The organism is Hominiventricola aquisgranensis (assembly GCF_040096225.1).
Classification (GTDB): domain Bacteria; phylum Bacillota; class Clostridia; order Lachnospirales; family Lachnospiraceae; genus Hominiventricola; species Hominiventricola aquisgranensis.
The window spans coordinates 1-94,049 of the sequence record NZ_JBBMFC010000014.1 but is presented as its reverse complement, the minus strand read 5'-3'; the positions used below and the strand labels follow the sequence as shown (position 1 = coordinate 94,049).

Sequence of the window (94,049 nt, the reverse complement as noted above, 5' to 3'; positions counted from 1 at the left end):
GTGGAAGTGCAGTAATGCATGGAGCTGACTGTTACTAATAGGTCGAGGGCTTAACCAAGATGGTTTAGGATAGGTTTTAAAAAGATGGATTTAGTATTTGACTGTATGCAGTTTTGAAGGTATAATATCTTCTGATGGCCCGGTGGCTCAGCTGGTTAGAGCGCCGCCCTGTCACGGCGGAGGTCGTGGGTTCGAACCCCATCCGGGTCGCTGAAGCTGAAAAGTTTCAAAACAATTTAATAAATGGGATCTTAGCTCAGCTGGGAGAGCATCTGCCTTACAAGCAGAGGGTCATAGGTTCGAGCCCTATAGGTCCCATTATGGATGGATTCCCGAGTGGCCAAAGGGGACAGACTGTAAATCTGCTGCAAATTGCTTCGGTGGTTCGAATCCACCTCCATCCATTGTAGATAAGACATTTATCCACAGTATCAACAAGTTAATAACGTCGCGGGGTGGAGCAGTCTGGAAGCTCGTCGGGCTCATAACCCGAAGGTCGTAGGTTCAAATCCTGCCCCCGCAACTCGAGTAATAATTTACTCAAATGCCCAGATAGCTCAGTTGGTAGAGCAGAGGACTGAAAATCCTCGTGTCGCTGGTTCGATTCCGGCTCTGGGCACTTTGTATGTAAGTGTGATCTTGCTGCAAAGAATGGGGTATTAGCTCAGTCGGTAGAGCACTTGACTTTTAATCAAGTTGTCCGGGGTTCGAATCCCCGATGCCTCATGAATATGAATCGCCATTTAACATTGCGTTAGGTGGCGATTTTTTTATTTCCAAAAATCTTATTTTTACCTTAACAAACGGGCTGAAAGGGTGACAAAACCAGCAAAATAGGGTAGAATAGAACTATCTTTAGACTCAGGGAGGTAAGGATCATATGAAAAAAAAGATAGTTACCATTAGCAGACAGTACGGAAGTGGTGGAAGATATATCGGAGAGAACCTGGCAAAAGCAATGGGTGTTCCGTGTTACGATGAGAAGCTGATCGATATGGTTGCAAAGGAAAGTGGATTTGCACAGAGTTTTGTAGCTGAGAAAGGTGAGAGAATGACAGGCAGTCTGTTATTTAATATCGCCAGCAGTCTTTCATTTGCCAATAATGTATTTTCAACCAACAACGGTGTGACATTGCAGGATGAGATCTATTTTACACAAAATCGTATTATCAAAGAACTGGCTGATAAAGGACCATGTGTGATCGTTGGAAGATGTGCAGATTACATTTTAAGAGAGAGAGAAGACTGTCTTAATGTATTCATTTTTGCAGATAATGAGAGCAAGATCGAACGTGCAGAGAAATACTTTAACATTACCAGAGAGGAAGCACCGGAAGTCTTAAAGAAAAAAGATAAAGCCCGTGCAAATCATTATAAATATTATACAGATCAGGAATGGGGCATGGCTTCCAATTATGATCTGTGTCTGAACAGCGGTCTGATCGGTATAGAGGGTTGTGTAAAAGCAATTCAGCAGGTACTGGAGCTGACTGAATAGTGGAAAGGATTTCCTGAATGGGGCATAATATCCATATAAAAAAGGAAACTGCAATCTATGCAGTCTGTCTGGCAGTTTTATTCTGCCTGTTTGCATGGAGACAGTTCTTTGGATTCAATAAAAATGATGAGATTTTTTACATCAGCACGGTGTATCGTTTTTTCCAGGGGGATGCCATGCTGGTGGACGAGTGGAATAATGTGCAGTTATTTGCATTGATTACCTATCCGATCTACTGGCTGATCCGTCTGGTTCATAATTCCAACGAAGGAATTATACTGATCTTTAGAATGGCATATCTGGTATTTCAGGCACTGGTGTCTGTGTGGTGTTTCTGCAGACTGAAGCGATTCGGTTGGATTCGTATCCTTCCGGCATTATTCTATTTTGTGACAACGCCGTATAATATTAACAGCATGTCGTATAATACACTGGCATTTGGTTTTGTACTGTTGGTGCTGGTGACATTGGCGGGCAGTGAGAATCTGTCTGTGCCCATGTGTATTCTGTGCGGAATGTTTACCGCAGGAGCTGTGCTGGCAAATCCGTATGTAGTGATTCTGTTTTTACTGTATGGAGTGATCTGTGTGGGTTCTGCAGTCTGGAGTCATCACACAAAGAACAGCTGGAAGCAGTGTCAGCAGAGGATTCCCGATGCGCTGAAGATCAGAACCTACTTTTTTATGGGTGTAGGAGCATTTCTGATCCTTTTAGTGTTTGTCTGGTTCGTATTTTCCAGAGGAACCCTGGATGAGATCCTGGAATGTTTTGAATATATTGTGATGGATACAGAGCGGCAGAAGTCGTTCTGGGAGAAGCTGGCGAAATACTTTATCCGGATCCATCGGTATTATACAGGGCTGGTTTATCTGACAGCTATTCTGTCGGTTGTATATCTGATTGCCAGGAAAGCCGGAAAACAGGTCTCTGGAGCGCTTTATATGATCACTGAGGCAGTTGCAGCCGGTGGATACATTATTTATTATGGATTCTGCTGGGAGATGGTTGGTATCAACTATATGCTGGTTCCGCTGACCTTTGTAGGATTGCTGGCATATGTAACATCAGAAAAGAAAGACCGCTATGTGTTCTATGGGTGGTTTCTGCCAGGTGTGTTCTATACTTTACTGGCGCATTTTGCAACCAATACAGGAATCCTGACCATGTCAGCATCCTGTATGATTCCATCAGCGGCATCACTGGTGCTGATCGGACAGCATATGCAGGCAGCTAAAGAGAGCTGGCCAGTAAAGCAGCCGAATGGATATGATACAGCTTTGATGCAAGAATCACATAAATATAGTGCTGTATGTGGAACCGTACTGGCGGTACTGATCGCGGTACAGTTTGTAGGCGGGATCTGGCAGCGTGTGACTTATGTATGGGGAGATGAGAAGCTTCCAAAGCTGACAGTGGCAGCAGAAGAAGGTCCGTTAAAAGGAATTCATACCTCAGAAGAGAACAGTTTTCTTTATGAAGATGTAATGCAGGATATGGAAGACCTGCAGCTGACCAGAGAGGATAAATTATTTGTGGTGGGCATTGCACCGTGGATGTATCTTAATACAGAAGCAGAGTGTGCAGCCTATTCTACATGGGAAACACTGGAGACAGATCCGTTGATCTTCACATATTATGAGGTGAGACCGGAAAAACAGCCGACAGTGATCTATTGTTATGATTATTATGAAAGTATTCTTGATACAGAATTCGGGACTGCTTTTCTTAATAAAGGATATGAACCTATGATGATGAGACGCGGATTGGTATTACTGCGTCGGTAAGGAGAAGAAAATGATTGATTTTAATGTACCGCCCTATGTGGGAACTGAACTGAAATATGTGGCAGAAGCAGTAGAGAAGAATCATAAGATCTGTGGTGATGGACCATTTACCAAACGCTGCAATGCATGGCTGGAGGAGAAGACAGGGACGTCAAAAGCGCTTCTGACGACTTCCTGCACGCATGCCACCGAGATGGCAGCACTGCTGGCTGATATCAAAGAAGGGGATGAGGTGATCATGCCATCCTATACCTTCGTATCGACGGCAGATGCATTTGTACTTCGTGGAGCAGTTCCGGTATTTGTAGATATCCGTCCAGATACTATGAATATTGATGAAAATAAGATCGAGGCAGCCATCACAGAGAAGACCAAAGCGATCGTGCCGGTTCATTATGCCGGTGTGAGCTGTGAGATGGATAAGATCATGGAGCTGGCAAAAAAATATAATCTGATCGTCATTGAAGATGCAGCGCAGGGAATTTTAAGTACTTATAGAGGAAAAGCTCTGGGAACAATCGGTGATTATGGATGTCTCTCTTTCCATGAGACCAAGAATTACAGTATGGGTGAAGGCGGTGCACTGCTGATCAAGAATCCAGAAGATGTGGAGCGGGCAGAAATCATCCGTGAAAAGGGAACCAATCGTGCGAAATTCTTCCGCGGTCAGATCGATAAATACACTTGGGTAGATGCAGGTTCTTCCTATCTGCCGGGTGACATGAATGCCGCCTATCTGATGGCACAGTTAGATGCGGCTGATATGATCTTTGATGATCGTATGAATAGCTGGAATCTCTATTATGAACTGCTGAAGCCACTGGCAGATGCAGGTAAGATCGAGCTTCCGCATATTCCGGAGCATTGTACACACAATGCCCATATGTTCTATATCAAAGCAAAGGATCTGGAAGAGCGTACAGCACTGATCAGTTATCTGAAGGAGCATGAAGTACAGGCTGTCTTCCATTATATTCCGCTGCACAGCGCACCGGCTGGACAGAAATTTGGACGGTTCCATGGAGAAGATGTCTATACTACCAAAGAGAGCGAGCGTCTGGCAAGACTTCCGCTGTTCTATGGTCTGAAAGAAGAGCAGGTTCGTTATATTGCAGAGCAGGTGCTCAATTTCTATAAATAATAATACGAGGCAGTATATGAAAAAAATAGTTATTATTGGAGCAAATGATTTTCAGAATCAGCTGATCCTGAAAGCAAAGGAGATGGGATTCGAGACCCATGTATTTGCATGGCAGGATGGTTCCATCGGTGAGCGGACCGCGGACCATTTTTATCCGGTCAGCATTGTGGAGATCGATGAGATCCTGGAAAAATGCAGAGAGATCAAACCGGATGCAGTGGCAACCATCGCATCGGATCTTGCGAATATTACCGTCAGCAAAGTGGCAGCAGGCTTAGGACTTCCGGGAAATACACCGGAATGCATTGAACTGTCCACGAATAAATATGCTATGAGAAGCGCATTTCTGAAAGCGGGACTTCCCACACCGAAATTCTACAAGGTGGATCGGGTGATACCGGAACTGATGGAGATGGAGCTCCCGGTTATTGTAAAACCAACAGACCGTTCCGGAAGCAGAGCGATTACCAAGATTACGGCTTATGACCAGCTGGAAGAAGCGATCAAAGAAGCAGTGGAGCAGTCTTTTGAAAAGAAAGCCATTGTGGAAGAATATATTGAGGGAGATGAGTACAGTTATGAGACCATCTCTTATCATGGAACACATACCAACCTGGCGGTGACGAAGAAATATACCACAGGTGCTCCGCATTTTATTGAGACCGGACATGTACAGCCCAGTGGTCTGTCAGAAGAGATGCTTAAAAAGGTTCGTTCTGTCATGTATCCGGCGCTGGATGCACTGAAGATCACAGACGGTGCTTCTCACGGAGAATTTCGGATCACGCCGGAAGGGGATGTGCGGATCATTGAGATCGGTTCCCGTATGGGCGGAGACTGTATCGGTTCTGATCTGGTGCCGCTGTCCACCGGTTATGATTTTATGGAAATGATCGTGGATGTGGCATGTGGAAAAGAGCCGAAGATCGTGCCAAAGACCGGTCCGAAAGAAGCACGGATCCGTTTCCTCTTCACGATGGATGATGTGGAAGAGATGAAACAGTATGAGAAAGAACATCCGGAGGAGATCTACCGGATCAGTGAGCTGGATCTGTCCCATCTGGGGCATGTATCTGACAGCTCCACCAGACTGGGATATTATATTACAGTCAAAGAATTGAGTTAGAAAAGAGGAGCAGAATGCTTTATTCGGTAGTTATTCCCTGTTATCGTTCAGATCAGACCATTGAGCATGTGGTGGATCAGACCAGAGAAGAGATGGTAAGACTTGGAAGGGCAAATGTGGAATTTGTACTGGTCAATGATTGTTCCCCGGATGGGGGAAAGACGATACAGGTGCTGCGGAAAATGGCAGCAGAACATCGGGATGTGAAGGTCATCGATCTTGCCAGAAATTCTGGTCAGCACAATGCACTGATGGCAGCTTTGCGTCATGCAGATGGAGATGTGATCATCGGAATGGATGATGATGGACAGACCCATCCGTCTCAGCTGGGCAAGCTGTTCGAGACCTTTGATCAGGGCTATGATCTGGTCTATGGCTATTACCCGGAGAAAAAACATAACTGGTTTCGAAATCTGGGAAGTAAATTCAATGACCTGACGATCAATATGATGATCAACAAACCGAAGGATGTGCGGACTTCCAGCTATTTTTTAGTTCGGAAATTTGTAAGAGATTATGCGATCCAGTATAAGGGCTCCTATACGTATCTGTTGGGACTGTTTATGCGCTGCACACAGAATATTGCCAGCGTTCCGATCAGACATTTTGAAAGAGAAGTCGGGGAATCCGGTTATACACTGGGACAATTGATCCGCTTGTGGTCCAGCGTACTTGGATTTTCTGTAATTCCGTTGCGTATGGCATCTATTGCAGGATTTTTCTTTGCTGGTGTGGGCTTTATCATGGCAATCGTGGTATTTTTAATGAAATTCATGCGGCCGGATATGTCTATGGGCTGGCCATCTCTGATGTGTGCCATCACATTTTTCTTCGGACTGAACTTTATGTTCCTTGGCATGATCGGTGAGTATCTGGGAAGAATGTTCCTGGGAATGAACCGGGAGCCACAGTATGTCATTAAGGCAATGTACAATGTATCTGCCAGCGCTGAGTGCGATGTGGATATAGACCGGGAAGTGAACCGGGGAGAGGAGATTTTCTGATGCAGGAAGAGAAAAAACCATCCCGTGGCAAGGTCATGGGTCTTCTTGCCGTGTCATTGGTTATCCAGAGCTTAAGTTCTGTATTTATCAAATACGCTGGCACCTATGAGACCATGTCCAAAGAATTTATCATCTTTTATGTGCTGGCAGTTGGATGCCTGGGTGTCTTTGCGATCATGTGGCAGTTTTTACTGGAATGGCTGCCGCTTACCACTGCATATCTGCGGAAAGGAATCTTATATATTCTGATCCTGGCATGGTCAGTCATATTGTTTGGAGAGAAAGTCACGATTCCGAATATTATCGGAAGCATCATTATTATAGCGGGGATCAGTTTGCATGGAATGGATGAACATTAGTTATATTCTGGCATTTCTGGCAGTGTTTGTGGCATCAGCATCACAGATTCTCCTGAAACAGTCAGCAGAGACAGAACATAAGAACATTATTACCAAATTTCTGAACTGGAGAGTGATCCTTGGATATGGACTGCTGTTCGGAACGACAGTTCTGAATGTATTTGCCTATCGGGGAATCGAGCTGAAGGTAACACCCATGATCGAGGCTACCGGAATCATCTGGGTGACTCTTCTGGCGGCGAGTATCTTAGGGGAGCGTCCCACAAAGAGAACGATTCTTTCTATTGTGATCACAGTCATTGGTATCATCGTATTTTCGTTGTAGGTCTATGAGTGAATTAGTAAAAACACTAAGAAATTATGCGGATTCTGACTATCTTCCCATGCATATGCCGGGTCACAAGAGAAGACTTGGTGCCGGGGAGATGGGCGATCCGTTTTTTATTGATATAACTGAAATTGAGGGCACTGACAATCTGCATCATGCGGAAGGAGTGCTGAAACATGTGCAGGAACAGGCGGCAGAGCTTTATCATTCAGAGGAGACGCATTATCTGGTAAATGGAAGTACCTGCGGAATACTGACGGCCATCAGCGGCTGTGTAAGCCGGGGAGGAACGATCCTTCTGGCAAGAAACAGTCATAAATCTGCTTATCACGGTGTGATGCTGCGGGATCTTAATGTCAAATATCTTTATCCACAGTCTACGGGGGATCTGGGGATAAATGGAGCCATTGACCCGGCAGATGTGGAAAAGATGCTTGAGCAGGATCCTTCGATCCAGGCAGTGATGATCACTTCGCCTACTTATGACGGTGTGGTGTCTGATGTGCGAAAAATCGCAGAAATCACTCACAAAAAAGGCATTCCGCTGATCGTGGATGAAGCGCATGGGGCACATTTTCCATTTTCGGAACAGTTTCCGGAGGATTCTGTGACAGCGGGAGCAGATGTGGTGATCCACAGCCTTCATAAGACGTTGCCATCGCTTACACAGACGGCGCTCATTCATTTTAATGGGAATCGGATCGACAGGGAGCGGCTTCGGTATTATCTGACAGTCTACCAGTCCAGCAGTCCTTCTTATATTCTGATGAGCAGTATGGACCTGTGCATGGACTGGGTGCGGGAACACAGACAGGCATTTGAGGATTTTTGCGGACGGTTAAAAGATTTCCGGGAAATGTTGGGATCCATGAAGCATCTGGAACTGCTGGAAGTGCCGGGGATGGACAGGAGTAAGATCCTGATCTCTGTACGGCATACTTCCATGGCCGGAGAAAACTTAAGCGACCGCCTGCGGCAGAACTATCATATTGAATTGGAGATGGCGGCGCTGACCTATGTGTGTGCGATCACTACTGTGGCAGATGGTGAGGATGAACTGAAACGGTTCGGACAGGCACTGCTGGCGATTGATGCGGATCTGGGAACGGAAGCATCCAAGGTTCAGGAAAAGTCCAGACGGCTGGTGTCGCAGCAGGATCGAGTGATCTCCACAGAGCAGGTCATTTCCATGGGACAGGCGCAGGAGCAGCCGTCCATGTGGATGTCATTATATGAGGCAGAAGGTTCCATAAGTGCTGGTTTTGTGACGCCTTATCCACCGGGGATTCCGGTACTGACGCCGGGTGAACGGGTGAGCAGAGCGATCATTGAACGGCTGGAAGCATGTGCTGCAGATGGTCTTGTGGTGGAAGGATTTAACGAGGGGGCAGTCAAGGTACTGTGTTCAGTGACTGCAAAAGTTATAAATGAGAGAGGATAACAAATGGGTAAGATCATATGCCTGATGGGAAAGAGCTCTTCAGGAAAAGATACAATTTATAAAAATCTGATGGAAGACAAGTCACTGGGACTTCGGAAGCTGATCCCCTACACGACCCGCCCTATGCGGGAAGGGGAGCAGGAAGGTGTGGAATACCATTTTACAGATGAAGCCGGACTTGCACGTCTTCAGGAAGAAGACCGGGTGATCGAGATCCGGGCATATGATACGGTCTATGGTGTATGGAAATACTTTACGGTGTGGGAAGAACAGATGAATCTGGAGAGGGAATCTTACTGCTTGATCGGTACACTGGAAGCCTGGAATGCCATGTGCCAGTATTTTGGCCGTGAGAAGATGATCCCTGTCTATATTGAAGTGGAGGACGGGACGCGTCTGATCCGTGCTGTCGAGAGGGAACGGACCCAGGAGCATCCGGGATACGAAGAGCTGTGCAGGAGATTTCTGGCAGACGCGAAGGATTTTTCCGAAGAAAATCTTAAAAATGCCGGAATCACCAGACGATTTGAAAATAAAGACATGAACGCATGCCTTGAAGAGATTAAACTTTTCATTCAAAAAGCCATTTTAATATGATACAATATAACGAGGAGGTGGAAATATGCCGGGATTTTCTGATGTATTAGGACATGAACAGACGATTGCGCACATGAAGAGTGCCATCGAAGCAAATAAAGTATCTCATGCGTATCTTCTGGCAGGCGAGAAAGGATCAGGCAAGAAGATGCTGGCCGGTATATTTGCCAGAACGCTGCAGTGTGAAGCCCATGGATCTGAACCATGTGGGAAATGTCACTCCTGCATACAGGCAGAGAGCGGCAATCAGCCGGACATTATCTATGTGACCCATGAGAAGCCGGGAAGCATCAGCGTAGACGATATCCGCGGACAGGTAAACGGGGATATTCAGATCAAACCGTATAGCAGTCCATATAAAATATATATTATTGATGAAGCGGAGAAACTGACCCAGCAGGCACAGAATGCTCTGTTGAAGACCATTGAGGAGCCGCCTGCCTATGCGATCATTATGCTGCTGACCGCCAATGAAGGCATGCTGCTGCCGACGATCAAGTCCCGCTGTGTGACATTGACCATGAAGCCGGTGCCGCTGCCACTGATCCGTCAGTATCTGATGGAAGAACTGCAGATCCCTGATTATCGTGCAGACATCTGCGCCGCATTTTCACAGGGAAATGTAGGAAAAGCAAAGCGTCTGGCTTTGTCTGACAGCTTCGGAGAGATGCTTGAGCATGCACTTCATATGGTAAAATATATTTCTGAGATGGAACCCTCCGACCTGGTGGAGGATCTTAAGAAGATCAATACATACAAGATGGACATTCAGGATTATCTGGATCTTCTGACCGTATGGTATCGGGACGTGCTCATGTTCAAGGCAACCTGTGATGCAAATAATCTGGTATTTTCCAACGAACTGAACAGCATCCGTGACAAGGCAAAAGACAGCTCCTACGAAGGACTGGAATGTATTATTAAAGCGCTGGAGAAAGCAAAGGTAAGGCTCAATGCAAATGTAAACTTTGATATGGCCATGGAACTGCTTCTCCTGACAATGAAGGAGAACTGATATGATAAAGGTAATAGGCGTTCGTTTTCGTCAGGCTGGAAAGATCTACTACTTTTCGCCGGGAAAGCTGAAGATCAACCGTGGAGACCATGTGATCGTGGAGACCGCCCGCGGTGTGGAATATGGTTATGTGGTGGTTGGCAACCGTGATGTAGAGGATGACCGTGTAGTGCAGCCACTGAAGCCGGTAATCCGTATGGCAACAGAGCAGGATGACCAGCAGGCAGCAGCCAATAAGGAAAAAGAAAAAGAAGCATTTAAGATCTGCAAGGAAAAGATCAAGAAGCATGGGCTGGAGATGAAGCTCATCGATACAGAGTACACTTTTGATAATAACAAAGTGCTGTTTTACTTTACCGCTGACGGAAGAATTGATTTCCGTGAACTGGTGAAAGATCTGGCATCTGTGTTCAAGACCCGTATTGAGCTTCGGCAGATCGGTGTCCGTGATGAGACCAAGATCCTGGGCGGCATCGGCATCTGCGGAAGACCGCTGTGCTGCAATACCCATCAGTCGGAGTTCCTGCCGGTATCGATCAAGATGGCAAAGGAGCAGAATCTGTCTCTGAATCCGACCAAGATCTCCGGTGTGTGCGGGCGACTCATGTGCTGTCTCAAGCATGAGCAGGAGACCTACGAGGATCTGAACAGCCGTCTGCCGGGCATTGGTGATTATGTGACTGCCCGTGATGGAAGTAAGGGAGAAGTAAGCTCGGTGAATGTGCTCCGTCAGCTGGTTAAAGTGATCGTTACTCTGGAAAATGAGGAAAAAGAGATCCGTGAATACAAAGTGGAAGAACTGAGATTCAAGCCAAGACGCAAGAAAGAAAAGGGCGGAAAGAATCAGAACCACGGACATGATTTCCAGGACAAAGAGCTGAAGGAACTGGAAGCGCTGGAGAAAAAAGAAGGAAAATCCAAGTTAAATGACAAATAAGACCGGAACATTGTATCTGTGTGCAACTCCCATCGGTAATCTGGAAGATATGACTTACCGGGTGGTGCGGACATTGAATGAGGTGGATGTGATCGCAGCGGAGGATACGAGAAACAGTATCAAGCTTTTGAATCATTTTGACATCCATACTCCCATGACCAGTTATCATGAATATAACAAAATAGAAAAGGGACGGATCCTGGTGCGTCAGATGCTGGAAGGACAGAATGTGGCCTTGATCACTGATGCAGGGATGCCAGGCATCTCTGACCCGGGAGAGGAACTTGTGCGTATGTGCAGAGATGCAGGCGTGCCGGTGACTGCACTACCGGGAGCCTGTGCCTGTGTGACTGCGCTGGTGATCTCCGGACAGTCTACCAGAAGATTCTGCTTTGAAGCATTTCTCCCTACGGATAAAAAAGAGAGAAAAGCAGTGCTGGAGGAATTGAAGGATGAGACCAGGACTACAGTGATCTATGAGGCTCCGCACAGACTTCAGAAGACATTGAAGGAGCTTCTGGAGAATCTGGGCAACCGGAATCTCACAATCTGCCGGGAGCTGACCAAGAAGCATGAGACTGGACAGGAGTTTTCTCTGGAGCAGGCTATTGCTTATTATGAGCAAAATGAGCCCCGCGGAGAATATGTGCTGGTGTTGCAGGGGTGTTCCCGCCAGGAAAAGGAAAAAGAAGCACAGGATGCCTGGAAGGAAATGTCCCTTCAGGAGCATATGAAGGTCTATGAAGATCAGGGACTGGACCGGAAGGAAGCCATGAAACGTGTGGCTAAGGACCGGGGCGTCGGAAAAAGAGAGATCTATCAGGCATTATTGGAGGAAATATGAATATAGAATTGAAGCCGGGAGAACGATTGGATGACTTGCAGAGAAATGGATACAAGATCATACAGGATCCCGGCCGTTTCTGTTTTGGAATGGATGCGGTATTGTTGTCCGGGTTTGCAAAGGTAAAGCCAGGAGAACGGGTCGTGGATCTTGGAACCGGTACGGGGATCATACCGATCCTGCTGGAAGCAAGAAGCAAGGGCGCATCCTTTACTGGATTGGAGATCCAGCCGGAGAGTGCGGATATGGCATCACGCAGTGTCCAGCTCAATGATCTTCAGGAACGGGTTCACATTGTAAATGGAGATATTAAGGAGGCAGTGCAGATCTTCGGTGCTGCTTCCTGTCATGTGGTGACCAGTAATCCGCCGTATATGACAGCACAGCATGGATTACAGAATCCAGATCAGCCGAAGGCTATCGCAAGACACGAGGTATTGTGTACGCTGGAGGATGTGATATCCCAGGCTGCAGGACTTCTGATGCCGGGCGGCCGGTTTTATATGGTGCATCGACCATTTCGCCTGGCAGAGATCATGACGGGCTTATGTGCCCATGGTCTGGAACCCAAGCGGATGCAGCTGGTCTACCCGTATGTGGATCGTGAGCCAAATATGGTTTTACTGGAGGCTGTGAAGGGCGGGCGCCCACGGATCACGGTGGAGAAGCCGCTGATCATATATAAAGAACCTGGAAAATATATGGATGAGATTTATGATATCTATGGATACTAGAATGAAGATTATTGCGCATATTCATACGGATTTCCCTGATAAATTCGGAATCCCCAGACAGAGCGGTCTGGTGGAGGGACTGACAGGAGAGATCACATTTGAACCGGAATATCGGAATCCGGAGATTATCCGGGGAATCGAGCAGTTCAGTCATATCTGGCTGCTGTGGAAATTCTCGGAGTCAAAAAAAGAACACTGGTCTGCCACGGTCAAACCGCCGCGGCTTGGAGGTAAAGTACGTCTGGGTGTATTTGCCACCCGATCTCCTTTCCGACCTAATGATATCGGGCTTTCCTGCGTGCGTCTGCTTCGTGTGGAGCAGACGGAGAAAGGACCGAAGCTTTATGTGGCGGGAGCAGATCTGATGGATGGAACACCAATCTATGATATGAAGCCATACATTCCGGTGTCAGACTGTCACCCGGAAGCATCCGAAGGATATACCAGTCAGACAAAGGTGCATACATTGCAGGTGGAATTTCCGGAAGAGCTTCTGAGCCGCTACCCGGAAGAGAAGCGAAAAGCAGTAATCGGCGTGCTCTCTCAGGATCCAAGACCGGCCTATGTACAGGATCCGGAGCGTCTCTATGGGGTCTCCTTTGCCGGGTTTGATGTGAAATTCAAAGTGGTTGGAGACCTGCTGACAGTGGAAGATGTAGTGCCGCTTGGATAGTAATAAACAAGTAATTGTGGATAACTGTGTGGATAGTGTGGAAAACCCACAAAATGCTGTTGAAAACGGATTTTTGACAGTGGAAAATAATACAAAATATATGTATAACTATGTGGATACTCCCGTAAGCTGTTAATAACAGTGTTATGGGAGTATTTTTATGAATGCATTGTGGGCAGGAATGATGCTGATGGCGATTATCTACGGAACATTTCACGGAACAATCCCGGCAGTGACGCAGGCAGCACTGGATTCCGCCAAGGAAGCGGTATCACTGTGTATTACCATGCTGGGAATCCTGTCGTTCTGGATGGGACTGATGCAGGTGGGAAGTGCGTCGGGACTGATCGGACGCATGACAAGAGGGATCCGACCGGCACTTCGGTGTCTGTTTCCGGGGATTCCAGAAGAACATCCGGCTCTGGAGCAGATTGCTGTCAATTGTATTGCGAACGTACTGGGGCTTGGCTGGGCAGCAACTCCGGCGGGCTTAAAAGCTATGGAAGAATTGTCAGCACTGGAAGAGGACCGGCACAGAGAGGATATTAGCCCTGTAAAGGAAGGAGTCATGAGACCGCGGTCCAGAGTGGTTCCACCAGGTACGGCAAGTGACGAGATGTGTACGTTTCTGGTCCTGAATATTTCCTCGCTTCAGCTGATCCCGGTCAATATCATCGCTTATCGGAGTCAGTATGGCAGTGTGGACCCTGCTGCGATCATAGGACCGGCCATTGTGGCAACCATGGTCAGTACCGGGGTGGGCGTGATCTTCTGTCTATTCATGCAAAAAAGATCCTCCGGCTGACAGTTGTCAGCCGGAGGATCTTTCAGAACGAATCAGTATTTACTTACATCAGTTTCATCAGTTCGTCCAGAACTTTGGCAGCGTTCATGGTGCCAAAATCCTGCGGAGCGATTGCCATGACTGGGATAGAACCAGCCTGTTTTTTGATGTCATCCAGTGCAAAACGGATCTGCGGTCCGAGGAGGATCGCATCGGTTCCGTCCAGATGCTCATCCAGTTCTACCATAGGATATGCTTGAATAGTAGCCTCCAGATTTCTCTTAGCTGCTTCCTGTTCCAACTTCTTCACCATCATACCGGTGCTCATTCCCAGGTTACATAACATAACGATATTCATGCTTTATTCCTCCGTAGGTACAGCTGTCTCTTCTGCAAGCTTCTGCTTCTCATATACTTTGAAGAATGGCAGATAGATAAGTGCATCAATGGCAATCAGAGCAATTGCAAGGATGAATGCTTTCACATCCAGAGTTGCGATAAATGCTCCAAATGGAGCCGGCATGTTCCATCCGCCGTAAGCGAAGGATTTGGATACGATACCGGTAGCCATACAGATGTAAGTGATGACACCGTTGAGCGGCATAGCGACTACGAACGGGATCAACAGAGTCGGGTTGTACATGATCGGCAGACCGAAGATCAACGGCTCATTGATGTTGAAGATCGCCGGGATCAGTCCCAGTCTTCCGACGGTTCTGATCTGTTTGGATTTACTGGTTGCTGCCAGAACAGCAAGACCAAGTGTAGCACCACTTCCACCGATGGTCATGAAAGTCCACCAGAACGGCTCATTTACAATGTACGGCAGGGATACAGCAGCAGTTCCGGCAGCGAATGCAGCCATGTTTGCGCTGTAGTTGCTCATAAGGAATACATCCAGCGGTCCGGTGATAACAGAATCATGGATACCGAACCACCACAGGATCATGACAAGAACAGCCAGGAAGATGATTCCTCCAATACTGTCTACCAGTCCGAGCAGCGGGGACATGAGGATGGTCATCAGCTCCGGCAGCGGAGCACCGGTGATGCTCATGATGATCTGTCCAGATACACCGAAGATCAGGAAGATGATCACAACCGGGAGCAGGTTTCCAAGGGAATCAGCCAGTGCAGGCGGAACTCCTGCACCAGACAGATCGATGTGGCCGACTTTTTTCTCAGTCAGGGTTCTGTACAGCTCGAAGGACAGGATCGATGCAACCAGTGCAACGAACAGACCAGTTCCTCCAAGGTAATCAAAGGTCAGGCTTCCGTCCGGGTTCATAGTAGCCCAGATCAGGAAGGACATGGTAGTAACCAGGATCGGCATAGCCGGAGTCATCTTGTGATGTTTTGCCAGATTCAGACCCATTCCAAGAGCGATCCAGAATGCAAGCAGGTTCATGGTTACCATGTTGATAAAGTTAAAGGTAGGGCCGGTAAAATCAGCAAATGCCTGCCATCCCTGCATGAGGGAACGTGCAACACCAGGATCCATGGTTGTATAATCTGCAGGCGGACTGATCAGTACCAGTGCCAGTGCACCAACGGTGATAAACGGGATCATTGCAAAGAAGGAATTCTGCAGTGCAACAACATATTTATTTCTACCCAGCTTATTCGCCATTGGAGCAATGTGTTTTTCAATAAATGCTGTGAATTTTTCCATTGAAGCTTTTTCTCCTATTCTGTATTTTGTTTTTATACCAATAATAGCTGTCCTTGGGGATCCTTACAAGGTCATCGCTATCATAGTCAATGTATACGAGTCCGTATCGCTTCTTATATCCGTTGATCCAGCTGTAGACATCCATTGTGGACCACACAAAATAACCGAGGACGGTACATCCGTCTTCCATAGCACGCTCGATCCAGTCTACATAGCCTTCCAGATATGCAATACGGTACTGGTCGTGGATCTGACCATCTACCACTTCATCGTAGTTTCCCACTCCATTTTCTGTGATGATCACAGGGATCTGTGGATAAAGACGCTTCAGATCCATCAGAAGATCATAGATGGAACGTGGATTGATCTCCATACCCCAGGGGGTCTTCTCCATCTCGCTGTCTTCTCCGAGGCTGAACCAGTTTCCAATCTGGAATTTGGTCTTCTTGCCATCACCGGTGTTATTGACACCCAGATTGGTCTCCGGACCGTCTGCCGGTTCCGCAATATAACGGTTATAGGCATTGATACCAAGGTAGTCAACACATCCATCTGCAAATATGGAGGGATCTTCTTCTTTCATATAAGAAAGATCATAGCCATCCTTTTTCAGCTGATCCACAAAATCCTGAGGATAAGCACCTTTGACGCATACGTCATTGACGCAGAGGTTAAAGAACAGATCAGCCATGTGGGCTGCTTTTTTGTGTGCCTCATTGTCAGTCAGAACTGCGATTGGATAACTGTCGCTGACCAGACCAACCATTCCCGGGAGCTTTAATTCCCGGAAAACTGCAACGGCACGGGCACTTGCCAGCAGCATATGATGCATAGCTCTCCAGCGTCTGCCAAGATCCTTGACATTTGGCGGATAATTTCCAAAACCATAACAGCAGAGAGTCTCGTAGTTCGGCTCATTGATGGTGACCCAGTAATTCACTTTCTGTCCATATTCCTCAAAGCAGATCCGGGCATACTCCACGAACTGTTCTACGATATTGCGGTTTTCCCATCCACCGGCTTCGTAGATGGATTCCGGCAGATCATAGTGATAGAGGGTTACTAGCGGTTCTACATGATATTTTCGGCAGGTGTCGATGACACGGTGATAAAAGTCAATGCCTTCCTGACTCTTACGACCGGTACCATCCGGCAGGATCCGGGTCCATGCAATAGAAAAACGGTAAGCATTCTGTCCGCCTTCAGCCAGCATACGGATATCCTCTTCATAGTGATGATAAAAATCGCATGCCACATCTCCGGTCACCGGATTGACACTGTTCTTCTCACTGTGGCAGAATACATCCCAGTTAGAAAGGCCTTTGCCGCCTTCCTTCCAGCCGCCCTCGCACTGATAAGCGGCAGTAGCACTGCCCCATAAAAACTCTTTATTCATTGATAAGCTTTCCCTTCAGTTCATTCATTTCTTTATAAACAGAGATAAACTCAGAAGCCAGTCTTTCATACATCAGTGCCATGGTCAGGTGATCCTGCGCATGGACCATTAGAATGCTGTAAGCCAGATCCTTTCCGTCTGCTTCTGCGGATAAGAGATCCGTCTGTGCATCATGGGCTTCCTTCATGGATTTTTTACCTTCCTGGATCAACCGTTCGGCTTCTTCATAATCAGCTTTTTTTGCTGCGTCAATCGCCTGGAAAAAATGAGAAAAGGCATCTCCGGCGAATCCGATCAGCTGAAATGCCATCATCTGTGTTTCTTCCTTGTTCATGTTGGGTGTCACCTCCTTTTGCATTACAATAAATCAGCCAGATTGCGCTCCACAATCTGACTATTGGTTAAGTATTAAAAAATTATAAACTATTCCAGGGAAAGGGTCAAGGCATGAAGCAGAAACAGTGAGAAACTATATGGTATATTGCATAAAATGAGGACTGCTTTTTTGTGAAATATATCAATTGACGTATAAAAACATATTTGTTATGCTTTTAAAGGTTTCAAAAAGAAAATATTTTTGGATTGTTACTGGCAAAGCAGGCAAAACCAACTGAGAGAGAGCGGAAGCGTTCTTTCCGGTTGGTTTTTTTATTTTATGATGCCAGGGATTGTGGGAGTGCGTAGCACGAAGCAATCCGTAGGCATCAAAGTCGGGGGCTTTTGACCCCGACATCATTTTGTAGATGGCCACTATGAAAAATGCCTGTATGCCTGACACGGGGGAAATTTTAATGAAAATCATAAAGATCGTGAATAATAACATCGTGACTTCTCTGGATGAACAGAACAGAGAGATCATAGTTATGGGTCGCGGCCTTGGTTTTGGGAGAAAGCCAGGTATGCCCATTGAGAATGAAAAGGTGGAAAAGGTCTTCCGGCTCAATTCTGCCGGGGAAAACCAGAAGCTGGTGGATATTATCCAGGACATCCCACTGGAACATATCAAGGCGGCAGATCAGATCATTGAGTATGCCAAAAGCATGCTGGGTGAAAGGTTAAAGGAGACCATCTATCTGTCACTGATCGACCATATTGATGGTGCGATTGACAGATATAAGAATCAGATCCAGTTCACCAATCCGCTGCTCTGGGAGATCAAGCAGTATTATCCGTCTGAATTCAAGGTGGGTGTGCAGAGCTTAAGCATTTTAAGAAAAATGCTGGGGATTGAGCTTCCCGTGGATGAAGCGGCATTTATCGCTCTTCATTTTATCACGGCGGAATATGACACGAAGATGGATGTGACCTTTGATATTCCCAGACTGATCAATGATATTATCGCGATCGTGGAATCGGAGTTCTCTATTAAGATCGACAAGGAATCGATTCACTATGAACGTTTTATCACGCATCTGAAATTCTTTGCAGCCCGGGTGCTGCAGGCAAAACAAATGCCGGATGATGACGATTTTCTGTTTCGGAATATGATCCGGGATCAATACAAGAAGAGCTATGCATGTGCGCAGATGATCCGACAGCATCTGGGCGAATGTTATAAGGTGGCGATCAGTGAAGAAGAGGTAGTCTACCTGACCGTGCATATTAAACGTGTGACCATGCACGTTGATTAACAGGAGGAAAAAATGAAAGATCAGATTTTTGGAGTTTTACAGAGGGTAGGCCGTTCTTTTATGCTGCCCATCGCTGTGCTTCCGGTAGCAGGTCTGCTGCTCGGAATCGGAAGTTCTTTTACAAATGCAACTATGATCGATACGTATGGATTGCAGGCAATCCTGGGAGAGGGAACCATATTAAATATGTTCCTGACTGTACTTAGCAAAGCTGGAAGCGCATTGTTTGACAATCTGCCGATCATCTTTGCAGTAGGCTGTGCCATTGGTATGGCCAAAAAGGAAAAAGAGGTTGCAGCTCTTTCTGCTGTGATCGCTTATTTCACCATGAATGCGGCAGTCAATGCTATGCTGGTCAACAGCGGACAGATCCTGGATGATGGAAGTATCGCAGATTTTGTTCTTCAGGGAACTATCACCAGCTCTGTAGGTATCCAGACACTGCAGATGGGTGTCTTTGGAGGTATTATTGTAGGACTTGGTGTAGCGGCACTTCACAATCGGTTTTATACGATTGAACTGCCAAGTGCGCTGGCATTTTTCAGCGGCAGCCGTTTTGTTCCGATCATCAGCACGGTTGTATATGTACTGGTAGGTATCGGCATGTTCTTTGTGTGGCCGGTGGTTCAGAACGGAATCTATGCACTTGGCGGACTGGTAACAGGAACCGGTTATCTGGGAACCTTGATCTTCGGAATCATCAAACGTGCACTGATCCCATTTGGACTGCATCATGTATTTTATCTTCCGTTCTGGCAGACGGGAGTGGGCGGTTCCATGGAAGTGGCAGGAAAAATGATTGAAGGCGGACAGAACATTTTCTTTGCCCAGCTGGCAGATCCGTCTACCGTTCATTTCAGCGCAGATGCATGTCGGTATTTCTCCGGTGAGTTTATCTTTATGATCTTTGGTCTGCCGGGTGCGGCACTGGCTATGTACCAGACTGCAAAGCCGGAGAAGAAAAAACAGGCAGGCGGACTTCTGCTTTCAGCAGCACTGGCATGTATGGCAACCGGTATCACAGAGCCGCTGGAGTTTTCTTTCCTGTTTGTAGCACCTATGCTGTTTGTAGTACAGGTGATCCTGGCAGGTGCAGCGTATATGATCGCTCATATTCTGAACATTGCTGTCGGACTGACATTTTCCGGCGGACTTCTGGATCTGTTCCTGTTCGGTATCCTTCAGGGAAATGCAAAGACCAGCTGGCTTCGGATCATTCCGGTGGGAATCATTTATTTCCTGTTGTATTACGGTATCTTCAAATTCCTGATCCTCAAATTTGATCTGAAGACTCCGGGCCGGGAAGATGAGGATACAGAGACCAGACTGTACACCAAAGCAGATTACAATGCTGCAAAGGAATCCGGTGTGAAGGGAGCAGAAGTCTCTGCACTGATCACTGCAGGTCTGGGCGGAAAAGCCAATATTGAAGATGTGGACTGCTGTGCCACCAGACTTCGCTGTACCATCAAAGATCCTGAGAAAGTACAGGAAGCATTGCTCAAACAAAGCGGTTCCAGAGGTGTGATCCTGAAAGGAAAAGGAATCCAGGTTATCTATGGTCCGCAGGTAGCGGTACTGAAAACCAATCTGGAAGCATTTTTACAGACATCTGCGGCTGACCAGGTGAGCTCCCAGGTGAGCTCCGGAGAGGAGATCAAAAGCCCGATGAACGGAACGGTTATTCCACTGTCAGAAGTGCCGGACGCAGTATTTTCTTCAGAAATGCTGGGTAAAGGCTTTGGTGTGGAACCGTCGGAAGGAAAGGCTTACGCACCGGTGGACGGCGAAGTGACAACCGTCTTTGATACCAAACATGCCATTGGCCTTATGAGCAAACATGGGGTGGAACTGCTGATCCACATCGGAATGGATACGGTTAAATTAAACGGTAAAGGATTTGATGTGAAGGTAAAGACCGGCGATCAGGTGAAAGCAGGTGATCTGCTGGCAGAGTTTGATATGGATCTTATCAAAGGTGAAGGTTATCCGGTGACAACGGCAGTTGTGGTGACCAACACAGATGACTGCGAAGAGATCGGTGAAGTACGAACAGGTGCGGCTACGAAGGATACAGAAGTTCTGACAGTCAAAGCCTGACACCTTAATTTTTCTTAAGAATGGGCAAATGTGGTTTCATGGAAAAAGTTCTTGTGTATAATGATGATATTCAGAGTCGTGCAAATACGGCTCTGAGAGTTATCACGAGGAGGATCTGAACATGAAACAAAGAAAATATATGTTGCTGGCAATGCTGGCCGCAGCAGCACTGATCATGACTGCATGCAGCAATAAGAAAGCAGATGTTGATACGGCAGAAGCGCAGGAAAGTCCTGATGCATATGTTACGGAGGAAGAGACTGGCGAAGGGGATGGCATCTATATGTACAAACCAATCGCGGCAGATGCTTTTACTTATGACATTGCACAGACGGATCTGGGAGATCAGACCTTTACTCTGAAAAATGTGTCTGACCAGAGTTATTCTTATGTGAGTGCGGATATCCTGTTTTACAATGCGGATGATGAGATCATGGACTATTATCAGGGTGTGAGCTTCAGTGAAGTGATGGCAGGAGGTGAGCAGATTATGCGGATCGCTCCGGCACTGGCACCTGGAGACTATGATCATCTGGAAGTACTGTTTACCGGAATGAAAAAAGACAGCACAGCAGCAGTAGATCCGTCAGGACTGATTGTTGAAAAGCAGGCAAAGATCGCAACAGACCAGATCATTGCAAAATGTAAAAATCAGACCGGTCAGGATCTGAGTATGGCAAGCTTTCTGGTATCCTATTACAGCGGAGATCAGCTGGTCGGAACACAGACGGCGTCTATCGGCGATATCTGTGACGGACAGGAATTTGTAGTCAACGCAGGTCTTCTGTACGATGGCTGGTATGAGAATGAATTAGAGTATGATTCCTATACCATCGAGCCGATCTCAGCAGACGCGCTGGCACAGGGATAAAGAGCAGTCGATTATTTAAGAAATGGTAGAATAAAAACGCCGGGAGTGTATCTTCAAAAAGATATACTCCCGGTTTTGTATTATGTAAGAAATTTTTGAAACGATGCTGCATAACTGTTACATGATCTCATCGAATACCTGCAGCAGCTTCTGCACATTTTCTTCCGTGGTTGCCCAGCTGGTAGCCAGTCGGATCACTGTATGCATCTCATCCGGTCGTTCCCATGTGGAGAAGAGCACCTGACGTTTCAGCCGCTCTGCCTGTTCATTGGTCAGCAGCAGGAACTGCTGATTGGTCGGGGAGTCAATATAGAACGGAACTCCTCGCTCCTTCAGACCATTCTTCATCAGCTCGGACATATCGATGGCATGTCTGCCAAGCAGAAAATAGAGGTCGTCGGTAAATAAGGTATCAAACTGGATTCCCAGAAGTCGTCCCTTTGCCAGCAGAGCTCCATGCTGCTTGATATGAGTCAGAAAATGCTTTGGTGTGTTATCCTTGGTAAAGACTACGGCTTCGCCGCAGAGTGCACCTACCTTGGTTCCGCCGATGTAGAACACATCACAGCAGCTGGAGATGACGCCAAGAGTCACATCGGTGTTGTCGCTCATGAGACCATAACCCAGTCTGGCACCATCCAGATAGAGTGGAATATCATAAGCTTCGCAGATGGCGGAGATATTTTCCAGCTCAGAACGGGTATATAAGGTTCCGTACTCGGTGGGATGGGAGATATAGACCATGCCCGGAAATACCATGTGTTCGTGATCGGTGTCTTCCCAGAATCCTCGTAAGTAGCTCTCCAACTCTTCTGCGTAGATCTTGCCCTCATGCTGAGGAATGGTCAGCACTTTATGACCAGTAAATTCGATCGCTCCTGCCTCGTGGACACTTACATGACCAGTGGATGCAGCTACCACACCTTCATACGGCTGCAGCATGGCATCGATCACATTCTGGTTGGTCTGGGTTCCGCCGGTTAAGAACCACACATCCGCCTGTGGACATTCGCAGACCTTCCGAATCTTTTCCTTTGCACTCTCTGTATAGGAATCGGAACCATAGCCAGACTGCGGTTCCAGATTCGTCTCCATCAGACGCTTGAGGATCTTCTCATGTGCGCCTTACTGATAATCGTTCTGAAATGATAACATAACAACTTTCCTCCGTAAAAAACTCTTTCTCCAGTTTAGCACAGTGGGGGAGAATTGAGGGAAATTTTTTTGCTTTTTGAAGAGAAATTCATTGCTGAAGGAAATGTTGGTGAAAAAATTGACAAAGAGCTTGTTATACTCAGACCGTAATTGTATAATATACACAATAACTATATTTAACAATAGGGGGGATTTATTTGGAGGGTAAAAAACGATATCTGGCACCTGTCAGCAGTAAATCTGTTGTACAGATTATCATTGACAGATTAACGGGTGCCATTATAGAAGGGGAATTAAAGCCGGGTGATAAGATTCCAACGGAACCAGAACTTGCAGAAGAACTACAAGTGGGAAGAAACTCAGTAAGGGAAGCGATACGGATTCTGGTAGCATATGGGGTGTTGGAGATCAGAAGACCAGAGGGCACGTTTGTGTGCAACGGATTTTCCACACAGATTATTAATCCTATGATTTATCAAGTGATTCTTCAAAAGGAAGGATCATATGATGATTTGATAGGATTGCGTAAAATTATTGAAAATGGAATCATGACACTTCTAATGGAACAGAGAATGTCAGCGGAATCCTATAAAGCAATCAGTAAAAGCTGTGATAAGCTTTTGAAGGAGTTAAAAAGAGAACCGGAGGATGTAGAAAAAATCCTTGAAGCGGATATTGAGTTTCATAAAAAAGTTGCAGAGGCTACAGAGAATTCATTAGTAATGGTTGTCCATGATGTGATCATACAGTTGACCAGAGCTTCCAGAAAGAAGACGATCGAGAAAGTTATTGAAAAGGGTGATAAAGAATATCTTGAGTTTACGCATAAGAATTTGTTGGAAAAACTCAACGGTGACAATGTGAATGCATTGTATCAGGCAATCAACGACAGTTATTTTTACTGGAAAGATATTTACAAATAATAGAAAAAGTAAACACCAATGTATTGAATGGGGGCGATCATTGGTGTTTATTTTGTGCAAAAAATGCTTGATATGGTATAATGACGAGATATTGTTAATTGCATAACAAAGATATATATGAAAATTGAACAAAGTAAAACAAATAAGATAGTGTAATATATACAAAAATGATAAAGCGAATTGACAAAGCCTGGACGGTGTTGTACACTAGCATCATCAGAACATCCCATGTTGGTATGAAAGGAGAAGGGGAATGAAAAAGAGAGTGATTGGATTATTAATGGCAGCCTGTCTGGTAGTAGGGGCAACAACAGGATGTGGTGGTGGAAGCACAGCAACAGATACTTCAGCATCTTCAGCAGCAACTGATGAAGCAGACACAGAAAAAGCAGAAGTAGTAGAGGGTGATTTTGACACGGTATCGTTAAGACTCAGCTGTAATGGAACCGATCAGGCAAATGATACGAAGGCAGCAAATTTATTTGCAAAGCTGGTAAATGAAAAATCAGGTGGAAAAGTAACAGTCACAGTATTTCCGAATGATCAGTTAGCAGGTGGAAATATGTCCAAGGGACTTGAGATGCTTTGCGATGGAACTGTAGATCTGGATGTTCATTCCACCAGTATTATATCGAATCTTGATAACACTCTGATGGTAAGTACATTGCCATGGATTTTCTCAGATTATCAGGCAGCTGAGGATGCATTCTACGGAGCAGGTGGCGAGTACATTGATTCCGTACTTCAGACCAAAGGCCTGTACTACTTAGGAGCAGTTCATAACGGATTCAAAGCAATGACCAATAGCAAACATCCGATTGAGAAACCGGAAGATCTGAAAGGCCTGAAAATGAGAATCCCAGGTGGTGATTTCTTCAGCGCATTCTATACTGCATTTGGTGCATCTCCGCAGGCAATGTCCTGGTCTGAAGTATTTACTGCACTTCAGCAGGGAACGATTGATGGACATGACAACTCTTTAAGTACTATCAATTCTGCGAACGTACAGGAAGTACAGAAATACATCAGTATTTCCAAACATGCATACGAAGCATTCACCTTCATGGCAAATGCTAAGAAATTCGATACACTGACTCCGGATACACAGCAGCTTATCCGTGACTGTGTGGAGGAAGCTACCAAGACCATGAACCAGGAGATCATTGCAAATGAAGAGACTCTGGTTGACAAATTTACTAACGAGAATGGATGCGAGATCTATACCTTTACCGAAGATGATATGGCAGCATTCAAAGAAGTTGTACAGCCGCTGATCGATGAGTACAAAGGAATCTACGGCGCAGAAGCTTGTGCAGCATTCGGTGTTGAATAAGTAAGGAATCAGGAAACAACGAGACTGCAGCCTGCGGACATGCAGGCTGCAGATCAAGAGAGGAGAAGAACAGAATGAAGAAATTTTTCGCCGAGATCGAAGATAATTTCTGTGGATTGTTATTATTTGTAATGGCGATTCTGACCTGTATTAATGTGTTTGCTAGATACATTCTGCACAGCTCCATGCCATTCGTAGAGGAGTTGACCTGTGTAGGTCTGGTGATCATCAGCGTGGGTGGTGCGGCTACAGCTGCAAAGAGAGGCGCACATCTGGGATTGACATTATTTACAGATATGATGCCGAAGAAGGCTCAGATTGTTTGTCAGATCGTTGGTAACCTTCTGGGTATTGCATTTGGAGCTGTGCTGGTTTACTTTGGATTCCTGATGGCACAGCAGGAGTATGTATTAGGACAGAAAACAACAGGTATGCAGTGGCCGGAATGGCTGTATGGAATGTGGATCCCGATCTGCGGCGCAGTTCTTATCATCCGTTATCTCCAGTTGACTGCAAAAGAACTCAAAGCGATGAAGGAGGAGAACTAATATGGTAGCGTTAATCTTATTTGGCTCATTCTTCCTGTTACTCTTTCTGAACATTCCGATCGCACTGTCACTTGGAATGTCGAGTATCATCACCTTGTTATATGAAAAATTACCGTTGTCAATGGTACCGAGTAATATGTACTCATCGACAAGTAAATTCGTACTTCTTGCCATTCCGTTCTTCATCTTTGGTGGAAACATTATGGCAGAGGGCGGTATCTCTGAACGACTGATTAATTTCTGTCGAAGCCTTGTGGGACACAAGAGAAGTGGTATGGCACTGGTGTGTGTGATCGTTTCCTGTTTCTTCGCAGCAATTTCAGGATCCGGTCCTGCAACTGTAGCAGCACTTGGTATGATCATCATCCCGGCTATGGTTCAGGCAGGTTATGACAAAGCTTCCGGAACGGCCCTGATGTCTACAGCCGGAGCAATCGGAATCATTATTCCGCCTAGTATTACATTCGTTATTTACGGTTCTATCACCGGTACTTCTGTTGGATCTCTGTTTGCATCCGGTATCGTACCTGGAATCCTCATGGGAGTATTACTGGTAGTTGCCATGATGTGGGTCAGCAGAAAACGTGAGTTACAGCTTCTGCCGAAGGCAACCTGGAAAGAGAGATGGGAGTCCTTCAAAGATGCATTCTGGGGACTGATGATGCCAGTTATCATCTTAGGTGGTATTTATGGTGGTATCTTCACACCGACTGAGGCAGCAGCAGTATCTGCAATCTATGGACTTTTTGTAGGATTGTTTATCTACAAAACGATCACTTTCAAAGATGTTCCGAGAATCCTTGCAGATTCTGTATCTCAGACAGCAGTCGTTATGTTTATTGTAGGAACCGCAAGTCTGTTTGCATGGATCCTGACCGTAACCGGTCTGGCAGCACAGGCAAGTAACGTACTGATCTCCGTCAGCAGCGGTAACAAGTACATCTTCCTGTTGATCGTTAATATCATCCTGCTGATCGCCGGATGTTTTATCGATGCAAACTCCGCATGCTATATTCTGGTACCGATTCTGGTTCCGGTAGCTACAGCACTTGGAATCAATCCGATCCACCTTGGCTGTATCATGATCGTAAACATGGCAATCGGAATGGTTACACCGCCTGTAGGTGTAAACCTGTATGTTGGATGTGGTATTGCAAAGATCTCACTGAAAGAGATATCCATAGCAGTTCTCCCATTCATTGTAGCATCAATCGCGGCACTGTTACTTACAACTTATGTACCTATAATCTCAATGTTCCTGCCGAATCTGCTTGGATAGGAACTTGAAGCAAGAGAAATATTCAGATGGCCAGGAGGGGGTCCTGGCATCTGAATGGAACTCTTATCATACAAAATCAAATTTTTTTAAGCTTCAACATCCCATGTAAGTATGTTGGATGCAAAAGGAGAGGAGAAGAAATGAAAACAATCAGCGCGGCCGAATTAAAAGAAAAGGCAAAACAGCTCAGAAAGACAGCTGTAACTATGATTTATGAGGCGCAGTCAGGACATCCGGGAGGATCTTTATCTATCGCAGATATCGTGGCAGACCTTTACTTCAGAGAGATGAATGTGGATCCGAAGAACCCACGCTGGGAGGATCGTGATCGTTTTGTACTTTCTAAAGGACATGTGTGTCCGATTCAGTATTCAGCACTTGGTATCCTTGGATTCTTCCCGGAGGAAGATCTTCATACACTTCGTAAAGAAGGCTCCAAACTTCAGGGACATCCGTCCATGAACAAATGTCCAGGTATTGATATTTCTACAGGATCTCTGGGACAGGGACTCTCCTGTGCAGTCGGAATGGCATTGGCAGGTAAGAGAGATGGAAAAGATTACATGGTATATGCTGTCGTTGGTGACGGCGAGGCAGATGAAGGACAGATCTGGGAAGCAGTTATGGCTGCATACAGATATCATCTGGATAACCTGGTAATCATAATTGATAATAATGGACTGCAGATTGATGGCACAACGGATGAGATTATGCCGCAGCTTGATTTTACCAAGAAATTTGATGCATTTGGTTATGATACCTATGAGATCGATGGTCATAACATGGAAGAGATTATGGCAACCTTTGACAAGATCCACGCAGCAAAAGATGGAAAACCGAAATTCATCAATGCTCATACCGTAAAAGGTAAAGGCGTATCTTACATGGAGAATCAGTTGGCATGGCATGGCATGGCACCGAATGATGAGCAGTATGCCCTTGCAATGAAAGAACTTGAGGAGGGAATCTAGGATGGAAAAGAAATTAATCGCAACCAGAGATGGCCTTGGAGATGAGCTTGTTGAACTGGGTGGAAAAAATAAAAACATTTATGTTGTAGACGCAGATATCGGAAAATCTTGTAAGACTACCAAGTTTGCAAAGACTTTCCCGGAGCAGCATGTGAATGTTGGTATTGCTGAGCAGAACGCAGCAGGTCTTGCAGCAGGTCTTGCTACCTGCGGAAAGATTCCATTTGTTGTTACTTATGCAGTATTTGGTTCTCTTCGTATGTGTGAGCAGATCAGACAGGAGATCTGTTATCCGAAGCTGAATGTTAAGATTGCATGCTCTCATGGTGGAGTTACTCCGGCAAATGACGGTGCATCCCATCAGTGTATTGAGGACATGGGTGTTCTCAGAACTCTCCCCAACATGACGATCATTATGCCTGCAGATTACTGGTCAGCACGTCGTCTTGTTGAAGCAGCAGCTGAATTTGACGGACCGGTATACTTAAGATTTACCAGAGATGCTATTCCAGTGATTTATGATGAGAACGCAACCTTTGAAATTGGCAAAGCCAATAAGTTAAAAGAAGGAAAAGACATAGCGATTATCGCAAACGGAGATACCGTTCGTCTGGCGATTGAAGCAGCAGAGAAACTGGAAGCAGAAGGCATCCATGCAAGAGTACTTGATATGCACACCATCAAACCACTGGATGTTGATGCAGTAAAAGCATGTATCAATGACATTGGTAAGATCATTACCGTAGAAGATCATAATATCATCAATGGACTTGGCGGTGCTGTATGTGAAGTTGTTGCAGAGGCAGGCAAAGGTAAAGTAAAACGTGTAGGTATTCAGGATCAATTTGGTCAGTCTGCTCCGTATGAGAGACTTCTGGCAATCAACGGAATCACTGTTGAGAATATTGTTGAGCTTGCCAAAGGTGAGTGGTAAGGTAAAAGGAGGATCCGTAAGGTGAGAGCTGGATTTATTGAAGAGCCTGGAAAGGCATATTTTAAAGAAGTACCGGAACCGCAGATTGAGAAATCAACGGATGTAAAGATCAAAGTGGTTGTGACAGGAATCTGTGGATCAGAAGTACATGCTTATCATGGAAAACATGCGTGGAGAGTTCCGCCGCTGGTTTCCGGACATGAATTTGCAGGTATCGTTGTTGAGGTGGGATCCGATGTAACGAGCGTAAAAGTCGGTGACAGAGTTACCGCAGAGCCGCAGTATGGCTGTGGCGATTGTCCGCAGTGTCGTATTGGGAAATACAATATTTGTAAAAATAAGAAAATTCTGGGTGCTACCTACTGGAGCGGATCTTTTGGAGAGTATGTAGTAGTTCCAGAGAAAACAGTTGTACATCTGAGCGATGATGTTTCCTTTGAGGAAGGTGCTCTGATCGAGCCAATCGCAGTTGGTATGCATGCAGTTCGTGAACGTGACGTATCTATCGGACAGAATATTCTGATCATCGGAGCAGGTACGATCGGACTTGGTGTATATTTAAGTGCTAAGATTTGCAACCCAAGCAAGATCATCGTAGCCGATGTTGTAGACTATAACCTGGAAATGGCCAGAGAACTGGGATGCGAATATACCATCAATAGTATGAAAGAGAATCTGGAAGCAGAAGTTAAGAAGCTGACCAATGGTGAAGGTGTTGATATTACATTCCTTGCATTTGGTAATGCTCCGGTTGTGGAAAGCGCGTCAAAATGCACCAAAGAAGGTGGCGTGATCTCCGAGATCGCAGTTATTCCAAATGGAACTGGTTGCCCGTACAACATGATTCAGGTAAAACAGCAGTCTCTGATTGGATCAAACATGTATGTTCGTAAAGATTATGAAGTTGTAGTTGAGAACATGGCGAAAGGCCGTATCGATAGCAAGAAGATGGTCTCTAAGATCTATCCGATCGAAGAGTTTACTGCTGCTATGGAGATGGCTGATAAGCGTACCGAGCCGGTAGTCAAAGTGATGCTGAAGTTTTAAGTAACAGAAAAATAAAAAGTAAAGATAGTACCTTGATTTCCGAGGGCAAACCCTCAGGCCCTCGGAAACATATGCCATACAATTCCCATATATAGCCGTCATTTTACTTGCCAGGAACATGACGGCTATATTTAGTTAGTGGGAATTTTTATGATCTTATAGCAATGGCTTCTATTTCTTATCAGGAAAAAAGAATGCCTTTTACCGTTAAAACACACAAAATACTGAAAATAAATTTGGATAAATTGTGAATAGTAACGGAATGGTAAATGTGATATTATCAAATCAAGTTAAACGATTACGTAAATAGCAGTTTCTTCATGAAACTGCTAAGTAAGGTAAGGTAAACGTTTACCTTTGCACTGGAAAGGGACAAACGAATGGAAAAGACCTTGAAGCAACTGGCACAGGAAGCAGGCGTATCAATTGCAACAGTCTCAAAGGTTGTAAACGGAAGAGATGAACATATCAGCGAAGCGACAAGAAAACGAATCCGGGAACTAGTAGAGAGCAGCGGATATCGTCCCAATGCGATTGCAAAAGGACTGAAAGAAAAAAAGACCAATACCATCGGTTTTGTACTTCCTGACATCAGTAACCCGTTTTTCCCGGAGATTGCAAGAGGAATCGAGGATGAAGCAAAGAAATACGGATTTGCAGTTGTCTTCTGTAATACAGATAATGACGTAGTCAGAGAAGAAAGCTGTATCTCATTCCTTCGGTCGAAGATGGTAGACGGTCTTATTTTTACACAGACAACGAGAGAAAGTGTCTTTTCCAAGGAACTGATTGGAAATATACCGGTTGTAGTAGTGGACCGAGGAATTGATACCAATTCAAAAAATATTGGCAAGATCTATGTGAACTGTATGGGAGCGATTTATGATGCCACTTGCAGATTGATTAAACAGGGTTGTGAGAAAATTGCATTTATATCTGCCAATCTTGGTAAAGAGCGGGACTATCGATATGAAGGTTACGAAAAAGCATTAAAGCAATATAAGAGAACCGTCGATTCAGCCATGATTTTTAAAAATGATTATAATGAGGAGACCGGATATCAGGGAATCCAGAAAATCTGCAGAATCTGCAGGATAGATGGTCTGGTATGCGGAAATGATCTGATCGCAACAGGAGCCATACAGGCATTATCAGAAGGTGGATGGAAAATACCAGAGGATATAAAAATTGTTGGATTGGATGATGTGATGTTTGCAAAATATTTATCACCGCCATTGACAACAATTGCACAGCCAGCATATGAAATGGGTAAAGAAGCAGCAAAGATGCTGATCCGGCATATTACGAATGGGGAACCGTTATATTCAAAGGAATTGCCATATGAAATGAGAGTACGCAGTTCCGGTTAAAGGCAGGAGGGAAGGAATATGGAAAAAAAGTTTGAAACGCTGTTGAAAATTAAATACGGGTCATTAAATCCAAAGGTGAATCTGGAACCGGATTTCTTTACAGGTTTTGATCCGGCAAGAAGAAAAGAGATCGTGACAGAAGAGGCTGCATTTTATCATGGAATCACACAGCCGTATTCCAAAGATGACAAACTGGAAAAGCATTATGAATCCTTTACTGCGGAAGACGGATATGAGATACCGGTAAAAATATACCGGCCAAAGAATGCAACAGGACCATTACCGGTAGTGATGTTTTTTCATGGCGGAGGATTTATGACATGCAGTGTGGAAACCCATGATTATGTACCATCCTATCTGGCAGCAGAAGCAGGAGTGGTAGCAATCAATGTGGAATACAGACTTGCACCGGAATATAAGTTTCCGCGGGGACTGGAAGATTGTTATCTGGCATGCAAATGGGCAATTGAACATAAGGAACAGCTTGGAATAGTAGAGAATCGGTTGTTTGTATGTGGAGACAGCAGCGGCGGCAACTTTGCAGCGGCAATGGCACTGATGGCGAGAGACCGGAAGGAATTCGAGGTATACGGACAGATTCTGATCTATCCGGTAACGGATGCAGCAGAGGCAGTTCAGAAGAAATCACTGGAAGTATATGGCTCTGTATGCGGAACAGAAGAACATCCGACGCCAGTTCTGACTTCCTATTTTGAAGATATCAAAGCAGACGCAGGTAAACCATATGCATCACCGCTTCTTGCAGATGATCTGGAGGGGCTTCCGAAAGCACTGTTTATTCAGGCAGAATGCGATGGACTTGTGGATGACGGACTGATGTATGCAAAACGGTTAAAGGATGCAGGAGTACCGGTGGAGTGTAAAGTCTATGAAGGCATGCCTCATGCATTTATTTTAAGAACCTATTCAGAAACATTTGAAGCGCTAGATCAGATCTGTGCGTTTCTGAAGAAGTAAAAGCTTTAGGTAACTGGTATATGATACGGATGGAACTGTCATATACTAAAATATAGTATCAAACAAAAAAATTGGGAGGATAGGGTACTATGAAAAAATTAGTAGCAGCGTTACTTGTTGGAACCATGTGTTTTGGTTTGGTTGGATGTGGTCAGACAGCAGACACATCTGCAGATGCACCGGCAGAGACCACAACAGAAGACGTAACCGATGCGGCAGATGAAGCTGCGGCAGATGACGGCGAAGTATTTATTGGACTTGCAATGCATAACCAGACAGAGACATGGGCAGTTCAGTTTGCTGACACCTTTAAGGAAGAAGCAGAAGCGGCAGGAGCGAAGGTTGCTGTAACAGATGCGAACTCCACACCGGCAAATCAGGTATCTCAGATTGAAGACCTTGTGGCACAGGGGATTGATGTACTCGTTGTACTTCCAGCAGACTATACAGCACTTGGAAATGCTTTGAAGGTTGCAAAAGATGCAGGTGTTAAGATCGTCAATGCGGACTCTAAGGTTGATGAAGCAGATCAGGATATGGTTGACTGCTTCGTAACTGCAGATTGCTATACTGCTGGTTATACTGCAGGTGAATATCTGGCAGAGAAGCTTGAGAAAGACGCAACTCTTGGTGCTTTGAATTATTCACAGCTGTCTGTTATCGCAGATCGTTTTACTGGTATGAGAGATGCTCTGAAAGATAAAGGAAGAGACGATGTAACAATCGTTGAGAAAGACTGTACAGACCTTTCCGCGATCGCTTCTTACACAGAAGATATGCTGATCGGTAATCCGGAAATCAGTGCTTTCCTTTGCCTGAATGATAATACTGCACTTACCTGCTATGGTACCTGTGCACAGATGAACAAAGCTGATTGTATTGTAATTGGATTTGATGGATCTCCGGCAGGAAAACAGTCTATTGCTGATGGACAGATGACCGGTACCATGGTATATTCCCCGGTTGACCTTGCAAAGATTTCCCTGGATGCAGGAATTAAACTTGCAAAGGGTGAGACTGTAGATAAAGAAGCTCAGGTTGAGATGTGGATGATCAACTCTGATAACATCAAAGATTATGATCTTGAGAGCTGGGACTAATTTCACAGAACGGTTATGAGTAAAGTAGTCTGAGTAAAAGAGCGCATGCTTTCTGATGGGCCTGACCATACGGGAGGCATGCGTTTTTTCATAAAGGAGGGACAGCCGTGGAAGAATACTTGCTGGAAATGAAAAATATACATAAACGCTTCCCCGGTGTTTATGCACTGAAGGGTGTTGATCTTACGCTGAAAGCAGGCGAAGTGATGGCACTGGTTGGAGAAAATGGTGCAGGAAAATCAACAATTATCAATATCCTTGGCGGTATCTATACAAGGGATGAGGGAGAAATCCTGATTGATGGTAAAGATGCAGGCATTCATGGAATCCAAGATGCAAAGGCGGCGGGAATCAATATCATTCATCAGGAATTGGTGCTTGTGCCGTATCTGTCTGTGGCGGAAAATATTTTCCTGAATCGGGAGCCAGTGAAGGGCGGAATGGTCGATTATGGAAAAATGTACGAGATGGCACAGAAGTTTATTGATGATCTAGGGCTGACAGGAATCCGTGCAGAAGATAAGGTAGCTGAGTTGACGGTCGCACAGCAGCAAATGGTGGAGATTGTCAAATCCGTCTCTTTTAATGCCAGAATTATCGTTATGGATGAGCCTACATCTTCACTTTCTGATCGAGAGATTGATGCATTATTTGAGAATATCCGGTCTTTGAAGAAAAGAGGAATTGGAATTATCTATATATCACACAGACTTTCTGAGTTGGAGCAGATATGTGACCGTGTAACGGTATTTCGTGATGGACAGTCTGTAGCAGTGGCAAATGTAAGTGATGTGACCAATGAAGAAATTGTAAATCTTATGGTTGGACGTGAGATGACCAATTATTACACCCGTACTTATAGAAAACCTGGAAAGGTCGTAATGTCAGTAAAGCATCTATCATCCAATTATGTGAAGGATGTTTCTTTTGATTTAAGAGAAGGCGAAATTCTTGGATTTTCTGGATTAGTCGGAGCAGGGCGGACAGAAGTAATCAAGGCAATTCTTGGCTTTGATGAGATGACTGCTGGAACTGTTGAGTTATATGGAAATGAAATCCACATAAAAAAACCTTCCCAGGCTTATGCGCAGAAAATAGGATTTATACCGGAGAGCCGTCGAGAAGAGAGTCTGTTTGCATTTCAGTCCAATCGGTTCAACATGACAATCCGTATATTGAAAGAATTTATTCAGGGTGTATTTGTAAATAGGAAAAAAGAAGAAGATATTGTAGATGATTATACAGAGAAGCTTTCTATTAAAATGGCTTCCAGAGAAACATTGATACAGAATTTATCAGGAGGTAATCAGCAGAAGGTTGTGATTGCCAGATGGCTGGCAACAAATCCGGGAATCCTGATCATGGATGAGCCTACAAGAGGTATTGATGTTGGTGCAAAGGCAGAAATCTATGAATTGATGAATCAACTGGCAGAGCAGGGAATGGCAATTATCATGATTTCTTCAGAACTGCCAGAGATCATTAATATGAGTGATCGGGTCATTGTCATGAGAAGTGGTGAAATATCTGCAGTTCTTGAACGGGAAGATCTGTCTCAGGAGAAAATCATGGGATATGCGGTGAACATTTGATAAATGAAACATAAATAGAAAGGACCAGGTGTTATCAATGAAAAATAAAGAAGCTATTCAAACAGGAGAACGATTTCGGCGCTGGTTCATGCAGTATGCAGGACAGTTTGCTTTTCTCATTATTTTATTTGTTGTATTGTCTATCGCATCACCTACCTTCCGGACAGCTACGAACCTGATCAATGTGGCGCGTCAGGTATCCATCAATATGATTATTGCCTGCGCAATGACTTTGGTACTGATCATTGGCGGTATCGATCTTTCTGTGGGAGCAGTTATGGCAATGTCTGGCATGGTATCTGCATACCTATCACTGATGGGAATTCCTTTTGGAATCTGCCTGCTGGCAGGTTTGGGTGTTGGAGCAGTATCAGGTTTAATAGATGGTCTGATCCTTGCAAATACACATTTGCCTGCATTTATTGTTACTTATGCAATCCAAAATATCTTAAGAGGTATGGTATATGTTATTACAGGTGCAGGAACCATCCGTTTGACAAGTCAGGCATATATGAACTTCGGTGGGGCTTCTCTTGGTCCTATTCCATATCCGGTTATTTATATGATTCTGATTGTTATTATAAGTAGTTTGCTTTTATCGGGATCAAAATTTGGACGTCATATGTATGCAATAGGAGGAAATCCGAAGGCAGCATTATTCGCAGGTATTGATACAAAGAAAATTACGGTTTTGATTTATACTATATCAGGAATCTGTGCTGGAATGGCAGGTATGGTACTTACTAGCCGCAATAGTTCTATGCAGCCGGCTGTAGGAAATGGTGCGGAAATGGATGCTATTGCAGCTGTTGTTTTGGGTGGAACATCCATGGCTGGAGGTCGTGGTGCAATTGCTGGTACCGTACTTGGTGCATTTATTATTGGATTTATCAATAATGGTCTTAATATGTTGAAGATGGACAGTTTTTATCAGTACATTTGTAAGGGAATCGTTATTTTGATTGCTGTATATATGGATGATTATAAGAATACAAAAATGTTGAAAGGCTCCAAAAAATAGGAGGTGCCATATGAAAAAATCAGCTTTATTAAATTCAGAACTGTCATATGTGATTGCAAAAATGGGACATACAGATACTTTGACGGTTGGGGATTGTGGACTCCCAATTCCACAGGAGACCCAGCGAATCGATCTTGCGCTTAGAAAAGGAACACCAGGATTTCTGGAAACTCTTGATACGATTCTGGAAGAATTGTGTGTGCAGGAAATTATTCTGGCAGAAGAGATGAAAGATGTATCCCCGGAACTATGGCATGAAACACTTCATCGTTTCCCAAATATAAAAGTGACATATGTTTCTCATGAAAAATTAAAAGAGCTTACAAAGAAGAGTCGAGCTGTTGTGAGAACAGGAGAAACGACATCTTATGCCAATGTGATCCTGGTGTCAGGGGTCACATTCTGAAACCGGAATTGTTGCTCAACTACCTACTTAAGTAAGTAGTTGAGCATTTTTTATTGTTGAACTGTCTTTCCAACTTATTTATATCACATTACTTAAACAAGTTTCACAGGACACCTGGCAAGTGATGATAAAACCTCAACATTATACATATTGATTAAATTCTACAGTCTCTTTATTCGGTCCTTGAATCTTAAAGAATTTCACACCGTTTTCAAAGAAAGGAAGACAATGTGCTGGAAGCCAGTTGCATTTTCTTTGATGTGCATAAAAATATCCTCCGTTATAAAAGTCATATAATTGCCTGCCATATTATTATTTGTTATTATAGTGGATGATAAGTAGACATGCAAGCAGAGTAAAAAAGTATAGAGGACAAGGAGCAGCCATGAAAAAGCATATTATATTTGATATGGACGGCGTTATCATTGATTCCGAGCCGGAGTATCAGAAGCGGATTAAAATATTTATGGAGAGAAACGGGTTTACGATAACTGATGAATTGAGTTTTCAGATCTGCGGATCAAACCGAAAGGATACGTACGAACTATTTCAGGAAAATGTACCGGACTTCGTTATGAGTTATGAAGCGTATAATAAAGGTCGTGACCAGGTCAATGCGGAGTATCCGCTTAACCTGCGGGCAATCGTGAATGAGGACATTTATCCTCTGATGAAGAAACTCAAAGCCAGTGGATTTCACATTGGAATGGCTTCTTCCGCTCCGAAGGAAAAGATTTTGCAGAATCTTGGAGTATTGGAACTGACAGATTATTTTGATATTATTGTCAGCGGTCAAGAGTTTGTACACAGTAAGCCGGATCCGGAGATTTATATTTATACCATGAAGAAAATGGGTGTGGAGCCGAAAGACTGCTATGTGGTGGAAGATTCTACCTTTGGACTGCAGGCAGCCGAGAGCGCAGGGACCGTCGTTATCTGCAAGCGAGATGACCGGTTTGGTTATGATCAGTCAGGAGCTGACTATTATATTGACCGGCTGGCTGAGATTGAAGATATTTGTCTTGGAAAATAAAGAAAAACCGTTATGAATCCCTTCGGTATTGGATATAATAGAATGATTCCATTGCCGGGGGATTTTTATGAATCTCTTTTATTATATTTCTGATTTTATAATTCCGATTCTGATCGTCTATATTCTTGTCACTGGTCTGGCAGCAAAGATTCCTGTTTATGATGAATTTGTAAAGGGTGCAGCGGAGGGAATCCATACGGTATTGAAGATTTTGCCCACACTTGTGGGATTGATGGTGGCAGTGGGAATGCTGCGGGCATCGGGATTCCTGGAACTGATCTCGAGGCTGCTGACAGTACCGGCGCAATGGATCCATTTTCCGGTGGAACTGGTTCCACTGGCAATCGTGCGCTTGTTTTCATCCTCGGCTGCTACATCATTGGCACTGGACATTTATAAAGAATACGGAACCGATTCTCAGATTGGTCTGATCGCATCGATCATGATGAGCAGCACGGAGACAGTGTTTTACACCATGAGTGTATACTTTCTGACAGCCAAAGTATCAAAGACCCGTTGGACGCTGGCGGGAGCACTTCTGTCAACTCTTGCAGGCATCTTTACCAGCGTGATGTTGGCGAGAATGGGATGATGCATTCTGCACAAAAACGGACAGTCAATATTATGAATAAGTGCTAATTGACTGAAAAATATAGACATGTTACTATAAGCACAGAAGTTGTGAATACGTATTCACACATGATTCACAACCATTTAGCAAACAATCAAAAAGCGATTTACAACCATTCACAGGGAGAAGCAGCATGATAACAATGACAGAGATCGCGAGACTGACAGGGGTATCCCAGCCCACCGTTTCGCGTGTGTTAAATGGAAATACAGCAGTAAATCCAGAAATCCGGGAACGTGTTCTTGCATGTGCAAGAGAGCATGATTTTCAGCCAAATGTAATGGCGCAGAGCCTGGTAGGGAGCAAGACCCGCCTGATCGGTGTGATCGTGACCGACATTTCCAACTCTTTTTTTGCGGAGTTGGTAAAACACATCGGAGAAGAAGCAAGAAAGGATGGTTACAGTCTGATTCTCTTCAGTTCTGATTATGATCTGGAGAAAGAAAAAGAGTGTCTGGATGTTGTGAAGCGTTACCGGGTGGATGGACTGATCATGGTTCCGGTAGATGAGAATGGGGCAGAATGGAGAGGCATGGTCAGCCGCCTGGATATTCCAACCGTTGTGATCACAAGACATGCCACAGGAATTGATTCTTTTTATGTGGCACATGATGAGGCAGGCGCACAGGTGGCGCGACATCTGCATGAACAGGGTTATGAAGAATATATTTTCTTTGGAAATACCACAGATGATAAGTATCTGGGATTTATTGATGGAATGGCAAATGAATGCAGAGAGTTCAGAAAGCACCTGACTATTATTTCATCTAAGGATTCACAGGTGATCGAAGCCGCATTGAAGGAACATTTTGCGAAGACCACCGGAAAGACCGGAATCTTTGCCTACAATGACCGGCGGGCAGTGCAGATGATGGGAATTCTGCAGAAGATGAAGATCCGGGTTCCGGAGCAGGTGGGGATTGTAGGATTCGATAATATTTATTTATGCGAGGTTTTGTATCCGTCCCTGTCCAGTATCGCACAGCCAAATGAGACCATGGCATCGCTGGCAGTACAGAGGCTGCTTTATCGGATGGATCATCCGAATGATCAGAAGAGAGAAGATCATCCGCTTCATGCGGAGCTGATCTGCAGACAGAGTTCAGATCTGAAAGGAGGAATATTAAGTAAATAAATGCGTTGACTAATGTGATTAAATGTGTTTAAGTATACTCAAAGGAGCAAATGTATTATGAACACATCAAATATCACAAATTATAAGCCAAAAGATTTTGCTGAACTTTTAGGCGTGTCTGTTAAGACATTGCAACGCTGGGATAGGGAGGGAACTTTAAAGGCAAACCGAACTCCAACTGATAGACGTTATTACACTTATGACCAGTATCTACAATTCAAAGGTATAAATATCGAAAATGACCAACGTCAGGTAGTTATTTATGCCAGAGTATCTACAAGGAACCAAAGAGATGATTTGAAAAATCAAGTCGCATTTCTACGCCAGTTTTGCAATGCGAAAGGCATCATTGTAGATCAATGTATTGAAGACTATGGAAGTGGTCTTAATTACAATCGCAAAAAGTGGAACGAATTATTAGATGAAGTGATGAAACGAAAAATCAAAACCATAATGGTAACCCATAAAGACAGATTCATCAGATTTGGGTACGAGTGGTTTGAAAAATTCTGTATGAAGTTCAATACAACTATAGTGATAGTGAATAATGAGGAACTGTCACCACAGGAAGAACTTGTGCAGGATATAGTTTCAATTCTTCATGTGTTCTCTTGCCGGTTGTATGGACTTCGTAAGTATAAAAAACAGATAGAAGGAGATGAGGAAATTGCTAAAGAGCTTCAAGACGGAAATAAATCCGACAGAGGAGCAGAAAACCAAGATTCGTAAAACAATAGGAACTTGCAGATTTATTTATAACTTCTATTTGGCTCATAACAAAAAGCTCCACGAAGATGGGAAAAAATTTATGAGCAGCAATAAATTTAGAATTTGGCTTAATAACGAATATCTTCCACAACATCCGGAGTATTCGTGGATCAAGGAAGCATATTCAAAGGCTGTAACACAGTCAGTAAATAACGGGCAGACCGCATTTACAAGATTTTTCAATCACGAAAGTGCTTTTCCTAATTTCAAAAAGAAAGGCGAATCTGATGTAAAGATGTATTTTGTAAAAAATAATCCGAAGGATTGCCATTGTGAAAGGCATAGAATTAAAATTCCATCACTTGGCTGGGTTCGTATCAAGGAAAAAGGATATATACCAACTACCAAAGATGGGTACGTGATTAAAAGCGGTTCGGTTTCAATAAAGGCTGACAGGTATTATGTTTCAGTTCTTGTGGAGGTCTCTGATAACAAAACAATCAATCATTTCGACGAAGGGATTGGCATAGACCTCGGACTAAAAGATTTTGCCATTGTATCAAACGGCAGAACATATCAAAACATTAACAAATCAGCAAAACTTAAAAAACTTGAGAGACAACTTATTCGAGAACAAAGGTGTCTTTCTCGTAAATACGAAAATTTAAAGAAAGGAGACGCCACCCAAAGAGCAAATATACAAAAACAAAAGCTCAAAGTACAAAAACTTCACCATAGGATAGATAATATCCGTACCGATTACATCAACAAGACAATCGCAGAGATGGTAAAAATCAAGCCATCTTACATAACGATTGAAGACTTAAATGTAAAAGGCATGATGAAGAACCGGCATCTCTCAAAAGCGGTTGCTTCGCAGAAGTTCTATGAGTTTAGAGCGAAGCTGCTGGCTAAATGCAATGAAAGCGGAATTGAGCTTCGAGTAGTAGACAGATGGTATCCATCATCTAAGACCTGCCACTGCTGCGGATCCATCAAAAAAGATTTGAAACTTTCAGATAGGATTTTCAAATGCAGGTGCGGTTATATCGAAGACAGAGATTTCAATGCTGCACTTAATTTGAGAGATGCAGAAACTTACAGCATTGCATAATTAAAACGCAAATGTAAGTATGTACCGAAGGCTATTTCGGGAATTTACGACTGTGGAGTGTACATGAACTTGTGAGTAGATATGACTACGGTCAATCAAAAACATACACAATGAAGCAGTAAGTAATGTTCGCGAGAACTTACATTATCTCGATGTGGGTATATTTAATCACATTTTGAGTGGCAGTACAGCAAGCATGAATGCTTTGCACAGAACATTACAGAAACTTGTAGATGAAGCGGTTGAAAATGCAATTATCGGTGGTGTTCAGCAGTTGATTACGCTTCCGTTTGGTATTGGAAGTTTTATTATGGGTGGCCTTTATTCTGCAACTGTTGTGGCAGGTGTTGCATTTGCACTGACCTGGATGTTCGGATACAAAGATAAAGATCTGGCAGAGTCCAAGAAATAAAAGGGTGAATAAGCTTGTTTTTATGCCATACTCCGGGCTTTTATGAGTTTTCTACCTGCAAGCAATCATTGCGGCACTGTCCGAATTGTGCTATACTGTGACAAGAAAAAGGGGACGGTGAGCGTAGATGAGTGTGAATCAGGAAAATTTGCTGAACGACCTGTTGGTCATGTTATTTAATGAAATTCTGGACGTGGAGCAGAAAGCCCTGATCACAGGTATATTTAAGGAAATCTCTATCAATGACATGCACATTATTGATGCAATTGGGATTGGAGAACCGAAAAATATGTCTACGGTAGCCGGTGAGATGGCAGTGACCGTTGGTACGCTGACCACAGCCATCAACAACCTGGTAAAAAAGGGGTATGTATCTCGTGTCCGCAGTGCACAGGATAAGCGAGTGGTGCTTCTGTCACTGACAGATAAAGGGTTGTCAGCCTACGAGAAGCATGCGGCGTTTCATCAGAAAATGGTTTCGACCGTCATGGAAGGGCTGGACGGACAGGAGATGGAAGTCCTGGCTCATGCGCTTGAGAAGCTTCGGGGATATTTCAAGGTCCTCTAAGTGTTCGGTGAGAATGGAAAATGGAGCCGGTCCGGTAGTCAGGAACCAGTTATGAAAATCATATAAAGACCAGTTAGAAGAGAGTGCGAGCGCGCTCTCTTTTAGTTTGCAGATCTCCAGGTAACCAAGGTAATATTTCAGATAGTTGCCTGGCTCTTCCAGAAGCTGCAGATAGAGCTTGTGGATCTGTGTGGTGTCGGTGATCCCGAAGGAGGCAAGGTAACTGACGCATTGTGCCTCGTTCCAGCCCATGCCGTGTACGGACAGATCCAGGCTTGCGCAGATGGCATAGTTCAGAGATGATAATGCCCTCAAGGCATTTGCCTTGGTCTTGTTCATATCAAGAAAATCATAGGCATAGAGTTCACTGTATAATCCCCAGCCTTCTGTGTAACCGCCCACATAGATAAGGCTTCGGATCGGATCATAGGAATCCAGTTGTTCAAAGGTATGCTGATAGAGATGGCCAGGATAACCTTCATGAGCCAGTGTGGTGAGCAGCGTGATCCCATCCGTATTTTGTGAAGGATTGATGTAAATGGTATTTTCCTGAGTGGCATCCACTGGTGGTGTCAGATAAAAGGCGGGACTTAGGTAAGGCGCCAGAGAGTCTGGAACTGTCTTGACTTGAAAATTCGTATCTGGAGGCATGGGGAAATCTTCATTGATCTTTTTTTGAAGATCAAGAAGGATATAGAGCGGGCTGGAAGCGTCGGAGGCAGTCTGTGCAGAAGCCATGTCGCCAGAAGCATTTGAGTTCGCTGTATCAGAGTCTGCCGTTGCGACAGAATCATGCTCCAACAGATCGATCCCCTCTTCAATCGCCGCATAGACTGTCTCATAGTCGGTCTCCATCTGATCATCCAGCAGACGGCTGATCTGGGAGATTGTAAGATCCGTTCCTACGGTGTATTTCAGCAGGTGCTCAAAATAGGAGAGACCGCCGGGAGTGTGATAAAGCCCAAGTGCCTGATTCTGTGTTGAACGTAATTGGCCCAGAGAAGTAATCAGAGACTGGTAGGCGGGAACTACGCAATCGTTAATAATCTGCCGATTGCGGATTTCGTAGGCAGTCCGGTGGCTGTCGCTTACAAAAGAGCAGTCCCGCAACCGGTCAGAGAAGGATGTGATCAGAAAATGATGCTCATCGACTGTCAGCATGGCATTACACTGGGCAAGGATCTGATCCAGGGATTCTCCATTTAAGAACATACCGTGGGAGGCTTTTTCACGCTCAAAATCCATAATCTGTGCAAAATAATCGGGCAATTGTTTTAGCAGATTCAGATAAAGCTCAACATCGGCTTCTTTCCGAAAAGCAAATTCTGCCAGCAGTACCGGAAGCTGTGCCTGTACACCAAGTGTTGGTCCCAGCGGCTCCTGAAAATAATAGAAATCTTCCATCTCTATCTGACCGGTAAGCCACCAGTCCAGAAGTTCGGCGGTCATGGCATCCTGTTCACTTAGATCCTGATCCAGAAAATTCTGCAAAGAGACCTGCTGGTCTTTCAGATCCTGAATCCTTTTCTGAAAGGAAGCATATGTAAAATCGCCTAATGAGGCGGACATATTTTTAAAACCATAAGCCTCTGGATCGCTTAAGGTATAATGCAGGGTGATCGTATCCTGTGCCAGTTCCTGACGGAAAAGCCGGAATGTATAGGTGGAAAAGGAGGGTTGGCAAAGAATCCGCCCAAGTAAGATGAGCAGGATCAGAAGTGGAAATAAAATAAAGAGAAGTTTTTTCCTGTTTTTCATAAAAAAGGCCTCCGCACAGTGATGATCAGAAAACTATATGACAAGAATCTGAAAAATATGTGCGAAGGCTTCATTTTTATTTTATAGAATTAGCAGATCTCAGCGCCTGCTGGCATCTCTTTTTCCGGAGCGACCAGAGAAAGCTTGCCGTCAGCATCTTCTGCGCACAGAAGCATGCCTTCAGATACCAGTCCGCGGATCTTTCTCGGCTGCAGGTTTACAAGAACCATAACCTTCTTGCCAACCATCTCCTCCGGGCTGTAGGTGCTGCGGATACCGGATACGATCTGACGTACCTGGCTTCCGATCTTCACCTGAGAGCAGAGCAGCTTATCAGCTTTCGGAACAGCTTCGCAGGAAAGGATCTCACCTACCTGAAACTGCAGTTTTGCGAAATCATCATAGGATACAGCTTCTTTTGCTTCGATATCAATGACATTTTCCTTCTGAGCAGCCTCTGCAGCCTGAGCAGCTTTGTGCTCTTCTACTTTTGCCAGAACCTCTTTGACATCCAGACGGGCAAACAGGATCTCCGGAGTCTCTGTTACTCTGGTGCCGGACTCATAGAGACCAAATTCAGTCATCTGATCGATGGTTCTTGGTTTTGCATTCAGCTGAGCCAGAATCTTCTTGGAAGTGGTAGGCATAAAGGACTCCAGAAGAGCAGCACCGTAGCTGATACTTTCTACCAGATTGTAGAGAACAGTAGCCAGACGGTCTTTCTTCTCCGGATCTTTGGCCAGTGCCCAAGGCATGGTCTCATCAATATATTTGTTGCAGCGTTTGAACAGTGCGAAGATCTCTGTCAGGGCATCTGCCACACGGAGCTGATCCATCTTCTCGGTGGTCTTGGTGAGAGTTCCAAGAACGGTTGCCTTCAGGTCAGCATCCACATCTTCCGCTACACCGGTATTGGTTACTACACCACCGAAATATTTATTGGACATGGAAACTGTACGGTTTACCAGATTGCCAAGGGTATTTGCCAGCTCGGAGTTCAGGCGCTCTACCATCAGTTCCCAGGTGATCACACCATCATTTTCAAACGGCATCTCATGAAGTACAAAGTAACGGACAGCATCTACACCGAAGAAATCAACCAGTTCATCAGCGTAAAGTACATTTCCTTTGGACTTACTCATCTTGCCGTCGCCCTGCAGCAGCCACGGATGTCCGAATACCTGCTTCGGAAGCGGCAGATCCAGAGACATGAGGAAGATCGGCCAGTAGATGGTATGGAAACGAATGATATCCTTACCGATCAGGTGTAGATCTGCAGGCCACAGTTTCTTGAAGTTCTCAGTGCTGTCGCCATCACAGTCATAGCCGATACCGGTGATATAGTTGGTCAGTGCATCCAGCCATACATAAGTAACATGCTTCGGATCGAAGGTGACCGGAATGCCCCAGGTGAAGGAGGTTCTGGATACACACAGATCCTGCAGTCCCGGCAGAAGGAAATTGTTCATCATCTCATTCTTTCTGGAGACAGGCTGAATGAACTCCGGATGCGTATTGATATGCTCGATCAGACGGTCAGCATATTTGCTCATCTTGAAGAAATAAGCCTCTTCCTTTGCAGGCTGTACTTCACGTCCGCAGTCCGGGCATTTTCCATCTACCAGCTGGGACGGGGTCCAGAAGGACTCACAGGGAGTACAGTACATTCCTTCATAGGAACCTTTGTAAATATCTCCCTTGTCGTACATATATTTGAAGATTTTCTGTACCTGTTTCTCATGATCTTCATCAGTGGTGCGGATGAATTTGTCATAAGAAGTATCCATCAGATCCCAGATCTTTTTAATCTGATCTGCGGCATTGTCAACGAATTCCTTCGGAGTGACGCCAGCTTCTTCTGCTTTCAGCTCGATCTTCTGGCCATGCTCATCGGTTCCGGTCTGGAAAAATACATCGTAACCCTCGAATCTCTTATAACGGGCAATGCTGTCTGCCAGTACAACTTCATAGGTATTTCCGATGTGCGGTTTTCCGGATGCATAGGCAATGGCTGTGGTCATATAAAACTTTTTCTTTTCCATTTGCTTATCCTCTGTTTTCGTAAATTATAGCATAAAAAACCATTGTCTTAAGAGTAGCACAGGAAGAAAAAGAAGTCAACGGATCTCTAAGTCGCTTTTTCCAGTAATTCTGCCTGTTTCAGAAGAAAACGGTAGCGCATCTGCACTGCTTTCAGTTCATAGATGGAGCAGTCTATCAAGTCAGGATCCACTACATTTTCAAAATTGGAATAGGCCTGGTCCAGTGCACATTTGGTACGGCGCAGATCTTCCATTAACTGCTGTTTCCTGGTATCGGGAGGCGCGTCTGCCTGCTTTTGTCTCATCTGTATCCTCCTTCCTGTTCTGGGAAAAATAGGTTAATAACAGTATAGTCGTGAAAATGGAAACTTATACTGGGCATGGGCATTTTTCCTAATTTTTAAAGGTAAAATCTGACAAAATAGACAAAATCCTTAAAATGAGTGAAAAAGTATTGTAATCTGCTAACTGGTGTGGTATATAAATATCAAGTGGTACGCATAATATACCACTTGATCCGATTCGCGAAAGAGGAAGAATAATTTTAGGAGGAATGGTTATGAGTTTGGTGCAGGCAATATTGATTGCTATCATCGCAGGTGTGAGCAGATGTGAAGGCGACTGGCTTGGAGAATGCAAGCTTCGTGAGCCGATTGTAACGGGATTTCTGGTAGGACTGGTTCTGGGGGATGTAAAGACTGGTCTGATCATCGGAGCAGAGCTCCAGTTAATGTGGATGGGTGCCGTTGGAATTGGTCCGGTTGCTCAGTTGGATATTGGTATAGGTGGTACGATTGGTACAGCAGTAGCAATTACAACTGGTACAGGTGCTGAGACCGCAATTTTGTTTGGTGTTCCGGTTGCAGTTATCATGCAGTTCCTGAACACGCTGCTGATGTCCGCTTATTCAGGTGTGATGCTGTCAGCAGATAAGAAGATCGACGCACTGGATTTCAGAGGAATCCGCTGGTGTCATTATTTCTGTGGTATCTGTACATTTTTAGCTTACACAATTCCGACATTTATCGTTATGTTCTTCGGAAATGAGCTGATTGAAGGCATCGTAAACAACATGCCGGATTGGATAAATACCGGACTTGGCGGAGTAGCTGCACTGCTTCCGTGTCTCGGATTTGCATTACTGTTAAACATCATTATGGAGAAACGACTGATTCCGTATTTCATTTTAGGATTTATTCCGGCAGCTTATGTTGGTTTTGATCTTACAATGGTTGCGATTGCGGCAATCGCAGTTGCAGTAGCATGGATCATCTTCATGTTGAGATCCAATGAGGGAACAGCAAAAGTGGCTGCAAACACTGCTGCTGACGATGAGTGGGAGGACTAGACATGGCAAATAATGAAGTAACGACAGGAAGATTTACAAAGAAAGATTTCAGAGGCGTATTCTGGAGAAGTTTTACATTGTTAGGTTCTTTCAACTATGAGAGAATGGAAGGTCTTGGATTCTTATATGCGATCATGCCGCTTCTGAGAAAAATATATAAAAATGACGATGAAGGATTAAAAGCCGCAATGCACAGAAATATTGCAGCATTTAACATGACCGTAGCTCCATCACCGTTTGTAATGGGAACCACCATCGCCATGGAGGAGAGCGCAAAGGAAGATCCGAATTTTGATGTATCAACCATCAATGCCATCAAAGTATCTCTGATGGGACCGCTTTCCGGTATCGGTGATACTTTCTTCTGGGGCATTATCCGTATCCTGGCATGTGCACTGGCTATTGGATTTGCAAAGGAAGGCAACCCGATCGCACCGTTTATTCTGCTGCTGGTATTCAACATTCCGAATGTGCTGACCCGTCTGATCACACTGGATCTTGGATACAACAAAGGTGCACAGATCTTAAGCGAGATGGAGAAGACCGGTAGAATGGCACTGTTTACTCATTGTGCAGGCATTATCGGAGCTATGTCCATTGGCTGTATGATCGCGATGTGGGTAAGCATCAACTGCCCGCTTCAGTTCACACTTTCCGGCAGTGAAATCATCATTCAGGATTATCTGGATCAGATCATGCCGAAGCTGCTTCCGCTGGCATGCACATTAGGTGTATATGGAGCAATTAAGAAGAAAGTGAAAGTTCAGTATGTGATCGCAGGAATCGTGGTAATTGGCTTTGTGCTGGGAATCCTTGGACTGATCTCTGCATAAGGAGGCGCGTATGGCAATTTTAGATACACGCATTGATGATCGACTGATTCACGGACAGGTATGCGGATACTGGATCCCGCAGTATTCTCTCCAGAGGATCGCAATCGTTGATGACGACATTGTAAATGATGAGACAAGAAAAACAACTTTGAAATTTGGTATGCCGGAGAACTGTAAACTGTCCATTTTCGGATCTGCAAAAGCGGCGGACAAATTTATAAGAAAAATTGATGAAGGAATCAAAGTGATGATTCTCTGCAACAGCCCGGTTCCAATCCTGCGGATGGCAGAAGCCGGATATCAGGTTCCTTATATTACCATTGGAAATATGTCCAACCGTCCGGGAGCAACACAGATCGATAAGAACACATTTATCACGCCGGAAGAGAAAGAAGCATTTTCAAAACTGGTTCAGAAGGGAGTCAAACTGTACATACAGAATACCCCGAGGGACGTAAAACGTGATGTGACTGAATTATTGAAATAAAAGAATGAATCAGAAAAGAGGAGAACTATGAAACAGACTGTACTTGGAAACATTAAATCACAGCCGGAGGTGCTGAAATATACACTGGATAACCAGAACGTATTTGTGGATCCGTTTGTGGAAGTTTTTAAGAAACATGATATTAAGAAAGTATTTTTCTTTGGATCAGGTACTTCCTACAATGTATCTCAGATCGCTGCTTACTATTTCAAACATATCGTAGGAATTGATGCAAGTGCACAGTATCCGACGGTCTATCAGAACTATGAGAAACCGGACTGGACAGGAATGCTGAAAAATGATCAGATCCTGTATGTGGGAATCAGTCAGTCAGGAACCAGTGTATCTACCTGCGAGGTTATGGAGTATGCAAAGAAGAACGGTTATCTGACGCTGGCAATCACCGGTAATCTGCAGAGCAAGATCACTGAAAATACAGATATCTCCGTACATCTGCTGGTGGGCGATGAGCTGACACCGCCGGAGACAAAAGGATATACCGTGTCGGTACTGAGTGTTTATCTGTGGGCGATCGGCGTGGCAAAAGCTAAGAATATCTACACCGAAGAGCAGTATCAGGAGACTTTGAAGGAAGCTGCAGATCTGGTAAATCATTTCCAGACGGTACTCGATGAGAGTGAGGCATGGTATGACAGAAATAACGCATCCATCGTCAACAGTGAACGTATCTACGTTCTTGGATATGGCGTAGATTATGGATCCATGCTGGAGGGCGTACTGAAGGCAGGCGAGATGCTCAGACTTCCGGTTCTTGGATATGAACTGGAGGAGTATTCCCACGGACCGACCATGGCAATCGGACCGAAACAGACCATTCTTATGATCGGTTCCGACGAGGCAGAATATGAGCGTATGCTTCAATTCCGTACTGCATACAAAAAATATACACCGCGGGTACATGTGATCACCTGTAAAGATATTCCGGATGCAGATAAGAGAGATGCGGTATTCAGTGTAAAGACAAACAAATATCTTGCACCGCTGATGTATACAGTTCCATTTCAGTTTGTAGCGGCCAAAGGCGCTGAGCAGGTTTATATTGATACGGGAGTTGACCCGTTTGAAGAATCTTTAGCTCATTATCCAAAGGCAAAATAGTAAACACAACCGGGGCAGGTATGAGAAATATCTGCCCTTGTTTTTTCAGGAGGAGATTGTATATGACAGGAATTATGGTATTGGGACATGGACATTTTGCCAGCGGTATTGCCAGCGCGGCAGAACTGATCCTTGGAAAACAGGATGATTTTGTGTGGGTGGATTTTCCGGAAGGAGACACTAAGACGGAGTTGGAAGCGCATATTGCAGAAGCACTGCAGACGATGAAAGAAGCAGAGCATATTCTGGTGTTCTGTGATCTGTTAAGCGGCTCACCGTTTAATACGATCGTGCCGGAAAGTATGAAGGATCGTCGGATCAAAGTTGTATATGGAACGAATCTTGCAATGCTGATCGAGACGTTGATGGAGCGTAACATTGGAATGTCCTGGGAGGAAATTCTGGAAGGAATCATAGAAAACGGAAGAAAACAGGTTGATTTTTTCAACGAAGAGGATCTTGAAGGATGTGAGGAGGAAAATGACGAGGACTGGCAATAAGATGAAGTATAAGGCAGTAATCTTCGACATGGACGGTGTGCTGATCGACAGCGAATATTTTTATCTGGAACGTACATACAGGGAACTTGTAAAAAGATATCCCTGGATCAGAATAGAAGAATTGTACCCAATCGTTGGAATGTCAGGAAAGACGGAGCGGATACTGATGCATGAACTGGCCAGAAGACCGCTGGATGACCTTCAGTTTGATGAGGAACTGGAGGAGATCTATCAGTCCGGTCATATCGCTGATTTTACGGAGGTATTGTATCCGGAAGTAAAAGAGATATTGCGCTGGTTAAAAGAACAGGGTCTGCAGATCGCACTGGCATCTTCTTCGCCGGTGCACTGTATTTCACAGATGCTGGATCAATGTGACATCCGGGATTATTTTGAATCCGTGATCAGTGGAGAATCTCTGGTGATGAGCAAGCCTGATCCGGAGATCTATCAGATCACCATGAACAGGCTTGGAAGAAAGCCGGAAGAGTGTCTGATCGTGGAGGATTCTACCTATGGGATCGAGGCAGGCGTGGCAGCAGGAGCTGCGGTTGCGGCGAGAAAAGATGAACGCTTCTGCTTTGACCAGTCAAAGGCAGCATATCACATCGCTGATCTGAAAGGAATAAAACAGGTGTTATTATGAGAAGCAGGCAAATGGTTGGCAATATCCTGATTCTGGAAACTGCATTTTTGTGGAGCTTTCTTGGGATTGTAACCAAAATGGTAACGTATCACGGAATGACTGTGACAGCGGTAATATCTCTGGTCGCAATGCTGACTCTCCGCGTGTGTAACAGAGGGTCTGCGATTCGGTGGAATCGTCAGATTCTGTTGACAGCGTTGGCTACAGCAGGTCAGACCATATGTTTTTTCCTTGCAAACAAATATACAACAGTTGCAAATACAATCGTGTTACAGTATTGTTCGCCCATTTTTGTATTGTTCTATTATAGAATTTTCCAGAAAAGAAGGCTAAAATGTCAGCAGATTATTTCAGTGGCCGTATGCAGTGCAGGAATATTAATATTCTTTGCGGGGCAGATAAACACAGGAATGATGCTGGGAAATATTCTGGCTCTCGCATCTGGTATTATGTTTGGCGGTCAGTTCTATTTAGGGGCGATGGAAGACAACGATCCGGTATCTGCGAATTTGTTTTCGCAGATTATATGTATTCTGATTACAGGAACATATGCGGTCTTTTTTGCACATGATGTATTTGACGTCAGACAGACAGGAATTCTGGTGGTGGCAGGATTTCTGTGTTCAGGAGTGGCAGCAGTATTATACACGCGAGGAATTCAGATGACAACTGCATTAAATGCAAATTTAATTGCCTCGTCAGAGATCATTATGGCACCAATCTGGTCTTATCTGATCTTTCATGAAACGATTGGAAAGTGGGCAGCAGTCGGAGCGGTTCTTATGGTCGGGGCAATTTTGTATGAAACACTTTTTGAGGCAAGAAACGAGGCGGAAAAATGACAAAAGCAGAATTATCGGAATTATTTACATTTCGTAATGTAAAGGAAGAGGAAGCAGACTAGACAATTGAGATTGAAAATATTTGTTTCCCGTCCAACGAAGCATGTACGCCGGAATCCATGGCGGAGCGGGCATCACAGGCACAGGAAACATTTCTGGTGGCGGTTGACAAAAAGACAGATAAGATTGCAGGGTTTCTGAATGGAATAGCCACGGATGAAGATGTATTTCGGGATGAATTCTTTACGAATATTACTCTTCATAATAAAAATGGAAAAAATATTATGTTACTTGGATTAGATGTGCTGCCTGAGTATCGAGGACAGGGGCTTGCCAGAGAAATCATGGAGCGATATCTTGCACGGGAGAAGGGGCAGGGACGGAAACGGGTGGTACTTACCTGTCTGGATGAAAAAGTAAAAATGTATGAGAGGATGGGATACAAAGATCTTGGAATCTCAGCTTCTGTGTGGGGCGGCGAAAAATGGCACGATATGGAGTACGTGTTTGGACTTCAGGAATGAGAGAACGTGCTTGAATAAAGGAAAATTCTGGGCTATAATAATAAAAAATGGGATGGGAAATAGGGTTTCATGCAGGGAAAAAATATATCGATTCTGAGAGATCTAACAGTCTGTCAGTCTGTTTCGGAAGCACTTACAAAACAAGGATTAACATTTGAATATCGTATATTGAATCTGGAGATCAAAGAAGCAAACAGATTTATCAGTCGGATGCTGAAGAGTTCCCTGGGGACTCCTGTCCTTTTTTTGAGAAAACTGCGCGTGATAGAGGGTATTCCCAAGTCCATAGAAAGTACCTACATGGTTTATGAAAAAGTAAAAGGTGTGGAAAAGGAAGATCTGGAACACTGTTCGTCCTATGAACTGATCCGTGAAAAATTCGGATATGTGACCCAGAAAAGCGAAGAAGAGATTCTGGTCGTCACACCAAGCCCTAAGGAACAGGAACTTTTGCAGACAAAGGATCAGGAGTGTCTGATGATTCGGGGAACTTCTTATGTGGAAGAAGGCATTCCGTTTGAATATTTTGAAATTGTGGCTATCAGTGATTTTTACAAATTCAGGAGCGTAAGCAAACAGTAATGGAATATAATGCACTTTACATACAACTTATGAATCGAATACTGGATAAGATGCGGCGCGGAGAATATCAGGTTGGAGATAAGATGGATTCGGAACGTGTGATGGCACAGCAGTATGGAATCAACCGACAGACCGTTCGCAAAGCTCTGAAGATGCTGGAGGAAGAAGGCTATATCCGCCCGCTGCTCGGAAAAGGTACATTTGTAGTGAAAATACCGGAAAATATGGCAAGGATCGAGCAGGGCACAACGGCAACGATTAGCCTGAGTATGCAGATCCGGCAGTCAGGATATGAATCGTTCAGAAAAGTTGTTTCGCTTCAGTTGGTTCCGGTAAAAGGAATTTTGGCCGAGAAGTTTCCGGACAGAAAAATGTTATTTGAACTGGTACGCCTGTCTTATGTAAATAATGAACCTTATGCACTTCAGAAAGCATATATTCCGCAGGATCTGTTCTGGGATGCAGACCGGTATGAATTCGGTGAGGGGTCTCTGTATGAATATATGGACACTAAAGGAAAGATGCCGGAGAGGGTAGAATCCTATCTGCAGATCGTGACATTGCCGAAAGAATATACGGCACTTATGAAACTGGAAGAAGGAAAAAAGGTATTCGGATTCCATTATCTTGGTTATGACAGTACGGATGAACTGGTAGAATACACGGATGCTTATTACCTCCCCAAATATACTTCATTTAAATATGTAGCTCAAAGAGGATAATCATAAAACACACGAATCAGGATGTTCTGACATCTGGTTCGTGTGTTTTTTGCATAGTAATATCTTTCTGTCATATACATGTACTGGAGGTGGAGCAGAATGGAAAAAGGAACAGGAATGCTGCTGATCGCAGGGGCCTGTATGCTGGTGCTGCTGATTGGAAGCATAAAAAACCGGATGGAATGGATCTTGAACTTCGGTATTCGCACAGTTATGGGTGGGATTGTCATCTGTCTAATCAATTCAATGCTGAAAAGATGGGGGATCGACTGTCAGGTAGGACTTGGACCGGTCAGCCTTTTGACATCTGGAACCCTCGGATTCAGCGGAGTTTCTTTGCTTTACGCAGTGTCAGCTTTTCATCTTTTGTGAGTTTTTGCTAAAAAATATGAACAAACTGTAAACACCATGGACACATAAAAATCCGCGATTTATAATAGGCGCATGATAAACGTTTGTCTACTATGTAGCAATTCGCTACAGGCTTGTCATTCAAAGCTAAATTCCAAAAATTTGCAGCATAATAACGGGAGTATTTGTTGCAGGAGGTTATTTTGAAAAACACAAAATTATGGATTGCAGACCCGGATCTTGCCTATGTACAGGCATTTGCCGAGTATGTCAATCTGAAAAAAGGTTATTTATTCCAGGTTTGTGCCTGCACGGATCAGACACGGATGGAACAGACACCGGATGGAGACGAGACAGAGATCCTGCTGATAACAGCAAAATGGTATGAGGCATGGAAAGATGTGCTTCAGGGTAAATGTGTGATTCTGCTCTCTGAGGGAAATCTGCCAGGGAAGTTTACTTCTTATCCAACCGTGTACAAGTATCAGTCCGTAGAAACGATTCTGCGGGAGATCATGTATTATTATTCGGAGCAGGACAACCGGGAGCTGTATCCGGCGGGAGTACGAAAGGATAACCGGGTGATCGGGGTATATTCACCGGCAGATGCTAATGCAAAGACGCAGTTTGCGCTGACGCTGGGCCAGATTGTGGGGGAAACACAACATGTATTATATCTAAATATGGAAGAATGCTCAGGACTGACGGGGTTGTTGGGAGAGCACCATTGGAATATGGCGGATCTCATATATTTTCTTCGTCAGAATAAATCTCAGTTTCTCTATCGTCTCAACAGTATGGTTCAGAAGTTCGGAGCAATGGATTATATTCCACCCTGCGATTCCTATACAGATTTTTGTCAGATTACAGTAAAAGAATGGAAAAAACTTCTGCATCTGATCCGAAGCCAGAGCACATATGATGTCATTATATTGGATATGGGAACCAGCACCGGTCATGAACTGGAATTGCTGAGACAATGTGATGGGATCTATATGCCGGTAAAGAAAGATCCGATTTCCCGTGGAAAAATCGAACAGTGGGATCGCTATATTCAGATTTTAGACGGACTGGATATTCTGGAACTGCTGCAGAAGCTCGAGCTGCCGCCCGATGGAACCGGGTCGGACAGCGAATCAGACTTAAGTATGCTGCCGGAGCAGAGACTGGGGAGTTATATCCGGGAACTGCTGACAAGTTAGGAGGGATCATGGGAGATGTATCAGAGGCAAAAGAAGTGTTTACAGAGCTGAAGAGACAGATTTTAGAGCGTGTAGACCTGAGTCGGGATGTGTCTGATGAAGAGATGCAGGAACTGATCGACGAAGTAGTGATTTCGTATGGGAAAGAGCAGGCTGTTTCGCTGAATGAAAGGTGCCGCCTGAAAAAAGAACTGTTTCATGCACTCCGCAAGATGGATGTTCTTCAGGAGCTGCTGGAGGAGCCGGATGTGACGGAGATCATGGTAAATGGCATGAACGGGATCTTTCTGGAGAAGGATGGAACGCTCAGCCGATGGGAGAAAAATTTTTACTCAGGAGAACGGATACTGGACGTGATCCGGCAGATCACCGGTGCATGCAACCGGGCGGTCAATGAATCCCAGCCCATCGTAGATGCCAGGCTGGAAAACGGAGACCGTGTCCATGTGGTGTTGCCGCCGGTGGCGGTCAACGGACCGATCATCACGATACGACGATTTCCAAAAGAGCCGATGACCATGAAACGGCTGCTGGAGATGGACAGTATCTCTCAGGAGGAGATTGATTTTCTGGCGGATGCGGTGAGAGCGGGCTATTCGATTCTGGTCGCAGGCGGAACCGGCAGCGGCAAGACGACTTTTTTGAATGCACTTTCGGAATTTATTCCTGAAGAGGAACGGGTTGTGGTTATTGAAGACACCGCAGAACTTCAGATACAGCATGTGCCCAATCTGGTGAGGCTGGAGACCCGGTCTGCAGGAACGGAGGACTGTAAAGAAATCTCGATCCGGGATCTGATCCGGGCATCGCTCAGGATGAGACCGTCGAGAATTATTGTGGGAGAGGTGAGGGGCGCCGAGGCATTTGAACTGCTTACCTGCCTTATATGTACTATATAATAATTATATATATAACGTATATAAGGATGGAAAATATAGATTAGAGGGAGGGCATAGGAACGATATGAACATTAAGTATAGGTTATTGTGTAAAAGGTTAATAGAGGAAAGGAAGAGAGTAGGTGTCATTCAATATTATAATGTACTGTTCATAATGGAGTTATTGTCAGATAAAGACATATGGTCTTTAGAACAGTGGGTGAACGGTATAAATAACATATATATGAAGGATATACATAACTGGTGTAGAATGCATTTTGTTAAATATCACACTGTATTTGTTTACAGGAAAGAGTATCCGGTAAAAGCAAATATTTGGAATGGGTATTCATATATAAGGTGGCGGATGGAGCAGATGATGAATTTGGAATAAGATAAAATAGTGCTTGCATGAAAGGGAGTCTTAAAGTAGGGTATTCTTTTGAAAGTATGGATAGAACGAAGGCTGAAGGCTCTGCGCTATTCGTTTGGCAGAGCCTGAGTATTGTCCTGATCCGTAGAAAATAAATCTAACTGACCTTCTGGAGTGGAACTTTGACCGGATTCATCTTCAGTTGATTGTTCTCTTTTTTTGGGTGTTTTATGAGTGTATAATTTCTCAAAAGGAAGTGAATACTTGGATTTTTTATTGTATTCTAGTAAAAGAGCTTCTGCAAACCCTAATGAACCGGCACGACGTTCTCTGGCAGTACGACTGATTTCTCTGACAGAGACACGTCCTACTTTTTCTTTAAATGTGTCATCTTTCATTGTTTCTCCATAAGCATTATCCAGACGGGCAATAGCATTAAGCATATTGGAGCTAAAGGACATAGGCGCGCCTTCCCATGTGGCAACGCAAAGGCGTAAAACACGATCAAGAGTGTGAAAACCATATTTTTCATAGATATTAATTAAAGTGGATACAGCACATATACCTCCGGGGCGAGAGAAAGAAGTAATAGAGAGATTGTACTTTTCGTTTGAGAGAATGCTTTTTACAGCTGATTGATTCCAGTTTGTCTTTCCGCCCGGTGTCAGAATGCCGTCATCGGTGAGCTGTTTTGCTATCCCGTGATAGGTCATTCACTGAAGGAACATACTGGAAATTCGTTTGATGGTAACGGCCTGTTCTGGATTTACTACAAGGTTTCCGTCAAGACCACAGTCGTAGCCAAGAAATCTCTTGAATGGAACAGTGACCTTACCGTCAGCAAATCGCTTTCTCTGGCCCCATGTACAGTTCTCTGAAATGGAGCGGCTTTCTTCCTGTGCTAGTGAGGACATGATGGTAAGCAGTAGCTCGCCTTTGCTGTCGAAGGTCCAGATGTTCTTCTTCTCGGAATGTATATAGTACAAAATATCTTTTTTATAACACTATATATCGTGGTTTTCTTCGGATATCTCGCATAGATATTGTATTATCTTCAAGTATCATCAAGCGACTTTTGCCTATTTAAGCGACAAAAATATATCTTCGAATTGTCAGACTATAATTGAGAAACAGCCGTAAATATAGTATAATGCCAATTGAATTATTATACCTGAAAGGCGGTTGTACATATGAATGATGTAGAACAGCGTGTGGCGGCGAAAGCCTTTGCCGCATACTGGAAAGATAAAGGATATGAGAAAGGGGAAAGTCAATCTTTTTGGCTGTCACTACTGCGTGACGTTTTCGGGAAAGAGCACCCGGAACAGTTCATACTATTTGAAGAACAGGTGCACTTAGATCATACAAGTTTTATTGATGGCAATATCCCAGAAACAAAAGTTCTGATTGAACAAAAAGGACTGGGCAAAGATTTAAGAAAGCCTATCAAGCAATCAGACGGCACGTATTTAACCCCATTTCAACAGGCAAAACGCTATATAACAGAATTACCGCTGTCACAACACCCGCGTTGGGTCGTTACCTGTAATTTTGAAAAGTTCCTTGTATACGATATGGAACGCCCCGGCGGAGAGCCGGAAGAAATCCTGCTTGAAAATCTCGAAAAAGAATATTATCGGCTTCAATTTTTAGTGGATAGCGGCAACGAACACTTAAAGCGTGAAATGGAAGTTTCCATTGCTGCGGGTGAAATTGTCGGCTTGCTCTATGATGCATTTGCAAAACAGTATGCAGACCCTACAAGTGAACGTGCTATGAAAAGCCTTAATGTGCTTTGTGTCCGGCTTGTATTCTGTCTGTACGCAGAGGATGCAGGCATATTTGGCGGGCGCGGTATGTTCCATGATTATTTAGCGGAATTTGACGCACGCAAAATGCGGCGTGCTATCACAGACCTTTTCAAGATACTTGATACAAAACTCGAAGATCGTGACCCGTATTTAAAAGATGATTTCCCGGAATTAGCAGCTTTCCCATATGTCAACGGCGGATTGTTTGCAAATGAGGATATAGAAATTCCACCCTTTACCGATGAAATCCGCGATTTGTTACTAACAAAAGCAAGTTCTGATTTTGATTGGTCGGAAATCAGCCCTACTATTTTCGGTGCGGTATTTGAAAGCACCTTGAACCCGGAAACAAGACGTTCCGGAGGAATGCATTATACTTCTATCGAAAATATTCACAAGGTTATTGACCCGCTGTTTTTGGATGAATTAAAGGCGGAATTTGAGGAAATCAGAAATATTGCTGTAAAGCGTACACGGGAAAGAAAACTGCAAGATTTTCAAAAGAAGTTGTCAACGCTTACGTTCTTAGACCCCGCCTGCGGCAGCGGAAATTTTTTAACGGAAACTTACCTGTCGTTGCGTCGTTTGGAAAATGAAATCTTACAGGAATTACAAGGCGGTCAGATGGTTTTAGGCTATGACAATATGAACCCGATACAGGTTTCTATCAGTCAGTTCTACGGTATCGAAATCAATGATTTTGCCGTAACCGTTGCAAAGACTGCATTATGGATTGCTGAAAGTCAGATGATGAAAGAAACAGAAAGTATTGTTTTGATGCATCTTGACTTCCTGCCGCTGAAAACGAATGCATTTATACATGAGGGCAACGCACTTCAAGTTGATTGGGAAAGCGTTATTCCGAAATATCAGCTTTCATATATTATGGGAAATCCGCCTTTTGTAGCCCGCGCCGGAAGAACAAAAGCTAAAGATTCATCTTCAAAAGGAATGTTAGATGATACACAGAAAACAGATAGGCTTAATGTATTCGGTGAAGATTTAGGAAATGTTGACTATGTTGCTTGTTGGTTTAAGAAAGCGGCTGTTTTCACCAAAAATACAGCAATCAGATGTGCCTTTGTTGCAACCGATTCAATATGTCAAGGGCAACAGATTTACCCTATTTGGAAAAACATTTTACAAGACGATATTTATATCAACTTTGCATATAAGTTTTTCAAATGGAATTCTGAAGCGGGTAAGACAGCAACTGTTTATGTTATTATTGTTGGTTTTTCACATATTGAAGATAGAGAAGCCCTTTTGTTTTCAGGTGATAGAGTTATAAAAGTACCACATATCAGTCCATATTTGACGGCAGCTGAGGATATTCTTGTTTCATCAAGAAATAAGCCTTTGTGTCAAGTGCCTGTATTTAAGATGGGTAATCAGCCTATTGATAATGGAAATTATCTTTTCACTAAATCTGAAATGGATAATTTTGTTGAAAAGGAGCCAAACAGCCAAAAATATTTTAGACAATGGCTAGATGGGGCAGGTTTTCTAAATAATACATTTAAGTATTGTTTATGGTTGGGTGGATGTAGCCCAGCAGAATTAAAAGCAATGCCTGAATGTTTGAAACTTGTGAAAGCAGTTAAAGAATACAGAGAAAAAAGTAACCGTAAATCAACAAAAAAACTAGCAGATACACCGACAAGATTTCAGACAGAAAATATGCCGTCTGGTAATTATATTGCAGCCCCTGAGGTTTCATCGGGAAATAGGCGATATATTCCAATGGGATTTTTGGATGAAAATACATTTTGTAGCAACAAATTACGTCTCATGAGTGGCGCAACACTATTTCATTTTGGCGTTTTGCAATCAAATGTGCACATGGCCTGGACTAGAACCGTATGTGGATACTATGGTCCTAGTTACCAATATTCAATAAATATTGTATACAATAATTTCCCATGGCCTACCCCTACAGATGCACAAAAGGCAAAAATAGAACAGACAGCACAGGCTATTCTTGATGCGCGAGCACTTTACCCCGATAGCAGTCTTGCAGAACTTTATGATGAAGTTTTAATGCCGCCGGAACTTATCAGGGCACATCAAGCAAATGATCGTGCGGTTATGGCTGCGTACGGCTTCACAAAAGGAACGCCGGAATTTTCAAGTGAATCTGCCTGCGTTGCGTCCCTTATGCGAATGTATCAAGAATTGACAAAGTAATCATCTTACCCGGCGGCTGCAATATAGCTTTAAATCTGCTTTGTAGCCCTCGAATACATCAACCCGCGTTATATAGTACAAAGGGACAAAATAAACCAGGTTTACTTTTGTGTGCGAGCGGACTCTATACATTATATGACGTACTTCAAAAAAATGATTGGAACGAACATGAAATAGAAAATCGTGCAGAATGGCTCTTAGCTAATGCACAGAATATTTGGAAAATATAGATTATTCCAAATCCATAAAAGCTGAATGAAAACCAATATGGGAATTTTACAGGTGATACAAAATTTGTAAAATTTTCATATTGGTTTTTTGTGATTTGTAAAAAATCATAAATTTGGATACTGAGTAAGGTTATGGATTTTGGATTTTTATGTATTTTTCAATTTTGGATAAGGCTCCGAAATTGGTAATTTTGCGGAAGTGTATCCACACTTCCTGTCCTTGCTGTTTTTAAAATCACATAGTGATTTCACAGGGATATAGAGATATTTAGTCTATTTTATATCCCTGTGTTGTGACCAGAAAAATTCGGGGAACCAAGTGTATATTTATGCTGAATGTGAGGAACTGGGGAGCACAATCCTCAGCAAGAATCCTACGTCCGGAAAATATCATATTGCTAAAATAGCGATATGGTATTACCGGGGTGGATCTTGCTCTAATGTGTACAGTAACCTCGGCATAAATAGAAAGAATGGGTTTGGGGAATCCCCAGCAAGATAAAAACCTGATGAAAGAACATTTGTCGGAAAGACAATATTGTTAAACACAGGTGGATCTTGCTCTGGGGTAAGAAAGAAGTATCTTTATATTATCAAAATGATATTTGGAGTTTATGTTGTTGGAAAGTCGTAAGCAGGAAGATAACTTCAAGTTGTTGGTGCAAATATAATGAATAGAAGTGTCCAGTACATTTTGGGTGATGGGTATTTTGGTGGAATCCATTTTTATTTATTTTGAATAATAAAATTTTGAATCTGCAGCCGATTCTGCCTGCCGGACAATGTTTTTAGATATCTGTAAACGTCACGGACTGGAATTTGATGAAGAACCATCGTATGATGGAAGAAAGTATTTGGAAACACGATAGAAGCAAACGCTGTACTTATCGTCTTGTCTGGCAGGGAAGATTATTAGGCATTAACCAGAGAGATATCGGCAGAGAAAACAGAAGTGATAGACAATGATATTTGTTAGATATGCTTCTTGTCGTTGGCTGTATCATATTAAAACGCTTTTTACGTTAAAAAAGTGCTGTGATCACAAGGCTTTTTGCAAGCAAAAATGAAAAGGCTATATATAGGTAGCCTGTGAAACTGGAAGTGCCCAGTTTGGGCCTGATTTAAAGAATAATGTTCTGACAGAGACCAATGGAATGACTCTCTGCTGGGGCTTTAAAAGAAAGGAAAAATGATTATGGAAAAAATGATGAATACAAAAACAGAGGGTAACACATTTACAAAGAAAATCGGGCAGACAGTCTATGTTGTCCGTTATCATTTCAATGAAAATGCAAAGGAAACAATGCAGGAGAAGATTAACCGGATGCTGGTTACAGAAGCAAGTCGACAGGCAGTATATTAAAATTAGGTGGATGTAATTGAAGAAAAAATATGATATCATGTGAGTAACAAATCGGTATTTATAAAGGAGAATATTGATGAAACTATTTTTATGTTCGCACTTTTCAAGTGTAGGAAGTCTGATAAAAGAAGAAATTGAAAATAAGAAAGTCGCATTTATTCCAACAGCTTCGTTGCGTGAAGGCTACACCGGTTATGTCGGCTCGGCTCGAAAATTATTCAAAAAGTTGGGAGCAATCGTAACTGAAATTGATATTTCAACGGAGGCTTATTCAACGATACAGTCTGTTTTTGAAGATGCAGATGTGATATATTTTACCGGCGGAAATTCTTTCTTTCTTATGGACCAACTCCGTAAAACAAGAACTGATGGGTTGCTGAAAAAGGAATTGGTAAATGGAAAATTGATGATCGGCGAGTCGGCAGGCGCAATTATATGCGCTCCAAGCATCCAATATATCGAGCAAATGGATGAAAAGCCGGAGGACTACTCACAAGAAGATGATGCAGGGCTTGATTTGATTGATTTCTATGTTCTTCCGCATTATCTTACAGCACCATTTAAGAAAGTTACCGAGAAAATAATGACTGAGTTTTCGGATTTGAATCTATGCCCTATTAACAACCATCAGGGAATTGTAATTGATGGTGAAGGTTCAAAGGTTATTTGCAAAGACTAATTTGAAAAATCCTTTTTTTGAAACTGGAAAATCGGAAGCTGAGGAGATAGACTATTGAGAACATATGAGAATAAAGACGAGCTTAAAAACGAGATAAATAAAAGCTTTGCAAAGTATATTTCAGAATTTAATGATATTCCGGAGCATTTAAAAGATAAGAGAATTGATGAGGTCGATCGAACTCCGGCAGAAAATCTTGCTTATCAGGTTGGCTGGACAACTCTTGTTATTAAATGGGAATCAGACGAAAGAAAGGGTATTCCTGTCAAAACTCCTTCGGATAATTTTAAGTGGAATCAGCTTGGCGAATTATATCAATGGTTCACAGATACATATGCTCAGCTGTCACTGCAAGAATTGAAAGACAGATTGAATGAGAATATCAACTCTATTTATGCAATGATTGATTCTCTGAGTGATGAAGAATTATTTAAACCACATATGAGAAAATGGGCTGACGAAGCAACTAAAACAGCTGTCTGGGAAGTATACAAATTCATACATGTTAATACAGTTGCTCCGTTCGGAACCTTTAGAACCAAGATTAGAAAATGGAAAAAGATTGCACTATAACTTCCAGTTTGTAGAATTCAAAAATTTAATATGAAATGTGAGATAGAGCGTATGGAAATAATCTATACGTTCTATTTTTTTGCCTTTTTTGAAAAAGTGATTAAAAAACTATTGACATTTTGTTACTGGTAGAAGCAGATGGTTATAAAAAGCTTTTGGTAACTATGAGTGCAAAAACAGATAGCTGCGAAAATTTATTATGAGCTAATAGCAAAATTTGATATTTTGTGATATTGAGGGTATGGGGAATCGTAATCTCCATTAAGTTCGTCAGAGAATCATAATCCAGAAATGGGATTTTGAGTTACTCTAGGCGATACTTGCTTTAGAAAATGATTTGCCATAATGAGTTAGAATATGGGAGGAGGAAGCGTTAAAAAAAGAGAGAGCCATAAGCAACTCTCTCTGTGATAAAATCAAAAAGTTATAGTATCAGTGATTCGGTAAGATTACAAAAATCCTTAACAGGAATATTTTCTTTAAGTGGTAAAGCTGTCTCTAAAAAGGTTTCGTCTGCAAATCTTTCGAGTTCAGAATCAAAATATATAATTGAAGCATTTGTATTTAATTGGTATGGTGGAATTGTAACAAAATAATCATAATCTTCGTAAGAAGGAGTGGCGCAAGAAACTTTGATTTTTCCGCCCAATTTCAATTTTGCAAATTCTCCATAAATGGCAGTTAAGGCTTTTTTTCTTTCTTCATCAGAAGTAATTCTATCTACATATCTAATATACCAATAATCTATATTTCCCTCTTTTAATTCAATTAAATAATCGTATGATCTGGGTGTTCCGGATTTTATTGTCCATTCAACTTTATGCAGACTTGTCATCATGGAAAGTCCACGCATTAAGGTAGAAAAAAATTTTTCATGCACCTGAACAGTAGAGAGATCCAGAGAAAATCCATTGTCTGCAATTATCTTTTTCCGTTCCCGTATTTTCTTAGAAGAATATCCCGTTGCATCATATAATTCTTGGATAAGTTCTGGATCATCAATGGCTTTTGCAATTTTATCAATAGTGCTTTTATATGGTCTTCCAGATCGGGCACCGTTGAGCATTCGTGAAATGGTTGCATTATTTAAGCCTGTTTGTTCAGATAATTCTTTTTGTGTTTTTTTCTGTAAAATGATTTGAAGTATATTGATGAATCTTTCCTGATCGTAAACGCTGTCAGGATTTATTAGTGTGCCTGAATTTGATATAAATTCGTTCATTCAAATCTCCTCTTGACTTCTTTGACTTTGTATAAATTGACTTCTTGTATTTTATCTTATCAATTATATCCCTAAAAATCAATTTAAAACATAAAGAAATCAAAAAATGCTTTATTGATATTCCTTTAAAAGTCAAAGAAGTCAAAAACGTAATTGACACTTTGACATCTTTGTGTATAATGTAAATCAAGAAGTCAAAGAAGTCAAACAAATCGAAAAGAAAGGAAGGAGGGCTGTGGATTGAAATATAGGGTTGTTTCGGTTTTGAAAGATAATAGACCACGTTTTTTGATTATTTCTGATATTGAAGAAATTGAAATCCTTCCATCAAAGTATTTGAAGCATCTGGATCAGATTAATGCTTCTCCGAATACTGTAAAATCCGCAGCCTTCGCACTTTCATATTATTACAATTATCTGCAGGAGCAAACGATAGGATTGGATGAGATTACATTGCTATCCTATTCAGAGCAGAATAAACATTTTATTGATTTCTTGTACTGGGTTAAGAGTGGAAAGCATACTGAGCATAATACACAGACGAGCAATAAGACCTGCAATATGTATCTTGGTGCAGTCTTCAGATACTACCAGTTTTTGGCACTGGAAGATGTCTTGCCAATGCTTAAAGTCTTACGAGTAAAAAAAGTATCATATTTTGACAGTATGGGAGTAAATCATCAAAATGCAGTGAATTCGTTTAAAGGTTTCTTCAAAGAAGAAGAACCTAATCTGGAAGAAATAACATCCGAAGAAATACAGGAGCTGATAAATGCCTGTACGAATGATAGAGATCGATTGCTGATAGCAATGATGGCAGAAACCGGTCTTAGATTAGGGGAAATTCTAGGAATCCATTATACCGAAGATATTGATTTTGAAAGAAGGACGGTTTGGGTAAGGTATCGTGAATCCAATACCAACTTGGCAAGAGCAAAAAATGCAGAATATAGAATGGCTTTGTTAAGTAATACAACTTTTGAGTTCTTGGTTAAGTACATTTCTGATAATCGAAAAAGTCTGATGAACTCGGAGTATCTATTTACAAAATTAACTGGAAAAAACAAAGGAGAGCCATTAGATGCGGATTCTGTGTATAGCATGTTGAAAAGGCTATCCAAAAAAACGGATATCAATTCCCATCCGCATCAGCTCCGACACTATTTTGCGGAGGAAAGAAGAAAAGAAGGATGGGATTTGAATGACATTCGTTTTGCCTTGGGGCATAAGAAAGTTGAAACTACCATTAAATACTTGGGTGAAAATAATGAACGATTGATAGAAGCGACAGATCAATACTACTCAAATAATGAAGATTTATACCAAATTGCAGATTTTCTGTAAAAGGAAGGAGGGATTACCTTGGCAGTATTAAAAATTGTTCCGAAGTTATATCAGGAAAAAATATCTGAAAAATTAAAGGAAGAAATATCTTTAGTTACGACTGGAGAAGCAAAATACTATAACCGGTTATACAAATTTTTTCAGTATACAGATATACAGTGTACTGCAGATATTAACTATGAAACGAGAAAAATGTATATGGATTCTCTTGAAAAAGAGGATATTTCAGAAAAATATAAAGCGGAATTACTGAGCTTATTTGATCGTTTAAAAATAGAAAATATGCCGGATGTCTATTCACAAGGAAAGCCCTTCTCTGTAGAACAGGAGTTTTTTAAGCAAGACAAATTGTTTTTGCTGTATGTCCCCAATAAGAAGAAAGCACAATCTTTCCGTCAGGTGGTTGATAAGAATGATTTGTTATGGGACTTAACGAGGATACATTCATCACAGTTGGTGCGACAGACAAAAATATTGCTGTGTGAAATTCTGAATATGGATAAGGTTCAAAGACATCGAAGATATTTTTTAGAACCATTAAAAGCACTTATACGGTTTTGCGATAAGTACGGAATAGATGATATTGAAGAAATGGAACAGGCAGACGAAAACAGATTTTATCTGTATTTAAACAAGGAGTCGGAAATTATAAAAAAACAGGCTTCTAAGATTGTTGAGTTTGCGAGAAGAACGTTATTTCTGACAGATTCAGAGACAAATTGGCGAGCGTGTATCTGGTATATGGATAGGTTTCAGTTTGATAAATCGAGAATCAATGCCAGTTCACCTGTTAAAAGCCTTTCATTTATTAATATTTACGAAAAAGAAAATCGTTGGTATTTACAATTATACGCAAAATATTTGGTCGGGATATCGGATCTGTCTTTATCAAATATCCGAAATACAATAAGTTTTATTTCACAATTTTTAAAATATCTGGATGGACAGAGTAAGAAAGTAACTGAACTGGAGATACAAGATATAGAGGGTTATGTGTCTGTTTTGGATAAGTCCGATATTAAGTATTCTACTTTTAACCGATATATCACACATATGCATACATTTCTACAGTTTTTGAAAATGAAAAATATTGAAGTGTTGAAGTTTTATCCGGAACGATTTTTAAAAAAAGGTTTTTCAGAACACAATGAAAGAAGTGTTCCAGAAAAAACAATTGCTCATCTGATTAAGGAGCTGCCGGCATTCCCAGAGCATTTACAGTTGATGTATTTGATTTTGTTTTGCACAGGAATTAGGAAAAGCGAGGTTTGTACAATAAAATCGGGAGCCTTTTATTCACAAGGCAATGAGAATTGGATGCGCATATATCAAAGCAAAATGCGTAGAGAAAAAGTCATTCCTGTTCCCAGTTTATTGGTTGGACTGGTGAATGATTATGAAAAAAAGTACGGAATAAAAAATGGGGAGTATTTATTCAAAAATAAAAAGGGGGGTGCATTTAATGGACAGACATTTTCAAATCAGATGATTCGGGAGTGTAAGATTCGTGGGATTGCCTGCGGAGATTATATCTTTAGAGCACACGATTACAGACATAACCTTGCAACTTCAATGTACGGAAATGGGGTTTCTATACAAGGGGTACGAGATTATCTAGGACATTCAAGTGAGAATATGACAAAACAGTACATTGATTTCATGCCGGAACGTATTGTATCGGCTGAAGATAAATATTTCTCTAAAAATCAGTCATTTAAATTGAAAGGAGCAGAAGATGATGAAAGGTAATATTAATTTGATTTCGTATGACTGTTATCAACAAGCTACAGAAAAACAGTTGGCAGGACTGAAATGGAAGGAAAACAGGGTGTACTACATATCAGAGATTCATAATGAAAAGATGCAGGATGAGATTTATGGGTATATCGATGATAGATGTAGACGTTTGTCATTATCAACAGTAGTAAATGATATTTACAGATTTGATCTGTTGAAAGAATTTCTGAATGAGAAGTATACAAGTTGTAGCAGCATCACTGATAAAAAATGGGAAGAACTGGAGAGAAGTTATAAAGCATTTTTATATAAAAAAGGATTGGCGCTGTATGTTAGAAGAAATAGACCGGATAGGCGGAATGTTGAGCAACAAAGTAGCGCTCAGATTTCTTTTCTGAAAATGTATTATGAGTATGTTGTGAAGTGTAAAACAGCAGATATTCCAGAAAATGAAAAAGATGTATGGGATATGAGAAAGTTGGATATTGTGCCAAGGAGTAATCCGATTCGTGGAAGATATAGATTAGATTTTCGTGAGATCAGGCAGAAAGAATTTAAAGAGATAATAAAGAAAATATTGTATAGCCACTGCCAGACAAAAGCAATGGGTAGTATAAAAGGTGAATTGCGTGGATTCCGTCGGTTTGCTAGTTTCATATATGATCGATTCCCAGAAGTAAAGCACTTTACAGAAATTAGCAGGGATATGATAGAAGATTATCTGGTTTATATAAAAACGGATACCGGTCTTACATCAGTCAGTTACACGACAGAGCTGTCGGTTTTGGATAATCTGTTGGATGAAATAGGGCGTGAACTGGAAATAGGAAATATATGCAACCTTTTTCTGTCCAGTGATTGCAGAGCATATGACAACGCTTTACCAGAAGCGTATTCAGATGCAGAAATCAGAAGATTTAATTGTGCATTAACAAAATTAAAGCCCCAGTTAGGCAGATGTTTAATAATACATCAGATGCTCGGTACAAGAATAGAGGATACGTTGACTTTGCGAAGGGATTGCTTATCTGAGAAATCTGGACATTATTTTATAACTATTATCCAGCAGAAAACAAGGAAATACAAAAGACCAGTTAGCGATCAGCTGGCAGAATTGATTAGAAAAGCAATAGAAGTTTCAGAAAAGGAGCATCCAGATTCAGAATATATTTTTCTGCAAGATAATGGAAAATTGTATACAGATTCAATGCTGAAATATCATGTAAATATCATGATTTATGAAAATGATATCAGGGATGATAATGGAAATTATTTTGAGTTTCGTACACATCGTTTTAGACATACTTTTGGAGTAAAACTTACAGAAATGAAATTAGATGATGATAGCATTGCAAGGCTGTTGGGGCATAAGGATACACGAACCATACCACATTATCGGCGGTTAAGAAACGAAGCATTAGCGGAGGATACAAAGGCTGTACGAGATGAAATGAATGAATTATTAGCACAATACAGGAGGGAAAAGGAAAATGCAGAAACACGATAAAATGGTAGCACTGGCAAAAGAAAAAAGTGCGGAAATGACGGAAACAGCAATAACAGCTATTGAAACAATGTATAGAAAAAATATAAAAATTTCAGTTGCTGAACTTACAAAACTAACAGGACTTTCCAGAGGTTTTTTCTATAATAATCCGAATGTGAAACAGGTCATGATGGAATTGAAGGAAAAACAACAGGGAATGATATTGCGAAATCCTAAAAGTGATGCTATTGCAAAAGCACAGGAAGCACGGATTAAGAGTTTAGAACAGAAATTATCCGATAGTGTTCCGAAAAACGAATATGAAAGTCTTCAGAAAAAATATGAAGAATTACAGGTGAAATATAGTCAAATGAAAAAGGGAACACTGTTGAAGATGTACGACCAATTATAGGAAGAAAAGGAGAATATTTTATGCAGAACGAAATTTATGATGAGAAAAATGGACTTACTTATATGTTATGTGGTGATTATTATTTGCCAGAATTGGCACTTACAGATATCGAACCAACTTATGGGAAATATGGGATGCTTCGTAAAAGCTATTTACAGGAACACAGAAAGGCAAAATATCAAATATTGTTGTTACAAGGAAAACTTGTCGAGCATTTGAATCAGATTGATGCAGAAGCAAGGGATAGAGAAGAACAATTAGTAAAACAGATGATGGAGAAAGAAGGAATTACAGAGAAATTAAAAAGGCAGGACAATATGGAATGGACAAGGAGGATGAATACCCTTTGTCATGATGCAGAAGAAATGATTTTGGCGGAAATGATATACACGAAAGGATAATGAACTGTATTGGATAGCAAGAATTTTGCAGCCCGGATAGCAAAAAAATGGAAGTCCGGATGGCAGGATTCTTGCTGTCCGGAAAGATAAAAAAGTGAGGGATTAAAAATGTTGGTTAAGTACATAATAAAAGTGTTTTTGTGTTTGATTCTTGTAGTAATGACATTGATTTGCTGGTTATTAAAAATTCCTATGATGTTGGGAAATATTTTGCTTTACTTTTTATCAATTATATTTATTTTGACAGGTGTTTTGAGCTATGGATTTGCATTGGAATCTGCAAGAGAATGTGGTCGAATGATAATAATTGGGATGGCATTTGGTGCAATACCAGACTTTGTCCCATTTTTGGGAAAAAGTTTAGAGACATTGGTTGACAAACTGTTGAGTATGACAAATGAATGAGAAAGTCGATATGAAAGAGGGCTGTGAAAGGTTCTCTTTTCTTTTTGCAACTGTGAAATGGCAAGATAATAACGTTATATACATTGTGTATTAAGTACAGATATTGTATTTCTGCATGATGGGAACATAGGGAGTCCATATAAAGGCGTTGAACACAGGACATGATGGGAGTATAAGTACCTGTCATGCCAATAGTACGAAAGATACGGTCGCACGCATGGAGACCATGGTCTTGATGAACAGAGAACTTCCTTTACAGGCGATCCGCAGACAGATCGCCTCAGGGGTGGATATTATCGTTTATCTTGGACGTCTGCGGGATAAGAGCCGCAGAATACTGGAAATTACAGAAGTAACCGGTATGGAAGGGGAACAGGTGGAGTTAAATCCTCTGTTTCTCTTCCGGGAAACCGGGCAGATATCCGGCAGAGTCTGCGGGATACAGGAAAAGACAGGAGTAATGAAGCAGATTGAAAAATTTCAGCGTGCCGGGATCATATATCCTCGGGAAAACAGTGCTTCTTGACGGGCTGGAAGGCGGATTTCTTACGATTCTTTTGTCGTGGCTCTACTACGACAGTTTTCTTGCAATTCCTTTTTTAATCCCATTGATATGGTTTTGGCATAAGGAAAGAGAAAATGTGCGAAGAGAAAAAAGACAGGAGCTGTTTCGGAAAATGTTCCGGGAATGGATCCTGTTACTGGCGTCATCTCTCACGGCGGGCTATTCAATGGAAAATGCATTGGTACAGTCCTATCAGGAATTGTGTCTGATGTTTCCGAAAGGAGGCATTATGCAGGAAGAACTAAAGATGATGCTGGCCAAAGCAGGGAATAATCAAAGACCAGAGATCCTGTTTGATGAACTGGCGGAAAAATATCCTTATGAAGAAGTGCAAAGCTTTGCGGAAGTGTTTAAGGCGGCACGGATCAGTGGAGGAAGTCTTCAGACAGCGATTCGTGGGACGGCAGCGCAGATGGCGGAGATCATGGATACCCGAAGGGAGATCCGCACATTGTTGGCCGCAAGAGTCTATGAGCAGAGGATCATGTCGGTGATGCCGGCGGCGGTGTTGCTGTACATCCGGCTTGGATCGGGAGAATTTCTGGAAGGGCTGTATCATAACATGACTGGTGTACTCGTCATGAGCGTCTGCCTGGGAATCTACGGGGCTGCTTACTTGATGGGAAAGAGGATGGTGCAGTTTGAAATATAAGACCAAAGTTGTGATGACGGGATGTGTGGGCATGGCGGTCAGCGTTCTGCTGCTGATCTGCAGTCTGTGGGAGCAGCAGCCTCTTACGGAGCTGTCCCGACCGGGAAAAGGCGCAGACAGTGTAACAGAGCATCTGCAGGTGCAGATAGGAGAAGATAAGACGCCGATAGATGTAACAGTGGCAGCAGTGCCTTATGACCGGAAGGAAGAACAGACAAGGATCCGGGAGGCATCCAAGAATCTGGAAACGATCTTTCTGGGACAGAATACATCGCTTGATCATGTGACCATGGATCTTCATATGCCCACGCAGATATGGGATTCTGAAGTGACGGTTCAATGGTATCTGGATTCTTGGAAGTATCTGGAGCCGGACGGAACATTGAAAAATGAAGGACTTGAGGAACCGGTATGGATACAGGTACAGGCGCTCCTGAACTTTGGGGAGGAGAATCTGACCTGGAACCGGACCATACAGATCTGTCCACCGGAAGCGCCGGATACAGCCATGATGGTTCGGATGCTTCAGTATCAGCTTCAGGAGTGTCAGGCCGGATATGAGGAGACGGTTCAATTACCGGCCGAAGTATCAGAGCAGGCAGTTACATGGTATCCACAGAGAGATACCCGCTGGCTGTGGACAACTCTTCTCACAGGAGCAGCCTTATGTGGATTATGGACAGGAAAGAAGCGGGAGGATGAACGGAGACAACAGAAATATGAGCGAAAGATGCAGCTTGCCTATCCTGACATTGTGAATCGCTTAAGTCTTTACATGGGAGCAGGGATCAGTATCCGTCACGCCTGGGAACGAATCATACGGGGGTATGAGAAGCAGAGACAGATGACCGGTAATTCGGAGGATGCCTATGAGCAGATGAAGCTGGCATTGCGTCAGATGCAGAACGGTGTAGCAGAGACTGTGGCCTATGAGCAGTTTGGTATGGATTGTCGGTTATCTTCTTATCTGAAGCTTGGAACCTTGCTCAGCCAGAATCTGCGCCTTGGGACAGGCAATCTTGCTGAAATGCTGAAAGCAGAAGCAAAAGATGCCTTTGAGGACCGCAAAGCACTGGCACGGAAGATCGGTGAAGAGTGTGAAAGCAGATTGTTGTTACCGATGCTTTTAATGTTGTTGAGCATTTTGATCATGATCATGTATCCGGCGGTGTCATCATTTGCCGGGTAAGACAGGAGGAATATTATGAAAGATTGGTTGAGAAATATCTTTAAGGATAAAAAAGGGATGGGAACTGTTGAAGTCATTCTTATTATTGTGGTTCTGGTGGGATTGGTAATCATTTTTAAAGGAAAGATTACAGGAGTCGTGAATGATATTTTTGAAAAAATTGTTTCACAGACCAGTCGGATCTAAGAAAAAAGGATCGATCACTGTGTGGCTGACACTTAGTTTTCTCGTGTTCCTTGGACTGTATCTGATCTGTCTTCAGTCGGTACAGAAGCAGTCGGCAAAAAGGCGGGCAGAACAGGCTGTGGAAAATGGGATGTTCTCGCTGTTTTCCGAATATGAGCCGCATCTGCTGGATAAGTGGGATTTGTTTTATATAGACACTTCCTTTCAGGGCGGAACGGAGAAAAGAGAAGAACTTTGCAGTCATCTGTGGAAATTTATACAGGAAAATATTACGAATGTCCGTGGAAAACCGTTGGATGGCTTGAACCTTCAGGGAGTAAACTTTGAAGATCTGGTACGGGCGACGGATGGAGACGGTGCTGTATTTTATCATCAGGCCATAGAGGTCATGAAGGAAAAATGGGGACAGGATCTGGTGGAGGACTGGCTGCTTGGGCCTGAGCAGCGTGAGGAGCTGTTGACGCAGGCGGAAGAGATGCAGCGGGACTATGAAGAAAGCCGTCGGGTCGTGATGGATTATGATGACGAAGACGATGAACTGTCAGGGGAGGTGTCTTCCTGGAGCAGTTTTCTGGATGGATTTTTCTTCAAGATGGCGGTGCCTTCCGGCAGTATTCTCTCTGAGAAAACCATCAATACTGTAAATATACCGACGGTAAGACCGTTGTCAGAAGGAGCAGGGGCTGCACAGGGAAACGAGGATGCTCTGATCCAGAAGCAGTGGTTTATCGGATATGCCTGTGAGTATCTGACACAAGCATCAGACCATCTCGCAGAGGGAAGAGAGGATGGTTATCTGGACTATCAGATGGAGTACTTGTTTGCAGGACAACCATCGGATCAAAGAAATCTGGAATTGACGATCCTGTCATTGCTGGCATTGAGGGAAGGAGCAAATTACACCTTCTTGATGACACACTCCAACTATAAAGAACAGGCAGAATTTCTTGCTTTGGTAATTGCGGGTCTTACGGGGGATGACAGCCTGATCCAGGCAGTCAAGCATCTGATCCTGATCGGATGGGCTTATGTGGAAAGTATTGCAGAAGTGCGTCAGCTTCTGGGCGGTTATGAACTGGCAGTGGTAAAAGGGGAGGATCAGTGGCAGGTTCCCTTGAGTGCGGTTCTGCGTTTTCTGGGAAATCCCGGAAGCTATGATGCACAGACAGCAGAACAGAGCGGACTTGATTATGAAGACTATTTGCGTATGCTGTTGACCGTTGTTCCTGCAAAGACATTGGCAATGCGCTCGCTGGATGTGATCGAAGGAGAACTGCGGATGATGGAAGGCTGTGAACAGATTCATCTGGATCATTGTGTGGAGCGTATGACGGTGCAGGTGTGGATGGATGGCATTTATCTGGAGCGGACATATGGATATGAGTAAACAAAAGGAAAGGCATGGGGGAAGGCTCTTCTGCAGGTGTGAAAAATATAAAAAAGGTGTTCAGACATCCCGACGGTTATGGCGTCTCCAAAAGGTGGTGAGCAGGAGAGTCTGCCCCTGTGCCTTTCAAAGAGGAAGTCTGGCACTGGAAACTTTCATAGTGTTGCCATTTCTGCTTTGCGCGGTAACAGCTATGCTTTATGTTTTTGTGATGACCGGATTTCAGGCAGAAAAATATCGGACATTGACACAGCAGGCACAGTCGCTGGCGGTGACTGTGGGACAGGGAGCGGATGAGGGGGATCCGTATACCCGTCTGTATGCCTATGATCAGGTGACACTTCCGTTTACCGCATTTTCCTTTGGAAGCCGTTCGGTAGTGCAGCGTGTAGTGGTCAGAGACTGGGTAGGCTATACTGAAGAAAGCTTTTCGGGAGACGGCGAGATATTTGTCTATGTAACACCCAAAGGTGAGGTATATCACAGAAGCAGGGACTGTCGGTATCTGAACGTGAGTATCCAGAGTATCGCTGCCGGACAGCTTGATGCTGCGAGAAACTGGGATGGGAGCCGGTATACAGCCTGTGTATACTGTGTAAAGAAAGAGAAACCAGGAGCTATGGTCTATATTACCAATTATGGAACCAACTATCATAATCGAAAGACTTGCCGGGGACTAAAGCGGACGGTGATGGCGATTCCTTATTCTCAGACTGGAGGAATGCGCTGCTGCCAGGGGTGCGGTGGATCATGAGTGTCCTCTGGGTCTTTCTACATCTCTTGATCCTGTCATGGGAGGATATGAAAGATCAGATGCTTTCTTTCTGGCTGTTGTTGGAGCTTCTGCTGACCGGTCTGCTGACGGCTCTTTGGAATGGTCGGGAGATAGTGTGGTTTCCAGGACTTTTTCTGCTGGTCGTGGGGAAATTGAGTGGAGAAAGAATTGGTCTGGGAGATGGGTGGTTATTGCTGGCACTGGGAATGTGGCTGCCGTATGGAATGTTGATGGAAATTCTGTTTCTTGGTCTTCTGGCAGGAGCAGGTTATGGAATTTTATCCGGGAAAAAAGAAATTCCGCTGGTGCCGTTTTTTACCGTTGGCTTTGTGCTGACAGTTTGGGGGACGATCATATGAAAAGACAGTGGAACAGAAAAAAAGGACGGTTTGTGCTGGAAGCGTCTATTCTGGTTCCGATGATCTGTATTCTTCTGGTCTATCTGGTTTATTTTACGCTCTACACACATGATTGTGCGGTAGTGACTCATGGCATACTGGAATCTGGAGTCAAAGGAATCTACAGGGATGGAAGATCAGACGAGGTGATCAGAGAACAGATGCAGGAAGATTTGAGCAGAAAGCTAAGTGGGAGGCTGCTCTGGATGGAGGATGCAGAAGTAGAGGTGCGTGTAAGTCCACTTCAGGCAGAAATAAAGGTTTCGGGTAAAGGTCGATTTCTTCCGGCTCAGATAGAGATTAAGACAGTAGAAAAGTTATATAGGGTAAGACCGTGCAAAGTTATTCGCAGGAGCAGGTGGATGATAAAATCAGGGGAGGAATAAAAACAGATGATGGATGTGAGATACAAAAGAGATCTGAACAGTAATTATATGATCATGACAGATGCAGAGAAGAGGGAGGAGATCTACGAAGACCGGATGATAACTGAGAATCGAATCTATGGATTCCTTCCATGTGTGGAACAGAAGAAGGAAAAGCAGACAGAGTATTTTTATGAGATCACCGGACGACAGAGCATGGAACTTCTCTATGAACGGAGAAAGGTTTCTTATGAACAGCTTGTGGAACTCTTAAAGGATCTTCTGCAGATCCTCAATGCATCGGAAGAATATTTGTTGAATGCAGATCATTTTGTATTACTTCCGGAATATCTGTACCTGGATACCCGGACAGAACGCCTGTATGTCTGCTACTATCCAGGTTATGAGAAAAAGATTCGGGAATCGTTCCTTGATCTGGCGGAGTATCTTATGGGAAAACTGGATAAAAGCGACCGGAAAGGAATCGAGTTCGGGTATGATCTCTATCAGTGTGCGTTGGAACCAAATTTCAGCTTGATGGAGATTCTGAAGAGTCATACGGAGATGGAAAATCCGGAGAAAAACGAAGAAACTGCTTTGCCTGTGGTGGAAGCAGTGGAGCCTGTAACAGGAACGCAGACGCTGTCATCTGGCAAAAAATCTGTACAGGAAGAGATCCTGGAAAAGACCGGAAGCTGGAAGAATTTCTTTCATAAGAAGAAAAAGCAGCCTGTGGAAACTTACGTGGCGGAAGCGGATCAGATCAAGAGCGGATCCGTGTTGTTTCTTCGAGAGCAGGGAAATACAGGGGAAACAACATTTCTCAGAGAAGAGAAACATTATGGACTTTTGTTGAAAAGTAAAAATCCTGACTACCCGGATCTTAAGATGGAAGGGACCAGCTTCCTGATCGGTAAAAGGAAGGAAAGCGTGGATGGCTGGGTTCCGGCGCCTACAGTAAGCCGGATCCATGCACGGATCATCAAGGAAGAGGGCTGTTACCTGTTGGAGGATCTGAATTCTACTAATGGAACCCGGGCAGGACAGCATCAGCTCAATCCCTATGAACTGTTTCCGCTGGATAATGGCATGCGGGTCGCATTTGCGGGCGCGGAATATGAGGCATATCTTTAAAGAATAGTTGCATTGATATTTTAAAATCGGTATACTGTTAGGGAAATATCCATAAAACAGACAGGAGCAGACCATACGATGATATTTGACACTCATGCACACTATGATGATGAAGCATTTGATGAAGACAGAGACGAGGTGCTGACTTCTCTTCGGAAGCGGGGAGTAGGAACAGTCGTGAACGTGGGTGCGAGTATGGAAGGAAGCAGGCGTTCGGTAAGCTTAAGTGAAGAGTATGAGTTTGTATACAGTGCCGTTGGCGTACATCCTGACGAAGTGGGTGAACTTCGGGAAGAGGATATGGAGTGGATGAGGGAACAGCTTCAGAAACCGAAAGTCGTGGCGGTAGGAGAGATCGGGCTTGACTACTATTGGGATAAGGAAGGCCATGACCTTCAGAAAAAATGGTTTCTGCGACAGCTGAAGCTGGCAAAGGAGCTGAAAAAGCCAGTGATCATTCATAGCCGGGAGGCAGCAGCGGACACCATGGAACTTCTGAAAGCAAACTACCATGGAGAGATGCCCATGGTCATGCACTGTTATTCTTATTCGCCGGAGATGGCAAGAGAATACCGGAAGATGGGACTTTATCTGGGAATTGGCGGCGTGCTGACCTTCAAGAATGCGAAGAAGCTGAAGGAGACGGTACTGGAGTCGCCTATGGAATATCTGTTTCTGGAGACAGACTGCCCGTATCTGGCACCGGTGCCTAACCGGGGAAAGCGCAATGATTCGGGAATGTTGAGGTATGTGGTGCAGGAGCTGGCGGCGTTAAAAGGGATTACACCGGAAGAAGTGATCCGTATTACAGAGGAGAATGCCAGAAGATTTTATGGAATACAGTAGAAGGAGAAGATATCAATGAGCAGACCGGAGCCAACCCTTGGAAATCCGAAAAATACCATAGAAATATTACAGAAATACAAATTTGTGTTTCAGAAAAAATTCGGACAGAACTTTCTGATCGATGAACATGTACTGGAAAAGATCATTCAGGCGGCAGGTGTCGGACCGGATGATTTTGTTGTGGAGATCGGGCCGGGTATCGGAACTATGACTCAGTATCTGGCACATGCGGCCAGAGGCGTGGCAGCGGTGGAGATCGACCGTGCACTGATTCCAATTCTGAAAGATACCTTATCTCCGTATGATAATGTGACGGTAATCAATGAAGATATTCTGAAAGTGGATCTGAACCAGCTGGCAGAGGAGATGAATGATGGAAGACCGGTGAAGGTGGTTGCAAATCTTCCATATTACATCACCACACCGATTATTATGGGACTGTTCGAGAGCCATGTGCCGGTGGATAATATTACGGTCATGGTGCAGAAGGAAGTGGCGGAGCGGATGCAGGCAGGACCGGGTTCCAAAGATTATGGTGCATTGTCCCTGGCGGTTCAGTACTATGCAGATCCGTATATTGTGGCTAATGTGCCGCCAAACTGTTTTATGCCAAGACCTAATGTTGGTTCTGCAGTGATCCGTCTTCAGACTCATGTGGATCCGCCAGTGAAGGTGAAGAATGAAAAGCTTATGTTTGGAATCATCCGGGCTTCTTTTAATCAGAGACGAAAGACCCTCCAGAACAGTGTAAGCCACGATCCGGGACTTGGTATATCCAAGGAACTGATCGCGGAAAATCTGGAAAAGATGGGACTGTCAGCCACGATCCGTGGAGAGGCACTGAGTCTTCAGCAGTTTGCTGAGTTTGCGGATCTGGTGGAAGAAGCAAGACAATAACAGTCATAAATATTTCGTGTCCCGCATAGAATAGACCTGAAAGACAGGGAGGACATTCTATGCAGGAATATAAGAGACAGATCGCATATCTTTACGCCTATGAGCGCGGGGAACAGCTCCGCAGTACAGGTTTTGTAAAGGCAGAAGAACGGGGCGGACACTGCAGGTTGGCACTGCATCTTCGCGGATATTGCCATCCGGGTGAAGCCGCCGGAAACGTTTATATTTATTTTTATCATCAGGACAGAACCATAGGGATCTATCTTGGAGAACTGAAGAATCAGAACGGTGCACTGGAATGGCAGGGAGAACTGGATGCGGAAGATATTCTGGGAAAGGGAATCCGATTTGCAGACACTCACGGAATCTGGGTCAAGCGTCCTGGTGGAAGAGACTATGTGGCGGAATGGGATGATTATCCGGTGGATACGAAGCGTTTTGTATTATATCCGGAAGGAGGCATCCGGTGCATCTGCTGTCCATGGTTTGGCAGATGTGAGAAAAGCGGAGTGAAAGAAAATGACAGAAGAAGAGAAATATATGAAGGAAGCACTCCGGCAGGCAAGGAAAGCGGAGAAGCTAGGTGAAGTCCCTATTGGTTGTGTGATCGTAAAAGATGGGAAGATTATTGCAAGAGGGTATAACCGAAGGAATACGGATAAAAATACCCTTGCACATGCAGAACTTCAGGCAATTCGAAAGGCCAGCAAGGCAGTGGGAGACTGGCGGCTGGAGGAATGTACGATGTACATTACGCTGGAACCTTGCCAGATGTGTGCCGGTGCCATTGTACAGGCAAGGATACCAAGGGTCGTGATTGGATGCCGGAATCCTAAAGCCGGATGTGCCGGTTCGATCCTGAATCTTCTTAATGTGCCGGCTTTCAATCATCAGGTGGAACTGACCGAAGGAATCCTTCAGGAAGAATGCTCTACGCTTCTCAAGGAATTTTTCCGTAAACTGAGGAAAATCAAGGTGCAAAAGGTTTGACAAACCTTCCAAAAGGCGATATACTGGACAGGCATTCCTGAAGAGAATTGCAAGTAAAAATGTCATAAGATTTCCGTGCAGCCGGGGAGATGGCGGTGCCCTGTATCTACAATCCGCCTTAGTAGAGGTGATATCCTGCCTCGGGCTGTTCGATCGTCAGCTGCCCTGCATAAGTGGCATTGATGCCCGGGTCTTGCGCAACAGGAACCTGTGAACCGTGTCAGGTTGGGAACAAAGCAGCACTAAGCGGGATCTCCTGTGTGCCGCGAGGGTGCCTGGTCTGAGTTAACTGTGCAGGTAACGTGGCGGTCGACAGTTCAAAGCGGGATGCACGGATTAAAAATAAAGAATGAGACCCTGATGTCACACGCGGCATCGGGGCTTTTTTTTACGTGTGCTTGTGAAAACCAGACAGGTAGGGTATAATAAACTCAAATACTTTTTGCAAAAAACGACAGTGAAGGAGAGTGAGTTATGAAGCGTGTAGGTATCTTAACCAGCGGTGGCGACTGTCAGGCGCTGAATGCCACCATGAGAGGCGTTGGAAAAGGATTATATAATGAACTCGGAAGCGATGTGGAGATCTATGGATTTGAAGAGGGATACAAGGGTCTCATCTACAACGAATATCGTCTGCTGACAGCCAGAGATTTTTCAGGAATCCTGACCCGCGGAGGTACGATCCTTGGAAGCTCTCGTCAGTCTTTTAAAAATATGCGCATACCGGATGAAAACGGACTGGACAAGGTAGCAGCCATGAAGCAGAACTACCGCAGACTGGATCTGGATTGTCTGGTGATCCTGGGCGGTAATGGAACACAGAAGACAGCCAATCTTCTGAGTGAAGAGGGACTCAATATCATCCATCTCCCCAAGACCATCGACAATGATATCTGGGGTACCGACATGACCTTTGGTTTCCAGAGTGCAGTGGATATCGCAACGAATTGTATTGACTGTATCCATACCACAGCAGCTTCTCACGGTCGTGTATTTATTGTGGAAGTTATGGGACATAAAGTAGGATGGCTGACCCTTCATGCAGGTATTGCAGGCGGTGCAGATATCGTGCTGATTCCGGAGATTCCGTATGATATTGATAAAGTCTGCGAAGCGATTCAGAGGAGAAACAAAGCGAAAAAAGGATTTACGATCCTGGCAGTGGCAGAAGGAGCGATCTCCAAGGAAGATGCTGCTCTGTCCAAGAAGGAATATAAAAATAAACTGGCAAATTATCAGTATCCGTCTGTATCTTATGAGCTGGCAGAACAGATCATGCAGCGGACCGGCGCGGATGTGCGTGTGACTGTTCCGGGACACACTCAGAGAGGCGGATCTCCGGTTCCTTATGACCGTGTGCTTTCCACCCGTCTGGGCGCAAGAGCTGCGCAGCTGATCATCCAGGAAGAATACGGATATATGGTAGGCATTATCAATGGAGAGACCTGTAAAGTACCGCTTGGCGAAGTGGCAGGTAAACTGAAAATGGTTGATCCGAATTCCGGCATCATTGAAGAAGCAAAGATGATCGGTATCAGTTTTGGAGATTAACAGACAGAACAGGAGAGGATAGACATGTCTTACACCGCATTATACCGGAAATTCCGCCCTTCGGAGTTTTCGGATGTGAAGGGGCAGGACCATATAGTGACAACATTGAAGAATCAGATCAACGCGGATCGTATAGGACATGCGTATCTGTTCTGTGGAACCAGAGGTACAGGTAAGACCACTGTGGCAAAAATATTTGCCAAAGCGGTCAACTGTGAACACCCGGTGGATGGGAATCCCTGTGGCGAATGTGCGTCCTGTCGGGCAATTGCCGCAGGAACATCAATGAATGTGATTGAGATCGATGCGGCATCCAATAATGGCGTGGACAATATCCGTGAGATCCGGGATGAGGTTGCCTATTCACCGACAGAAGGAAAGTATAAAGTCTATATTATCGATGAGGTCCATATGCTTTCCATCGGTGCATTCAATGCGTTGTTGAAAACACTGGAGGAGCCCCCTTCTTATGTGATCTTTATTCTGGCAACGACAGAAGCCCATAAGATTCCTATTACGATTCTGTCCAGATGCCAGCGGTATGATTTTCGCCGGATCACGGTAGAGACCATCGCAGACCGGTTGAGAGAACTGACAGAAAAAGAACAGGTGGAAGTAGAAGATAAGGCTCTTACCTATATTGCAAAAGCAGCGGACGGTTCCATGCGAGACGCACTCAGTCTTCTGGATCAGTGTATCGCCTTTTATCTGGGCCAGAAGCTGACCTATGACCATGTGCTGGATGTGCTGGGAGCAGTGGACACAGATGTATTCGGTGATCTGTTCCGTAAGATCTGTGATCAGAAGCTTACAGATGTGGTGCGGGAACTGGAACAGATCATTCTGCAGGGTCGGGAACTGTCTCAGTTTGTCACAGATTTTATCTGGTATCTTCGTAATCTTCTGATGTTAAAGAGCGATCAGAATATGGAAGATGTGCTGGATGTATCAACGGAACGTCTGGCACAGATGAAAAAAGAAGCAGATCTGACAGATACGGATACGCTCATGCGTTATATTCGTGTGTTGTCAGAATTATCAGGCCAGCTTCGTTATGCGACGCAGAAGCGTGTGCTTGTGGAACTGGCCATGATCAAGCTGTGCCGTCCGGCAATGGAACAGAATTATGATTCTATTTTGCAGAGGATCCGTGTGCTGGAACAGCAGATGGAAAAAGGGATTCCTATGATGGCAGCAGTGGAATCAGGAGCGGCACAGTCCCGGCAGGAGACAGAGTCCCGCAGTCAGGAGAAGCTCCCAAGAGAAGCTTTATCTACAGATGTGCGGATGTTTGTAGACCGCTTTCAGGAACTCCGCAGAAAGATGGGTGGAATGCAGAGCCAGCAGTTGAAGGATGCGGCTTTGCGAGAACTGCCGGATGGAACCGGTGTGCAGATCATTCTGGCAAGAGAACTGCCGGTGGATGAACAGGAACTGGCGGACAGCGTGGAAAAAATGATTGAAAGAGAACTTAAGGTCCGCATGAAAGTACAGATTCATACACCCCATACAGATCCAAGACCACAGGATCCTGTGACGGATCTGTCAGGGTTTATAGATATGGATATTGACATTGAACCATAGAAAACAGGAGGATAGAAATATGGCAAAAAGAGGTGGATTTCCAGGAGGCGGAATGCCGGGAAACATGAGTAATCTGATGAAACAGGCACAGAGAATGCAGCGTCAGATGGAAGAGAGTGCAAAAGAGCTGGAGACAGCAGAATTTACAGCAACCGCAGGCGGCGGAGCAGTAGAAGTGACTGTAACCGGTAAAAAAGAAGTGACAAAAGTGAAACTTGATCCGGAAGCAGTTGATCCGGATGATGTAGAGATGCTGGAAGATGTGATCATGGCAGCGGTCAATGAGGCACTGCGCAAAGCAGATGAAGCATCAGCAGCAAATATGGCCAAGCTTACCGGAGGGCTGGGAGGATTTGGTCTCTGATGGAATATTACAGCAGTCAGATCAGCCAGTTGGTAGAACAACTGGCTTCTTTGCCGGGTATCGGAGCAAAGACCGCACAGCGGCTGGCATTTCATATTATTGATATGCCGGAAGAACGGGTGGAGAAGCTGGCAGACAGCATCGTAAAAGCGAAGAAAACCATCCGCTATTGTAAAGAATGTCTGACATTGACAGACAAGGAATTATGTCCTATCTGCGCCAATCCTCAGAGAAACCACAAAGTCATTATGGTGGTGGAGAATCCGCGGGATATGAGCGCTTATGAGAAGACAGGAAAATATGAAGGGGTTTATCATGTGCTTCATGGAGCAATATCACCCATGCTGGGAATCGGACCTTCCGATATTCGCCTGAAGGAACTGATGCACCGGCTGGAAAAGGATGTGGATGAAGTGATTATCGCCACCAATTCCAGTCTGGAAGGCGAGACCACAGCCATGTATATCAGCAAGCTGGTGAAGCCGACCGGGATCAAGGTGAGTCGTATCGCCAGCGGGGTGCCGGTGGGCGGAGATCTGGAGTATATTGATGAAGTGACTTTGCTTCGTGCGCTGGAAGGCCGCGTGGAGCTGTAAGGAGGAATAAGAAATGGGTATTTCGAAAAGAACATTTGGAGTTACAAAAGGCGGCAAAGAGACATTTCTTTATACGATCACTAATAAAAATGGCATGAAAGCGGCAGTAACAAACTTCGGAGCAATTCTGACGCAGCTGATCGTGCCGGATGCAAAAGGTGGAAGCCGAGATGTTGTGCTGGGGTTTGATTCTGTCACCGGTTATGAAGGAAATGATTGCTTCTTTGGCTCTACGATTGGACGAAATGCAAATCGTATTGGTGGCGCATCCTTTGAAATCGATGGGGTGAAATATGAACTGGCAGCCAATGAGAATGGAAATAATCTTCATACAGATAAAGAACACGGATTCCACAAAGCGATCTGGAATGCAGAAGTTCTGGAGGCAGAAAATGCAGTGAAATTCACCTATCGCAGTCCAGATGGGGAAAATGGATTTCCGGGAAATCTGGATATGAGTGTTACCTATACGCTGCAGGAAGACAATGCTATCCGCATTGATTATGATGGAGTCAGTGATAAGAAAACGGTTATTAATGTGACCAATCACAGCTATTTTAATCTGGCAGGACATGACAGTGGTTCTATCCATGATGAACGTGTGATGATAAAAGCGGATGGATTTACGGAAATCCTTCCGGGAGCTATTCCTACAGGAAGAACGCTGCCAGTAGAAGGGACTCCCATGGATCTTCGCTCGCTGAAACGTGTGGGCGATGAAATTGATGCGGATTTTGAACAGTTGACACTTGTTGGCGGCTATGATCATAACTGGGTTCTTGATAATCATGGTGATCTGGAACAGATCGCTCAGGTGGAGGATGATCGTTCCGGCATTACCATGGAAGTATATACAGACCTTCCGGGAGTTCAGTTCTATGCAGGAAACTTTATCACTCCGCAGACAGGAAAGGGTGGTGTGGCTTATGACAAGCGTCACGCACTCTGCCTGGAGACACAGTATTTTCCAGATGCTGTTCATCATCCGGAATTTCCGCAGCCGGTATTTGAGGCGGGACAGAAGGTTCATACCACAACAATTTATAAATTCAGATAAAGTAGGATAAAGCATGCTCAAAGTATTTTTGGTTGAAGACGAGATCGTCATGAGAGAAGGAATCAAGAAAAATATCCAGTGGGAAAAGGAAGGATTTGAATTTGTGGGAGATGCCAGCGATGGAGAATTGGCGTATCCGCTGATTCAGAAAACAAAACCTGATATTCTGATCACAGATATCCGTATGCCGTTTATGGATGGTCTGGAACTGAGCCGGCTGGTAAAGCAGGAACTTCCAGATATTAAGATCATGATCCTCAGTGGATATGATGAATTTGAGTATGCAAAGGAAGCAATCAAAATAGGGATTACAGATTATCTGGTAAAACCTATCAGTGGAGCAAAGCTTCTGGAAGCCGTTAAGAAAGTGGCACAGGTAATTGAAGAAGAAAAGGAACAGAAAGAATTTCTTCAGACCTTTGAAAAAGAGCGTGAGGAGAATGCCCGTCTTTCCAGACAGAAGTTTTTTAAAAAGCTGGTATCGGGCAATCATCCAGTATCTGCATTATTGAAGGAAGGCCGTGAGATCGGAATGGATCTCGCGGCTGATCGCTATAATATTGTTTTGTTTCAGGTGTTTTCAGATAAAGAGGCTGATGTGTATTCAGAAGAACAGAATACCGCAGGCCAGATTCTGGAAGAGGCAGCTGAACACATTCCAGGGGTTTTTACCATAGAGCTTGGACTGGAGGGGTGGGCATTTATTTTGAAAGAGACTGAAGCCTGTTCAATCTTGGAGACAGAGCAAAAGTTATTGGAGAAATTGGAACAGACAGTACAGAACAGTGGCGAGGAAAAACTGGAGTATTTTGGCGGTGTCGGAACTGAAGTGGTACGGCTGAGCGAGCTGAAGAAATGCTTTGAAAATGCGAGCCGTGCATTTGCGTATCGTTACCTGAAAAAGCGCAATCAGATTCTCCGGTGTGAAGAGACGGAAAGAGAAGTGGATGAGGATGAGAATCTTCAGGTCGATCTTCTGAATCTGGACAAGATGGATCGGCGGATCGTGGAGAGTTTTCTGAAAACAGGTACCCGTGGGGAGACCAGCCATTTTATCAACGAATATTTTCAGAGTCTTGGAGAGAAGAATATCCAGTCTCTGTTTTTCCGGCAGTATGTGACCATGGACATGTATTTTACCGCAGTATCCATGGTGGAACAGCTTGGATATACATCAGAAGAACTTGTAAATAAATGTGGAGACTTTAAGGCCATGACAGCTGTATTTTCAACCGTGGAACAGAGCAGAGAATACATGTGCAAAGTATTTGAAGCAGTCATGGAATTAAGAGATAAGGTGTCCAGCAAAAAGTACAGTTCTCTTTTACAGAGAGCTCGCGATTACATAGAAGAGAATTATGACAATGAAGAAATTTCATTGAATATGACGGCGGCTGAGGTAAATCTGAGTCCAAATCATTTCAGTACCATTTTCAGTCAGGAGACAGGACAGACATTTATCGAGTTTCTGACCTCTGTGCGGATGAAAAAAGCAAAAGAACTTCTTCGTAGTACAACTATGAAGACTGCGGAGATCGCATTTGCAGTAGGATATAAAGATGCACATTATTTCAGCTATTTGTTTAAAAAAACACAGGAATGTACACCAAGAGAATTTCGGGCAAAAGCATAGGAGAACGTTCGTATGAGAAAGAAAAATACAACTCTGAAAAAACGTTTGAATGTGCTTCTGGGAGTATGTCTCATACCGTTGGCAGTTTTGGTCATTTATCTTCTGATCATGATGAACCGGTTTTCTAACCGTTATGATCTGATCGTGGAAAATATTACAAAGGCTAATGCCTACAACATTGATTTTAAAGAAAATATGGATTATGTCATGTACATCATTGTAGTCAATTCAGAGAGAGCGGCAGAGCTTGTTGATACAGAACAGCCTCATGTCATGATCAATGAGGCGCGTGAGGTATTTGAGAATCTGTATGAAGAGGCGGATCGGGATTATGCGAAAAAAAGCCTGAATCGTATTCTGAAGAGTCTGAACACTCTGGAGGACCGAGTGGAGGAGATTGAGGCGGATGCACTGGTCAGCGGAGCTTATGATACAAATATGGAGCGTCTGGATCTGAATATCCGAGTACTGACGGAACTGATACAGGAACAGATTCAGAAATATATATATTATGAAACGACAAATCTGGAGGAACTCAGGGAAGGGATCCGAAGAGATGTGGATATGGCTATCCGCATGAGTATTGTTGTGTTTGCAGCTATTCTTACTGGAACACTTCTGATCAACCGGAAGATCGTATTAGAGATTACAGAACCTATTTCAAAACTTTGCGAAGTGACGACACAGGCCGGAGAAGGTAATTTTGTAGTCCGTGCAGAAGAGACCGGAACGGAGGAGCTTACAGTTCTTACCAGAGGATTTAACCAGATGGTGGAACAAATTGGAAATCTGGTGGAAGACATCAGAGTAGAGCAGTTAAATCTTCGCGCTACCGAGTTAAAGCTTCTGCAGGCTCAGATCAATCCGCATTTTCTATACAATACGCTGGATGCTATCATATGGCTTGCGGAGGCGGGAGAAAAGGATCAGGTTGTTATGATGGTCACGGCACTGTCTGATTTCTTCCGTACTACATTAAGCAAAGGCCGTGACTTTATCACTGTGGAAGAAGAAGAACGGCATATTGACAGTTATCTGAAGATTCAGCAGTTTCGATATCGTGATATTCTGGCATATGAAATTGATATTCCGGAAGAACTCTATCAATATCAGATCTTGAAGTTGACTCTTCAGCCTTTGGTAGAAAATGCACTGTATCATGGAATCAAGAACAAGCGTGGTCTGGGGCATATTCTGGTAACAGGGAAAAAATGCAGAGATAGACTCGTATTTACCGTAAGAGACGATGGAAAAGGCATGGATCCGGAACGGTTAGATTATGTGAAGAAGCTTATCAGCGGAGAGATTCAGGACAAAGATATGCCCAATGGATTTGGACTGGCAAATGTCAATCAGCGATTGAAGTTAAATTATGGAGCTGAGTATGGATTGTTGATGAGCAGCGAAGACGGAGAGTGGACGGAAATCAGCGCAATCATTCCGACCGTAAAAAATTAAACTTTTTTCATAAAAAAATCAACTTTTGTTCATAGTTTGTTCAAAAATCAGTAAAAAAATAAACTTAATTCCAAAGGATGTCCGTATTTTTTTGATAATAGATAAGATATGATGTTATCGTAGTCAAGGGAAATAAATCCCAGGAGCGAATCAAAAAATAACGGGAGGTTATTGGAACATGAAAAGAAAAGTTGTAAGTGCACTGGTATGTGCAGCAATGGTAGCAACTATGGTAGCTGGATGTGGAAGCAGCGCATCTACAGATACTGCAACAGATACCGCAGCAGAGGAAACTACAGATGAAGCAGCTGATGCGACAGCAGATACTGCAGCAGCAGACGGGGATGCTATTACCATCGGATTTGCACAGGTTGGTCATGAGTCAGACTGGCGTACCGCTTCAACAAAATCCTGCCAGGATGTATTCTCTGCAGCAAATGGATATGATCTTCAGTTTGTAGACTGTGATAATGATTCCGCTACTCAGCTGGAAGCAGTTCGTGGATTCATTGAGCAGGATGTTGATTACATCATTATCGATCCGATCGTATCTACCGGATGGGACACTGTTCTTACCGAGTGTGAGGATGCAGGAATCCCGGTTATCGTAATCGACCGTACAATTGATGACTCTGATAAATATGTATCATGGGTAGGTTCCAACTTCAAGACAGAAGGTCTTGCAGCTGGTGAGTGGCTGAAAGCTTATGCGGAAGCAAAAGGAATTGAAGAGATCAACGCACTGGTAATCGAAGGATCTACCGGAGCATCTGCAGCCATTGGACGTACAGAGGGATTCAAAGAGATCGCTGACAGAGAAGGCTGGAACATCGTAGATTCCCAGAGTGGTGATTTCACTCAGGACGGTGGACAGGAAGTTATGGAGTCTTACTGCAAATCCTATGAAGGAAAATTCAATGTAGTTATCTGCCAGAACGATAACGAAGCATTTGGAGCTATGGATGCTATGAAAGCAGCAGGTGTTTCCTACGGAGTAGACGGAGATGTGATCCTTGTTTCCTTCGATGCTTGTACCGCAGGTCTTGAGTATGTACAGAAGGGTGAGATCAACGCTGACTTTGAGTGCAACCCGCTGGCAGCTCCGTTTGTAGAGCAGGTTATCAAACAGCTTCAGGCTGGTGAGACACCGGAAAAAGAAGTATACATGGAAGAGCACTGGTATGTAAACGAGGATATCCTCAGCGAGATTACTGTTGATGGTGAAGCTCAGCCGCTGACCGTTGTAACAGATGACATCATCGCAGCACAGTACTAATTAGAATCATAACTGATTTGCCGAGGGGGAGGCTCATAACGAGGGTCTCTCCCTCTTTCTCGGAAAGGATGTAAGATTATGGACAATAATGTAGTATTGACCATGCGTGGCATTTCCATGACTTTCCCTGGTGTCAAAGCTCTTGATAATGTGGATTTTACTTTGAGGAAAGGTGAGATCCATGCTCTGATGGGGGAGAATGGTGCTGGTAAATCAACACTGATCAAGTGCCTGACTGGTATCAACGCATTTGAAGCCGGTGAAATTCGTGTAGATGGTATTGATGGTCCTGTAGTAAATCATTCCACGCTGGATGCGCAGAAAAAAGGTATTTCTACTGTATACCAGGAAGTAAACCTCTGTCCGAACCTGAGTGTGGCTGAGAACCTGTTTATCGGTCGTGAACCTAAGACCAAATTAGGAACAATCGACTGGAAGACCATGGTAAAAAAATCTCAGAAGATTGTAGATGATCTGGATATGAATATTGATGTGACTCAGAATCTGGAAGAATATTCTCTGGCACTTCAGCAGATGATCGCAATTGCTCGTGCGGTGGATATGGATTGTAAAGTCCTGATCCTGGACGAGCCCACATCTTCTCTGGATGATAATGAAGTTGAGAAGCTGTTCAAACTCATGAATCAACTGAAAGCAAAGGGTGTAGGTATCGTATTCGTTACTCACTTCCTGGAGCAGGTATATGCAGTCTGTGATCGTATCACTGTTCTTCGCGATGGTCAGCTGGTAGGAGAGTATCCAATCGCTGAACTTCCACGTGTGAAACTGGTTGCAGCTATGATGGGTAAAGATTTTGATGATCTGGCAGCGATTAAATCCGAAGAATCACCGGTGTTTACAGATGATGATATTCTGATCGATGCAGAAGGCATGAGCCATAAAGGAACGATCAAACCCTTTAATCTGCAGGTACATAAAGGTGAAGTTGTTGGATTTACAGGACTTCTTGGATCGGGTCGAAGCGAGCTGGCACGTGTTATCTACGGTGCTGATAAGAACCAGACCGGTACTCTGAAAGTTAAAGGAAAAGAAGTGAAGATCAATGCCCCGATCGATGCCATGAAGCTTGGTATGGGACTTCTGCCAGATGACAGAAAAGCAGAAGGTATCATTGGAGATCTGTCTGTCCGCGAAAATATTATTCTGGCTCTTCAGGCGAAGAGAGGAATGTTCAAACTTCTGCCGATGAAAGAACAGATCGAACTGGCAGACAAATATATTGAGATGCTTCAGATCAAGACAGCAAGCCGTGAGACGTTGATCAAACAGTTGTCTGGTGGTAACCAGCAGAAAGTAATTCTTGGACGCTGGCTGGCAACAGATCCGGATTTCCTGATTCTGGATGAGCCGACACGTGGTATCGATATCGGAACCAAGACAGAGATCCAGAAGCTGGTTCTGAAGCTTGCATCAGAAGGAAAAGGTGTTATCTTCATCTCTTCTGAGATCGAAGAGATGCTCCGTACTTGTACGAAGATGGCAGTTCTTCGTGACGGTATGAAGGTAGGAGAGATCACAGAAAGTCTGACGCAGGAAAGTGTTATGAAAGCAATCGCCGGAGGTGAAGCAGATGAGTAATAAATTGAAAAAAATTACAAGCATGCAGCTGTTTCTCCCGATTTTCTGTATGATCCTTGTAATGGCTGCAAATATTCTATACGACGCAGCAAACGGTAATTTTGCATTGAACTTTTTTACCATTTCTATTAAAAATGGTGTTCTCTATGGTCGTCTGATCGATATCCTCAACAGAGGAAGTGAGATTGCAATCCTGGCAATTGGTATGACGCTGGTTGTATCCGCATCTGCCGGAACAGATATTTCCGTAGGTTCTGTTATGTCACTGGCAGCATCATTCTGTTGTATGTTACTGGCGGGATATGGAGTATCTTCTACAAGCAATCTGGCAGTTCCGCTGCTGGTTGGTGTACTTGGTGGTATCCTGATGGGCTGTCTCTGCGGTGCCTTCAATGGTTTCCTGGTAGCCTATCTGAATGTACAGCCTATGGTCGCAACGTTGATTCTGTTCTCTGCTGCAAGAGCGATCGGTCTTCTGCTCTGCAACAACCTGATCGTATATGTACGTAGTGATTCTTACAAATTCTTCGGTGGATATTGCGGATTCATTCCAACGCCGATCGTGATCGCAGCAATCTGCGTACTGATCATGTCATTGCTTCTGAAGAAGACGGCACTTGGCCTATATGTACAGAGCGTTGGTATCAACAAAAAGGCATCCAGAATTGCCGGACTGAACTCTGAGAAAATTATTTTTATCTGCTATCTGGTCTGTGGACTGGCAGCAGGTATTGCAGGTATTGTAGCTTCCTCTCGTATCTATTCAGCGGACTCTAATAACATTGGTCTGAACTACGAGATGGATGCGATCCTGGCAGTTGCACTTGGCGGCAACAGCCTGGGCGGTGGTAAATTCAGCTTGGCAGGTTCCATCATTGGCGCCTATACTATTCAGGCAATTACCACAACACTGTATGCACTGGGTGTTTCCACGGATGTGGCTCCAGTATACAAAGCAATCATCGTTATCATTATCGTAACCATTCAGGCTCCTCCGTTTAAGGCATATATGAAGAGAAGAGCTGCGAAGAAAGCACTTGCAAAAGGAGGTGCTGTGGCATGAAAACAAAGAAAATGAACAGTAATACCCTTCTTCTGCTGATTACGATTGCACTGTTTGTGGTAATGTATGCGATTGGCTGTGTGATCTATGGTGCGAAAGGATTTACCCATTTCCAGACATTCCTTAATATACTGATCAATAATGCCGGACTGCTTTGCGTGGCATGTGGAACGACCTGTATCATGCTGACAGGCGGCATTGATATTTCCGTAGGTGCCCTGATCGCTATGGACTGTATGTTCCTGGCAGTAGGCATGGAAGAGTGGGGAATTAGTGCTCCGGTGCTCTGTATCCTTGTGTTGCTGATCGGCATTGTATTCGGACTGGTACAGGGATTCTGTGTTGGTTATCTGGAGATCCAGCCGTTTATTGTTACCATGGCAGGTATGTTCTTTGCGCGTGGCATGACTGCTGTAATTAGTACAAATCAGGTATCCATCAGCAATAATGCATTCTTTGTAGGACTTGCAAATGCAAAGATCAAACTTCCGTTTGGCGGATATGTGAACGGTAAAGGTGTTCTGCAGGTACCGTTTATGCGTATCACAGTAGTTGTTGCGCTTGTGGTTCTGGTAGCTGTATTCCTGATGCTCCGTTACACTAAGTTTGGTCGCAGTCTTTACGCAGTAGGCGGCAATGAACAGTCTGCAACCATGATGGGACTGGATGTGAAGAAGACAAAGCTGAAAGCTTATGTACTGGGATCTTTCCTGTGTTCTATCGGCGGTATCTGCTATTGTCTGAATACCATGTCCGGAAGTGTGCGTCAGGCACTGGGGCTGGAGATGGATGCGATCTCCTCGGCGGTTATTGGCGGAACACTGCTGACAGGTGGTGTTGGAAATGTCATTGGCACATTCTTCGGAGTGCTGATCAATGGAACCATCTCCACATTGGTCAAGACCAACGGAAAACTCTTAAGTTCCTGGTCCAGTATTGCAGTGGCAGCACTTCTGTGCTTCTTCATCGTACTGCAGAGTATTTTTGCAAAGATCAAAGACAGCAAGAAATAATATGGAATTAAAAAGGGAATCGTCATTTCGATTCCCTTTTTTTGCTAGGCATGATAAGATAAATATAATTTAGCATTGGACAATACAGCTCAGAGAAAGGGAGACAGCATGAGAAAGTGGTTTATAGCAATGTTGATTCTGACGGGGATCTTTTTTGTGCCGGCATGTTCTGTAAGTTACAGAACTGAAAATGAGGTGCTGAAGCAGGAAGAGGAAGAGACAGAAAACAGTGAAGGCTATATTACCGTAGGTTTTTCACAGGTAGGATCGGAGTCTGATTGGCGTGCAGCTAATACGCAGTCGTTTCTGGATACATTTACAGCGGAAAATGGTTATTATCTGTTGTATGAAGATGCGCAGAATAAGCAGGAGAACCAGTTGAAGGCTGTCAGAAGTTTTATTCTGCAGGAGGTGGACTATATTTTACTTGACCCGGTGGTGGAGACCGGCTGGGATTCGGTTCTGCAAGAGGCAAAGGATGCAGGAATTCCGGTTATCGTGTCAGACCGTAAGGTGGTTGTGAGTGATGAATCGCTGTATACCTGCTGGGTTGGAAGCAACTTTGAGGAAGAAGGACGAAAAGCAGGGGAATGGCTGGCGAATTATCTGGAAACCAGGGGACGCAGTCGGGAGACCATCAATCTGGTGACGTTGCAGGGAACCTTGGATTCATCTGCACAGCTTGGAAGAACTGAAGGTTTTTCGGAAGTCCTTGCACTTCATAAGAACTGGAACATGCTGGAGTATCAGTCTGCAGACTTTACTCAGACAAAAGCACAAGAGGTTATGGAAAGATTTCTTGCAAAGTACCCGGATATCGATGTTGTGATCTGTGAGAATGATAATATGGCGTTTGGCGCTATTGACGCTATTCATGAAGCCGGGAAGACTTGTGGACCTGATGGAGACATCATTATCATTTCGTTCGATGCGGTCCGGGCAGCTTTTGAAGCTATGCAGGAAGGTAAGATCAATATGATGGTTGAATGCAATCCTTTGCAAGGACCGGTGGTGGCGGATATCATTCAGCAGCTGGAGCGTGGTGAGGATGTGGCGAAGGTCCGATATATGGATGAAAAATATTTTGATACTTCTATGGATCTTGATTTCATTATTGAAACGCGAACATACTGAGAATATGAATGGGGCTGTAAAATAAGTCCCTAATATAAGAAACGCCAATTCCGGCAAATGTCGGTTTTGGCGTTTCTTTGTATTAAC

At 43.7% G+C, this 94,049-nt stretch carries 95 protein-coding genes, 6 tRNA genes, 1 other RNA gene and 2 pseudogenes; 93 read left to right on the top strand and 11 right to left on the bottom strand.

The window, feature by feature from the left end; genetic code table 11:
• The first annotated feature begins 136 nt into the window (after positions 1 to 136).
• The 21 genes from WMO62_RS09340 (at position 137) to WMO62_RS09240 (ending at position 14,286) form a co-directional block, all read left to right on the top strand.
• Positions 137 to 210, top strand: a tRNA-Asp gene (locus WMO62_RS09340).
• A 35-nt stretch (positions 211 to 245) separates the two neighbouring features.
• Positions 246 to 318: transfer RNA gene (locus tag WMO62_RS09335), tRNA-Val, on the top strand.
• A gap of 4 nt (positions 319 to 322) precedes the next feature.
• Positions 323 to 404, top strand: a tRNA-Tyr gene (locus WMO62_RS09330).
• 45 nt (positions 405 to 449) lie between these two features.
• Positions 450 to 523 (top strand) — tRNA-Met (locus WMO62_RS09325).
• A 23-nt stretch (positions 524 to 546) separates the two neighbouring features.
• Positions 547 to 619, top strand: a tRNA-Phe gene (locus WMO62_RS09320).
• A 34-nt stretch (positions 620 to 653) separates the two neighbouring features.
• Positions 654 to 726, top strand: a tRNA-Lys gene (locus WMO62_RS09315).
• A gap of 154 nt (positions 727 to 880) precedes the next feature.
• Positions 881 to 1,498: a cytidylate kinase-like family protein gene (locus WMO62_RS09310; RefSeq protein WP_349144504.1), complete on the top strand. Its 618-nt coding sequence runs from the start codon at positions 881 to 883 to the stop codon at positions 1,496 to 1,498.
• A 17-nt stretch (positions 1,499 to 1,515) separates the two neighbouring features.
• Positions 1,516 to 3,282 carry a hypothetical protein gene (locus WMO62_RS09305; protein ID WP_349144503.1) on the top strand — a complete coding sequence of 589 codons (1,767 nt, stop codon included), beginning with the start codon at positions 1,516 to 1,518 and terminating at the stop codon, positions 3,280 to 3,282.
• A 10-nt stretch (positions 3,283 to 3,292) separates the two neighbouring features.
• Positions 3,293 to 4,423, top strand: coding sequence for a dTDP-4-amino-4,6-dideoxygalactose transaminase (rffA, locus tag WMO62_RS09300; protein ID WP_118440241.1), 1,131 nt, complete (start codon positions 3,293 to 3,295; stop codon positions 4,421 to 4,423).
• Between the two features lie 16 nt (positions 4,424 to 4,439).
• Entirely contained in the window at positions 4,440 to 5,549 is a 1,110-nt protein-coding gene (locus WMO62_RS09295) for an ATP-grasp domain-containing protein (protein WP_117499917.1), read from the top strand.
• Positions 5,550 to 5,563: 14 nt separating this feature from the next.
• Positions 5,564 to 6,553 (top strand): glycosyltransferase family 2 protein, encoded by a 990-nt coding sequence (locus WMO62_RS09290; protein ID WP_117499918.1) that lies wholly within the window; start codon positions 5,564 to 5,566, stop codon positions 6,551 to 6,553.
• A complete protein-coding gene (locus WMO62_RS09285; RefSeq protein WP_117499919.1) occupies positions 6,553 to 6,912 on the top strand; it encodes a transporter in 360 nt (119 codons plus the stop codon). The genes WMO62_RS09290 and WMO62_RS09285 overlap by 1 nt, the downstream gene beginning before the upstream one ends.
• Positions 6,893 to 7,237 carry a multidrug ABC transporter gene (locus WMO62_RS09280; protein WP_147324698.1) on the top strand — a complete coding sequence of 115 codons (345 nt, stop codon included), beginning with the start codon at positions 6,893 to 6,895 and terminating at the stop codon, positions 7,235 to 7,237. The genes WMO62_RS09285 and WMO62_RS09280 overlap by 20 nt, the downstream gene beginning before the upstream one ends.
• Before the next feature lie 4 nt (positions 7,238 to 7,241).
• Entirely contained in the window at positions 7,242 to 8,681 is a 1,440-nt protein-coding gene (locus WMO62_RS09275; protein WP_349144502.1) for an aminotransferase class I/II-fold pyridoxal phosphate-dependent enzyme, read from the top strand.
• A 3-nt stretch (positions 8,682 to 8,684) separates the two neighbouring features.
• Positions 8,685 to 9,278 carry a nucleoside/nucleotide kinase family protein gene (locus WMO62_RS09270; protein ID WP_117499922.1) on the top strand — a complete coding sequence of 198 codons (594 nt, stop codon included), beginning with the start codon at positions 8,685 to 8,687 and terminating at the stop codon, positions 9,276 to 9,278.
• A gap of 25 nt (positions 9,279 to 9,303) precedes the next feature.
• Entirely contained in the window at positions 9,304 to 10,293 is a 990-nt protein-coding gene (locus WMO62_RS09265; RefSeq protein WP_118717849.1) for a DNA polymerase III subunit, read from the top strand.
• A 1-nt stretch (position 10,294) separates the two neighbouring features.
• Entirely contained in the window at positions 10,295 to 11,230 is a 936-nt protein-coding gene (locus tag WMO62_RS09260) for a PSP1 domain-containing protein (RefSeq protein WP_117499924.1), read from the top strand.
• Positions 11,220 to 12,074, top strand: coding sequence for a 16S rRNA (cytidine(1402)-2'-O)-methyltransferase (gene rsmI / locus WMO62_RS09255; RefSeq protein WP_118440256.1), 855 nt, complete (start codon positions 11,220 to 11,222; stop codon positions 12,072 to 12,074). Before WMO62_RS09260 ends, rsmI begins: the two co-directional genes overlap by 11 nt.
• Positions 12,071 to 12,808: a tRNA1(Val) (adenine(37)-N6)-methyltransferase gene (locus WMO62_RS09250; protein WP_118627526.1), complete on the top strand. Its 738-nt coding sequence runs from the start codon at positions 12,071 to 12,073 to the stop codon at positions 12,806 to 12,808. The genes rsmI and WMO62_RS09250 overlap by 4 nt, the downstream gene beginning before the upstream one ends.
• A complete protein-coding gene (tsaA, locus tag WMO62_RS09245; protein WP_349144501.1) occupies positions 12,780 to 13,481 on the top strand; it encodes a tRNA (N6-threonylcarbamoyladenosine(37)-N6)-methyltransferase TrmO in 702 nt (233 codons plus the stop codon). The genes WMO62_RS09250 and tsaA overlap by 29 nt, the downstream gene beginning before the upstream one ends.
• Positions 13,482 to 13,641: 160 nt before the next feature.
• Positions 13,642 to 14,286, top strand: coding sequence for a nucleoside recognition protein (locus WMO62_RS09240; RefSeq protein ID WP_349144500.1), 645 nt, complete (start codon positions 13,642 to 13,644; stop codon positions 14,284 to 14,286).
• Positions 14,287 to 14,329: 43 nt separating this feature from the next.
• On the opposite strand, the gene WMO62_RS09235 is transcribed toward WMO62_RS09240, so the two are convergent.
• Genes WMO62_RS09235 through WMO62_RS09220 form a run of 4 tightly spaced genes read right to left on the bottom strand, consistent with a single transcriptional unit; the run spans position 14,330 to position 17,667 of the window.
• Complete coding sequence (locus tag WMO62_RS09235; RefSeq protein ID WP_349144499.1) at positions 14,330 to 14,623, bottom strand: PTS sugar transporter subunit IIB; 294 nt, start codon at positions 14,621 to 14,623, stop codon at positions 14,330 to 14,332.
• 3 nt (positions 14,624 to 14,626) lie between these two features.
• Positions 14,627 to 15,937 (bottom strand): PTS sugar transporter subunit IIC, encoded by a 1,311-nt coding sequence (locus tag WMO62_RS09230; RefSeq protein ID WP_349144498.1) that lies wholly within the window; start codon positions 15,935 to 15,937, stop codon positions 14,627 to 14,629.
• On the bottom strand, positions 15,912 to 17,333 hold the full coding sequence (locus tag WMO62_RS09225) for a glycoside hydrolase family 1 protein (RefSeq protein WP_349144497.1): 1,422 nt from the start codon (positions 17,331 to 17,333) through the stop codon (positions 15,912 to 15,914). Before WMO62_RS09225 ends, WMO62_RS09230 begins: the two co-directional genes overlap by 26 nt.
• Positions 17,326 to 17,667, bottom strand: coding sequence for a PTS lactose/cellobiose transporter subunit IIA (locus tag WMO62_RS09220; protein ID WP_117499932.1), 342 nt, complete (start codon positions 17,665 to 17,667; stop codon positions 17,326 to 17,328). The genes WMO62_RS09225 and WMO62_RS09220 overlap by 8 nt, the downstream gene beginning before the upstream one ends.
• A 457-nt stretch (positions 17,668 to 18,124) precedes the next feature.
• Between WMO62_RS09220 and licT the strand changes: the two genes are divergently transcribed.
• The 3 genes from licT to WMO62_RS09205 all read left to right on the top strand — a co-directional run bounded on the left by licT (position 18,125) and on the right by WMO62_RS09205 (position 21,935).
• Positions 18,125 to 18,964 (top strand): BglG family transcription antiterminator LicT, encoded by an 840-nt coding sequence (gene licT, locus WMO62_RS09215; RefSeq protein WP_349144496.1) that lies wholly within the window; start codon positions 18,125 to 18,127, stop codon positions 18,962 to 18,964.
• A 12-nt stretch (positions 18,965 to 18,976) separates the two neighbouring features.
• The gene (locus tag WMO62_RS09210; protein WP_349144495.1) at positions 18,977 to 21,064 is read left to right on the top strand and encodes a PTS sugar transporter subunit IIABC; all 2,088 of its coding nucleotides are present in this window, start codon (positions 18,977 to 18,979) and stop codon (positions 21,062 to 21,064) included.
• 121 nt (positions 21,065 to 21,185) lie between these two features.
• Positions 21,186 to 21,935, top strand: coding sequence for a hypothetical protein (locus WMO62_RS09205; protein ID WP_349144494.1), 750 nt, complete (start codon positions 21,186 to 21,188; stop codon positions 21,933 to 21,935).
• A gap of 117 nt (positions 21,936 to 22,052) precedes the next feature.
• On the opposite strand, the gene WMO62_RS09200 is transcribed toward WMO62_RS09205, so the two are convergent.
• Positions 22,053 to 23,030, bottom strand: a complete 978-nt coding sequence (locus tag WMO62_RS09200; protein ID WP_349144493.1) for a threonine aldolase family protein — start codon at positions 23,028 to 23,030, stop codon at positions 22,053 to 22,055.
• Positions 23,031 to 23,287: 257 nt separating this feature from the next.
• Between WMO62_RS09200 and WMO62_RS09195 the strand changes: the two genes are divergently transcribed.
• The 20 genes from WMO62_RS09195 to WMO62_RS09100 all read left to right on the top strand — a co-directional run bounded on the left by WMO62_RS09195 (position 23,288) and on the right by WMO62_RS09100 (position 42,193).
• A complete protein-coding gene (locus tag WMO62_RS09195; RefSeq protein ID WP_117499937.1) occupies positions 23,288 to 24,013 on the top strand; it encodes a FadR/GntR family transcriptional regulator in 726 nt (241 codons plus the stop codon).
• Between the two features lie 253 nt (positions 24,014 to 24,266).
• Complete coding sequence (locus WMO62_RS09190) at positions 24,267 to 25,346, top strand: DctP family TRAP transporter solute-binding subunit (protein WP_117499938.1); 1,080 nt, start codon at positions 24,267 to 24,269, stop codon at positions 25,344 to 25,346.
• Positions 25,347 to 25,420: 74 nt separating this feature from the next.
• On the top strand, positions 25,421 to 25,894 hold the full coding sequence (locus WMO62_RS09185) for a TRAP transporter small permease (RefSeq protein ID WP_117499939.1): 474 nt from the start codon (positions 25,421 to 25,423) through the stop codon (positions 25,892 to 25,894).
• Between the two features lies 1 nt (position 25,895).
• Complete coding sequence (locus WMO62_RS09180; protein WP_117499940.1) at positions 25,896 to 27,173, top strand: TRAP transporter large permease; 1,278 nt, start codon at positions 25,896 to 25,898, stop codon at positions 27,171 to 27,173.
• 140 nt (positions 27,174 to 27,313) lie between these two features.
• Positions 27,314 to 28,144, top strand: coding sequence for a transketolase (locus tag WMO62_RS09175; RefSeq protein WP_349144492.1), 831 nt, complete (start codon positions 27,314 to 27,316; stop codon positions 28,142 to 28,144).
• A 1-nt stretch (position 28,145) separates the two neighbouring features.
• The gene (locus tag WMO62_RS09170; protein WP_117499942.1) at positions 28,146 to 29,078 is read left to right on the top strand and encodes a transketolase family protein; all 933 of its coding nucleotides are present in this window, start codon (positions 28,146 to 28,148) and stop codon (positions 29,076 to 29,078) included.
• 21 nt (positions 29,079 to 29,099) lie between these two features.
• A complete protein-coding gene (locus WMO62_RS09165) occupies positions 29,100 to 30,125 on the top strand; it encodes a zinc-dependent alcohol dehydrogenase (protein ID WP_118627532.1) in 1,026 nt (341 codons plus the stop codon).
• A gap of 380 nt (positions 30,126 to 30,505) precedes the next feature.
• Entirely contained in the window at positions 30,506 to 31,495 is a 990-nt protein-coding gene (locus tag WMO62_RS09160) for a LacI family DNA-binding transcriptional regulator (protein WP_349144491.1), read from the top strand.
• Between the two features lie 18 nt (positions 31,496 to 31,513).
• Positions 31,514 to 32,473 carry an alpha/beta hydrolase gene (locus tag WMO62_RS09155; protein ID WP_349144490.1) on the top strand — a complete coding sequence of 320 codons (960 nt, stop codon included), beginning with the start codon at positions 31,514 to 31,516 and terminating at the stop codon, positions 32,471 to 32,473.
• Positions 32,474 to 32,562: 89 nt separating this feature from the next.
• Positions 32,563 to 33,573 (top strand): sugar ABC transporter substrate-binding protein, encoded by a 1,011-nt coding sequence (locus tag WMO62_RS09150; protein WP_349144489.1) that lies wholly within the window; start codon positions 32,563 to 32,565, stop codon positions 33,571 to 33,573.
• Between the two features lie 128 nt (positions 33,574 to 33,701).
• Positions 33,702 to 35,165, top strand: coding sequence for a sugar ABC transporter ATP-binding protein (locus WMO62_RS09145; protein ID WP_349144507.1), 1,464 nt, complete (start codon positions 33,702 to 33,704; stop codon positions 35,163 to 35,165).
• 37 nt (positions 35,166 to 35,202) lie between these two features.
• Positions 35,203 to 36,186: an ABC transporter permease gene (locus tag WMO62_RS09140; RefSeq protein ID WP_117499947.1), complete on the top strand. Its 984-nt coding sequence runs from the start codon at positions 35,203 to 35,205 to the stop codon at positions 36,184 to 36,186.
• A 10-nt stretch (positions 36,187 to 36,196) separates the two neighbouring features.
• Positions 36,197 to 36,592, top strand: a complete 396-nt coding sequence (gene rbsD / locus WMO62_RS09135) for a D-ribose pyranase (RefSeq protein ID WP_349144488.1) — start codon at positions 36,197 to 36,199, stop codon at positions 36,590 to 36,592.
• A gap of 385 nt (positions 36,593 to 36,977) precedes the next feature.
• Positions 36,978 to 37,625, top strand: coding sequence for an HAD family hydrolase (locus tag WMO62_RS09130; protein WP_349144487.1), 648 nt, complete (start codon positions 36,978 to 36,980; stop codon positions 37,623 to 37,625).
• A 67-nt stretch (positions 37,626 to 37,692) separates the two neighbouring features.
• Entirely contained in the window at positions 37,693 to 38,217 is a 525-nt protein-coding gene (locus WMO62_RS09125) for a spore maturation protein (protein ID WP_349144486.1), read from the top strand.
• 172 nt (positions 38,218 to 38,389) lie between these two features.
• Positions 38,390 to 39,391 (top strand): LacI family DNA-binding transcriptional regulator, encoded by a 1,002-nt coding sequence (locus WMO62_RS09120; RefSeq protein ID WP_349144485.1) that lies wholly within the window; start codon positions 38,390 to 38,392, stop codon positions 39,389 to 39,391.
• A gap of 72 nt (positions 39,392 to 39,463) precedes the next feature.
• The gene (locus WMO62_RS09115) at positions 39,464 to 40,120 is read left to right on the top strand and encodes an IS607 family transposase (protein WP_118440899.1); all 657 of its coding nucleotides are present in this window, start codon (positions 39,464 to 39,466) and stop codon (positions 40,118 to 40,120) included.
• Complete coding sequence (locus tag WMO62_RS09110) at positions 40,050 to 41,213, top strand: RNA-guided endonuclease InsQ/TnpB family protein (protein ID WP_349144484.1); 1,164 nt, start codon at positions 40,050 to 40,052, stop codon at positions 41,211 to 41,213. Before WMO62_RS09115 ends, WMO62_RS09110 begins: the two co-directional genes overlap by 71 nt.
• Positions 41,214 to 41,418: 205 nt before the next feature.
• Positions 41,419 to 41,625 carry a hypothetical protein gene (locus WMO62_RS09105; RefSeq protein WP_147324704.1) on the top strand — a complete coding sequence of 69 codons (207 nt, stop codon included), beginning with the start codon at positions 41,419 to 41,421 and terminating at the stop codon, positions 41,623 to 41,625.
• Between the two features lie 127 nt (positions 41,626 to 41,752).
• Positions 41,753 to 42,193 (top strand): MarR family winged helix-turn-helix transcriptional regulator, encoded by a 441-nt coding sequence (locus tag WMO62_RS09100; protein WP_349144483.1) that lies wholly within the window; start codon positions 41,753 to 41,755, stop codon positions 42,191 to 42,193.
• Between the two features lie 12 nt (positions 42,194 to 42,205).
• Here the strand turns inward: WMO62_RS09100 and WMO62_RS09095 are convergent.
• The 3 genes and pseudogenes from WMO62_RS09095 to WMO62_RS09085 all read right to left on the bottom strand — a co-directional run.
• A pseudogene (locus WMO62_RS09095) lies at positions 42,206 to 43,762 on the bottom strand (DUF885 domain-containing protein); the annotation flags it as partial.
• Between the two features lie 278 nt (positions 43,763 to 44,040).
• Positions 44,041 to 46,005: pseudogene (metG, locus tag WMO62_RS09090) on the bottom strand (methionine--tRNA ligase); the annotation flags it as partial.
• A 74-nt stretch (positions 46,006 to 46,079) separates the two neighbouring features.
• Positions 46,080 to 46,298: a YaaL family protein gene (locus tag WMO62_RS09085; protein ID WP_117500010.1), complete on the bottom strand. Its 219-nt coding sequence runs from the start codon at positions 46,296 to 46,298 to the stop codon at positions 46,080 to 46,082.
• Positions 46,299 to 46,552: 254 nt separating this feature from the next.
• On the opposite strand from WMO62_RS09085, the gene WMO62_RS09080 reads away from it, so the two are divergent.
• The 13 genes from WMO62_RS09080 to WMO62_RS09020 all read left to right on the top strand — a co-directional run bounded on the left by WMO62_RS09080 (position 46,553) and on the right by WMO62_RS09020 (position 56,048).
• Positions 46,553 to 47,341 (top strand): PTS mannose/fructose/sorbose/N-acetylgalactosamine transporter subunit IIC, encoded by a 789-nt coding sequence (locus WMO62_RS09080; RefSeq protein WP_118440544.1) that lies wholly within the window; start codon positions 46,553 to 46,555, stop codon positions 47,339 to 47,341.
• A 2-nt stretch (positions 47,342 to 47,343) separates the two neighbouring features.
• On the top strand, positions 47,344 to 48,174 hold the full coding sequence (locus WMO62_RS09075; protein WP_118440546.1) for a PTS system mannose/fructose/sorbose family transporter subunit IID: 831 nt from the start codon (positions 47,344 to 47,346) through the stop codon (positions 48,172 to 48,174).
• 10 nt (positions 48,175 to 48,184) lie between these two features.
• On the top strand, positions 48,185 to 48,661 hold the full coding sequence (locus WMO62_RS09070) for a PTS sugar transporter subunit IIB (protein WP_118512503.1): 477 nt from the start codon (positions 48,185 to 48,187) through the stop codon (positions 48,659 to 48,661).
• A 27-nt stretch (positions 48,662 to 48,688) separates the two neighbouring features.
• The gene (locus tag WMO62_RS09065) at positions 48,689 to 49,780 is read left to right on the top strand and encodes an SIS domain-containing protein (protein ID WP_178753942.1); all 1,092 of its coding nucleotides are present in this window, start codon (positions 48,689 to 48,691) and stop codon (positions 49,778 to 49,780) included.
• 62 nt (positions 49,781 to 49,842) lie between these two features.
• Positions 49,843 to 50,280 carry a PTS sugar transporter subunit IIA gene (locus WMO62_RS09060; RefSeq protein ID WP_178753939.1) on the top strand — a complete coding sequence of 146 codons (438 nt, stop codon included), beginning with the start codon at positions 49,843 to 49,845 and terminating at the stop codon, positions 50,278 to 50,280.
• Between the two features lies 1 nt (position 50,281).
• A complete protein-coding gene (locus tag WMO62_RS09055) occupies positions 50,282 to 50,926 on the top strand; it encodes an HAD family hydrolase (protein WP_118440553.1) in 645 nt (214 codons plus the stop codon).
• Complete coding sequence (locus WMO62_RS09050) at positions 50,923 to 51,768, top strand: EamA family transporter (RefSeq protein WP_178753937.1); 846 nt, start codon at positions 50,923 to 50,925, stop codon at positions 51,766 to 51,768. The genes WMO62_RS09055 and WMO62_RS09050 overlap by 4 nt, the downstream gene beginning before the upstream one ends.
• Before the next feature lie 65 nt (positions 51,769 to 51,833).
• Positions 51,834 to 52,292: a GNAT family N-acetyltransferase gene (locus tag WMO62_RS09045; RefSeq protein WP_349144506.1), complete on the top strand. Its 459-nt coding sequence runs from the start codon at positions 51,834 to 51,836 to the stop codon at positions 52,290 to 52,292.
• A gap of 69 nt (positions 52,293 to 52,361) precedes the next feature.
• The gene (locus tag WMO62_RS09040; RefSeq protein ID WP_349144482.1) at positions 52,362 to 52,874 is read left to right on the top strand and encodes a GntR family transcriptional regulator; all 513 of its coding nucleotides are present in this window, start codon (positions 52,362 to 52,364) and stop codon (positions 52,872 to 52,874) included.
• A complete protein-coding gene (locus WMO62_RS09035) occupies positions 52,874 to 53,596 on the top strand; it encodes a UTRA domain-containing protein (protein WP_178753932.1) in 723 nt (240 codons plus the stop codon). The genes WMO62_RS09040 and WMO62_RS09035 overlap by 1 nt, the downstream gene beginning before the upstream one ends.
• A gap of 99 nt (positions 53,597 to 53,695) precedes the next feature.
• Positions 53,696 to 53,968 carry a pro-sigmaK processing inhibitor BofA family protein gene (locus WMO62_RS09030; RefSeq protein ID WP_178753930.1) on the top strand — a complete coding sequence of 91 codons (273 nt, stop codon included), beginning with the start codon at positions 53,696 to 53,698 and terminating at the stop codon, positions 53,966 to 53,968.
• A gap of 182 nt (positions 53,969 to 54,150) precedes the next feature.
• Positions 54,151 to 55,149, top strand: coding sequence for a P-loop NTPase family protein (locus WMO62_RS09025; RefSeq protein WP_117500012.1), 999 nt, complete (start codon positions 54,151 to 54,153; stop codon positions 55,147 to 55,149).
• Positions 55,150 to 55,157: 8 nt separating this feature from the next.
• Positions 55,158 to 56,048: a TadA family conjugal transfer-associated ATPase gene (locus WMO62_RS09020; RefSeq protein ID WP_349144481.1), complete on the top strand. Its 891-nt coding sequence runs from the start codon at positions 55,158 to 55,160 to the stop codon at positions 56,046 to 56,048.
• 459 nt (positions 56,049 to 56,507) lie between these two features.
• Here WMO62_RS09020 and WMO62_RS09015 read toward each other — a convergent pair whose 3' ends face one another.
• Together WMO62_RS09015 and WMO62_RS09010 are read right to left on the bottom strand one after the other, a co-directional pair.
• Positions 56,508 to 57,113, bottom strand: a complete 606-nt coding sequence (locus tag WMO62_RS09015) for a DUF6551 family protein (RefSeq protein WP_435390476.1) — start codon at positions 57,111 to 57,113, stop codon at positions 56,508 to 56,510.
• Positions 57,114 to 57,386, bottom strand: a complete 273-nt coding sequence (locus tag WMO62_RS09010) for a serine integrase family protein (RefSeq protein WP_435390475.1) — start codon at positions 57,384 to 57,386, stop codon at positions 57,114 to 57,116. It lies immediately after the preceding gene.
• Between the two features lie 204 nt (positions 57,387 to 57,590).
• Here WMO62_RS09010 and WMO62_RS09005 point away from each other — a divergent pair, with 204 nt between their 5' ends.
• The 4 genes from WMO62_RS09005 to WMO62_RS08990 all read left to right on the top strand — a co-directional run bounded on the left by WMO62_RS09005 (position 57,591) and on the right by WMO62_RS08990 (position 63,243).
• Positions 57,591 to 60,398: a DNA methyltransferase gene (locus tag WMO62_RS09005; RefSeq protein WP_055171286.1), complete on the top strand. Its 2,808-nt coding sequence runs from the start codon at positions 57,591 to 57,593 to the stop codon at positions 60,396 to 60,398.
• Between the two features lie 1,425 nt (positions 60,399 to 61,823).
• Positions 61,824 to 61,991 (top strand): transposon-encoded TnpW family protein, encoded by a 168-nt coding sequence (locus tag WMO62_RS09000; RefSeq protein WP_015513594.1) that lies wholly within the window; start codon positions 61,824 to 61,826, stop codon positions 61,989 to 61,991.
• Between the two features lie 76 nt (positions 61,992 to 62,067).
• Positions 62,068 to 62,670, top strand: coding sequence for a Type 1 glutamine amidotransferase-like domain-containing protein (locus tag WMO62_RS08995; RefSeq protein WP_015514771.1), 603 nt, complete (start codon positions 62,068 to 62,070; stop codon positions 62,668 to 62,670).
• A 54-nt stretch (positions 62,671 to 62,724) separates the two neighbouring features.
• The gene (locus tag WMO62_RS08990) at positions 62,725 to 63,243 is read left to right on the top strand and encodes a ClbS/DfsB family four-helix bundle protein (protein WP_033126079.1); all 519 of its coding nucleotides are present in this window, start codon (positions 62,725 to 62,727) and stop codon (positions 63,241 to 63,243) included.
• Positions 63,244 to 63,667: 424 nt separating this feature from the next.
• Here WMO62_RS08990 and WMO62_RS08985 read toward each other — a convergent pair whose 3' ends face one another.
• Positions 63,668 to 64,465 carry a helix-turn-helix domain-containing protein gene (locus WMO62_RS08985; protein ID WP_055219104.1) on the bottom strand — a complete coding sequence of 266 codons (798 nt, stop codon included), beginning with the start codon at positions 64,463 to 64,465 and terminating at the stop codon, positions 63,668 to 63,670.
• A gap of 240 nt (positions 64,466 to 64,705) precedes the next feature.
• Here WMO62_RS08985 and WMO62_RS08980 point away from each other — a divergent pair, with 240 nt between their 5' ends.
• The 32 genes from WMO62_RS08980 (at position 64,706) to WMO62_RS08825 (ending at position 93,962) form a co-directional block, all read left to right on the top strand.
• Positions 64,706 to 65,809 carry a tyrosine-type recombinase/integrase gene (locus tag WMO62_RS08980; RefSeq protein WP_118593400.1) on the top strand — a complete coding sequence of 368 codons (1,104 nt, stop codon included), beginning with the start codon at positions 64,706 to 64,708 and terminating at the stop codon, positions 65,807 to 65,809.
• Positions 65,810 to 65,827: 18 nt separating this feature from the next.
• Positions 65,828 to 67,558: a tyrosine-type recombinase/integrase gene (locus WMO62_RS08975; RefSeq protein ID WP_349144480.1), complete on the top strand. Its 1,731-nt coding sequence runs from the start codon at positions 65,828 to 65,830 to the stop codon at positions 67,556 to 67,558.
• On the top strand, positions 67,545 to 69,053 hold the full coding sequence (locus WMO62_RS08970) for a tyrosine-type recombinase/integrase (protein ID WP_349144479.1): 1,509 nt from the start codon (positions 67,545 to 67,547) through the stop codon (positions 69,051 to 69,053). Before WMO62_RS08975 ends, WMO62_RS08970 begins: the two co-directional genes overlap by 14 nt.
• On the top strand, positions 69,037 to 69,444 hold the full coding sequence (locus WMO62_RS08965) for a DUF6262 family protein (RefSeq protein ID WP_008374214.1): 408 nt from the start codon (positions 69,037 to 69,039) through the stop codon (positions 69,442 to 69,444). Before WMO62_RS08970 ends, WMO62_RS08965 begins: the two co-directional genes overlap by 17 nt.
• 20 nt (positions 69,445 to 69,464) lie before the next feature.
• The gene (locus WMO62_RS08960) at positions 69,465 to 69,845 is read left to right on the top strand and encodes a TnpV protein (RefSeq protein ID WP_349144478.1); all 381 of its coding nucleotides are present in this window, start codon (positions 69,465 to 69,467) and stop codon (positions 69,843 to 69,845) included.
• A gap of 108 nt (positions 69,846 to 69,953) precedes the next feature.
• A complete protein-coding gene (locus WMO62_RS08955; RefSeq protein ID WP_349144477.1) occupies positions 69,954 to 70,250 on the top strand; it encodes a hypothetical protein in 297 nt (98 codons plus the stop codon).
• Between the two features lie 148 nt (positions 70,251 to 70,398).
• The gene (locus tag WMO62_RS08950; RefSeq protein ID WP_349144476.1) at positions 70,399 to 70,776 is read left to right on the top strand and encodes an ATPase, T2SS/T4P/T4SS family; all 378 of its coding nucleotides are present in this window, start codon (positions 70,399 to 70,401) and stop codon (positions 70,774 to 70,776) included.
• A gap of 115 nt (positions 70,777 to 70,891) precedes the next feature.
• A complete protein-coding gene (locus tag WMO62_RS08945) occupies positions 70,892 to 71,467 on the top strand; it encodes a type II secretion system F family protein (protein ID WP_118440603.1) in 576 nt (191 codons plus the stop codon).
• On the top strand, positions 71,457 to 72,656 hold the full coding sequence (locus tag WMO62_RS08940; protein ID WP_118440605.1) for a type II secretion system F family protein: 1,200 nt from the start codon (positions 71,457 to 71,459) through the stop codon (positions 72,654 to 72,656). Before WMO62_RS08945 ends, WMO62_RS08940 begins: the two co-directional genes overlap by 11 nt.
• 15 nt (positions 72,657 to 72,671) lie before the next feature.
• Complete coding sequence (locus WMO62_RS08935; protein WP_117500016.1) at positions 72,672 to 72,842, top strand: Flp1 family type IVb pilin; 171 nt, start codon at positions 72,672 to 72,674, stop codon at positions 72,840 to 72,842.
• Positions 72,799 to 74,229: a DUF5702 domain-containing protein gene (locus tag WMO62_RS08930; protein WP_118512486.1), complete on the top strand. Its 1,431-nt coding sequence runs from the start codon at positions 72,799 to 72,801 to the stop codon at positions 74,227 to 74,229. The genes WMO62_RS08935 and WMO62_RS08930 overlap by 44 nt, the downstream gene beginning before the upstream one ends.
• A gap of 193 nt (positions 74,230 to 74,422) precedes the next feature.
• Positions 74,423 to 74,983, top strand: a complete 561-nt coding sequence (locus tag WMO62_RS08925) for a hypothetical protein (protein WP_147357096.1) — start codon at positions 74,423 to 74,425, stop codon at positions 74,981 to 74,983.
• Positions 74,980 to 75,363: a prepilin peptidase gene (locus WMO62_RS08920; protein WP_118440612.1), complete on the top strand. Its 384-nt coding sequence runs from the start codon at positions 74,980 to 74,982 to the stop codon at positions 75,361 to 75,363. Before WMO62_RS08925 ends, WMO62_RS08920 begins: the two co-directional genes overlap by 4 nt.
• Positions 75,360 to 75,788: a hypothetical protein gene (locus WMO62_RS08915; protein WP_118440614.1), complete on the top strand. Its 429-nt coding sequence runs from the start codon at positions 75,360 to 75,362 to the stop codon at positions 75,786 to 75,788. The genes WMO62_RS08920 and WMO62_RS08915 overlap by 4 nt, the downstream gene beginning before the upstream one ends.
• Before the next feature lie 6 nt (positions 75,789 to 75,794).
• Positions 75,795 to 76,901, top strand: coding sequence for a DUF6382 and FHA domain-containing protein (locus WMO62_RS08910; protein ID WP_118440616.1), 1,107 nt, complete (start codon positions 75,795 to 75,797; stop codon positions 76,899 to 76,901).
• A 78-nt stretch (positions 76,902 to 76,979) separates the two neighbouring features.
• The gene (locus WMO62_RS08905; RefSeq protein ID WP_349144475.1) at positions 76,980 to 77,747 is read left to right on the top strand and encodes a TatD family hydrolase; all 768 of its coding nucleotides are present in this window, start codon (positions 76,980 to 76,982) and stop codon (positions 77,745 to 77,747) included.
• Positions 77,748 to 77,762: 15 nt separating this feature from the next.
• Positions 77,763 to 78,644, top strand: a complete 882-nt coding sequence (rsmA, locus tag WMO62_RS08900; RefSeq protein WP_118760238.1) for a 16S rRNA (adenine(1518)-N(6)/adenine(1519)-N(6))-dimethyltransferase RsmA — start codon at positions 77,763 to 77,765, stop codon at positions 78,642 to 78,644.
• 59 nt (positions 78,645 to 78,703) lie between these two features.
• The gene (locus WMO62_RS08895; RefSeq protein ID WP_349144474.1) at positions 78,704 to 79,231 is read left to right on the top strand and encodes a hypothetical protein; all 528 of its coding nucleotides are present in this window, start codon (positions 78,704 to 78,706) and stop codon (positions 79,229 to 79,231) included.
• Positions 79,164 to 79,634 carry a tRNA adenosine(34) deaminase TadA gene (gene tadA, locus WMO62_RS08890; RefSeq protein WP_349144473.1) on the top strand — a complete coding sequence of 157 codons (471 nt, stop codon included), beginning with the start codon at positions 79,164 to 79,166 and terminating at the stop codon, positions 79,632 to 79,634. The genes WMO62_RS08895 and tadA overlap by 68 nt, the downstream gene beginning before the upstream one ends.
• Positions 79,635 to 79,707: 73 nt before the next feature.
• Positions 79,708 to 79,969, top strand: an RNA gene (ffs, locus tag WMO62_RS08885) — signal recognition particle sRNA large type.
• Positions 79,970 to 80,108: 139 nt separating this feature from the next.
• Positions 80,109 to 81,185, top strand: a complete 1,077-nt coding sequence (locus WMO62_RS08880; RefSeq protein ID WP_349144472.1) for a 6-phosphofructokinase — start codon at positions 80,109 to 80,111, stop codon at positions 81,183 to 81,185.
• 24 nt (positions 81,186 to 81,209) lie between these two features.
• Positions 81,210 to 82,769, top strand: coding sequence for a DNA polymerase III subunit gamma/tau (dnaX, locus tag WMO62_RS08875; RefSeq protein WP_118440626.1), 1,560 nt, complete (start codon positions 81,210 to 81,212; stop codon positions 82,767 to 82,769).
• 19 nt (positions 82,770 to 82,788) lie between these two features.
• Positions 82,789 to 83,133: a YbaB/EbfC family nucleoid-associated protein gene (locus WMO62_RS08870; RefSeq protein WP_117500028.1), complete on the top strand. Its 345-nt coding sequence runs from the start codon at positions 82,789 to 82,791 to the stop codon at positions 83,131 to 83,133.
• On the top strand, positions 83,133 to 83,729 hold the full coding sequence (recR, locus tag WMO62_RS08865; protein ID WP_117500029.1) for a recombination mediator RecR: 597 nt from the start codon (positions 83,133 to 83,135) through the stop codon (positions 83,727 to 83,729). The genes WMO62_RS08870 and recR overlap by 1 nt, the downstream gene beginning before the upstream one ends.
• A gap of 13 nt (positions 83,730 to 83,742) precedes the next feature.
• A complete protein-coding gene (locus WMO62_RS08860) occupies positions 83,743 to 84,786 on the top strand; it encodes an aldose epimerase family protein (RefSeq protein ID WP_349144471.1) in 1,044 nt (347 codons plus the stop codon).
• A gap of 13 nt (positions 84,787 to 84,799) precedes the next feature.
• Positions 84,800 to 86,419 carry a response regulator transcription factor gene (locus WMO62_RS08855; protein ID WP_349144470.1) on the top strand — a complete coding sequence of 540 codons (1,620 nt, stop codon included), beginning with the start codon at positions 84,800 to 84,802 and terminating at the stop codon, positions 86,417 to 86,419.
• Between the two features lie 12 nt (positions 86,420 to 86,431).
• Positions 86,432 to 87,877 (top strand): sensor histidine kinase, encoded by a 1,446-nt coding sequence (locus WMO62_RS08850; RefSeq protein WP_349144469.1) that lies wholly within the window; start codon positions 86,432 to 86,434, stop codon positions 87,875 to 87,877.
• A 178-nt stretch (positions 87,878 to 88,055) separates the two neighbouring features.
• A complete protein-coding gene (locus WMO62_RS08845; RefSeq protein WP_349144468.1) occupies positions 88,056 to 89,153 on the top strand; it encodes an ABC transporter substrate-binding protein in 1,098 nt (365 codons plus the stop codon).
• 78 nt (positions 89,154 to 89,231) lie between these two features.
• Positions 89,232 to 90,752 (top strand): sugar ABC transporter ATP-binding protein, encoded by a 1,521-nt coding sequence (locus WMO62_RS08840; RefSeq protein ID WP_349144467.1) that lies wholly within the window; start codon positions 89,232 to 89,234, stop codon positions 90,750 to 90,752.
• Complete coding sequence (locus tag WMO62_RS08835; protein WP_349144466.1) at positions 90,745 to 91,815, top strand: ABC transporter permease; 1,071 nt, start codon at positions 90,745 to 90,747, stop codon at positions 91,813 to 91,815. The genes WMO62_RS08840 and WMO62_RS08835 overlap by 8 nt, the downstream gene beginning before the upstream one ends.
• On the top strand, positions 91,812 to 92,828 hold the full coding sequence (locus WMO62_RS08830) for an ABC transporter permease subunit (RefSeq protein WP_349144465.1): 1,017 nt from the start codon (positions 91,812 to 91,814) through the stop codon (positions 92,826 to 92,828). The genes WMO62_RS08835 and WMO62_RS08830 overlap by 4 nt, the downstream gene beginning before the upstream one ends.
• 108 nt (positions 92,829 to 92,936) lie before the next feature.
• The gene (locus WMO62_RS08825) at positions 92,937 to 93,962 is read left to right on the top strand and encodes an ABC transporter substrate-binding protein (RefSeq protein ID WP_349144464.1); all 1,026 of its coding nucleotides are present in this window, start codon (positions 92,937 to 92,939) and stop codon (positions 93,960 to 93,962) included.
• Positions 93,963 to 94,049 lie beyond the last annotated feature (87 nt).

What these genes read in the sequence shown, in the direction of transcription:
- WMO62_RS09020 (WP_349144481.1), top strand. Translation starts at nt 55,158, where the DNA reads ATGGGAGATGTATCAGAGGCAAAAGAAGTGTTTACAGAGCTGAAGAGA.
- WMO62_RS08985 (WP_055219104.1), bottom strand. Translation starts at nt 64,465, where the DNA reads ATGAACGAATTTATATCAAATTCAGGCACACTAATAAATCCTGACAGC.
- WMO62_RS09235 (WP_349144499.1), bottom strand. Translation starts at nt 14,623, where the DNA reads ATGAATATCGTTATGTTATGTAACCTGGGAATGAGCACCGGTATGATG.
- WMO62_RS09005 (WP_055171286.1), top strand. Translation starts at nt 57,591, where the DNA reads ATGAATGATGTAGAACAGCGTGTGGCGGCGAAAGCCTTTGCCGCATAC.
- WMO62_RS09100 (WP_349144483.1), top strand. Translation starts at nt 41,753, where the DNA reads ATGAGTGTGAATCAGGAAAATTTGCTGAACGACCTGTTGGTCATGTTA.
- WMO62_RS08930 (WP_118512486.1), top strand. Translation starts at nt 72,799, where the DNA reads ATGATATTTTTGAAAAAATTGTTTCACAGACCAGTCGGATCTAAGAAA.
- WMO62_RS09030 (WP_178753930.1), top strand. Translation starts at nt 53,696, where the DNA reads ATGGAAAAAGGAACAGGAATGCTGCTGATCGCAGGGGCCTGTATGCTG.
- WMO62_RS08905 (WP_349144475.1), top strand. Translation starts at nt 76,980, where the DNA reads ATGATATTTGACACTCATGCACACTATGATGATGAAGCATTTGATGAA.
- WMO62_RS08860 (WP_349144471.1), top strand. Translation starts at nt 83,743, where the DNA reads ATGGGTATTTCGAAAAGAACATTTGGAGTTACAAAAGGCGGCAAAGAG.
- WMO62_RS09250 (WP_118627526.1), top strand. Translation starts at nt 12,071, where the DNA reads ATGAATATAGAATTGAAGCCGGGAGAACGATTGGATGACTTGCAGAGA.
- WMO62_RS09225 (WP_349144497.1), bottom strand. Translation starts at nt 17,333, where the DNA reads ATGAATAAAGAGTTTTTATGGGGCAGTGCTACTGCCGCTTATCAGTGC.
- WMO62_RS09275 (WP_349144502.1), top strand. Translation starts at nt 7,242, where the DNA reads ATGAGTGAATTAGTAAAAACACTAAGAAATTATGCGGATTCTGACTAT.
- WMO62_RS09310 (WP_349144504.1), top strand. Translation starts at nt 881, where the DNA reads ATGAAAAAAAAGATAGTTACCATTAGCAGACAGTACGGAAGTGGTGGA.
- rsmI (WP_118440256.1), top strand. Translation starts at nt 11,220, where the DNA reads ATGACAAATAAGACCGGAACATTGTATCTGTGTGCAACTCCCATCGGT.
- WMO62_RS09160 (WP_349144491.1), top strand. Translation starts at nt 30,506, where the DNA reads ATGGAAAAGACCTTGAAGCAACTGGCACAGGAAGCAGGCGTATCAATT.
- WMO62_RS09155 (WP_349144490.1), top strand. Translation starts at nt 31,514, where the DNA reads ATGGAAAAAAAGTTTGAAACGCTGTTGAAAATTAAATACGGGTCATTA.
- WMO62_RS09240 (WP_349144500.1), top strand. Translation starts at nt 13,642, where the DNA reads ATGAATGCATTGTGGGCAGGAATGATGCTGATGGCGATTATCTACGGA.
- WMO62_RS09080 (WP_118440544.1), top strand. Translation starts at nt 46,553, where the DNA reads ATGAGTTTGGTGCAGGCAATATTGATTGCTATCATCGCAGGTGTGAGC.
- WMO62_RS08850 (WP_349144469.1), top strand. Translation starts at nt 86,432, where the DNA reads ATGAGAAAGAAAAATACAACTCTGAAAAAACGTTTGAATGTGCTTCTG.
- WMO62_RS09050 (WP_178753937.1), top strand. Translation starts at nt 50,923, where the DNA reads ATGAGAAGCAGGCAAATGGTTGGCAATATCCTGATTCTGGAAACTGCA.
- rffA (WP_118440241.1), top strand. Translation starts at nt 3,293, where the DNA reads ATGATTGATTTTAATGTACCGCCCTATGTGGGAACTGAACTGAAATAT.
- WMO62_RS08855 (WP_349144470.1), top strand. Translation starts at nt 84,800, where the DNA reads ATGCTCAAAGTATTTTTGGTTGAAGACGAGATCGTCATGAGAGAAGGA.
- WMO62_RS09210 (WP_349144495.1), top strand. Translation starts at nt 18,977, where the DNA reads ATGAAAGATCAGATTTTTGGAGTTTTACAGAGGGTAGGCCGTTCTTTT.
- WMO62_RS09230 (WP_349144498.1), bottom strand. Translation starts at nt 15,937, where the DNA reads ATGGAAAAATTCACAGCATTTATTGAAAAACACATTGCTCCAATGGCG.
- WMO62_RS09180 (WP_117499940.1), top strand. Translation starts at nt 25,896, where the DNA reads ATGGTAGCGTTAATCTTATTTGGCTCATTCTTCCTGTTACTCTTTCTG.
- WMO62_RS09280 (WP_147324698.1), top strand. Translation starts at nt 6,893, where the DNA reads ATGGAATGGATGAACATTAGTTATATTCTGGCATTTCTGGCAGTGTTT.
- WMO62_RS09205 (WP_349144494.1), top strand. Translation starts at nt 21,186, where the DNA reads ATGAAACAAAGAAAATATATGTTGCTGGCAATGCTGGCCGCAGCAGCA.
- WMO62_RS08835 (WP_349144466.1), top strand. Translation starts at nt 90,745, where the DNA reads ATGAGTAATAAATTGAAAAAAATTACAAGCATGCAGCTGTTTCTCCCG.
- WMO62_RS08840 (WP_349144467.1), top strand. Translation starts at nt 89,232, where the DNA reads ATGGACAATAATGTAGTATTGACCATGCGTGGCATTTCCATGACTTTC.
- WMO62_RS09290 (WP_117499918.1), top strand. Translation starts at nt 5,564, where the DNA reads ATGCTTTATTCGGTAGTTATTCCCTGTTATCGTTCAGATCAGACCATT.
- WMO62_RS09120 (WP_349144485.1), top strand. Translation starts at nt 38,390, where the DNA reads ATGATAACAATGACAGAGATCGCGAGACTGACAGGGGTATCCCAGCCC.
- tsaA (WP_349144501.1), top strand. Translation starts at nt 12,780, where the DNA reads ATGAGATTTATGATATCTATGGATACTAGAATGAAGATTATTGCGCAT.
- WMO62_RS08870 (WP_117500028.1), top strand. Translation starts at nt 82,789, where the DNA reads ATGGCAAAAAGAGGTGGATTTCCAGGAGGCGGAATGCCGGGAAACATG.
- recR (WP_117500029.1), top strand. Translation starts at nt 83,133, where the DNA reads ATGGAATATTACAGCAGTCAGATCAGCCAGTTGGTAGAACAACTGGCT.
- WMO62_RS08845 (WP_349144468.1), top strand. Translation starts at nt 88,056, where the DNA reads ATGAAAAGAAAAGTTGTAAGTGCACTGGTATGTGCAGCAATGGTAGCA.
- WMO62_RS08955 (WP_349144477.1), top strand. Translation starts at nt 69,954, where the DNA reads ATGTTGGTTAAGTACATAATAAAAGTGTTTTTGTGTTTGATTCTTGTA.
- WMO62_RS09125 (WP_349144486.1), top strand. Translation starts at nt 37,693, where the DNA reads ATGAATCTCTTTTATTATATTTCTGATTTTATAATTCCGATTCTGATC.
- WMO62_RS09055 (WP_118440553.1), top strand. Translation starts at nt 50,282, where the DNA reads ATGAAGTATAAGGCAGTAATCTTCGACATGGACGGTGTGCTGATCGAC.
- WMO62_RS08995 (WP_015514771.1), top strand. Translation starts at nt 62,068, where the DNA reads ATGAAACTATTTTTATGTTCGCACTTTTCAAGTGTAGGAAGTCTGATA.
- WMO62_RS09170 (WP_117499942.1), top strand. Translation starts at nt 28,146, where the DNA reads ATGGAAAAGAAATTAATCGCAACCAGAGATGGCCTTGGAGATGAGCTT.
- rbsD (WP_349144488.1), top strand. Translation starts at nt 36,197, where the DNA reads ATGAAAAAATCAGCTTTATTAAATTCAGAACTGTCATATGTGATTGCA.
- WMO62_RS08935 (WP_117500016.1), top strand. Translation starts at nt 72,672, where the DNA reads ATGAAAGATTGGTTGAGAAATATCTTTAAGGATAAAAAAGGGATGGGA.
- WMO62_RS09000 (WP_015513594.1), top strand. Translation starts at nt 61,824, where the DNA reads ATGGAAAAAATGATGAATACAAAAACAGAGGGTAACACATTTACAAAG.
- WMO62_RS09285 (WP_117499919.1), top strand. Translation starts at nt 6,553, where the DNA reads ATGCAGGAAGAGAAAAAACCATCCCGTGGCAAGGTCATGGGTCTTCTT.
- licT (WP_349144496.1), top strand. Translation starts at nt 18,125, where the DNA reads ATGAAAATCATAAAGATCGTGAATAATAACATCGTGACTTCTCTGGAT.
- WMO62_RS08920 (WP_118440612.1), top strand. Translation starts at nt 74,980, where the DNA reads ATGAGTGTCCTCTGGGTCTTTCTACATCTCTTGATCCTGTCATGGGAG.
- WMO62_RS09295 (WP_117499917.1), top strand. Translation starts at nt 4,440, where the DNA reads ATGAAAAAAATAGTTATTATTGGAGCAAATGATTTTCAGAATCAGCTG.
- WMO62_RS09145 (WP_349144507.1), top strand. Translation starts at nt 33,702, where the DNA reads ATGAAAAATATACATAAACGCTTCCCCGGTGTTTATGCACTGAAGGGT.
- WMO62_RS09185 (WP_117499939.1), top strand. Translation starts at nt 25,421, where the DNA reads ATGAAGAAATTTTTCGCCGAGATCGAAGATAATTTCTGTGGATTGTTA.
- WMO62_RS09130 (WP_349144487.1), top strand. Translation starts at nt 36,978, where the DNA reads ATGAAAAAGCATATTATATTTGATATGGACGGCGTTATCATTGATTCC.
- rsmA (WP_118760238.1), top strand. Translation starts at nt 77,763, where the DNA reads ATGAGCAGACCGGAGCCAACCCTTGGAAATCCGAAAAATACCATAGAA.
- WMO62_RS09110 (WP_349144484.1), top strand. Translation starts at nt 40,050, where the DNA reads ATGAGGAAATTGCTAAAGAGCTTCAAGACGGAAATAAATCCGACAGAG.
- dnaX (WP_118440626.1), top strand. Translation starts at nt 81,210, where the DNA reads ATGTCTTACACCGCATTATACCGGAAATTCCGCCCTTCGGAGTTTTCG.
- WMO62_RS09140 (WP_117499947.1), top strand. Translation starts at nt 35,203, where the DNA reads ATGAAAAATAAAGAAGCTATTCAAACAGGAGAACGATTTCGGCGCTGG.
- WMO62_RS08925 (WP_147357096.1), top strand. Translation starts at nt 74,423, where the DNA reads ATGCTTTATGTTTTTGTGATGACCGGATTTCAGGCAGAAAAATATCGG.
- WMO62_RS09200 (WP_349144493.1), bottom strand. Translation starts at nt 23,030, where the DNA reads ATGGAGACGAATCTGGAACCGCAGTCTGGCTATGGTTCCGATTCCTAT.
- WMO62_RS09220 (WP_117499932.1), bottom strand. Translation starts at nt 17,667, where the DNA reads ATGAACAAGGAAGAAACACAGATGATGGCATTTCAGCTGATCGGATTC.
- tadA (WP_349144473.1), top strand. Translation starts at nt 79,164, where the DNA reads ATGACAGAAGAAGAGAAATATATGAAGGAAGCACTCCGGCAGGCAAGG.
- WMO62_RS09175 (WP_349144492.1), top strand. Translation starts at nt 27,314, where the DNA reads ATGAAAACAATCAGCGCGGCCGAATTAAAAGAAAAGGCAAAACAGCTC.
- WMO62_RS08880 (WP_349144472.1), top strand. Translation starts at nt 80,109, where the DNA reads ATGAAGCGTGTAGGTATCTTAACCAGCGGTGGCGACTGTCAGGCGCTG.
- WMO62_RS08915 (WP_118440614.1), top strand. Translation starts at nt 75,360, where the DNA reads ATGAAAAGACAGTGGAACAGAAAAAAAGGACGGTTTGTGCTGGAAGCG.
- WMO62_RS09305 (WP_349144503.1), top strand. Translation starts at nt 1,516, where the DNA reads ATGGGGCATAATATCCATATAAAAAAGGAAACTGCAATCTATGCAGTC.
- WMO62_RS08965 (WP_008374214.1), top strand. Translation starts at nt 69,037, where the DNA reads ATGCAGAAACACGATAAAATGGTAGCACTGGCAAAAGAAAAAAGTGCG.
- WMO62_RS09270 (WP_117499922.1), top strand. Translation starts at nt 8,685, where the DNA reads ATGGGTAAGATCATATGCCTGATGGGAAAGAGCTCTTCAGGAAAAGAT.
- WMO62_RS08825 (WP_349144464.1), top strand. Translation starts at nt 92,937, where the DNA reads ATGAGAAAGTGGTTTATAGCAATGTTGATTCTGACGGGGATCTTTTTT.
- WMO62_RS08910 (WP_118440616.1), top strand. Translation starts at nt 75,795, where the DNA reads ATGATGGATGTGAGATACAAAAGAGATCTGAACAGTAATTATATGATC.
- WMO62_RS09085 (WP_117500010.1), bottom strand. Translation starts at nt 46,298, where the DNA reads ATGAGACAAAAGCAGGCAGACGCGCCTCCCGATACCAGGAAACAGCAG.
- WMO62_RS08830 (WP_349144465.1), top strand. Translation starts at nt 91,812, where the DNA reads ATGAAAACAAAGAAAATGAACAGTAATACCCTTCTTCTGCTGATTACG.
- WMO62_RS08895 (WP_349144474.1), top strand. Translation starts at nt 78,704, where the DNA reads ATGCAGGAATATAAGAGACAGATCGCATATCTTTACGCCTATGAGCGC.
- WMO62_RS09060 (WP_178753939.1), top strand. Translation starts at nt 49,843, where the DNA reads ATGACAGGAATTATGGTATTGGGACATGGACATTTTGCCAGCGGTATT.
- WMO62_RS09150 (WP_349144489.1), top strand. Translation starts at nt 32,563, where the DNA reads ATGAAAAAATTAGTAGCAGCGTTACTTGTTGGAACCATGTGTTTTGGT.
- WMO62_RS09070 (WP_118512503.1), top strand. Translation starts at nt 48,185, where the DNA reads ATGGCAATTTTAGATACACGCATTGATGATCGACTGATTCACGGACAG.
- WMO62_RS09075 (WP_118440546.1), top strand. Translation starts at nt 47,344, where the DNA reads ATGGCAAATAATGAAGTAACGACAGGAAGATTTACAAAGAAAGATTTC.
- WMO62_RS09190 (WP_117499938.1), top strand. Translation starts at nt 24,267, where the DNA reads ATGAAAAAGAGAGTGATTGGATTATTAATGGCAGCCTGTCTGGTAGTA.
- WMO62_RS09265 (WP_118717849.1), top strand. Translation starts at nt 9,304, where the DNA reads ATGCCGGGATTTTCTGATGTATTAGGACATGAACAGACGATTGCGCAC.
- WMO62_RS08970 (WP_349144479.1), top strand. Translation starts at nt 67,545, where the DNA reads ATGATGAAAGGTAATATTAATTTGATTTCGTATGACTGTTATCAACAA.
- WMO62_RS09065 (WP_178753942.1), top strand. Translation starts at nt 48,689, where the DNA reads ATGAAACAGACTGTACTTGGAAACATTAAATCACAGCCGGAGGTGCTG.
- WMO62_RS09015 (WP_435390476.1), bottom strand. Translation starts at nt 57,113, where the DNA reads ATGACCTATCACGGGATAGCAAAACAGCTCACCGATGACGGCATTCTG.
- WMO62_RS09035 (WP_178753932.1), top strand. Translation starts at nt 52,874, where the DNA reads ATGGAATATAATGCACTTTACATACAACTTATGAATCGAATACTGGAT.
- WMO62_RS09260 (WP_117499924.1), top strand. Translation starts at nt 10,295, where the DNA reads ATGATAAAGGTAATAGGCGTTCGTTTTCGTCAGGCTGGAAAGATCTAC.
- WMO62_RS09040 (WP_349144482.1), top strand. Translation starts at nt 52,362, where the DNA reads ATGCAGGGAAAAAATATATCGATTCTGAGAGATCTAACAGTCTGTCAG.
- WMO62_RS08960 (WP_349144478.1), top strand. Translation starts at nt 69,465, where the DNA reads ATGCAGAACGAAATTTATGATGAGAAAAATGGACTTACTTATATGTTA.